We start from the raw sequence: 114,315 nt of genomic DNA, 5'->3' as shown, positions 1-114,315 counted from the left end.
ATACCTCGACCTCTTCTCCGACCTGCAGAGCCGCGGCTTCGCCCGCGCGCGGGTCGACGGCGTGGTGCACTCGCTGACCGAGGTGCCGAAGCTGGCCAAGCAGCAGAAGCACACCATCGAGGTGGTCGTCGACCGGCTCGCGGTCAAGGAGAGCAGCAAGCAGCGCCTGACCGACTCGGTCGAGACCGCGCTGGGGCTGGCCGGCGGCATCGTGATCATGGACTTCGTCGACCTGCCGGAGGACGACGAGCACCGCGAGCGCAAGTTCTCCGAGAACCTGGCCTGCCCCAACGAGCACCCCCTGGGCATCGAGGACCTGGAGCCGCGCGTCTTCTCCTTCAACTCGCCCTACGGCGCGTGCCCCGAGTGCACCGGCCTGGGCACCAAGAAGGAGGTCGACCCCGAGCTGGTCGTGCCGGACCCGGAGAAGACCCTGGCCGAGGGCGCGATCGCGCCGTGGTCGGGCGGCCACACCATGGAGTACTTCTCCCGGCTGCTGGAGGGCCTGGGCGACAAGTACGGCTTCGACATGGACACCCCGTGGCGGGCCATCACCGCCAAGGCGCAGAAGGTGATCCTGCACGGCGCCGAGAACCAGGTGCACGTGCGCTACCGCAACAAGTACGGCCGCGAGCGCTCCTACTACTCCGAGTTCGAGGGCGCGGTGAAGTGGCTGGAGCGCCGCCACTCCGACACCGAGAGCGAGTGGTCGCGGGAGAAGTACGAGGGCTACATGCGGGAGGTGCCCTGCTCGGTCTGCGGCGGCACCCGCCTGAAGCCCGAGGTGCTGGCGGTGACCCTGGACGGGCGCAACATCGCCGAGCTGTGCTCGCTGTCGGTGGGCGAGGCCGCCGAGGCGCTGGCCGGGCTGGAGCTGGACGACCGGCAGCGGTTCATCGCCGAGCGGGTGCTCAAGGAGATCAACGCGCGGCTGCGCTTCCTGGTCGACGTGGGCCTGGACTACCTGTCGCTGGGCCGCCCGTCGGGCTCGCTGTCCGGCGGCGAGGCGCAGCGCATCCGGCTGGCCACGCAGATCGGCTCGGGCCTGGTCGGCGTGCTGTACGTGCTGGACGAGCCGTCGATCGGCCTGCACCAGCGCGACAACCACCGCCTGATCGAGACCCTGGTCCGCCTGCGCGACCTGGGCAACACCCTGATCGTGGTCGAGCACGACGAGGACACCATCCGCACCGCCGACTGGATCGTGGACATCGGTCCGGGCGCGGGCGAGCACGGCGGCCGCATCGTGCACTCGGGGACCTACGACAAGCTGCTGGTCAGCGAGGAGTCGGTGACCGGGCAGTACCTGTCGGGGCGCAAGGAGATCGCGGTCCCGGCGACGCGGCGGCCGCCCACGCCGGGGCGGGAGCTGACGGTGGTCGGCGCGCGCGAGCACAACCTGCGCAACCTGACCGTGACGTTCCCGCTGGGGCAGTTCACGGCGGTCACCGGCGTGTCCGGGTCGGGCAAGTCGACGCTGGTCAACGACATCCTGTACACGGTGCTGGCCAACCAGATCAACGGTGCCCGGATGGTGCCGGGCCGGCACACCCGGGTGACCGGCCTGGAGCACGTGGACAAGGTCGTCGGCGTGGACCAGTCGCCGATCGGGCGCACGCCGCGGTCGAACCCGGCGACGTACACGGGCGTGTTCGACAACATCCGCAAGCTGTTCGCCGAGACCACCGAGGCGAAGGTGCGCGGCTACGGTCCGGGCCGGTTCTCGTTCAACGTCAAGGGCGGCCGCTGCGAGAACTGCGCGGGCGACGGCACGATCAAGATCGAGATGAACTTCCTGCCGGACGTGTACGTCCCGTGCGAGGTGTGCAAGGGCGCCCGGTACAACCGGGAGACCCTGGAGGTGCACTACAAGGGCAAGACCATCGCCGAGGTGCTGGAGATGCCGATCGAGGAGGGCGCCGCCTTCTTCGAGGCCATCCCGGCGATCCACCGGCACCTCAAGACGCTGGTCGACGTCGGTCTGGGCTACGTGCGGCTGGGGCAGAGCGCCCCGACGCTGTCCGGCGGCGAGGCGCAGCGGGTCAAGCTCGCCTCGGAGCTGCAGAAGCGCTCCACCGGCCGCACCGTGTACGTCCTGGACGAGCCGACCACCGGCCTGCACTTCGAGGACATCCGCAAGCTGCTGCTGGTGCTTCAGGGGCTGGTCGACAAGGGCAACACCGTGATCGTCATCGAGCACAACCTCGACGTGATCAAGTCCGCCGACCACCTGATCGACATGGGCCCGGAGGGCGGCCACAAGGGCGGCACGGTGCTGGCCACCGGTACGCCCGAGGAGATCGCGGCGGTCGCCGGCAGTTACACGGGTGAGTTCCTGGCCCCGATGCTGAAGGCGGCCGCCCCGGCCGCCCCGGCACCTCGGGCGAAGAAGGCGAGCCGCGCCAAGCAGGTGCAGACCGCCTGATCCGTTGGCGAAACGGATAGTTGAATTCGCAGCTAAATTTCAGAGACGCCGGGTAGGTTGCCTTTCAGACCCCTCACAGGAAGGTGACCTACCTCTATGAGTGACGCGCTTCAGCCTGCCACTTCGCGCCGTACGCTGCTCGCGGGCGCGGGGATGGCGGGCGCTGCCGGGCTGCTGGCCGCCTGCGGCACGGACGAGCCCGCCGCGACGCCGAACAACGGTTCCGGTGGCGGGCCCAGCGGCGGCACCGGTGCCCAGGCTCCCGCCAGCGGCACGGTGCTGGGCAAGACCGCGGACATCCCGGTCGGCGGCGGCAAGATCTTCGCCGAGCACGGCACCGTGGTGACCCAGCCGTCGCCGAACATCTTCGTCGGCTTCAGCAGCATCTGCACGCACCAGAGCTGCCCGGTCAGCCAGATCGCCGACGGCAAGATCAAGTGCACCTGCCACTTCAGCGAGTTCAACATCGGCGACGGCGCTCCGGCCAAGGTGGACCAGCCCGCCAAGCGCGCCTTGGACGAGCGCAAGATCGTGGTCGAGGGCGACGAGGTGCGGATAGCTTGAGCGTCAGACCTCCCTACTAGGCTTGCGGCGTGGCTGATCCGTCCCAGTACCGGCCCGCGCCGGGCAGCATTCCCGACGCGCCCGGTGTGTACCGGTTCCGTGACGACACGGGGCGGATCATCTACGTCGGCAAGGCGAAGAGCCTGCGCAGCAGGCTGAACTCGTACTTCGCCGATCTGTGGTCGCTGCACCAGCGCACCCAGCAGATGGTCACCACCGCCGCGGGCGTGGACTGGGTGGTCGTCGGCACCGAGGTCGAGGCCCTCCAGCTGGAGTACTCCTGGATCAAGGAGTACGACCCCCGCTTCAACGTGAAGTACCGCGACGACAAGTCGTACCCCTACCTCGCCGTCACCCTGGACGAGGAGTACCCCCGCCTGCTGGTCATGCGCGGGGCGAAGAAGAAGGGCGTGCGCTACTTCGGGCCGTACTCGCACGCCTGGGCCATCCGCGAGACCCTCGACCTGCTGCTGCGCGTCTTCCCGTCACGCACCTGCTCGGCCGGGGTGTTCAAGCGCGCGGGCCAGATCGGCCGCCCGTGCCTGCTCGGCGACATCGGCAAGTGCTCCGCGCCGTGCGTGGGGCGGGTCAGCGCCGCCGAGCACCGCGCCATCGTGCTGGAGTTCTGCGACTTCATGGCCGGGCGTACCGACGACATGCAGAAGCGGCTCGACCGCCAGATGCGCGAGGCGTCGGCCGCGATGGAGTACGAGCGCGCCGCCCGCCTGCGCGACGACCTGGTCGCCCTGCGCCGCGCGATGGAGAAGCAGTCGATCGTGCTGTCCGACGGCACCGACGCCGACGTGGTCGCCTTCGCCGACGACCCGCTGGAGGCCGCGGTGCAGGTCTTCCACGTCCGCGACGGGCGGGTCCGCGGCCAGCGCGGCTGGATCGTCGACAAGACCGAGGACCTGACCATCGGCGACCTGGTGCACCACTTCTGCACCCAGATCTACGGCGACGCCGGACCAGCCGAGGGGACCGAGGCGGACGTGCCGCGCGAGATCCTCGTGCCGGAGCTGCCCGCCGACGCCGACGCCCTGTCGGACTGGCTGTCGGCGCACCGCGGCTCGCGGGTCAGCCTGCGGGTGCCGCAGCGCGGCGACAAGAAGTCGCTGATGGAGACCGTGGCCCGCAACGCGCTCCAGTCGCTGGCCCAGCACAAGCTGCGCCGTGCCGGGGACCTGACCGCGCGCAGCCGCGCCCTGGAGGAGATCGAGGACGCGCTCGGCCTGGCCAGCGCCCCGCTGCGGATCGAGTGCTTCGACATCTCGCAGATCCAGGGCACCGACGTGGTCGCCAGCATGGTCGTCTTCGAGGACGGCGTGCCGCGCAAGAGCGACTACCGGCGCTTCATCATCAAGGGCGCCACCGACGACGTCTCGGCGATCAGCGAGGTGATGCGGCGCCGGTTCGCCCGCTACCTGGCCGAGGGGCCGGCCGACCCGGAACCGGCTGCTGCGGCTGATCAGGGCGGGCGGCCCAGGCGGTTCGCGTACCCGCCGCAGCTGATCGTGGTCGACGGCGGCGCGCCGCAGGTCAACGCGGCCGCGGCGGTCATGTCCGAGCTCGGCGTCACCGACGTGGCCGTCTGCGGGCTGGCCAAGCGGCTGGAGGAGGTCTGGCTGCCCGACGACCCGATGCCGGTCATCCTGCCGCGCCAGGCCGAGGGGCTGTACCTGCTCCAGCGGGTCCGCGACGAGGCGCACCGCTTCGCCATCACGTTCCACCGGCAGCGGCGGTCGGCCCGGATGACCGCCTCGGACCTCGACAGCGTGCCCGGCCTCGGCGAGATCCGGCGCAAGGCGCTGCTGCGGCACTTCGGGTCGCTCAAGCGGCTGGCCGCCGCGGGGGCCGACGAGATCGCCCAGGTGCCCGGGATCGGTCCGCGCACGGCCGCGGCCGTGCTGGCGGCGCTGGGTGTACCCCAGCAGGTGAATCCGACCGCGGAAAGCGGCGCTTCCGGCGAGCCTGGCTAGGATGAACCTCCGTGCCGGGCGGTGACCCGGCGCGCGGGCGCTTAGTGGGGGCTACGTGAGCGTGGAGACGGCAAGGCACGGCGCGACGGGGGATCGCGCGGAGCCGGCAGCCGAGCAGGAGCTGTCCGGCGAGGCCGCCACCGACCTGGTGGTGGTGACCGGCGTCTCGGGCGGCGGCCGCAGCACCGTGGCGCGCGCCCTGGAGAACGTCGGCTACTACGTGGTCGACAACCTGCCGCAGGCACTGCTGGTGCAACTGGCCGAGCTCGCCGCCAAGGCGGGCGGGGCGGCCCGGCACACCGCCATGGTCCTCGACGTGCGCAGCCGCGCCTTCTCCACCGACCTGGCCGGGGCGATCCGGGAGCTGCGCGAGCGGGGCTTCAGCCCCCGCGTGGTCTTCGTCGACGCCGACGACGAGGTGCTGATCCGGCGGTTCGAGAGCGTGCGGCGCTCGCACCCGCTACAGGGCGACGGCCGCCTCTCCGACGGCATCGCCGCCGAGCGCGGCCTGCTCGCCGAGGCGCGCGAGCAGGCCGACGTGCTCATCGACACCTCGCACCTGAACGTCAACCAGCTGCGGGCCCGGGTCGAGGAGCTGTTCGCCAGCCCCGACGCGCTGCGGCTGCGGGTCACCGTGCTGTCGTTCGGCTTCAAGTACGGGCTGCCCCCCGACGCCGACTTCGTGCTCGACGCCCGCTTCCTGCCCAACCCGTTCTGGGTGCCGGAGCTGCGCGAGCAGACCGGCCGCGACCAGCCCGTCAGCCGGTACGTGCTGGGCCAGCGGGGCGCGGGGACGTTCGTGGAGACGTACGCCCGCCTGGTCACCGCGACCGCGCCGGGTTTCGAGCGCGAGGGCAAGCGGTATCTGACCGTGGCCGTCGGCTGCACCGGCGGCAAGCACCGCAGCGTGGCCATCGCCGAGGAACTGGCCCGCCGCCTGCGCGAACTGCGGGTGGTGGCACACGCGCAGCACCGCGACCTCGGCCGCGAGTGACGCCGCGAGCGGCTTAGGCGCATATGACGGGGAACAGCAACGAGGCTCGGCACGTCCATGACCGCGACGAGCACAGCAGGGAGCGGGCATGAACGAGGCGATGAAGCCGATCAAGGTGGTGGCCTTCGGGGGCGGGCACGGCCTCAGCGCCAGCCTGCGCGCATTGCGCGCGACCGGGCTGCCGCTGGAGCTGACCGCGGTGGTGACCGTGGCCGACGACGGCGGCTCCAGCGGGCGGCTGCGCGCGGCCCGCTCGGTGCTGCCGCCCGGTGACCTGCGCCAGGCGCTGGCCGCGCTGGCCGCCGCCGACGGCGTCAGCGACGGCACGGCCAGGCTGATGCAGTACCGCTTCACCGGCTCCGACGAGCTGGCCGGGCACCCGGTCGGCAACGTGGTGCTGTGCGGCCTGATGGAGCTGCTCGGCGACCCGGTCGCCGCGCTGGAGCACGCCCAGGCGATGGTGCACGCCGTCGGCCGGGTGCTGCCGATGTCGTGCCATCCGCTGGGCATCGAGGCCGACCTGATCGTGGACGGGAAGCAGATCACGGTCCGCGGCCAGCACCAGGTCGCGGTGGCGCCCGGCCGGGTGGTGGAAGTGCGGCTGGAGCCGCCGCAGCCGCAGCCGTGCCCGCAGGCGATCGAGGCGATCGGCGCGGCGGACTGGCTCGTGTTCGGGCCGGGCAGCTGGTACACCAGCGTCATCCCGCACCTGCTGGTGCCCGAGCAGGCGGCCGCGATCGTGGCCAGCCCGGCGCGCCGGCTGGTCACCCTGAACCTCGCCGCGGACCGGGAGACGGTCGGCCTGTCGCTGCCCGACCACCTGGCCGCGCTGAGCCGGTACCTCCCGGACCTCAAGGTCGATATTGTTCTGGTCGACAGGAATGCCGTGCCAGACCCCGAACCGGTCGCGAATGCGGCAGAATCACTCGGTGCCCGCATCGCGCTCGCCCCGGTGGCGGTCGACGACGGCACGCCGCGACACGATCCGGTCCGATTGGGCCGCGCACTGGTGCCACTACTGCGCACCGCTCGTTAGCACGTACGAACCCGGCACCACCGACTTGATCACAAACCATGGCGCAAAGCCCGCGACCGGCCACGAGGTGACGACACGATGGCGATGACCGCTGCGGTCAAAGACGAACTGAGCCGGGTCGACGTGCCCAAGCCCTGCTGCCGGCGGGCGGAGATGGCGGCGCTGCTGCGCTTCGCCGGCGGCCTGCACATCGTCTCCGGCCGTGTGGTCGTCGAGGCGGAGCTCGACACCGGCGCGGTGGCCCGGCGGCTGCGCACCACGGTGGCCGACCTGTTCGGCTACCCGAGCGAGGTGCACGTGCTGGCGTCGGGCGGGCTGCGCAAGGGCAGCCACTACATCGTGCGCATCGTCAAGGACGGCGAGGCGCTGGCGCGCCAGACCGGCCTGCTGGACGTGCGCGGCCGGCCGGTGCGGGGCCTGCCGCCGAACGTCGTCTCGGCCAGCGTCTGCTGTGCCGTGGCGGCGTGGCGGGGCGCGTTCCTGGCGCACGGGTCGCTGACCGAGCCGGGCCGCTCCAGCGCCCTGGAGATCACCTGTCCGGGGCCGGAGTCGGCGCTGGCGCTGGTCGGCGCGGCCCGGCGGCTGGGCATCACCGCCAAGGCCCGCGAGGTGCGCGGGGTGGACCGGGTGGTGGTCAAGGACGGCGACGCGATCGCCGCGCTGCTGACCCGCATCGGCGCCCACTCCAGCGTGCTGGCGTGGGAGGAGCGCCGGGTACGGCGCGAGGTGCGGGCCACCGCCAACCGCCTGGCCAACTTCGACGACGCCAACCTGCGCCGCTCGGCCCGTGCGGCGGTCGCCGCGGCGGCCCGGGTCACCCGGGCGCTGGAGATCCTCGCCGACGACGCCCCGGGGCACCTGACCAGCGCGGGCCGCCTGCGGCTGGAGCACCGGCAGGCGTCGCTGGAGGAGCTGGGCGCGCTGGCCGACCCGCCGCTCACGAAGGACGCGATCGCCGGGCGCATAAGGCGTCTGCTGGCGCTTGCCGACAAGCGCGCGCGTGACCTCGGCATCCCGGACACGGAGGCCGCCGTCACCGCGGAGATGCTCACCGTCTGAACGGTGACCCGCCGCACCCGATCCCGCCTGACCAGTTCAGGCGGGATCGTCGTTTTCAGCGCCGCCCGCGGTGGCCCGGCGGGCCCGGTTTGTTAAAAGAGTGGCGGACGACACCATCGTGAAACAAAGACCCCGGCGGTGCCGCCGGTCACAGCTCAGCTAGGGTCGAACAAGTACGGCGACGCTGCCGACAGCTCGGCCGCAAGCCGTTATGTCAGGTGTGTGGGCGGCGGGACCGGGCGAGTGACCTATAGGCCGCCGCACTCGGCTTTCGAAGCCGCCAGTCGGCGCACATGCGAGGAGATGGGACCTGTGACCATCCGGGTTGGCATCAACGGCTTCGGCCGCATCGGGCGTAACTTCTACCGGGCCCTGCTGGCGTCCGGCGCGGACATCGAGCTGGTTGCCGTCAACGACCTGACCGACAACGCGACCCTGGCGCACCTGCTCAAGTACGACAGCATCCTCGGCCGCCTGCCCTACGAGGTGAAGGCCACCGAGACCGACCTCACGGTCAACGGCAAGTCGTTCAAGGCGTTCGCCGAGCGCGACCCGGGCAAGCTGCCCTGGGGCGACCTGGGCGCCGACATCGTGATCGAGTCGACCGGTCTGTTCACCGACGCCGCCAAGGCGAAGGTGCACGCCGACAACGGCGCGAAGAAGGTCATCATCTCGGCCCCGGCCAAGGGTGAGGACATCACCATCGTGCTGGGCGTCAACCACGACAAGTACGACCCGGCGGCGCACACGATCATCTCGAACGCGTCCTGCACCACCAACTGCCTCGCCCCGATGGCGAAGGTCCTGAACGACACGATCGGGATCGAAAAGGGTCTGATGACCACGATCCACGCGTACACCCAGGACCAGAACCTGCAGGACGGCCCGCACAAGGACCTGCGTCGCGCCCGCGCCGCGGCCCTGAACATCGTGCCGACCTCGACCGGTGCGGCCAAGGCGATCGGCCTGGTGCTGCCGGAGCTGAAGGGCAAGCTGGACGGCTTCGCGCTGCGCGTGCCGATCCCGACCGGCTCGGCCACCGACCTGACCTTCACCGCCGCTCGCGAGACGTCGGTCGAGGAGGTCAACGCCGCGATCAAGGCCGCGGCCGAGGGCCCGCTCAAGGGCATCCTGGTCTACACCGAGGACGAGATCGTGTCCTCGGACATCGTGACCGACCCGGCCTCCTGCATCTTCGACGCCGGTCTGACCAAGGTCATCGGCAACCAGGTCAAGGTCGTCGGCTGGTACGACAACGAGTGGGGCTACTCGAACCGCCTGGTGGACCTCACCAAGCTCGTGGGCGCCTCGCTCTGATGCGTTCCCTCGACGAGCTGCTCGGCGAGGGTGTCTCAGGTCGGCGCGTGCTCGTGCGCGCCGACCTGAACGTGCCTTTCGTCAAGGACAACCCCGGCGTGATCGCCGACGACGGCCGCATCCGGGCCGTCCTGCCGACCATCGTCGCCCTGCGGGACGCGGGCGCTGCGGTGATCGTCATGTCGCACCTGGGCCGCCCCAAGGGCGAGCCCGACCCGAAGTACACCCTGGCGCCGGTCGCGCAGCGGCTCCAGGAGCTGCTGGGCTCGCCGCTGGAGTTCGCCGCCGACACCGTCGGCGAGTCGGCCCAGGCGGCCGTCGCCGCGCTGGCGCCGGGCGGCGTGGTGCTGCTGGAGAACCTGCGCTTCAACGCCGGTGAGACCAGCAAGGACGACGCCGTACGCGGCGCGTTCGCCGACCAGCTGGCCGGCTTCGCCGACGTCTACGTCGACGACGCGTTCGGCGCGGTGCACCGCAAGCACGCCAGCGTCTACGACGTGGCGGCCCGGCTGCCGCGCTACGCGGGCGGACTGGTCGCGACCGAGGTCGAGGTGCTCAAGCGCCTCACCGAGAACCCGGCCACGCCGTACGTGGTGGTGCTCGGCGGGTCGAAGGTCTCCGACAAGCTGGCCGTGATCGAGGCGCTGCTGAACAGCGCCGACAAGCTGCTCATCGGCGGCGGCATGTGCTTCACCTTCCTCAAGGCCCAGGGCCACGGGGTCGGCGGCTCGCTGCTGCAGGACGAGATGCTCGACACCTGCCGCGACCTGCTGGCCCGCGCCGGCGACCGGATTGTGCTGCCGGTGGACATCGTCGTGGCCGACAAGTTCGCGGCCGACGCGCAGACCGAGACGGTCGCGGCCGACGCCATCCCCGACGGCTGGCTCGGCCTGGACATCGGCCCGGCGTCGGTGGCGCTGTTCACCGACGCGCTGGCCGGGGCGAAGACGGTCTTCTGGAACGGCCCGATGGGCGTGTTCGAGCTGGCCCCGTTCGCGGGCGGCACCCGCGGCGTGGCCGAGGCGATCACCAAGGTCGACGGCTTCACCGTGGTCGGCGGCGGCGACTCCGCCGCGGCCGTGCGGGCGCTGGGCCTGGACGAGGCGGCCTTCGGCCACATCTCCACCGGCGGCGGCGCGTCGCTGGAGTACCTGGAGGGCAAGGCCCTGCCGGGCCTGCTCGCACTGGAGGCGTGACGATGGCAGTGGAGAAGCGCCGGCCGCTGATGGCCGGCAACTGGAAGATGAACCTCAACCACCTCGAGGCCATCGCCCTGACCCAGAAGCTCGCGTTCAGCCTGAACGAGAAGCAGCTGGAGGCGGTCGAGGTCGCGGTGATCCCGCCGTTCGTCGACATCCGCAGCGTGCAGACCCTGGTCGACGGGGACCGCCTGCTGCTCAAGTACGGCGCGCAGGACGTCTCGGCCTACAAGTCGGGCGCCTACACCGGCGAGATCGCGGCGAGCATGCTGGCCAAGCTGGGCTGCTCGTTCGTGGTCGTCGGCCACTCCGAGCGCCGCCAGTACCACGCGGAGAGCGACGAGCTGGTCAACGCCAAGGTCAAGGCTGTGCTCGGCGACGACATGACGCCGATCCTGTGCATCGGCGAGGGCCTGGACGTCCGCGAGGCGGGCAACCACGTGGAGTACACGCTGGCCCAGCTCGACGGCGGCCTGGCCGGGCTGACCCCGGCGCAGGTGGAGAAGGTCGTGGTGGCGTACGAGCCGGTGTGGGCCATCGGCACCGGCAAGACCGCCACGCCCGAGGACGCCCAGGAGGTCATCGGCGCGATCCGCGCGCAGCTGGCCAAGACCCAGGGCGACGCCACCGCCAACGTGGTGCGGGTCCTCTACGGCGGCTCGGTCAAGGGCTCGAACATCGCCGCGATCATGGCGCAGCCCGACATCGACGGTGCGCTGGTCGGCGGAGCGAGCCTCGACGCCGACGACTTCGCGAAGATCTGCCGCCTGGGGGAGTGACCCCGGGCTCGGGACGGGCGGGTGGCCATCGGCCGCCCGCCCGTCCCGCGTTCCGGCCCGGCTCGCGGCAGGCAGGCGCCGGTTCCGTACACACAAAGTGATCTCCCAGATGCCGGGAGTCCTTCTTTGTTGCGATCTGGCTCCCGCCTGCCGGTGCCGCCGCGCGAGTGCCTAGAGTGTGGCGCGTGGCCGGGCACCTCAGGTGCGCGGTCCCGCCCCCGACCACCCCCGAGATCCTTGGTGGGCTACCCGCGCCCGCCGAGAGGACGACCATGCCTCTCCTGCGTATGCGCCGCATGACCGCCGCCGCCGTGGCGCTCGTCGCCGCGGGCGCCGTCGCCGCCTGCGACTCTGCGGCCGACTCCAGCCAATCCGTCACCTCGGGCGGCACGCTGCGGGTCGTGATGACGCAGCTGCCCTCCCACCTGGACCCGCAGAAGATCGCCGCGGCGCTCGACTCCAACGTCAGCCGCCTGCTGTCGCGCACGCTCACGACGTACAAGTCCGAGCCCGGCGCGGCCGGCAGCGAGCTGGTGCCCGACCTGGCCACCGACCTCGGCCGGCCCAGCGAGAACAACACCGTGTGGGAGTTCAAGCTGCGCGAGGGCGTGAAGTGGGAGGACGGCGCCGCGATCAACTGCCAGCAGCTGAAGTACGGCGTCGAGCGCAACTTCTCCTCGCTGTTCAAGTCGGGCCTGCCGTACGCGAAGCTGATGCTGGCCGACAACGCGACGCCCTACGAGGGCCCGTACAGCGGCAAGGAGCTGGACTCGGTCAGCTGCGACGACTCGCGCACGATCAAGTTCAAGCTGAAGCAGCCCACCGGCGACTTCAACTACACGGTCGCGCTGTCGGTGTTCTCCCCGGCCAAGCCGGGTGCCGACGGCGACAAGGACGCCTACGACCTGCGCCCGCTGTCCAACGGGCCGTACCGGGTGGAGCCCCGGATCAGCCCTGACAAGATCACGCTGATCCGCAACGAGCACTGGTCTTCCTCGGTCGACAGCGTCCGCAAGGCGTACCCGGACAAGATCGAGATCGTCAAGAACGAGAACGACCCGGCCGTCACCAACGCGCTGATCCAGGACCAGGGCGGCGACCGCAACTCGGTGCTGCTCAACAGCAACGTCGCGCCGAACTTCCTGCAGCAGGTCGTCAACGACCCCGACCTGTCCAAGCGGACGGCGACCGGCCCCACCGGCGCGGTGCGCTACTTCGCGATCAACACGAAGCTGGTCAAGGACCTGCGCTGCCGCCAGGCACTGGTGTACGCGTTCAACAAGCGCAAGTACCGCCAGGCGATGGGCGGCTCGATCATCGGCGACCTGGCCACCTCGATGATCCCGCCGGGTCTGGCCGCGCACGCGAAGTTCGACCACTACGACACCCTGCTCGACGGCGACGGCAACGAGGACAAGGCCATCGCGCTGATCGACCAGGCCAAGAACGCCGGTGTCACCTGCCCCGACACGATCAACGTGGCGCTGCCGGACAACGACACCATCGCCCGGTACGTCAAGACGATGGTCGACGCGTACCTGCGCATCGGGGTGAAGGTCAACCTCAAGCGGCTGGACGCCGACACGTACTGGGACCTGATCGCCGACTCGGGCCACTCGTACCAGCTGGTCTACGCGGGCTGGCTGCCCGACTGGGCCAACGGCTCGGCGGTCATCCCGCCGCTGTTCGACAGCAGCCTCGTGCAGCCGCCGGGCGAGCTGAGCGGCTCGAACTACTCGTTCCTCAAGGACGCCGAGGTGGACCAGGCGATCAAGGAGGCGACCTCGGAGCCGGACCTGGCGCGCCAGTACAAGCTGTGGGGCGAGCTGGACGGCAAGCTCTCGCAGATGGCCGTCACGATCCCGGTGCTCTATCCCAACGCGATCCGGATGTCCGGCTCGAACGTCGGCGGGTTGTTCATCCATTCGCAGTTCGGTATGCCCGATCTGGCCGCCCTTGGCCTGCTCGATCCGACCATCGCGACGGATGTGGCCTCCTCGCCCTCCTGAGTCCGGGCCGCGCCCGCTATCCTTGACCGACACCTACGGGCCGCGCCCGCGGCCACCGAAACCTAAGGACCATGCTCATGCCGATCGGCTTCGCCTACGCAATGATCGTGTTGCTGATCATCACCAGCGCCCTGCTGACCCTGCTGGTGCTGCTGCACCGAGGCAAGGGCGGCGGCCTGTCCAGCATGTTCGGCGGTGGCGTCTCGTCGAGCCTGGCCGGGTCCTCCGTGGCGGAGAAGAACCTCGACCGGTACACCGTGCTGGTGGGCATCGTCTGGTTCGCCTGCATCGTCGGCCTGGGCCTCTGGCTCAAGCTGGAGATGGCCGGCTGATCCGCGCGATCACACGAAAAGGGGCCGGTCGGAACTCCGACCGGCCCCTTTCGCATGTGTCGCCCTACCGCGTGGGGACGCGGTCCGGCGCGGGGACGCGGGACGCGGCGGCCGCGTCCAGCAGCCACAGCGTGCGCGAGGTCCCGTGCACCGTGGCGGCGGGCAGCCCGCCCGAGGTCAGGGCGGTGCCGACCGCCTCGGCCTTGTCGGCGCCCGCCGCGATCAGCCACACCTCGTCGGCCGTGTTGATCGCGGCCGGGGTGAGCGTGGTGCGCACCGGCGGCGGCTTGGGGCTGTCGGTTACCGCGCCGACCAGGCCGTCAGCCACCGGGAACCCGGGGAAGACCGAGGCCACGTGCCCGTCCTCGCCGACGCCCAGCAGCAGCACGTCGAAGCGCGGCAGCCGCCCGTCGCCCGCCGCGGCCAGCTCCCCGGCGTAGCGGCGGGCCGCCAGTTCGGGATCTGCGCCGTCGGGGCCGTCGGCCGGTGGCATCGGGTGCACCCGGGCCGGATCGAGCGGCAGCGCGTCCAGCAGAGCCGCCCGCGCCTGGGTCTCGTTGCGGTCGGGGTCGCCCGAGGGCAGGAACCGCTCGTCGCCCCACCACAGGTCGACCCGCGACCAGTCGACCGCGGCGCGGGCGGGGCTGGCCAGCACCGCCCGGTAGACCGCGGCGGCGACCCGGCCGCCGGTCAGCACCGCGTGGGCGCCGCCGTGCACGGCCTGGGCGTCGATCAGCTTCACCAGCAGCCGCGCCGCGACCGCCTCCGCGAGCACCGTCGCGTCGGCGTGCACCACCACGGTCATGCGCTCGCCCCCACCGGCTGGGCCCAGGCCGGGTCCTGCCAGATGTGGGTGCGCACGGCGGGCCGCTCGCCGAGCCCGGCCACCCCGGTCGCCGCCGACAGCGCCCGCGAGTACGGCTGGTCGGCGTCGAGCCGCTGCAGCTCCTCGGCCAGCTCCTCGCCGAGGCGCCGCTGCAGCAGCGGCATCACCAGGTCGAGCTGGCCGGTCTTGCGCAGCAGCGCCATGCCGTCGCCGGTGCTGTGCAGGCTGAGCGTGCCGCCGTCGGCCAGCGCGAAGTCGACGCCGCTGAGCCTGCCGCCGTCGGCCGAGTCGGCCAGCCGCACCGGGATGCCGGTGCGCGAGACGATCCAGCCGCGCAGCAGCGCGCCGAGCGGGTCGGCGGCCCCGGTGTACACCACCGCCGAGATCGCGGTGCTGTTGCCGGTGTCGAAGGCGCCCGCGATCAGCGAGCGCCAGCCGGTCAGCCGGGTCCAGGACAGGTCGGTGTCGCCCGGGGCGTAGTCCAGCGCCCGCTGGCGCAGGGCCGCCTCGGGGTCGGCGCACTGGGCGATGTCGGTGACCCGGCGCTCGGCCACGACGCCGAGCGGGTCGTACGCGATGTGCTCCGGCGGGGTGCCGTGCCACCAGGTGACCACCGGCACGTCCGGGGCGAGCAGCGGCATGACCACCGACTCGCTGTGCAGCGCCAGGCGGCCGTGCATCCGCATGATCACGGCCTCGCACGGGCCGAGGCGCCCGCCGACCACGATCTCGGCGTCGAGCCGGTCCTTGGCGTTGGCGGTGGCCGCGTCGACCCCGGCGACCGGCCCGCGGCTGACCACGAGCAGGCGGCAGGGGTGCGAGGCCGCGGCGATGGTGGCCGCGTCCTCGACCTGGCGGACCCGGCCCTCGTCCACGATGACGACCAGGTTCAGCGCCAGGCCGCTGGCCACGCCGCCGGCGTTGCGCCGCTCCGCGGCGAGCTTGCGCACCACCTCGTTACCGGTGGTGTCCCACAGGGCTAGCATCCCGCCCGCCTTCCGCAGAGATCGTCAGTCTTCATGCCCGCCGCCAGGTGCGGCCCTCGGCGGCCAGCATCTCGTCGGCCTCGCGCGGACCCCACTCGCCGGCCCGGTAGGTGGCGGGCTTGGTGCCGATCCACGCCGCCTCCAGCGGGTCGACGATGCGCCAGCCCTCCTCGACCTCGGCGGCGTCCGGGAACAGGGTCCGGTCGCCGAGCATCACGTCGAGGATGAGCCGCTCGTACGCCTCCGGGCTGGACTCGGTGAACGCCTCGCCGTACGCGAAGTCCATGCTGATGTCGCGCAGCTCCATCTGGGTGCCCGGCACCTTGGACCCGAACTTGAGCATCACGCCCTCGTCCGGCTGCACGCGGATGACCAGCTGGTTGTGGCCCAGCAGCTCCACGTCCTCCGGGTAGAACGGCAGGTGCGGCGCCTTCTTGAACAGCACCGCGACCTCGGTGACCCGCCGGGGCAGGCGCTTGCCCGCCCGGATGTAGAACGGCACCCCGGCCCAGCGCCGGTTCTGGATGGTCAGCCGCGCCGCGACGTACGTCTCCGTCGTCGAGGTCGCCGGGACGTCGGACTCCTCCAGGTAGCCCTTGACCCGCTGCCCGGCCACCCAGCCGGTGAGGTACTGCCCGCGCACCGTGCCGGTGGTGACGTCGGCCGGCGGCGCGGTGGCGCGCAGCACCTTCAGCTTCTCGGCCCGGATCTCCGAGGCGTCGAAGGTGGTCGGCTCCTCCATGGCGACCAGCGCCAGCAGCTGTAGCAGGTGGTTCTGCAGCACGTCGCGGGCGGCGCCGGTGGCGTCGTAGAAGCCCGCGCGGCTGCCGATGCCGACGTCCTCGGCCATGGTGATCTGCACCGAGTCGACGTACTTGGAGTTCCACAGCGGCTCGAACAGGGAGTTGGCGAAGCGCAGCGCCAGGATGTTCTGGACCGTCTCCTTGCCGAGGTAGTGGTCGATGCGGAACACGTCCTGCGCGCTGACCACGTCGTCGACCAGGTCGTTGAGGGCCTTGGCCGAGGTCAGGTCCTCACCGAACGGCTTCTCCACCACGACCCGGCGCCAGCCGCCCGACTTGTCGTTGTCGGCCATGCCGGTGCGTTCGAGCTGCTTGAGCACGGTCGGGAACGCTGCGGGCGGGATGGACAGGTAGAACGCGGCGTTGCCCGGGATGCCGTGCGAGTCGCGCAGCTCGTCCAGGGTGCGGGACAGCGTGTCGAAGGCGGCGTCGTCGTCGAACGCGCCGCCCACGAACTTGATGTTGCCCGACAGCCGGGCCCAGACCTCCTCGCGCCACGGGGTGCGCGCGTGCTCCTGGGCCGAGGTGCGGGCCAGCTGCTCGAAGTCGCCGTCGCCCCAGTCGCGCCGGGCGAAGCCGAGCACCACGAAGCCGGGCGGCAGCAGGCCGCGGTTGGCCAGGTCGTACACCGCGGGCAGCAGTTTCTTGCGGGCGAGGTCGCCGGTGACCCCGAAGATGACCAGCGCGCACGGTTCAGGGATGCGCGGCAGGCGCCGGTCCTGCGGATCCCGCAGCGGGTTGGGCTGCTGCGGGGTGGACGGCACGCTCACGTGACGTCACCTTTCCTCGTGGTTGGACAGGCGGTGCGCCGAGTCGAGCAGCTGGGCGGTGCCCTTGGCCCGGTCGGTGAGATGCAGGTGCAGCAGGGGGCGGCCCCGGCCGGCCAGTGCCTGGCGGTCGCCGGCGGCCTGGGCGGCCTGTAGCGTGCCGAAGCTGTACGGCCTGCCCGGCACCGCCAGGTCGTCGCTCACCGCGCCGGTGACCTGCAAGAACGCGCCGACCTGCGGCCCGCCCTTGTGGTACTGGCCGGTCGAGTGCAGGAACCGGGGCGCCCAGCCGTAGGTCACCGGGCGGCCGCTCGCGGCGGCCAGCTCGGCGCGCAGCTTGGCGGCGTCGGCGTCGGCGAACCGGTCCAGGTACTCCATGATCGCGATGTACCCGTCCGGGCCGGTCTCGGCGACCAGCCAGGCCAGCGCCTCGTCCAGGGTCGACACGCCCGCGGTGGTGTACACCGCGACGTCGCCCTCGGTGAACGCGGGCTCCTCGGCCGGCATGCCCTCGTCGAGGATCTTGCCGGTGTTCTGCTTGGACTCGGTCACGTTCGGCTGGTCGAACGGGTTGATGCCCAGCACCCGCCCGGCGATCGCCGTCGCCGCCTCCCAGCACAGGAACTGCGCGCCCAGCGGGCCGTTGACGGCCGCGTCCGGCGTGCCCGACGGCGCGCCGCCGGCCGCGCCGACGGTCGCGGTGAACACGTCCGCCCCGGTCGCGCCGGGGGCGTCGGAGCCCTCGACCACGACCGGCAGGATGCCCTTGCCCTCCTTGCCGGTGGACTCGGCGATGAGCTGCTCGGCCCAGTCGCCCAGTCCGATGATGCCGCTGCCGTCGTCGGCCAGCGACACCTTGTCCCGCCCGGCCAGCGCGGCGGCGCCGAGGGCGGCGCCCAGCAGCAGCGACGGGTTGGCCTCGGGGGCGGCGGTCAGCGTCGCGGCGAACGCGTCGGCCTGGTCCAGCAGCTCGGCCACGTCGACCCCGGCCAGCGCGGTCGGCACCAGGCCGAACGCGGTCAGCGCGGAGTAGCGGCCGCCGACGTTCGGGTCGGCGAGCACCACGTAGGCGCCCATCTCGCGGGCGACGGACTCCAGCGGCGAGCCGGGGTCGGTCACGATCACGAAGTGGCGCCCGGCCTCGGCCTCGGACAGGCCCGCGTCCAGGAACGCCTGCCAGTACGCCCGGCGGTGGCTGTCGGTCTCGATGGTGCCGCCGGACTTGCTGGACACGACCACCACGGTGCGGTCCAGCCGGTCGCCCAGCGCCGCCTTGACCTGGCCCGGGTCGGTGGTGTCGAGCACCGTCAGCGTCTTGCCCAGGGTCAGCGAGATGACCTCGGGTGCCAGCGACGAGCCGCCCATGCCGGCGAGCACGACGTGGTCCAGGTCGCCCAGCTCCTCGCGCAGCTCGGCGAGCTGCGGCAGCAGCGCCCGGCTGCCGGTGAAGGTGTCGACCCAGCCCAGCCGGATGATCGCCTCGGCCTGCGCGTCCGGACCCCACAGGGTCGCGTCCTTGCCCGCCAGGGCGGCGGGCACGCCCGCCGCCTCCAGCTCCGACACCTGCGCCGCGGCCTGCTGCGCCGCCGCGGGGGAGAGGCGGACCGTCAGCCCGCCCCCCGATGCAGTCTGGGTCATGCCTGCTCCAGTTTCGCCTGTACGCCCGCGAGCAGCTCCTGCCAGCTCGCGTCGAACTTCGCCACGCCGTCGCTCTCCAGGAACGCCACCACGTCGTCGTAGTCGACCCCGGCGGCGCGCAGCGCGTCGATGGTCTGCTGCGCCGCGTCGAGGTTGCCGGTGACCGTGTCGCCGGGCACCTCGCCGTGGTCGGCGAAGGCCTGCATCGTCTTCTCCGGCATGGTGTTGACCGTGTCGGCCGCGATCAGCTGCTCCACGTAGAGCGTGTCCGGGTATTCCGGGTTCTTGGTGCCGGTGGAGGCCCACAGCGGACGCTGCGGGTTCGCCCCGGCCGCCTTGAGCTCGGCCCAACGCGGCGTCCCGACCGCCGCCAGGTACTCCCCGTAGGCCAGGCGGGCGTTGGCGACGGCGGCCTGGCCGCGCAGGGCCAGCGCCTCCGGGGTGCCGATCTTCTCCAGCCGCTTGTCGATCTCGGTGTCGAAGCGGGAGACGAAGAACGACCCCACCGACTCGATCTTCGACAGGTCGTGGCCGTTGGCCCTGGCCTGCTCCAGGCCGGTCAGCCAGGCGTCGAGCACCGCGCGGTAGCGCTCCAGCGAGAAGATCAGCGTCACGTTCACGCTGATGCCGGCGGCCAGCGCCGCGGTGATCGCGGGCAGGCCCTCCAGCGTCGCCGGGATCTTGATGAACAGGTTCGGTCGGTCGACCAGCCACCACAGCTGCTTGGCCTCGGCGATCGTCGGCTCGGTCTCGTGCGCCAGCCGCGGGTCGACCTCGATCGACACCCGGCCGTCGCGGCCGCCGGTCGCGTCGTACACCGGCCGCATCACGTCGCAGGCCCACCGGATGTCGTACGTGGTGAGCATGCGCACCGCCTCGTCGACCGAGACCTTGCGCACCTTCAGGTCGTGCAGCTGCTCGTCGTAGTCGTCGCTGCCCGACAGCGCGGCGGCGAAGATGGTCGGGTTGCTGGTGACCCCGACCACGTGCCGGGTGTCGCGCAGCTCGGCCAGCGCGGTGTGGGAGCCGCCCTCGGTCAGCCGCTCCCGGGAGATGTCGTCGAGCCAGACCGCCACACCGGCGGCCGAGAGCCCACCCAGGGGATCAGTCATCGCAGTCACTGCCCTTCCTTGGCCTTGGCCAGAGACCGCCGGGCGGCGTCGGCGACCGCCTGGGGTGTGAACCCGAACTTCTCGAACAGGGTCGCCGCCGGTGCCGAGGCGCCGTAGTGCTCCAGGCTGACGGCCTCGCCCGCGTCGCCGATCAGGTCGCGCCACGACATGGCGATACCCGCCTCGACACTGACCCGGGCCTTGACCGACGACGGCAGCACCGATTCACGGTATGACGCGTCGGACGCGCGGAACCACTCCTGGCACGGCATGGACACGACCCGGGTGGGCACGCCGTCGGCCTCCAGCAGCTCGCGGGCGGCCAGGCAGATCTGCACCTCGGAGCCGGTGCCGATGAGGATCGCCTTCGGGGTGCCCGTGGACGCCTCCTCCAGCACGTAGCCGCCGTGCTCGACGCCGCTGACCTTCGCCGGGTCCATGGTCGGCAGGTTCTGGCGGCTCAGCGCCAGGGCCGTGGGCCGGTCGTTGTGGGCCAGCGCCAGCTTCCAGGCCTGCGCGGTCTCGTTGGCGTCGGCGGGGCGCACCACGTCCAGGCCCGGGATGGCCCGCAGCGCGGTCAGGTGCTCCACCGGCTGGTGGGTCGGGCCGTCCTCGCCCAGGCCGATCGAGTCGTGCGTCCACACGTACGTGACCGGCAGCTTCATCAGCGCGGCCAGGCGCACCGCCGGGCGCATGTAGTCGCTGAACACCAGGAACGTGCCACCGTACGGGCGGGTGCCGCCGTGCAGGGCGATGCCGTTGAGGATCGAGCCCATGCCGTGCTCGCGGATGCCGAAGTGCAGCGTGCGGCCGTACTCGTGGCCGGGGAACTCCTTGGTCGCGAACTCCGCCGGGATGAACGACGGCTCGCCCTTCATGGTGGTGTTGTTGCTCTCGGCCAGGTCGGCCGAGCCGCCCCACAGCTCCGGCAGCACCGGCGCGAGCGCGTTGAGCACCTGGCCCGACGCGGCGCGGGTGGCGATGCCCTTGGCGTCGGCCGGGAAGCTCGGCACCGCGTCCTCCCAGCCCTTGGGTAGGGTGCGGGTGCTCATCCGGTCGAACAGCGCCAGCCGGTCCGGGTTGGCCTTGGCCCAGTCGTGGAAGGCGTCCTCCCACTGCGAGTGCAGCACCCGGCCGCGCTCGCCCACCGCGCGGGTGTGCACCAGCACCGCGTCCTCGACCGGGAAGGCGACCGCCGGGTCGAAGCCCAGCACCTCCTTGACCGCGGCGGCCTCGTTCGGGCCGACGGCCGAGCCGTGGATCTTGCCGGTGTTCTGCTTGGTCGGCGCGGGCCAGCCGATGATGGTGCGCAGCGCGATGAAGCTGGGCCGGTCGGTGACCGCCTTCGCCCGCTGGATCGCGGCCCACAGCGCCGTGACGTCCTCGTGGTAGCCGCCGTCGCCGCCGACCCAGTCGACCCGCTCGACGTGCCAGCCGTACGCCTCGTAACGCAGGCAGACGTCCTCGGACTTGGCGATGCGGGTGTCGTCCTCGATCGAGATCTCGTTGTCGTCCCAGAACGCGATCAGGTTGTCGAGCTTCTGGTGCCCGGCGATGGCGGAGGCCTCATGCGTGATGCCCTCCTCGATGTCGCCGTCGGAGCAGATCACGAAGATGTGGTGGTCGAACGGGCTGGTGCCCGGGGCGGCGTCGGGGTCGAACAGACCGCGCTCGCGGCGGGCGGCCATCGCCATGCCCACCGCGTTGCCCAGGCCCTGGCCCAGCGGGCCGGTGGTGGTCTCCACGCCGCGGGTGTGCCCGTGCTCCGGGTGGCCCGGGGTCAGCGAGCCCCACTGGCGCAGCGCCTGCAGGTCCGACAGCTCCAGGCCGTACCCGGCCAGGAACAGCTGGACGTACTGGGTCAGCGAGGAGTGCCCCGCCGACAGCACGAAGCGGTCGCGGCCGGCCCAGTCCGGGTCGTTGGGGTCCAGGCGCATCGCCCGCTGGAACAGCAGGTAGGCGAGGGGGGCAAGGCTCATCGCGGTGCCGGGATGGCCGTTGCCGGCCTTCTCCACCGCGTCCATGGCAAGTACACGGGCGGTGTCCACCGCGCGGCGGTCGATGTCAGACCAGATCAACTGCTCAGTCACAGCTGTGCTACTCCTAGCGGATCAGTCTTGCCGTCGCTCCAGGGCCGTGACCCGGAATAGCACGCACCGGAGCTGTGGAAAGGCGCAACGCATCGTCATAAGGGCGGCCACGGTGTCGCCCTGTCGGTGTTGACCCTACTCATACCGCGCACGACACATGTGCGAACCCGTGCTTTGTCCCGCGTGGTGTCCGCTGGGGTGTCCGGCGCGGGATCCGCGCGGCCGGGCGCGGCCGCAGGCTTTGACCAGCGTTGCCGTACCCTGTCTCGGGTGAGCACGCTCGCCGCGGAGTCGCCTGAGGCGGCCGGCACCATAGACCTCCCGTCCCAGCCCCTCCCCGTCATCCCGGTGCAGCCCGGCAGCGCCGCGCGCGCCATCCGGGCGTCGCGCCGCGAGGCCCGCTGGGCGGTGTTCGGCGCGTACGTGTCGCTGACCAAGCCGCGCATCGTCGAGCTGCTGCTCATCACCACCATCCCGGCGATGATGCTCGCGGACAAGGGCCTTCCCTCCGTATGGCTGATGCTGGTCGTCCTGGTCGGCGGCTCGTTCGCGGCCGGTGCCGCCAACGCGATCAACTGCTACCTCGACCGTGACATCGACCCGCTGATGGGACGAACGTCACGCCGCCCGCTGGTTACCCACGCGGTGTCGCCGCGTAACGCCCTTATCTTCGGCCTGGCGCTGGCGGCGGCCTCGACCGTGCTGATGGCCGCGTTCACGAACTGGCTGGCCACCGCGCTGACCGTGGCGGCGATCGTCTACTACGACCTCATCTACACCGCCTGGCTCAAGCGCACCACGCCGCACAACACCTTCTGGGGCGGCGTGTGCGGGGCGATGCCGGTGCTGATCGGCTGGGCCGCGGTGACCGGCTCGCTGGCCGCGCCCGCCTGGCTGCTGTTCGGCGTCGTCTTCTTCTGGCAGATGCCGCACTTCTACGCGCTGGCGATCCGGTTCAAGGACGACTACGCCAAGGCGGGCATCCCGATGCTGACGGTGGTGGCCACCCCGCGTCGCGTCGCGATCGAGTCGGTGGTGTACTCCTGGCTGACCGTGGCGACCTCGCTCGCGGTCTGGCCGCTGGGCATGTCCCGGGTGTACGGCATCCCCGCGCTCGTCTGCGGGATGATGTTCATCCTGGAGGCCCATGGGCTGTACAGCCGCACCGTGAAGGGCGAGCCGGTCAAGCCGATGCGCCTTTTCCACTGGTCGACGGCGTACCTGACGATCGTCTTCGTGGCGGTCGGCGTGGACGTCTTCCTCTGACCGTTTTACCGGCTTTGTAGATGACACGCCCTAATCCCCGCGCCGGGCGTGTCGATTGCTCAGTTAGTTGTCCGTTCTGCGACACATTGACGGGGATATTTCCGGGCGAACCCGGACAGTCGATCTCCGAACACCGGGTTGCAGGTACGTAACGGGGATCACAAAAGGTGCTCACAATCCCGCTACCGGACGCCCGTTCTGCTTATCGTGCTTGCATGGCAGAAGGTTCAGATACGACGGTGACCATCGAGCACCCCACGGCCACGCTCGTGGCCGGCCTGCGCGAGTTCGCTAGCGCGCACGGAGGTGCGAAGGGGGTCATCGAGTACGTCGGTCGGCGCGGTGCTCGCATCGTGCTGGTGGGCGGCGACGGCGCGTGGGGCGACCAGTTCGCGTCCAGCACCGACGTTGCCCGGGCCGCCTGTGAACGGGCTGGTATCACCGTGGAGAACGAGTGGGAGCGGGAGCTCATCGAGCTCATGCGTCCCACCAACGACCTCTGGCGGTCCATGTCCAAGCGGACGCTGACGCGCTGAGGAAGTTTCAGATCCGCGAGCTATCTTGGATCTTGTGAGCACAGCCTTTGACCGTGCGACCCGGGCGGATGCCCGGGTCGCCCTGGTATCCGAGCCCTCCTCCCGCGGAGACGCTGCCTGCGGAGATGCTGCCCGCCCGGACGGTGCGCCCCGCGTCGCGATCGCGACCTGCGCGGAGATCCCGCTGCTGGAGCCCGACGACCAGCTCGTGCTGGCGCCGCTGGCCGCGCGGGGCATCGCCGCCGAGCCGGTCGTCTGGGACGACCCCGCGGTCGACTGGTCCGGCTACGACCTCGTGGTGCTCCGCTCGACCTGGGACTACTCCTGGCGTCGCGACGAGTTCCTGGCCTGGACCCGTTCGGTGCCCGCCCTGGCCAACCCGGCCGCGGTGGTGGCCTGGAACACCGACAAGAGCTACCTGGCCGAGCTGGCGGCCGCCGGCGTGCCGATCATCCCGACCGCCTTCGTCGCCCCGGGCGACGAGTGGACCGCCCCCGACGGCGGCGGCGAGTACGTCATCAAGCCCTCCGTGAGCTCCGGCAGCCGCGACACCGGCCGCTACGGGCCGGGCGACGCCGTGCCCGCGGCCGACCACGTCCGGCGGCTCCAGGCCGCGGGGCGGCTGGTGCTGGTCCAGCCGTACCTGGGCGCCGTGGACGCGTACGGCGAGACCGCCCTGCTGTACTTCGCCGACCCGGTGACGGGGCGCCTGGCGTACAGCCACGCCATCCGCAAGGGGCCGCTGCTGACCGGCCCGCACGTCGACGGGGTGGACGAGCTCTACAAGGCCGAGGACATCACCGCGCGTACGCCCACCGCCGCCGAGCTGGCCGTCGGCGACACCGTGGTCGCGACCCTGCCCGACGGCCTGGTCTACGCCCGCGTCGACCTGATCCCCGACGCCGACGGCAACCCGCACCTGATCGAGCTCGAACTCACCGAACCCTCGGTCTTCCTGGTCCACGACCCCGCCGCCGCCGACCGCCTCGCCACCGCCATCACCACCCACCTCCCCAGCCGCCCCTGACCCACCACCCCCCCGGCGCCCCCGCCCGCACCGGAGGCGCCGCATCCGGCTCCCGCCGCCCCCGCGCCGCCCGCTCCCCGCGCCGCGCCAAGATCACTACAGTTTCGGGGAAAGTGCAGCAATCGCTGGCCGAATTCCAGCACTTTCCCCGAAACTGCACGCTCGCCTCCGCGAGGGAGCTGTTGATCAGGAAGCTGTGCCCGCGACACACCGTCGAGCCGTGCCATAAGTTCATGATCGACCCAGGAGGGGGTGGCGGCCCGGGGCGGGTGGGGTCGGTCAGGGGGTGCGGGAGAGGAAGTCGCGGAGGCCGGCGCCTGGGGGGTCGTCGGGGTGGGCGGAGAGGCCGCGTTCGGCCCAGGCGCGGGCGGCTTCGGGCTCGCCGATGTCGGCCAGGGCGCGGGCCAGGCGGCCGTACTGGGCGGCGTGGCGCAGGTCGCCGCCGATGACCTCGACCAGGGTCGGGGTGTCGCGTTCCCAGCGGGCCAGCCGTTCGATGGCGTCGCGGGCGCTCAGGTCGCCGGGGTCGGCGGACCAGCGGCGGCGTACGACGGCGCGGTAGTGGTCCAGGCCCTCGGGGCCCAGCGCGGGGCCGTACGCCCAGATGTCGACCGGGCACCAGCGCTCGGCCTCGAACTGCACCGCGATCAGCCAGTCGGCCAGCTCGACCCCGTCGCCGGGGGCCTGGCCGCACGCCTCGGCGTGCACGGCCAGCAGGCGGTGCAGCAGGTTGTCCAGCGCCCCGGAGGCGTCGTCGGCGCGGTCGAGGGTGTGCAGCAGCAGGCAGACGGCCTGCGCGAGCGGCTGCCGGGCGACCTCCGCCCGGCCGGTGCCCACGAGCGTGGCGAGTTCCTCGACGAGCGCGGCGGCGTGCTCGGCGTGGCGCACCACGGCCCAGTAGTCCAGGTGCCCGGCCGTGGTGAAGGTCCGGGTCACCACGCCCGGCAGCGAGTCGTCGGAGTGCGCCTGCGGTGCACGGCGCAGAGGGGTCGGCACCCGCCCATCATCGCCCCGGCGCCGCGTCGTCGGGATGGTTCCGGCGACGACTGACGCTCAGATCGGAATCTCGCGGTTACCGGACGGTGACCAACGGCGGCGCAGAATCCGCGCTGGTCACCGTGGGTACGCTCCCAGTCACCGTGCCGTCGCCGTCGCCCGGTGCGGCGTCGAACCCGGTCGCCCAGACCACCCCGAGCGCGGCCGTCCAGAGCACGCAGGCCCCGGCCATATGCGCGCCGACCAGGACCTCCGGCAGGCCGGTGAAGTACTGCACGAACCCGATCGCGCCCTGGCCGAGCAGCACGCCGAGCAGGATCGCGGCCCGGCGGGTCAGCAGCGGCGCGGCCACCGCGCGCCCGGCGAACCAGACCGCCGCGGCCAGGCCGAGCAGCAGGAACACGGTGTCCACGTGCAGCTGGGACATCATCGCCGGGTCCAGGCCGGTGCGCCGGGCCTGCTCGTCGCCCGCGTGCGGGCCGCTGCCGGTGACGATCACGCCGACCGACAGCGCCACCGCGCTCGCCGCGACGACGGCCCAGGTCAGCGGGCGCAGCCGGGCCGTGGTGCGGCTCACCGCCACCTGCTCGCGGGTGCGCTGCCAGAGGGCGTACGACCCGCCGATGATCGCGATCGACAGCAGGAAGTGCAGGCCCACCACGTACGGGTTGAGGTTGCTCAGCACGGTGAACCCGCCGACGACGCCCTGCCCCGGGATGCCCAGCACCACGGCCAGCGCCAGCGGGCGCAGCCGGGCGTGCCGCCACGCGGCCAGCAGCGCCGCGCCCGCGATCATGACCAGCGCGAAGGTCAGCAGCCGGTTGCCGAACTCGATGACCCCGTGCGCACCCATCTCGCGGGTGGTGACGTACGAGTCCTCGGTGCACCGCGGCCAGGTCGGGCAGCCCAGCCCCGAGCCGGACAGGCGCACCGCGCCGCCGGTGACCACGATGACGATGTTGCCGACCAGGTTGGCCAGCGCGAGCCTGCGCATCGCGGGGGGGGAGGCGTCGAGCAGCGGGGCCGCCACGCGGCGGAGGACAGACAGCACGAACCGATGGTAGGCGCGCCGAGTGCGCTGGTCGGGCGCGGGGAGCGCGAGTGGCCCGCGTCACCGGTGGGTAGGTTTGCGCACGTCGGACGAAATAAGTAACACTGGTGTAGTGAAAAAGGGCGCCGAGATCATCGAGGCACCCGATCAGCGCACCGTACACCCGGCCACGCGCGATCGGGTGATCGAGCTGCTCGCGCAGGGCCCTGCCACCGCGGTCGCCCTGGGCGCCGTGCTGGGCCTGTCCACCGCGGGCATCCGCCGCCACCTCGACGCCATGCTGGCCGAGGGCCTGGTGCAGGCGCGCGAGCAGGTGCGCCGCGGCCCGCGCGGCCGGGGCCGCCCCGCCAAGGTCTTCCTGCTCACCGACGCCGCCCGCGAGGGCCTGGGCCGCCACCACTACGACGGCATGGCCGCCGCCGCCCTGCGCTGGATCGCCGAGCACGGTGGTCCCCGCGAGGTCGCCGCCTTCGCCGCAGCTCAGGTGGCCGGGCTTGAGGAGCGCTGCCAGACCGCCGTACGCGACGCGGGTGACGATCCTCTCGCCCGTGCGGAGGCGCTCGCGGGTGCGCTGACCGCGGAGGGCTACGCTGCGAGCGCGTCGGCGATCGCCACCGGCGGGCAGCTGTGCCAGCACCACTGCCCCGTGGCTCACGTCGCCGCCGAGTTCCCGCAGTTGTGCGAGGCCGAGACCCAGGTGATCTCCCGCCTGGTCGGCACGCACGTGCAGCGGCTCGCGACCATCGCGCACGGCGACGGGGTGTGCACCACGCACATACCGCCGAAGGTGCGCCCTGCCGCGCCCACCGGCTTTTCGAACAACCTGCAAACCGACGCCGTCACGATGAGGACAGACTCATGACCGAGCAGATCACCACGACCGAGGACCAGCTCGCTGGCCTGGGCAAGTACGAGTACGGCTGGGCCGACCCGGACGTGGCCGGCGCCAACGCGCAGCGAGGTCTGAACGAGGCTGTCGTGCGCGACATCTCTTCGAAGAAGAGCGAAGCCGACTGGATGCTGGAGCTGCGGCTCAAGGGCCTGCGCCTGTTCGGGCGCAAGCCGATGCCGTCGTGGGGCGCGGACCTGTCGGACATCGACTTCGACAACATCAAGTACTTCGTCCGCTCGACCGAGAAGCAGGCGGCGAGCTGGGAAGAGCTGCCCGAGGACATCAAGAACACCTACGACAAGCTGGGCATCCCGGAGGCCGAGAAGCAGCGCCTGGTCGCCGGCGTCGCCGCCCAGTACGAGTCCGAGGTGGTCTACCACGCCATCCGCGAGGACCTGGAGCAGCAGGGTGTGCTGTTCCTGGACACCGACACGGCGCTGCGCGAGCACCCGGAGCTGTTCAAGGAGTACTTCGGCACCGTCATCCCCGTGGGTGACAACAAGTTCGCCGCGCTGAACACCGCCGTCTGGTCGGGTGGCTCGTTCATCTACGTGCCGCCGGGCGTGAACGTGGAGATCCCGCTCCAGGCGTACTTCCGGATCAACACGGAGAACATGGGCCAGTTCGAGCGGACGCTGATCATCGTCGACGAGGGTGCGTACGTGCACTACGTCGAGGGCTGCACCGCGCCGGTCTACTCCTCCGACTCGCTGCACAGCGCGGTCGTCGAGATCATCGTGAAGAAGAACGCGCGCTGCCGGTACACGACCATCCAGAACTGGTCGAACAACGTGTACAACCTGGTCACCAAGCGGGCCGTCTGCCACGAGGGCGCCACCATGGAGTGGGTCGACGGCAACATCGGCTCCAAGGTGACCATGAAGTACCCGGCCGTGTTCATGGTCGGCGAGCACGCCAAGGGCGAGGTGCTCTCGGTGGCGATGGCCGGTGAGGGCCAGCACCAGGACGCGGGCGCCAAGATGGTGCACGCCGCGCCGCACACCTCCAGCACGATCATCAGCAAGTCGATCGCGCGCGGCGGCGGCCGCACCTCGTACCGCGGCCTGGTCCAGGTGCTGGAGGGCTCGCACCACAGCAAGAGCACGGTCAAGTGCGACGCGCTGCTGGTGGACACCATCTCCCGCTCGGACACCTACCCGTACGTGGACATCCGCGAGGACGACGTGTCCATGGGCCACGAGGCGACCGTCTCCAAGGTCAGCGACGACCAGCTCTTCTACCTGATGAGCCGGGGCATGTCCGAGGACGAGGCGATGGCCATGATCGTGCGCGGCTTCATCGAGCCCATCGCCAAGGAGCTGCCGATGGAGTACGCGCTGGAACTGAACCGACTGATCGAACTGCAGATGGAAGGCGCCGTCGGCTGATGACCACCGAAGCAATCGCACCGCCCAAGACCAAGTCGCAGGCGTTGCGCTCGTTCCACTCCGCCGACTTCCCGGCGCTGACCGGCCGCGAGGAGGAGTGGCGGTTCACGCCGCTCAAGCGCCTGCGCGGGCTGGCCGCCGGCACGGTCGCGGCCGGGGTCGCGCCCAAGCACGAGTACGGCACCCTGCCCGAGGGCGTCACCGTGTCCACCGTCGCGCTGGACGGCGCGAAGGTCGGCGGGGTGCTGACCCCGTTCGACCGGATCAGCGCGTGGGCGTACGAGAACGCCGCGCAGGCGCTGCTGGTCGAGGTGGCCAAGGAGACCGTGCTGGCCGAGCCGTTCACGCTGCGGCTGGTCGGCGGCGGTGCCGAGGGCGCCGCGGCCGGGCACACCCACCTGGCGATCGGCGCGTTCGCTGAGGCGACGATCGTGCTGGAGCAGTCCGGCAGCGTCACGCTGGCCGACAACGTCGAGGTCGCCGTCGCCGACGGGGCGAAGCTGACCCTGGTCACGGTCGCCGACTGGGCGCCGGACGCGGTCCAGGCCCAGCACATCAAGGTGCGGCTCGGCCGCGACGCCAAGATCGTGCACGTGCAGGTGTCGCTCGGCGGCGACCTGGTGCGCCAGTTCACCAGCGTCGAGTACACCGGCCGGGGCGGCGAGGCCGACCTGTTCGGCCTGTACTTCGCCGACGGCGACCAGCACCTGGAGCACCGCCTGCTGGTCGACCACTCGGTGCCCGACTGCCGCTCGTTCGTGAACTTCCGCGGCGCGCTACAGGGCGAGGGCGCGCACACGGTATGGGTCGGCGACGTGCTGATCCAGGACCACGCCACCGGCACCAGCACATACGAGGTCAACCGGAACCTGCTGCTGTCCGACGGCGCCCGCGCCGACTCGGTGCCCAACCTGGAGATCGAGACCGGCGAGATCGTCGGCGCCGGCCACGCCTCGGCGACCGGCCGCTTCGACGACGAGCAGCTGTTCTACCTGATGGCCCGGGGCATCCCGGAGGGCGAGGCGCGCAAGCTCGTCGTCCGCGGCTTCTTCGCCGAGCTGCTGCACAAGATCCCGGCCGAGGAGCTGCGCGAGCGGCTGGGCGCCGCGATCGAGCAGCGCCTGGAGAAGGCGGGCTCGTGACGATGTCCGAGTTCATCCGCGCGTGCGCCGCCGACGAGGTGGCCAAGGGCGCCGCGCTCGCGGTCGAGCTGGGCGAGGTCCCGCTCGTGGTGGTGCACGCCGAGGACGACGCGTTCTACGCGGCGTACGACGAGTGCTCGCACGCCGCGGTGGCGCTGTCCGAGGGCGAGGTCGACGGGTGCACGCTGGAATGCTGGCTGCACGGTTCGCGTTTCGACCTGCGTACCGGTGCGCCGTCCGGCCTGCCCGCGACCGAGCCGATCCCCGTCTATCCCGTCGAGATCCGCGACGGCGATGTCTACGTCAGCCTGACACCGAGTAATGGAGTAAGCCGATGAGCAAGTTGGAGATCCGCGACCTTCAGGTGTCGGTGAAGCTGCCCGAGGGCGAGCTGAAGCCGATCCTGCACGGGGTCACGCTGACGGTGGAGTCGGGCCAGACCCACGCCATCATGGGCCCCAACGGCTCGGGCAAGTCGACGCTGGCCTACTCCATCGCGGGCCACCCGAAGTACGAGATCACCGGCGGCAGCGTGCACCTGGACGGCCAGGACGTGCTGGCGATGAGCGTGGACGAGCGGGCCCGCGCGGGCCTGTTCCTGGCCATGCAGTACCCGGTCGAGGTGCCGGGCGTGTCGGTGGCCAACTTCCTGCGCACCGCCAAGACCGCGATCGACGGTGAGGCGCCCAAGCTGCGCACCTGGGCCGGCGAGCTCAAGGGCTCGATGGAGAAGATGGGCATGGACCCGGCGTTCGCCCAGCGCAACGTCAACGAGGGCTTCTCCGGCGGTGAGAAGAAGCGGCACGAGATCGTGCAGCTGGAGCTGCTCAAGCCGAAGATCGCGATCCTGGACGAGACCGACTCGGGCCTGGACGTGGACGCGCTGCGCGTGGTCAGCGAGGGCGTGAACCGGGTCCGGGACAACAGCGACACCGGTCTGCTGCTGATCACGCACTACACGCGCATCCTGCGCTACATCAAGCCCGACTTCGTGCACGTGTTCGTGGCTGGCCGGATCGTCGAAGAGGGCGGCCCGGAGCTGGCCGACAAGCTCGAGGCCGAGGGTTACGAGCGCTACGTCGCCGGTGCGGGCGCGGCGGCCGTGGGCGCCTGAGGAGAGATGAGACGATGACGACGTTGACCATCCCGGCCGGGATGCCGCAGTACGACGACAAGCCGCGCTTCGACGTGGAGCGCGTGCGCGCCGACTTCCCGATCCTGGATCGGGAGGTCAACGGTCATCCGCTCGTCTACCTCGACAGCGGTAACACCTCGCAGAAGCCGCGCCAGGTCATCGACGCGATGGCCGAGTTCTACGCGCGGCACAACGCCAACGTGGCCCGCTCGGTGCACACCCTGGGCACCGAGGCCACCGAGGCGTACGAGGGAGCGCGTGCCAAGGTCGCCGCGTTCATCGGCGCGGGCAGCCCCGACGAGGTCGTGTTCACCAAGAACGCCACCGAGGCGCTGAACCTGGTCGCGCACGCGTTCGGCCCGCACGCCGACGACCCCCGGTTCCGGCTGGGCCCCGGCGACGAGATCGTGATCTCCGAGATGGAGCACCACTCCAACATCGTGCCGTGGCAGCTGCTGTGTGCCCGTACCGGTGCCACGCTGCGCTGGTTCGGCATCACCGACTCCGGCCGCCTCGACGAGTCGAACCTCGAAGAGCTCGTCAACGAGCGCACGAAGATCGTCTCGATCGTGCACGCCTCCAACGTGCTCGGCACGGTCAACGCCACCGCCCGGATCACCCAGCGGGTGCGCCAGGTCGGCGCGCTGCTGATGCTCGACTGCTCGCAGTCGGTGCCGCACCTGCCCATGGACGTCGTCGACTACGACGTCGACTTCATCGCCTTCACCGGCCACAAGATGCTCGGCCCGACCGGCATCGGTGTGCTGTGGGGCCGCCGCGAGCTGCTCGACACCATGCCGCCGTTCCTGGGCGGCGGCTCGATGATCGAGACGGTGCGGATGACCGGCTCGACCTTCCTGCCCGCCCCGGCCCGGTTCGAGGCCGGCACCCCGCCGATCGCGCAGGCGGTCGGGCTGGGCGCGGCCGTGGACTACCTGTCCGCGATCGGCATGGACGCGATCCAGTGGCACGAGAAGGAGCTGACGGCGTACGCGCTGGACGCCCTGGCCACCGTGCCGGACCTGCGCATCTACGGTCCGAACGTGCCGGTGGGCCGCGGCGGCACCATCTCGTTCACCCTCGGCGGCATCCACCCGCACGACGTCGGCCAGGTGCTGGACGCCCTCGGCGTGCAGGTCCGGGTCGGTCACCACTGCGCCCGGCCGATCTGCGATCGTTTCTCGGTCCCGGCCCTCACCCGGGCATCGTTCTACCTCTACACGACGACCGACGAGGTCGACGCCCTTGTGCGCGGCCTCGAGCAGGTGCGGAAGGTCTTCGCCTAGCCATGCAGCTCGACCAGCTCTACCAGGAGATCATCCTGGACCACTACAAGCACCCGCACGGGCGCGGACTGCGCGAGCCGTTCGCCGCCGGGGTGCACCACGTCAACCCGACCTGCGGTGACGAGATCACCCTGCGGGTGGCCCTCGACGGTCCGACCCTGCGCGACATCTCGTACGACGGCACCGGCTGCTCGATCAGCCAGGCGTCCGCCAGCGTGCTGCACGAGCTGCTGCTCGGCCGCACGGTGGACGAGGCGCTGCGGGTGCACGCCGCGTTCGCCGAGCTCATGGGCGGCAAGGGCCAGATCGTGCCGGACGAGGACGTGCTCGGGGACGCGGTCGCGTTCGCGGGCGTCGCCAAGTACCCGGCGCGGGTCAAGTGCGCCCTGCTGTCCTGGATGGCCCTGAAGGACGCGGTCGCCCAGGCCGTCGCCCTCGAGAAGGAGGAAGTGTGATGAGCGAGACCGACATCGCCGAGGGCACCGCCGCGCCCGCCGTCAAGAAGGCCCCGGTGGACGACGTCATGGAGGCCATGAAGGACGTCGTCGACCCGGAGCTCGGGATCAACGTGGTCGACCTGGGGCTCGTCTACGGCGTGCACGTCGACGACGAGAACACCGTCACCCTGGACATGACGCTGACCTCGGCCGCCTGCCCGCTCACCGACGTGATCGAGGAGCAGACCCGCGCCGCGCTGTGCAGCGGTCCGGGCGGCGGCCTGGCCGCCGACATGCGCATCAACTGGGTGTGGCTGCCGCCGTGGGGCCCCGACAAGATCACCGACGACGGCCGCGACCAGCTCCGCTCCCTCGGCTTCAACGTCTGACCCGAGCTCACCCCGTACCACCGAAAGGCCCGCCGCTCCCGGCGGGCCTTTCGCATTCCGCCCACCTCCCAGGCGGGCACGGGCCCCAAGACCAGCCGAGTTGCCGGGCAATCGGGCGTATCTTGGCCGCTCTTTCGCCCGATTGCCCGGCAACTTGGCCGATCTTGAAGCGTGGGCGGGTGGTTAACCGGTTGGCGGGTGGGGGTGGGGTGTAGGAGGGTGCGGGGCATGCGTATCTCCGTCCTGGCCGACCGTCCCGAACTGCTCGAACCCATGTGGGACATGCCCTCTCCGTGGCCGGAGTTCATGCGCCACGACCCGATCTCCTCGATCTACTACTCCGTGGCGCACCGGATCTTCCCGGAGTTCGTGCTGGTCGCCGAGGATCCCGACGCGCCGGGCACGGTCGTGGCGCAGGCGTACAGCATCCCGTTCACGCCCGCCGGCGACGAACTGCCCGACGACGGCTGGGACGCGGCGATCCGGCGCGGCATCCGCGCCCACCTGATGGGCGAGACTCCGACGATCGTGTCCGCGATCGAGATCGGGATCCGCAAGGACATGCAGGGCAAGGGGCTGTCGTCGCTGATGCTGGCCGCGATGCGCGACAACGTGGCCCGGCTGGGCTTCTCCGACCTGGTCGCGCCCGTGCGGCCCAACGGCAAGGCCGACCCCGACGAGCCGATGACGTCGTACGCGTTCCGCACCCGCCCCGACGGCCTGCCCGTCGACCCGTGGCTGCGGGTGCACGTGCGCGCGGGCGGCGTGATCGAGAAGGTGGCGCCGCGGTCCATGGTCATCCCGGGCACGCTGGCCGAGTGGCGCGAGCGCACCGGGCTGCCGTTCGACGCCGACGGACCGGTGCATGTGCCGTTCGCGCTGGCCCCGGTCAACGTCGACACCGCCCACGACAGCGCCGTCTACGTCGAGCCCAACGTCTGGGTCCGCCATCGCATCAGCTGACCCGGTGTCGGCCGGTTTCCCTAGAGTGGGGTCATGGCCAAGAGCGAGGTGCTGGAGATCGACGGGCGGGAGGTGACCGTCACCAGTCCGGACAAGGTGGTGTTCGCCGCGAGTGGGCTCACCAAGCTGGACCTGGTGCGGTACTACCTCGGGGTGGCGCAGGGCGCGCTGCGCGGCGTACGCGGGCGGCCGATGATCCTCAAGCGCTTCGTCAAGGGCATCGACGAGGAGGCGTTCTTCCAGAAGCGGGCGCCCGAGAAGCGGCCGGACTGGATCGAGGTCGCGCAGCTGCGGTACGCCTCGGGCACCTCCGCCGACGAGGTCGTGGTCCGTGACGCCGCTGCGCTGGCCTGGGTGGTGAACCTCGGCTGCGTAGACCTCAACCCGCACCCGGTCCAGGCCGAGGATCTGGACCACCCGGATGAGCTGCGCATCGACCTGGATCCGATGCCGGGTTCGGACTGGCCGCAGATCCTCGACGTGGCCCAGGTGGCCCGCGAGGTGCTGGAGGAGCACGGGCTGACCGCGTGGCCCAAGACGTCGGGCTCGCGCGGGTTCCACATCTACGCCCGGATCGAGCCGCGCTGGACGTACCCGCAGGTGCGGCTGGCCGCCGAGGCGGTGGCCCGCGAGGTCGAGCACCGGGTGCCGGACCTGGCCACCGGCAGGTGGTGGAAGGAGGACCGGGAGGGCGTCTTCGTCGACTTCAACCAGAACGCCAAGGACCGGACGGTGGCCTCGGCGTACTCGGTGCGGGCGACGCCGGACGCGCGCGTGTCCACGCCGCTGGCCTGGGCCGAGGTGCCGAGCTGCCGCGCGGAGCGGTTCACCCTGACCAGCGTCGCGGCCCGGTTCGCCGAGCGCGGCGACCCGTGGGCGGGCATGGACGATGCCGCCGGGTCGCTGGACGGCCTGCTGGCGCTGGCCGAGCGGCTCGGCCCGGCGGAGAAGCCGCCCAGGGCACCAAGGGGCAGTGGCACCGGGCGGCGCCAGCCGACGATGCCGCTGATCGAGATCGCGCGAGCGAAGACGAAGGACGAGGCGCTGGCCGGGTTCGAGCGCTGGAAGGCGCGGCACGCGGCGGTGGCGGCGCTGCTCCAGCCGATCGACGTGCTCGTCGACGGGATGCGGGGGCGCAGCTCGGTCTGGTACCGCATCCGGGTCAACCTCCAGCACGTGCCGGAACCGCAGCGGCCGCCGCAGGAGCCGCTGGAGGTCGACTACGACCCGTTCGCCACCGTCGCGCACCCGCACTGACGTCGGGGACATCGACGGGAAAACAGGTAGCGGGTCCCCGGGGCGGGTGGGCAGGATGGCGGGCATGACCGCACACTTCTCGCGCCTCGCGCCCCTGTCCGCCACGGCGGAAGGACGGGGTCGACAGCAGCGGAGGTCCGCGGCCGGATCGAGCATCTTCCGCTCGTGACCGCCGCGTTCGTGGCGGGCCTGCTGGCCGGGTACGGCGTAGCCGTGCCCGTCGGGGCGATCGCCATGCTGCTGATGAGCCTCACCGCCCGTACCTCGCTGCGGATCGGCGCCGGGGCCGCGCTGGGCGTGGCCACCGCCGACGGCGTCTACGCGCTGGCCGCCGTGCTCGGCGGGGCGGCGCTGGCCCACTGGATCGAGCCGGTCTCCGGCCCGCTGCGCTGGGTCGCCGTCGTCGTCCTGGTCTACCTGGCCGCACACACCGCGTACGGGGCGGTCCGCCACTTCCGCGATCCGGCCCGCGCCCGCGAGGCGTCCGGCCTGAGCAGTCCCGGCCGGGCGTTCGCCGCCCTGCTCGGGCTGACCCTGCTCAACCCGATGACGATCGTCTACTTCGGTGCCCTGGTCCTCGGCGGCACCGCGTCGGCGGCCATCACCGGCTGGCAGGGCGCGGTCTTCGTCGCGGCGGCGTTCCTGGCCTCGGCGAGCTGGCAGCTGCTGGTCGCCGGCAGCGGCGCGCTGGTCGGCCGGGCGCTGACCGGTCCCCGCGGCAGGCTGGTCACGGCTTTGCTGTCCAGCGCCGTGATCACGGTTCTCGCGGTGGGGCTGATCGTGGCAGAGTAGGCGCCATGCTGCCTACCCCTGCCGCGTTGCTGCTCGACTTCGGCGGCGTGATCGTCGAATCCCGGAAGGCGGAGGACCCTTACCTCGCCCTCGTGCAGCGCGTCCGCCAGCTCGTGGCGGGCGCGCTGACCGAGCAGGAGGTCAGGGCGTCGCTGGAGCACGCCGACGCCGAACGCGACCGGCTGCGCGAGGAGACCGAGAACTGCATCGAGGTCAGCCACGAGCACCTGTGGGGCGAGCTGGTGGCGGCGCAGTGGCCGGCGGTGGCGCGGGCGACGGTGCTGGTGCACGCCAGCGACCTGACCCGGATGTGGACGCTGCGGCCGAGCTGGGCGCTGCGCAAGGGCATGGCCGACGTGCTCGACTTCACCGTCGGCCGGGGCATGCCGGTGGCGGTGGTCAGCAACACCCGGTCCGGCCAGGCGCACCGCGACGTGCTCGACGAGCTGGGTGTCACCGGGGCGCTGGCGACGCAGATCTACAGCGACGAGCTGGGCGTGTACAAGCCGCACCCGAGCATGATCTGGGCGGCCACCCGCGAGCTGGGCGTCGACCCGGCCGCGTGCTGGTTCGTCGGCGACCAGCCCCACCGCGACATCGCCTGCGCGCGCCGGGCGGGCGTCGGCGCGGCGATCCTCATGCCGCACGGCGAGACCCCCGAGAGCGAGCACACGCCGGACGTGGTGGTCGCCGACGGCGACGAGCTGCTCACTCTGGTTCGTCAGGCGCTGTGAACTCGGCGTCGGCCTGATCGGCGTCGCCGCCGTGCTGCCTGGCCCAGCGGCGGGCGGCGGCGATCTGCAGCAGCGGCAGCAGGGCCAGCAGGGGCAGCGCCAGCGTGCCCAGGGGTATGGCGGCCAGCAGCGTCAGCACCATCGCCGAGGTGGAGACGACGCCGCGCCGGACCGACCGCTGGATCGCCTTGCCCCGGTCGGGGCGCTGCAGCACCGGCCGGTGCCGGATGCGCAGCGCCAGCAGCAGGCCCGACAGCGCGATGAAGGTCAGGTTCACCATGTACAGCACGGCCGAGCCGCCGTCGGGGTTCGTCTCGTAGGTCAGCACCGCCGTGGGCACGGGCAGGAACACCACGCCCAGCAGCCACATGATGTTGAGCATCATCACGCCCTCGCCCGCGCTGACGAGGTTCTCGAAGATGCGCCGGTGCACCATCCAGAACAGCGAGACCACCAGGAACGACATCACGAACGCGAGGAAGTCGCCCGCGTGCACCCGGACGAGCTGGCCGATCGGGATGACCGCCGCCTCCTTGGCGGTGTCGGCCAGCGGCAGCACCAGCAGCGTGAGCGCGATGGCCACCACGCCGTCGGTGAACGCCACGGTGCGGGCCAGCGGATTCGACTCCACACCCCGTCCTACCACGGGCGGGCGCCCGGCCGGGGCGGCTCAGCCCAGGTGCTTGAGCGCCTCGCGCCGGGACAGGCCCGACAGCTGCGGGGTCGCGGCGACGAACGCGCGGACCGCGTCCGGGTCGGTCCGGGCGTGCTGGCGCAGCGCCCAGCCGATCGCCTTGCGTACGAAGAAGTCGGGGTGCCCGGCCCGCGCGGCGCAGTAGCCGAACAGCCGACCCGCGTCGGTGGCCCGCCCGTAGGCGAGCTGGTGCAGGATCGAGGCCCGGATCAGCCACAGCTGGTCCCCGGCGTTCCACCCGTCCATCGCCGCGACCAGTTCCGGGTGCCGGGCCACCATCGGCCCGACCACGTGCGGGGCGATCGTGTCGACCGTCTCCCACCACGACTTCGTGACGATCAGGTGCCGGGCGGTGTCCAGGAAGTCCGGCCGCAGCACCTTCGCGTGGCGGCGCAGCACCAGCAGGGCGGCGTACTGGTACTCGCGCTCGGGCCGCTGCCAGCACGCCAGCGCCAGCTCGCGCAGCTGGTCCTGGCCGGGTGCCGGCAGGCCCGCCTCGGCCGCCCGCACCACCGCGCGCACGCCCGGGTTCGGCACGCCCAGGAACGCGAACTGGTCGCGCAGGTAGGCCCGCATCGCCGGGGCGCGGTCCGGGTCCGCCGCCGCGGTCAGCCCCGCCTCCAGGCGGGCCAGCAACTGCTGCGCCATGCCACCACTCCCGTATTGGCCCGCGTGCGTACCCGCAGGTCGGTGAAATACTGCGGTTCATGAACACTAGTCCGAGCGGTGCGGGTGTGGCCGGTGCGGCCCACCTGTGGGCCGCCGAGCCCGGGTTCCTCAACACGGCCAGCTTCGGGCTGCCGCCCACCCCGGCGTGGGACGCGCTCCAGCGGGCACAGGACGACTGGCGGGCCGGCCGGGTCTCGTGGGAGGGCTGGGCCGACGCCACCGAACTGGCGCGCGCGTCGTACGCCCGGCTGATCGGGGTCGACCCGGCCGACGTCGCCGTCGGCTCGCAGGTGTCGCAGCTGCTCGCGTCCGTCGCCGACGCGGTCCCCGACGGCGGCGTGGTGCTGGTGCCGGAGCAGGAGTTCACCTCGGCGGTGTTCCCGTTCGCGGTGCAGGCCGACCGCGGCGTCACCGTGCGTACGGCGCCGCTGGCGGAGCTGGCCGACCGCATCGACGCCGGCGTCGACGTGGTCTCGTTCGCGCTGGTCCAGTCGCTGGACGGGCGGCTGGCCGACTACGCGGGCATCGTCGCCGCGGCGCGGGCGGCCGGGGCGTGGGTGGTGGTCGACGCGACCCAGGCCTGCGGCTGGCTGCCGTTCGACGGGGCGCTGGCCGACGTGGTGGTCGCCGGGGCGTACAAGTGGCTCATGTCGCCGCGCGGCACCGGCTTCGCCTACCTGGCCCCGCAGCTGCGCGAGCGGATGCGGCCGTCGCAGGCGGGCTGGTTCGCCGCCGAGGACCCGCACAGCGGCTACTACGGGCTGCCGCTGCGCCTGGCCAAGGACGCCCGCGCGTTCGACGTCTCGCCCGCCTGGCACGCCTGGGTCGGCACCGCGCCCGCGCTGGAGCTGATCGAGCAGATCGGCGTGGCGAACATCCAGGCCCACGACGTGGCGCTGGCCAACCGGTTCCTGGCCGGGCTCGGGCTGCCCCCGCGCGACAGCGCCATCGTCACCGTGGACGTGCCCGGCGCGGAGCAGAAGCTGGCCGCCGCGGGCATCCGCGCCGCCGTACGCGGCGGGCGGGTCCGGGCGGCGTTCCACGTGTACACCACCGCGGCCGATGTGGACGCCGCCGTCGCGGCGCTGCTGTCCTGATGGTCGCCAAGCCCGCCAGCGGCGGGGGACGCTGGGCCGAGGTGCAGCCGCGACGGCTGCGCCGCTGGCTGGACGGCTTCTACTCGCGCCACGACGGCGCCGCCGAGGAGGGGCTGAAGCTGGTCGCCGCCAACGGCGACACCGCGCTGCTGGTGCCGCCGCCGGGGCTGCCGGAGGTCGCCGACGTCGACGCGCTGCTGGCCGAGCTGGCCCTGCCTCGGCGGCTCGGGCTGCTGCTGGCCCGGCGCAACGCCGTCGCGGTCGGGGTCGCCGACGGCGACGAGCTGATCGCGTCCAAGGTGGACACGTTCTACGTGCAGGCGCGGACGGCGGCGGGAGGCTGGTCGCAGCAGCGGTACGCGCGGCGGCGGGACAACCAGGCCAGCGCGGCGGCGCAGGACGCGGCCGACGTCGCGGCGCGGATCCTGCTGCCGTACGCCGACAGCATGGCCGCCCTGGTCTGCGGCGGCGACCGGGGCACCGTCGAGTCGATCCTCACCGACAAGCGGCTGGAACCGCTGCTGCCGCTGCGCCACGAGCGACTGCTGGACGTCCCGGAACCCCGCCACGCGATCCTGGTGGACGCCGTCGCCCTGGCCCACAACATCCGTATCCACCTGGTGCCCTGACCCGGCCCACCGGGATCGCGCGATCGCGGCGGCGTCTGGACTGAGGAGCGTGACGGGGCCGAAGGCCCCGCAGCGACGAGGGAAGACGCCGCCTTCGGGCGATCGCGCCGCGGCCGCGAAGGCGGCCGCCTATGAAAACGTGTTGCACTTGCGGGGGTCGCCGCTGGTGTAGCCCTGGTTGAACCACTGCTGGCGCTGCTCGGACGAGCCGTGCGTGAACGCGTCCTGGTTGATCCGGGCGCCGGCCTTCTGCTGGATCGCGTCGTCGCCGACGGCCGCGGCCGCTTCGAGCGCCTGGTCGATGTCCTGCTGGGTGACGCTCTTGAACAGCGGGGCGCCGGTGGCGTCCGTGGTCTTGCTGGCCGCGTTGGCCCACACCCCGGCGTAGCAGTCGGCCTGGAGCTCCATCGCGACCGAGTAGCGGTTGGCGTTGGACGGGTCGCGCTGCTGGGCGCGGCGCACCTGGGCCTCGGTGCCGGTCAGGGTCTGGATGTGGTGGCCGTACTCGTGGGCGAGCACGTACGCCTGGGCGAACTGGCCCTTGGCGCCGAACCGGCTGGCCAGCTCGTTGTAGAAGGCCAGGTCGATGTACACGTGGTTGTCGCCGGGGCAGTAGAACGGGCCGACGCCGGAGGTGGCCGGGCCGCACGCGGTGTTGACCGAGCCGGTGAAGTACCGCGTGGTCGCCTTCTGGTACGGCTGGCCGAAGTACTGCGGCATCGCGCTCTGCCAGTAGTTCTGGATCGAGTTGATGTAGAGCAGGTTGCGGCAGGCCGCGTCGTTGAAGCGGTCGGGGTTGTCCTTGCCGCACTTGGTGGCCAGGTCCCCGGTGGCGCCCGTGTCGCCGGGCTGCTTCTGGGTGGCGGGCTGCTCGACCCCGCCGAGACCGCTGAAGATGCCGGAACCGCCGCCGGTGCACAGCAGGATGCCCACGCACAGCGCCCCGACCAGCAGCACCACCATGCCGATCTTGCTACGCAGCAGGCTGGGCAGCAGGGCGCCCAGGCAACCGGCACCGGCGCCGCCCATGCCGCCGCCTCCGCCGCCGCCCATGGGTGGGAAGTTGAAGCCGCCTCCGCCGCCTCCGCCGCCCTGCCCACGCATGTCCTCGACCTGGGACGGGTCGAGTTCGGCGTTTTCATTGATGCTCACGTTGGCCAGCCTAAGCATGTTTGTGGGCAATTACACCCAAATCATGGCGTCGAACGGCCAAATGCCGTGGCAGGCATGGTCGGCACCCCCGGTAGAATGGGTTCCTCGTTCCCTGTGCCACCCGGTGGCCGCCCCCGACCTGGGAGAGATCATGATCACGGCCACCGGCCTGGAACTGCGCGCAGGCGCGCGCATCCTCCTGGGGGAGACCGCTCTGCGGGTCCAGCCCGGCGACCGCATCGGCCTCGTCGGCCGCAACGGTGCCGGCAAGACCACCACCCTGAAGGTGCTCGCAGGGGAGGGCTCGCCCTACGCGGGGCTGGTCGACCGGCGCGGACCCGTCGGCTACCTGCCGCAGGACCCGCGCACCGGCGACCTCGAGATCACCGCCGCCGACCGGGTGCTGTCCGCCCGCGGCCTGGACGTGCTGCGCAACGAGATGAAGGCCCTGGAGGGCCGCCTCGCCGAGGACGACAAGTTCATGCGGCGCTACGGGCAGCTGGAGGACCAGTTCTCCGCCCTCGGCGGATACGGTGCCGAGTCCGAGGCCGCCCGCATCTGCGCGAACCTCGGCCTGCCCGACCGCGTCCTCGCCCAGACCCTGGGCACCCTCTCCGGCGGCCAGCGCCGCCGCATCGAGCTGGCCCGGATCCTGTTCCGCGACGCCACCGAGACCGGCGGCGGCATCCTGCTGCTCGACGAGCCGACCAACCACCTCGACGCCGACTCCATCACCTGGCTGCGCAGCTTCCTCAGCGGCCACAAGGGCGGCCTGGTGGTCATCTCCCACGACGCCTCACTGCTGGACGCCGTGGTCAACAAGGTGTGGTATCTCGACGCGAACCGCGCCGTGGTCGACAGCTACAACATGGGCTGGAAGACCTACCTTGAGGCGCGCGAGACCGACGAGCGCCGCCGCAAGCGCGAGCGCGCCAACGCCGAGAAGAAGGCCGGCGCCCTGATGGCGCAGGCCGACAAGCTGCGTGCCAAGGCCACCAAGACCATCGCCGCGCAGAACATGGCCAAGCGCGCCGAGAAGATGATCTCCGGGCTGGACGAGGTGCGCGCCGCCGACAAGGTGGCCAAGGTGCGCTTCCCCACCCCGGCCGCCTGCGGCAAGACGCCGCTGACGGCGGAGGGGCTGTCGAAGTCGTACGGCTCGCTGGAGATCTTCACCGACGTCAACGTCGCGGTCGACCGCGGCTCGCGCGTGGTCATCCTGGGCCTCAACGGCGCGGGCAAGACCACCCTGCTGCGCATGCTCGCGGGCATGCTGGAGCCCGACACCGGCGAGGTGAAGGCCGGTCACGGCCTGCGGCTGGGCTACTACGCCCAGGAGCACGAGACGCTGGACGTCGAGCGGACCATCCTCGACCACATGCGCTCGGCCGCGCCGGAGCAGACCGACACCGAGCTGCGCCGCATCCTGGGCGCGTTCCTGTTCAGCGGCGACGACGTGGACAAGCCCGCGGGCGTGCTGTCCGGCGGGGAGAAGACCCGGCTGGCGCTGTCGACGCTGGTCTGCTCGGGCGCGAACGTGCTGCTGCTCGACGAGCCCACCAACAACCTCGACCCGGTCAGCCGCGAGCAGGTGCTCGACGCGATCGCCCGATACCCCGGGGCGATCGTCCTGGTCACCCACGACCCGGGCGCCGTCTCGGCGCTCAAGCCAGACCGCGCCATCCTCCTGCCCGACGGCGACGAGGACGCCTGGTCCGACGACCTGCTCGAACTCGTCGAACTCGCCTGACCTGAGTGTTAAGAAGGGCACCTGCTACATCGCAAAGCGATGAGAAGGTGCCCTTCCTTTCGTCGGGCGGCGCTACCAGGGCGTGGACAGGACCGCCTCGATGACCATCGCGGACAGGGCGCCTACGGCGACCAGGATCAGCGGGGCGGGCACCGGGTTCCCGCCGGGGCGTTCAGGAGCCACCGCGGCGATCGTCAGCCAGGGGAAGTACGGCAGCCACGCGTGCTCGATCCCGCCGCGCGCCAGCCCGGCCCCGATCGAGAACAGCACCGCCGCCGCGGCGCCCACCAGGAACGGCCAGCCAGGGGTGTTGCGCACCTTGCGCAGGCTCGCGTACAGCGGCGGCCCGGCGGCCAGCAGCAGCGCGCACACGCTGATCAGGCTCCACCACAGCACCGAGCGGTGCGGCTCGATGCGCTGGTTGAAATCGTCGTAGGCGGCGCCCAGCCCGTCGGTCCAGGCGAAGCCCAGCGTCGCCGCCCCGAGCACCGGCAGCAGCGCGCCCAGCCCGCTGAACAGGTTCAGGGCGGCCCGGCGGCGCGCGAAGTACAGGCACACCACCGACAGCCCGAGCCACGCCGCGGCGTACGAGAACAGCGCCGCCACGCCGAGCAGCAGCCCGGCCAGCACCGCCCACAGCGCCGCGCGCCAGCCGTGCCGCCGGGTGGCCCGCACCCCGGCCAGCGTCATCGCCGCCCCGATGGCGGCCACGACGGCGTCCATCGACACCGCCACCCACACCGCGTACGGCGCGAGCATCAGCACCGGCGCGTACGCCCGCGCGGTCTGCTCGCCGCCCATGTCGCGCACCGCGGCCAGGATCAGCGGCACCGACAGCGCCCCGACCGCGGTCACCAGCAGTGCCAGCGTGAGGTGGCTGCTGACCCCGAGCCGCTGCACCGCCCACAGCAGCAGCACCGGCGCGGGCGGGTGCCCGCGGGTGGCGCTGGTGTGCTCGGCCGAGCGGCTGGTGAACGTGCTCAGGTAGCCCAGCGGGTCGTCGCCGACCTCCTGCACGTCGCCCAGGTAGCTGTCCGGCGACAGCGAACGGGTGAATCCGTCCGCGCCGTCGACCAGGGCCAGCGCGGCCGCCCAGGCGAACATCGCGACCGCCGAGCCGACGCTGACCGACCACCACGGCAGTCGATGCAGCCAACCGCGCCAGGCGGCCACCAGGACGGCGCCGGCGACCACCGGCGCGAGCATCGACAGTGGGGAGATCGTGAGTCGGTAGCTGCCGAGAAACGGTGCGCTGGCGGTGCCGAGCCGTGCCCCGGCGCGCACCGCCACCCAGGTCACGAGCAGGCCGGCGCCGGCCAGCAGCGCCCAGCCCAACAGGTCGCGCCACTGTCGGACGCGGTCGCTCGGGGGTTCAGCGGTCATGGCGCCATACGCTATATGCGGGCTATCGGGTACCCGACAGCACCTTGCGTGTCGGTTGGCATGGAATTGATATCTAGCGCATGATCGTCGGAGGCGGTCTAATAGGTGAGACCGCAACCGCATCGTCCGGGACGTGAGGAAGTCAACATGGCAGCCACCGGTACAGCTACCGCCACCGAGAAGGGTCGCCGGATCGTCGGCACCGAACGCCAGACGCTCGCCAAGGACCTCGTGAAGCGCTACACGTCGGGTGAGAGCATCCGCGCGCTGGCAGCGTCTACTGGTCGCTCGTACGGGTTCATCCACCGCGTGCTCACCGAGTCCGGTGTGGCCCTGCGGCAGCGCGGCGGAGCCAGGCGGCGGAAGAAGGCATGATTTCGCTTGCACCAAGGCAGCAGTGGGAGCCGGCCGATGTCTGACGAGACAGCGACCGGCTTTCGCGTACTTGTCGACGGTCCAGTCGCGACGGTGACATTGGACCGCCCGCAGGTGCGCAACGCGCAGACCCCGGCGCTGTGGGCAGGGCTGACCGAGTTCGCCCGCGGCCTGACCGGTGACGTGCGGGTGGTGGTTCTGCGCGGCGAGGGGCGGTCGTTCTCCGCGGGCCTGGACCTGAGCGTGGTGGCCGGCGGCGAGTTCCAGGAGCTGGCCCGGATCAGCCCGCAGGAGTGCGCCGACCGGATCGCGGAGTTCCAGCAGGCGTTCACCTGGCTGCGCCGTCCTGACCTGATCACCGTCGCGGCGGTGCAGGGCCACGCGATCGGCGCCGGGTTCCAGCTGGCGCTGGCCTGCGACCTGCGGATCGCCGCCGACGACGCCGTGTTCTCGATGGCCGAGGTGACCCTCGGCCTGGTGCCCGACCTCACCGGCACCAAGCGGCTGGTCGACCTGGTCGGGTACGGCCGGGCGCTGGAGCTGTGCGTCACCGGCCGCCGGGTGGGCGCCGCCGAGGCGGAGCGGATCGGCCTGGCCAACCTGGTGGTGGCCCGCGACGAGCTGGACGCGGCGACATCCGACCTGGTGCAGGCGGTGCTGGCCGGCCCGCGCGACGCCGTCGTCGAGATCAAGGCGCTGCTCGCCGGGGCTTCCGGGCGTGGTCACGCCGAGCAGGAACGGGCCGAGCGCGAAGCGCAGACCCGCCGTATTCGGGATCTGGCCGGACTGGGGGAGTAGGCATTCGGTTCGGCCCCGAATGGGGCTCAGGATATTCTTAGCCTCGCTAAGGAATTTTCCGTTTGCGGGCCGCGTTAATGCGGCTGATCGACGGATTAGTGAGAGGCACGGAATGCATCCAGGTGGCGCGGGGGGCATGGAACAGCTGATGCGTTCCATGCGACGCGGACAGAGTGTCGAGGACCGCAAGATAGGCCGGCAGACCGCCAAGCGGATTCTCGGCTTCGCCCGGCCGTACCGGAAAGAGATCACGGTCTTCCTGTTGACCGTGGTGCTCGGCGCGGTCATGGGCGTGGCCACCCCGCTGCTGGCGAAGGACGTGGTCAACGTGATCGCGCCGCCGCCCGGCGCGGCCCCCGACCCCGACGCCGCCGCGACGGTCATCCGGATCGCGCTGTACATCGCGGCCCTGGCCGTGCTCAGCGCGTTGCTGTCGCTGGCCGAGCGCTACTACTCCGCCCGCATCGGCGAGGGCCTGATCTACGACCTGCGCACCCGGGTGTACGACCACGTCCAGCGGCTGCCGGTGCAGTTCTTCACCCGCGCCCAGACCGGTGCCCTGGTCAGCCGCCTCAACAACGACGTGCTCGGCGCCCAGCGCGCCTTCACCAGCACGCTGTCGGGCGTGGTCGGCAACATCATCCAGCTCGTCCTCACCGCGGCCGTGATGTTCACGCTGAGCTGGCAGATCACCGTGCTGTCGCTGGTGCTGCTGCCCCTGTTCATCCTGCCCGCGCGCCGGGTCGGCAACCGGCTGGCGGAGATCACCAAGGAGTCGTACGAGCTCAACGCCCGTATGCAGGCCACCATGACCGAGCGGTTCGGGGTGGCCGGGGCGCTGCTGGTGAAGCTGTTCGCCCGTCCCGAGGTGGAGGCCGACCGGTTCGCGCGGCGGGCCGGGCGGGTGCGCGACATCGGCGTGGAGAGCGCCATGTTCTCCCGGATCTTCTTCGCGGCCATGATGCTGGTCGCGTCACTGGCCCAGGCGCTGGTCTACGGCCTGGGCGGCTGGTACGCGGTCAAGGGCCAGATCGGCGCGGGCACCGTGGTCGCCCTGGCCCTGCTCCTGGTCCGCCTGTACGGCCCGATCACCGCCCTGTCCAATGTCCGCGTCGACGTGATGGGTGCCCTGGTCTCCTTCGACCGCGTCTTCGAGATCCTCGACCTGGCCCCCGCCATCGCCGAGAAGCCCGACGCCGTCGACCTGCCGCCGCGCGCCTCGCGGGTGGAGTTCCGCGACGTCGTGTTCCGCTACCCGACCGCCAGCGAGGTCTCGCTCGCCTCGCTGGAGGACGTGGCCGTGCTCGACCGGGTCGCCACCGAGCCGGTGCTGCGCGGCGTCTCGTTCACCGTCGAGCCGGGTCAGCTGGTCGCGCTGGTCGGGCCGTCCGGCGCGGGCAAGTCCACCACCTCGATGCTGGTCAGCCGGATGTACGACGCCACCTCCGGCGCCGTGCTCGTCGGCGGGGTCGACGTGCGCGACGCCACCGCGCAGTCGCTGCGCGACACCATCGGCGTGGTCACCCAGGACGCCCACCTGTTCCACGAGACCATCGCCGAGAACCTGCGCTATGCCAGGCCCGAGGCCACCGACGACGAGCTGTGGGCCGCGCTGCGCGCCGCGCAGATCGAGACCCTGGTCCGCAACACCCCCGACGGCCTGGACACCGTCGTCGGCGAGCGCGGCTACCGCTTCTCCGGCGGCGAGAAGCAGCGCATCGCCATCGCCCGGCTGCTGCTCAAGGCCCCGTCGATCGTCATCCTGGACGAGGCCACCGCACACCTGGACTCCGAGAGCGAGGCCGCCGTGCAGCAGGCGCTCACCACCGCGCTGACCGGCCGCACCTCGCTGGTCATCGCGCACCGGCTGTCGACCGTGCGCGAGGCCGACCAGATCCTGGTGCTCGACGGCGGCCGCATCGTCCAGCGCGGCACCCACGAGCAGCTGCTCGCCGAGGGCGGCCTGTACGCCGACCTGTACCGGACGCAGTTCGCGGCGACAGGGTCGCCGCGAACCGGTGAGCAGAGCGCCGTGACCGACTCGCCCGTACAGCCGGGACTCCAGGTGGATTCGGCGGCTGTCGCGCTGGGCTAACGTTGGCCTGGGCTACCGCGACCAGCGGTGGACGCGTCCGCGCCAGCGGACCAGGAACACCCCGCCCACCCGGCCCAGGCCGGGTCCCCGGCGGGGACGGGGCGCGGAGCTGCTGTCGTACGACCACAGCAGCTCCCGCTCCGCAAGCTCCAGCGCGGCCGGGCCCACCGGCGGATGCGCCCGCGCGTAGTCCCAGCCGTCGCGCAGCGAACCCTGCGGCGGCCGTCCCGCCGCCCAGGCGCCGAACGTCGCCGCCCACCGGCCGGGCCCGGCCGAGGCGGCCAGCAGCGGCCACACCCGGGCCACCTCGCCGGCCCGCTTGCGCAGCAGCGCGTCCCGCGTCGCGGTCACGTCGCGCGCCACGAACCCGTCGGGCAGCGCACCCCCGCCGACCAGCGCCCGCACCAGCTCCTCCTGCCGCCGCGCCAGCTCCTCGCGCCACACCTCCGTCACGTGATCACCGGGTAGCCGGAGGCGTCGCTGATGGCGTCCAGGTCGGCGCGCAGGGCCGCCGCGGGCGGGTAGTCGCCGTCGCGTTCCAGCAGCAGCGCCGGTGGGCGGGACCGGTCGCACAGTTCCCGCAGCAGCTCCAGCACCTCCCAGGGCACCGGGTCGGTGTGCGTGTCGTGGTAGTGGCCGCCGCGCTCGGAACCGCCCGCGACGTGGACGTACGCCACGCGGTCCAGCGGCAGCTCCGCCAGCAGGGCCAGCGGGTCGGTGCCGCGGTTGCGGGCGTTGGCGTACACGTTGGCGATGTCGAGCAGCAGCAGCGCGTCCGTGCGGTCCAGCACCTCGGTCAGGAACTGGGCCTCGGTCAGCTCGTCGTCGGGCCAGTCGAACAGCGCCGCGATCGGCTCCAGCGCCAGCGGCACGTCCAGCTCGGCGGTGGTCCGGGCGACGTTGGCCGCGATCGCGGCGACCGCCGCCCGGCTGCGCGGCACCGGCAGCAGGTGCCCGGCCTCCAGCCCGCCCGCGCGGACGTACGCGATGTGCTCGCTGACCAGCGGGGCCCGCAGCACCTGCGCGCAGTGGGCCAGGTGCGCGACGCGGTGCGGGTCGACCGGCTCGGCGCCGCCGAGGGAGAGCTTCACCCCGTGCGGCACGACGGCGACCCCGGCGCGGGCCAGTGCGGCCAGCGCCGGGGGCGGTTCACCGTGGCCGCGGTGCGGCACCGACTCGGCGACGACCTCGACGAAGCGCAGACCGGGCAGCTCGGCCACGAACCCCGCGATCTCGGGCCGCCAGCCGATGCCGACACCGCGCCCGGCCAGCGGGGTCATCCCCCGCACCCGCCGCCACCGCCGCACGAGGACCCGCCGCCGCACGACGAGCCGCCGCCGCTGTCGGACGAGCCGCCGCTGCACGACGATCCGGTGCTGCACGAGTAGTAGGTGCTGCCGTCGTTGCCGACGCGCTGGCGCACCTGGTCGATCTGGGCCTCGGCGGCGAACGCCGGATCGGCGCTCCACAGCGCGGCCGCCCCGAACAGGCCCACGCCCATGGCCGCCCCGGCCGCCCCGTACGTGGCCCAGGAGGGCTGCTGGGTGGGGGAGAGGTGGAAGTACTGCTTCTTGGCGTCGAACAGCGCGTTGGTCGCGGCGCGGGTGCGGGTGCGGCGGATCACCAGCACGACCACGCTCACGATCAGCAGCGGGACCATGACCGCGATCAGGTTGCCGATGGGCCGGTCGTTGCGCACGCCCGCCCAGGCCCGGAGCACGCCCAGCGCCAGCAGCGCGAGCAGCAGGTAGCCGCCGCGCCGGGCGCTGCGGGCGACCTCGGGGGCGACCACCAGGCCGGCCCGCTCCAGCGACGAGCGCAGCTCCTCCAGGGCCGCGGCCACCGACCGCTCGGCGGCCAGCTCGCCGACCCGGGCGCCGTTGCCCGCCGCGTGCAGCACCGCCGCGTCCACCGGCGTCGCCCCGGCGGGCAGCACGCCGACGCGCCGCAGCCGGCCGTCCGCGCCGGTCTCGATCGCCAGCGACTGGCGCAGGAACGCCAGCGACGCGTAGACGACCAGGCGCGGTCCGTCGCTGAGGTAGGCGACCTGCTGCGGGGTGAGCTGGTCGACGCGCACCGAGTCCGGGCCGGCGAACAGCCGCTTCCGGTGGATCAGCGTGCCGACCAGCACCACCACGAACAGGCCGAGATAGAGCCACAGGAACGTGGGCCCCGGGATGCCCCAGGTGGCGCCGTCGTCCATGAAGGTCTCCTTCGAAGAAGAGGGGCCTTCATGATGCGCCCCGCGTGCTACCGGCCGGGAACCAGGACCGACAGGCAGGTCACGCAGCCTTCGAGCTTCTCGAACTCGCCGATGTCGACGATGACCGGCTGGAAACCCAGGTCCACCAGCAGCTCCGCCGTACGCGGCGCCGACGACGCGAGCAGGATCCGGTCGCCGCCCAGCGGCACCACGTGGCAGCCCGCCTCCTCGTCCACCGGCCGCACGGCCGGGAACAGCCCGGTCGGCACCAGCTGCGGCAGGACCAGGAACGTGCCGTCGGGCAGGGCTGTCACCGCCGACTTCAGGTGCAGCACCGCGCCCAGTGGCACCGCCACCACGGTGCGGCCCAGCGGTGCCAGCAGCTCGCGCAGCTGCCGGATGCCCTCGCCGTTCGTACGGCCGCCGCGTCCGACGTAGACGGTCGGGCCGACCTGGAGCACGTCGCCGCCGTCGAGGGTGCCCGGCTCCGCGATGCGCGCCACGCGCAGGCCGAGTTCGCGCACCGCGGCCTCGACCCCGGCCGACTCCGCGCGGCGCGCGGGCGCGCCGGACCGGGTCAGCACCGCGAGGTCGTCGACGACCACGACCTGGTCCTCGATGAACACGGCGTCGGGGCAGTCGTCGGCGAGCGGGGCCTGCCGGACGGCCCAGCCGTGCCCGGCCAGCGCCCGCCCGTACGCCTCGTGCTGGGCCAGGGCCAGGTCGAGGTCGACGGGGGAGCGGTCGATGTGGGTGACGATGCCCTCGGCCAGGAGGCGGCCGGGGCGGCGGAGCAGTGCGGTGCCGGTCAAGCGATCACTTCTTCTTGTTGGCGTTGACGATGACGAGCGTGATCACGGCGGCCACGACCACGACGGTGCAGCAGACCGAGCCGATGACCAGCACGTGCCAGGGGGATAAAGATGCCATGCCGTCGCACGGTAGCGGTGGCACGCCACCGCGGAAAATGCTCTTGCCGATCCCCCGATCCCGTGGATAGATTCGCTGTACACGGGAAAGGAGGTGGTCCAGCTTTGAGTAGCTACAGGACTCGTGAGGTGGCTGCCCGCTAGGCGGCTGTCATCGACTGATCTTCGTCGAGACCATCAGGCTCGATGGAATGGTCGAGGCCGTGTGTCAGCGGCCCGGCGAATTCCAAGCAGCCACCCGAGCCCCGGGGGATGCCGGTTAGTCCGACCGGCCCCGCGCACCCGCGCGGAACCCCGGGGTTCGTCATGTCTGCGCCCGTCATGTCTGCGCCCGGGTGGGCCGACCGCCCGTTTCAGCGGCGGCGGACCGTCTCCTCGATCAGGTCCAGCACCGGGCCGAAGTCGTCGGCCGAGCCGCCCATCGCCAGGCGCTTGACCAGCCCGTCGTACGCCAGCTCCAGGAAGTGCGTCAGCACGTCCAGCGGCACGTCCTCGCGCAGCACGCCCGCCCCGGCCTGGCGCTGGAGGCGCTCGCGGGTGGCGAGGTCGATCGCGTCGGAGTGCTGCGCCCACCGCTTGGCGAACGCCGGGTCGGTGCGCAGCCGCCGGGCCACTTCCAGCTGGGTGCCCAGCCAGCCCGCCGCGTCCGGGTCCCCGGCGTGGGCCAGCAGGTCGCGCATGACCTGCACCAGGCCGTTGGCGGCGACCGTCGCGGCCATCTCGACCGCGTCGTCCTCGGCCACGGCCAGGAACAGCGAGTCCTTGTCGCGGAAGTGGTGGAAGATCGCGCCCCGGGACAGCCCGGTGGCCTGCTCCAGCCGGCGCACGGTGGCGCCCTCGTAGCCGTAGCGGGCGAAGCAGGCGCGGGCCGCCGCGAGGATCTCGTGGCGGCGGGCGTCGAGCTGGTCCTGACTCACCCTGGGCACAAGGCGATCTTCGCAGGTCGCCCGGCCACATGCAATCCGTACGTACGGCTTGACCATGGGTAACGGCTCTGCGACGCGTCGCGCTCGGCCCGTCGGCATGGAAGAATCCTCGCGGCTGCGGTCGCCTGGAGCGCCGGAGCGGTCGGACGACCTCGGCGGACGCCGCGAATGTCCGGTTCACCGGGGAGGGTGCGCGCGTGGATCTCAACATGTTGACGACGACCTGGGTGCCGACCTGGGTCATGGTGCTCGTCGTGTCGGTGCTGACGCTGTCGCTGCTCGTGGGCGTGCCACTGGCACGGGCCGCGGGGCGACGCCGCGGGCACCGGCTGGCCCATCCGGGCGCGTTCACCTCGCGCCGGGAGAAGGCCAAGGACACCGCGACCTTCCTGGCCGCGCTGATCCCGACGGTGCTGGTCTGGCTGTCGGTGATGGGCGTGTCCTTCATCGGCCTGACCGGGTTCGCGCGCGACGTGATGGCCTGGGACCACTGGACCAACATCCTGGTGCCGCTCAGCCTGGACGGCATCAGCATCTCGTTCGGCGCCTGGGCGTTCGTGGCGGTCAAGCGCGGGCGGCACCCCGGCCGGGCATACAAGATCGTGCTCGCCGCCGCGACGGTGTCGGCCACGCTGAACTTCGTGCACGGCCGCGACGAGTGGTCGCTGTGGGCGGGCCTCTACCTGGCGTTCCTGTCCTTCGCCGGGATGGCGATGTTCCACGAGCTGCTCGACCAGTTCATGGCCGCCTACGACGACGAGGTGGCGCTCAAGACCCGCTACCCGCGCTTCGGCCAGCGCTGGCTGTACGCGCCGCTGTCGACGTTCTCCGCCCGCCGCGCCTGGGTGGTGTACCCGCCGCTGGAGGGCGTCCGCCCCAGCGTGCGCAACGCGCTGGCGCACCTGGAGGACGTGCGCGAGGCCAAGCGCCAGCGCCGCCTGCACGGCGCGCTGCTGGTGCGGGAGGAGCAGCAGGCCAAGCTGGTCGAGGTGCACGCGCGCGCCGAGGTGCGCCGGGCCCGCTCCGCCGCCTGGCGCGTCTCGGAACCGGCGCGCAACGGCGTGCCGGTGCAGCACCACCAGCCGGTCGCGCCCCCGCCCGCGCCGGTCGCGCCCCCGCCGCCCCCGCCCCAGCCGGAACCGCAGCCGCAGCAGCCGGTCTCGCAGGAGCTGGTGCCCGAGCGCGACGAGCGCGGCTCGTTCCTCGACCCGGAGCTGCGCGCCACGCTGGAGTCGGTGTGGAGTGCCCCGTCCGGCCGGGAGCCGATGGGCCACCGCCCGCTGTCGGACACCTCCGAGATCACCGCGCGCGGCATGCTCAACCACATCCAGGAGCCGGTGCAGCAGATGATCGCCGCCGCGCTGGCGCGCGGCGAGGAGGTCACCGTGGGCGGCGTCCGCGAGTGGGCCACCCGGGAGTACGGTCGCACGCCCAGCGAGAACTGGGCCCGCCAGCAGATCAAGGCGGCGCGGTCCCGGGACACGTTCGGCGTCGATGCAGACTTGGTGTGATACGAGTAGATTTCGTTTCTGGCAGGTTTCTCGGACCGCAGGGGGCTTCACCAGCGTGTCCCCCGTCACGTAAGGTGCCCGCGTGCCTCTGTTGCTGTTGGACCTCGACAACACCTTGGTCGACCGCGCGGGCGCTTTCCGGACCTGGGGTTCTCGGTTCCTGTCCGAGATAGCCGCCCCGCCGTACGACATCGACTGGCTGGTCGACGCCGACGCCGACGGCCTGACCTCGCGGTGGGATCTCGCGGATGCCATCCGGGAGCGCTACCGGCTGCGCAACTCCGTCGTCGACCTGGTCGACGAGCTGCACGAGGGCCAGATCGAGGCCACCCGGCTCGACCCGATGGTCGGCGCGGCGCTGCGGATCGCCGCCGACGCCGGGTGGATTCCCGTGATCGTCACCAACGGCGAGACGCGGCAGCAGGAAGGCAAGATCCGCCGGACCGGCCTGGACCGGTTCGTCGCCGACTGGGTCGTCTCCCAGGAGGTCGACTGCCGCAAGCCCAACCCGCGCATCTTCGAGATCGCGGCTGAGCGGGCCCGGATGCGGCTGCGCGGCGCCTGGATGATCGGCGACAGCCCCGAGGCGGACATCGGCGGTGCCACCACCATCGGCATCCCCAGCGTGTGGATCCACCGCGGCCGGAAGTGGACCGAGCGCCGGTTCGGCCCCACCCGCATCGCCGACGGCGCCATCCAGGCGGTGGCCGCCGTCCTGGCCGCCGACCCGCCCCACCGCATGCGGGGCTGACCTCGGGCGGAAATGGAGTTGACACCTGCCGGGGCGGGCCTGGCAGAATCGGTCGCGTTGTGCCGCAGGGCCCCAGCTCGATGCTGGGCGAAGTCAGAAGGAGGTCGAGTCGTGATGGTTGCCGTCGCTGTGTGCTGCCCGTCTTCTCCCTTCTTCATTGACTTCGTATCCGTCAAGGAGCCCTTCCAGTGCGAGAGCACGACCTTCCGCGTACCGGCCGTGGTAAGAGCCGGAACCATTTCGACGACGACGAACTGACCTACGAGAAGAACTTCGCCGAAGAGCCCGAGTGGGACGAGACTCCCGACAAACCGGAGTTCGGCGACCGCTGGTCCACCTGGGACCTGTCGACTCCGCTCGAACGCGGTCCTGAACCGCACCCCGACTGGCTCGTCACCGAGCTGGCCGCGGTCGACGTCGAGCGTGGTGTGCTGAAGACCGGCAAGGAGGCCGACGTCTTCCTGCTGCACCGCCACATCCCGCACACGGAGCGCGGCTGCCTGCTGGCCGCCAAGCGCTACCGCAGCCACGACCACCGCATGTTCCACCGCGACGCGGGCTACCTGGAGGGGCGGCGGGTCAAGGAGTCGCGGGTCAACCGGGCCATGGCCAGCCGCAGCTCGTTCGGCAAGGAGGCGATCGCCGGCACCTGGGCCGGGGCGGAGTTCAACGCCCTGGTACGGCTGTGGGAGATCGCCGGGCAGCTCGACGTGCCCGCGTTCACGCCGTACCCGGTGCAGATTCTCGGCACCGAGGTGCTCCAGGAGTTCATCGGCAGTCCCGACGGCACGGCCGCGCCACGGCTGGCGCAGGTGCGCGCCGACGGCAAGGAGCTGGCCGACCTGTGGCGGCAGCTGGTGCTGGGCCTGACCGTGCTGGCCCGCGCCGGGTACGCCCACGGCGACCTGTCGCCGTACAACATCCTGGTGCACGAGGGGCGGCTGGTCATCATCGACCTGCCGCAGATCGTGGACATGGTCGCCAACCCGCAGGGGAAGCGGTTCCTGGCCCGCGACGTGCACAACGTCGCGACCTGGTTCACCGCCCGCGGCCTGCCCGACGTCGACGAGACCGCCCTGACGGCCGAACTCCTCGCCGAAGCCGGCCTGCGCTGACGCCCCGGCTCCTTCCCCGAGTTGCCGGGCAATCGGGCGTATCCGAGCACGCGATACGCCGATTGCCCGGCAACTCGCCCAAGACCTGGGCGCGACCGGACGGGGTTGTGCGGGGGGCGGGGGAGGGGTCATGATCTTGTGATGTCTTCCTACCTCGCCCGGTACCGGCTGGGGCCGATCACGCAGGCCGTCATGGCCCTCGGCGTGCTCGCCGCGGCGGCCGGAGCCCTGCTCGACCTGCCCGAGGACCCGACGATCGTGCTCGTCGCGGGCGGCCTGACCCTGCCGCTCACCCTGCTCGCGCTGTACGGCCCGCTGATCCTCTCCGGCCGCCCCGCCCTGCGGGTGGACGAGACCGGCATCCTGTTCGGCGGCCGACCGCCGATCCAGGGCCGGACCACGGCGTTCGTGCCGTGGTCGGAGATCGCCGAGATCTACCTGTTCCGCGTCGACCACCTCGTCGTGCGTACGACGTACATCGGCCTCAAGGGCCACGACGGGCGTCCCGCGCCGCTGCGGCCGGTCCTGCCCGAGAGCGTCGCCCGCACCTTCTGGCACGTGCCGCGCGACGTCGTGCTCGCCAGCCGCCCGACCTACGGGTACCGCCTGGACAAGGCGGCCTTCGTCGCCGCGGTGGCGGCCCACGCCGAGGACACGATGGTCATCGACCTGACCGCCGTCGCCGCCGCCCAGGCCCCCGCCGGCCTGCCCGGCCTGGACTGACCCGCGGCCCAAGATCGGTCAAGTTGCCGGGCGACTGGGCGAATGAGGGCGCTCGATACCCCCGATTGCCCGGCAACTTGGCTGATCAAGGGCCACTCGGGGGCGGGCGGGTCAGCGGGTGCGGCCGCGGGGTTTGAGGGGGGTGGCCGGGAGGACCGGGGCGGGGAGCGGGGCGCCGTCGTAGCCGGTGACCGTGCCGAACCGGTCGTCGGCGGACATCCACTGCTCGCGCGCGGCGGCGACGTCGTCGTGGCTGCGCCCGACGAAGTTCCACCACATCACGATCTCCTCGGCGAACGGCTCGCCGCCCAGCAGCAGCACCCGCGCCGGGACGCCGGTCCGGACCTCCAGGCAGTCGCGGCCGTGGCCGAGGTAGAGCATCGTGCCGGGCGCCAGGTCGACGCCGTCGACGGCGGCGGCACCGTCGAGGACCAGCGCCGCGTACTCGAAGTCGGGGCGCAGCGGCAGGACCGCGGTGGCGTCGGCGAAGACCGCCGCCTCGGCTCCCACGATCGGGGTGTACGCCTTAGCGGGCGAGATCGCCCCGCCGAGCTCACCCATGAGCACCGTCACCGCCGCCCCGGGCAGCGACAGCACCGGCAGCTCGCGGTGGCTCTCGAAGTGCGGGGCCGTGTGGCGGGCGTGCTCGGGCAGGGCGACCCACAGCTGCACCCCGTGCAGCGGGCCGGTGCGGTCGGCGGGAGACTCCTCGGAGTGCGCGATGCCGTGCCCGGCGGTCATCAGGTTGAGCTGGCCGGGGCGGACCAGCGCCTCGCTGCCGAGGCTGTCGCGGTGCAGCACGTCGCCCGCGACCAGCCACGTCACGGTCTGCAGGCCGGTGTGCGGGTGGGGCGGCACGCGCATGTCGTGGTCGGCGGGGCCGTACTGGTCGACGAAGCACCACGCGCCGACCATGCGCCGGTCGCGGTGCGGCAGCGTGCGGCTGACCGACATGCCCCGCGTACCCCCGAGGACGACCTCGCGGCCGGGCAGCAGTTCGTGCACCGCGCCCTCGGGCTGCTCCTCGCGCCCGCACTCGATCTCGACCGGCGCCGTCTCCACGTTGCTCACAGACACGACCCTACGCCGGACGCGACGCGGGGCCGGTCACCTGGTGACCGGCCCCGCATGGTGTTGCCCTGCTCAGTTCTCCAGCATCTTGCGCAGGACGTACTGGAGGATGCCGCCGTGGCGGTAGTAGTCCGCCTCGCCGGGGGTGTCGATGCGCACGACCGCGTCGAAGGACACTCCGCTGTCGGTGGTGACCGACACCGTCTTCGGGGTGGTGCCCGCGTTCAGGGCCTCCACACCGGTGATGGTGAAGGTCTCCTCGCCGGTGAGGCCGAGGGAGGCCGCGTTCTGGCCCGCCGGGTACTGCAACGGGAGGACGCCCATGCCGATCAGGTTCGAGCGGTGGATGCGCTCGTACGACTCGGCGATGACGGCCTTGACGCCCAGCAGCGCGGTGCCCTTGGCGGCCCAGTCGCGCGAGGAGCCGGAACCGTACTCCTTGCCCGACAGGATGACGAGGGGAATGCCCGCCGCCTGGTAGTTGACGCTGGCGTCGTAGATCGCCGAGACGGGGGCGTCCGCGATGGTGAAGTCGCGGGTGAAGCCGCCCTCGGTGCCCGGCGCGACCTGGTTGCGCAGGCGGATGTTGGCGAACGTGCCGCGGATCATCACCTCGTGGTTGCCCCGGCGCGAGCCGTACGAGTTGAAGTCCTTGCGGTCCACCCCGTGCTCGGCCAGGTACCTGCCCGCGGGCGAGTCCGGCTTGATGGAACCGGCCGGGGAGATGTGGTCGGTGGTGACCGAGTCGCCCAGCTTGGCCAGCACCCGCGCCCCGGCGATGTCACTCACCGGACCCGGCTGCGCCGCCATGCCCTCGAAGTACGGGGGCTTGCGCACGTAGGTCGAGTCACCGGCCCAGGCGAAGGTGTCGCCGGTCGGGGTCGGCAGGCCCTGCCAGCGCTCGTCACCGGCGAACACGTCGGCGTAGTCCTTGGTGAACATCTCGGCGGAGATGGACCTGTTGATGGTGTCCTGGACCTCGGCCGGGGTCGGCCAGATGTCGCCGAGGAACACCGGGTTGCCGTCGGCGTCGGTGCCCAGCGGGTCGCGGGCCAGGTCGATGTCCATGGTGCCGGCGATCGCGTACGCCACGACCAGCGGCGGGGACGCCAGGTAGTTCATCTTGACGTCCGGGTTGATCCGGCCCTCGAAGTTGCGGTTGCCCGAAAGCACCGACACCACGGCCAGGTCGCTGTGGTTGACCGCGGCGCTGATCTCCTCCGGCAGCGGGCCGGAGTTGCCGATGCAGGTCACGCAGCCGTAGCCGACCAGGTGGAAGCCCAGCTTCTCCAGGTACGGCACCAGCCCGGCCTTGGCGTAGTAGTCCATGACCACCTTGGAGCCCGGCGCCAGCGTGGTCTTCACCCACGGCTTGGCGGCCAGGCCGCGCTCGACGGCCTTCTTGGCCAGCAGCGCCGCACCCAGCATGACCTGCGGGTTCGAGGTGTTGGTGCAGGAGGTGATCGAGGCGATCACCACGGCGCCGTGGTCGAGCTGGTACTCGCTGCCGTCGGCGGCCTTGACCATCGTCGGGTTGCTCGGGCGGCCCAGGCCGGTGCGCGAGTTCGAGGCCGGGGCGTCGGAGGCGGGGAAGCTCTCCTCGCCCTCCTCGTCGGTCTCGTCGTCCTTGACGTAGTCCGGCAGCGCCGAGCGGAACGCGGTCTTGGCGTCGGTCAGCTCGACCCGGTCCTGCGGGCGCTTCGGGCCGGCGATGCTCGGCACCACCGTCGACAGGTCCAGCTCCAGGTACTCGGAGTAGACCGGCTCGACCGACGGGTCGTGCCACAGGCCCTGCGCCTTGGCGTACGACTCGACCAGGTCGATCTGCGCCTGCGGGCGGCCGGTGAGCGTGAGGTAGGCGATCGTCTCCGCGTCGATCGGGAAGATCGCGCAGGTGGAGCCGAACTCGGGGCTCATGTTGCCGATGGTGGCCCGGTTGGCCAGCGGCACCGAGGTGACGCCGGGGCCGTAGAACTCGACGAACTTGCCGACCACGCCGTGCTTGCGCAGCTGCTGGGTGATGGTCAGCACCAGGTCGGTGGCGGTGGTGCCCGAGGGCAGCTCGCCGTGCAGCTTGAAGCCGACGACCTTCGGGATCAGCATGCTGACCGGCTGGCCGAGCATCGCGGCCTCGGCCTCGATGCCGCCGACGCCCCAGCCCAGCACGCCCAGGCCGTTGACCATGGTGGTGTGCGAGTCGGTGCCCACGACGGTGTCGGGGTACGCCTGGCCGTTGCGCGGCATGACCACGCGGGCCAGGTGCTCGATGTTCACCTGGTGCACGATGCCGGTGCCCGGCGGGACGACCTTGAACTCGTTGAACGCGGTCTGGCCCCAGCGCAGGAACTGGTAGCGCTCCTGGTTACGGCCGTACTCGATCTCGACGTTGCGCTCGAAGGCGTCGGGGCGCCCGAACACGTCGGCGATCACGGAGTGGTCGATGACCAGCTCGGCCGGGGCCAGCGGGTTGACCTTGGAGGCGTCGCCGCCCAGGTCGCGGACGGCCTCGCGCATGGTGGCGAGGTCGACGACGCACGGCACGCCGGTGAAGTCCTGCATCAGGACGCGCGCGGGCGTGAACTGGATCTCCACGCTGGGCTCGGCGGTCGGGTCCCAGCCGCCCAGGGCGTTGATGTGGTCGGCGGTGATGTTGGCGCCGTCCTCGGTGCGGAGCAGGTTCTCCAGCAGGATCTTCAGGCTGAAGGGCAGGCGCTCGTGCCCCTTCACCTTGTCGATCGTGAAGATCTCGTAGCTGGCGTCGCCGACGGCCAGCTGGCTCTTGGCACCGAACGTGTCGAGGCTCGCCACGTCGTACTCCTTCACAGCAGGTCTGTTACAAGCTGAAGTCTTTCGCAGAGGTCCGAGCACGCGCAGGTAAGGCAAGACTTACTCCTGGCGGCCCGCCACTAAACCGTACGTCCGTCTTGTTTCTCGCGCAAGCCGCACCCGCATCGTGGGCAGCCGTTCGGCACGATCGCGGTATGCAAACCGTACGTCCGTCTTGTTTTGCCGATGATCGCGTGCCAGACTGCGGGCATGCTTCACCACGTTCAGATCGCCTGCCCTGAGGGGACCGAGGACGCGCTGCGGGCCTTCTACGTCGGGGTCCTCGGCATGACCGAGAAGCCCAAGCCGCCGAAGCTGGCCGTGCGCGGCGGGTGCTGGTTCGTCGACCCGTACGGTGCCGAGCTGCACCTGGGCGTCGAAACCGACTTCCGCCCCGCCCGCAAAGCCCACCCGGCCCTGATCCGCCCCGACCTCGACGCCCTCGCCGAGCGCCTGGCCGCCGCCGGCCACCCCGTCACCTGGGCCGACCCCACCGAGATCCCCGGCACCCCCCGCTTCCACACCGAAGACCCCCACGGCAACCGCATCGAGTTCCTCAACCCCCCACCAGCCTGACCCCACCTCCCGGCCCCCGGCCCCGTCGTTTCCCCGGTCGATCATGAACTTATGGCACGGCTCGGCGGCGTGTCGGCGGCACGGCTTCCTGATCGACGCGGTCGGTCGGTCGGCGGTCGGTCGTCGGTGGAGTCGGTATGGCGACTCGGGGCGGGGTCGATTGAGTGGCGGTCACTCAGGTGCGGGCTGTCGCGCGGTGGCCACCATGGGCGCCATGCGATCCATACGAATGAGTGTGCTGGCGACCGGTGGCCTGATGCTGATGCTCGGCCTGGCCGCCTGCGGGCCCGACGAGAGCCCGGGCACGTCCGGTCCGCGCTCCGGCGGTGCGGCGGCCACGGCCGGTGCCGGTGCGGCCACCGGCGAGAGGACCGGGGTCGTCGCGATCGACCTGGTGATCACCGGTGACATCCGGGAGACGATCAAGAAAACGGCCGGGACCTGCTCGTACGACGAGAGCACCGCCTACTTCGCGTTCACGGCCAAGGAGGTCGGCGCCAAGGCGGACTTCGACCTGCGGGTCGAGCTCGGCAGCATGCCGACCCTGGCGGTGCACGCGGGCGGGGATTCGTACACCGCGCTCAAGGCGGGCAACAAGGGCACGTTCGCCCCGTCGCTGCCGAAGATCACCTTCGACACCGACGCGCCGAACTTCTCGGGCGGCAACATCCACGTCAAGGGCACGCTGACCTGCCAGAAGTGATCCGCTTGCGGCCGGGTCGCCGATCGGGCCGGCCCCGCTGGTGGGGCGGTCGACAGTGGCGGCGGCGACACCGGGCCGGGAATGCTGGAAAGTCGTTGACGGTTCAACTATTGTGCAAGACGTCATCGACAACAGGAGGCTAGAGATGCCCGCCATCACCGTGGACGACCTGCTCGTGCTGCCCCGGGTCCCCGAGCCCGGTGAGGCGGCCGCGGCCCGCAAGGTCGTCTCCGTCACTGCCGCCCCGTCCGGCTTCGAGGGCGAGGGCTTCCCGGTGCGCCGCGCCTTCGCGGGTGTGGACCTGCGCGCCCTCGACCCGTTCATCCACATGGACCAGATGGGCGAGGTGGAATACGCCCCGGGTGAGCCGAAGGGCACGCCCTGGCACCCGCACCGCGGCTTCGAGACTGTGACGTACCTGCTCGACGGCACCTTCCGTCACCAGGACTCGCACGGCGGCGGCGGCCTGATCAGCGACGGCGACACCCAGTGGATGACCGCCGGCAGCGGCCTGCTGCACATCGAGGCCCCGCCGGAGGAGCTGGTCGTCTCCGGCGGCCTGTTCCACGGCTTCCAGCTGTGGGTGAACCTGCCCGCGCGGCAGAAGATGTCGCCGCCGCGCTACCAGGACATCCGGGCCGGGCAGGTGTCGCTGCTCAGCTCCCCGGACGGCGGCGTGCTGCTGCGCGTCATCGCCGGTGAGGTGGGCGGGCATCCCGGGCCGGGCGTCACGCACACGCCGATCTCGCTGGTGCACGCCACGCTCGCGCCGGGGGCGCAGCTGCGGCTGCCGTGGCGGCCCGACTTCAACGCCCTGGTCTACACCCTGGCGGGCGCGGGCACCGTGGGCGAGGAGAAGCGGCCGGTCAAGCTGGGGAACCTGGCCGTGTTCGGCCCCGGTGACGTGATCACCGTGACGGCCGACCCGGTGCAGGAGAGCCGCAACGCGGCCGGGATGGACGTCCTGATCCTGGGCGGCCAGCCGATCCGCGAGCCGGTCGCGGCGTACGGGCCGTTCGTCATGAACACCAAGGCGGAGCTGGTCCAGGCGTTCGAGGACTACCAGGCGGGCAAGCTCGGCGTGATCCCGAGCGAGCCGCGGCGGGTCGACGTCGGCGACGCCGACCACCCGGGCCACGACGTCCTCTGACGCCGTCGCCGGCTCGTCCGGCGCTCGGGGTTCGTGGTTCGTGGTTCGTGGTTCGTGCAGTTTCGGGGAAACTGCACGAACCACGGCCATGATTCCTGCACTTTCCCCGAAACTGCGCACTGAAGAACGGGGTGGGCACCCGCGGGTGCCCACCCCGTTCGCTCTATACGGGTGGGACGGGCGGCAGCGGCGGCAGCGCCGGGGGAGCGAGTCCACCGCCCAGCAGGATGGACAGCAGGCTGTTCAGCAGCCCGCCCAGCCCGCCCAGCAGGCCTCCGACGGTATCCAAACCCCACCCCCTCCCGGGTCGCCACGACTGCGACCCATATGTCCATTCCAGGCGCAATGCCTGGCTGCGGCAACCCCAGACCCGCGTGTGGGCGACACCCGTCCGCGTCAACAAGGGCACCTTCTACCTCGCAAAACGAGTGGAAGGTGCCCTTCCTTCGCTTTGGGCGCTGGATGTGGTTGCGTGAGGTTGTCGGGTGCTGTCAGATCTTGCAGCCTCTTGCGGAAACATTTCAGTTACCCGTATGTTGCGGCTGATGCTCGTGTGACCCCAGACACCCACACGGAAGAAGCCCCCATGACAGCCGTTCGCGCATTCGGTGCGCGTGCCGTGGCGGCGGTGCACCGCCGCACTTCACGGCACGGCCGCTACCTCCTGATAGGACTACTCGCGCTGCTGGTCGGCGCCGCCCCGATCGTGGTGATCCGGGCCCTGACCGCCCCGGCCCGGCAGTGGACCGAGGCCGGCGACACCTGGTTCAGCGACGAACCGACCGCAGCCGCCCTGGCCGCCGCCGCGGGCACCGCCGCTCCGCGCCGCGCCGAGCAGTTCTACTTCGTACTGCCCGACCGGTTCGCCAACGGCGATCCGCGCAACGACAAGGGCGGGCTGACCGGCGACCGGCTCAGCACCGGCCTGGACAAGACGGACAAGGGCTTCTACCACGGCGGCGACCTGGCCGGGGTGACGGAAAAGCTCGACTACATCCAGGGCCTGGGCACCACCGCGATCTGGCTGGCGCCGGTGTTCAAGAACCGGCCGGTGCAGGGCACGGGCGCGGACGCCTCGGCCGGCTACCACGGGTACTGGATCACCGACTTCACCCAGGTCGATCCGCATTTCGGGACCAATGCCGACCTGAAGAAGCTGGTCAAGCTCGCGCACCAGCGCGGCATCAAGATCTACCTCGACGTGATCGTCAACCACACGGCGGACGTCATCAAGTACGAGGAAAACCAGTACTCGTATGTGGACAAGAAGACCAGCCCCTACACCGACGCGCAGGGGCGCAGCTTCGAGGACGCCAACTATGCCGCAGGGGGCAGGGGCTTCCCGAAGGTTGACCGGACGTCGTTCCCGTACACGCCGACGTTCGCCAGCTCGGCCGACGCCAAGCTGAAGGTGCCCGCCTGGCTCAACGACCCGACCATGTACCACAACCGGGGCGACTCGACCTTCGCCGGCGAGAACAGCACCTACGGCGACTTCTTCGGCCTGGACGACCTGTGGACCGAGCGGCCCGAGGTCGTGCGGGGCATGACGAAGATCTACGGCGACTGGATCGCGCAGACCGGCATCGACGGCTACCGGATGGACACCGTCAAGCACGTCGACATGGACTTCTGGCCGCAGTTCAGCCAGGGCATCGCCCAGGCGGCGGCGAAGGCGGGCAAGCCCGACTTCTTCATGTTCGGCGAGGTCTACTCGGCCGACCCGGCGATCATGTCGAGTTTCGTGCGCCAGGGGCGGCTGCCCGCCACGCTCGACTTCGGCTTCCAGGCCGCCGCGCAGGGCTTCGTCACCGGCGGCTCCGGCCAGGGCCTGGCCGACCTGTACGCCGCCGACGGCGCGTACACCAGCCGCGGCACCGACGCGAACAGCCTGCCCACGTTCCTGGGCAACCACGACATGGGCCGCATCGGCACCTTCATCCGCAGCAGCGGCGCCGACGCCGACAGCGCGCTGCTGCGTGACAGGCTCGCCCACGAGCTGATGTTCCTGACCCGGGGCCAGCCGGTCGTCTACTCCGGTGACGAGCAGGGCTTCACCGGGGCGGGCGGGGACAAGGACGCCCGCCAGGACATGTTCGCCAGCCAGGTCGCCGACTACCTCGACGACGACCTGCTCGGCACCGACCGCACCCACGCCGTCGACCAGTACGACACGACGCACCCGCTGTACCGCGCCATCGCCGACCTCGGCGCCCTGCGCCAGGCGCACCCGGCGCTGCGCGAGGGCATCCAGCTGACCCGGCACGCCGGGGACGGCGTCTTCGCCTTCTCCCGCATCCTGCCGAGCCAGCGCGTCGAGTACGTGGTGGCGACCAACTCCGCCACCGAGGCCCGGACGATCACGGTCGACACGGCGACCCCGGGCGCGAGCTTCGGCCGGATCTATCCTGCGGTCGGCGCCGGTCCGAGCACCGGGGCCGACGGCAAGCTGACGATCGAGGTCCCGGCGCTGTCCAGCGTCGTGCTGCGCGCCGACCGGGCGCTGCCCGCCGCCGACGCGCCGCAGGTGTCGATCGCGGCCCCGGCCGACGGTGCCGCCGTGGCGACCCTGGCCACCGTGACCGCGCAGGTCAGCGGCGACCCGACCGCGGCTGTCACGTTCGCGGCGCAGGTCGGCGACGGCCCGTGGAAGGTGCTCGGCACCGCGACGCACGCGCCGTACACCGTGCAGCACGACCTGACCGGCCTGGCCGGTGGCACGGCGGTGCACTACAAGGCGGTGGTCCGCGACAGCGGGGGCCGGACGGCGGCCGCCGCCTCGGCGATCACCGTGGCCTCCCCGCAGCAGGCCGCCCAGCGCGAGTACGTGCTGGTCCATTACCAGCGCGGCGACGGCGACTACGCCCCGTGGGGCGTCTACACCTGGGGTGACAGCGACAGCCAGCACCCGTGGCCGCAGGGCCAACCGTTCGCGGGCGAGGACGCCTACGGCCGGTTCGCCTGGGTGAAGGTCAAGCCGGGTGCCACGAACGTCGGCTTCCTGGTCGTGAACGGGTCCGGGGCCAAGGACGTCGAGGCCGACCGCAGCTTCGACCCCAGCCGGGTCGGCGAGGTCTGGCTGAAGTCCGGCGACGCGAACGTGTACAGCTCGTACGCGGCAGCCACCGGGCACGTCAGCATCCACTACCGGCGTCCCGACGGGGCGTACGCGGGCTGGGGCCTGCACCTGTGGGGCGACGGGCTGGCGTCCGGGGCGGGCACCGACTGGGGCAGCCCGCGACAGCCGGACGGCACCGACGCGTACGGCGCATACTGGAACGTGCCCGTCGGCGACCCGGCGAAGCCGGTGAACTTCATCATCCACAACGGGGACGCCAAGGACCCCGGGGCGGACCAGGCTGTGGACATGAGCATCGGCGAGGCGTGGATCGCGTCCGGTGACACGACGGCGCACCCGACCCGGGCGGCCGCCGAGCACACCGCGGTGCTGCACCTGCGCCGCGAGGACGGGAACTACACCGGCTGGGGCCTGCACCTGTGGGACGGCAACGCGAACCCGGTGGACTGGGGCAGCCCGATGCTGCCGACCGGCACCGACGCGTACGGCGCGTACTGGCGGGTGCCGCTGGTCGACGGGGCGACCGGGCTCAACTACATCGTGCACCGGGGCGACGAGAAGGACCTGCCCAGCGACCAGCGGCTCGACTTCGCCAAGAGCGGGCACGAGGTCTGGATGCTGTCCGGGCAGCAGAAGTACCTGCGGCCGGGCGAGAAGGCGGCGGCACTCGACATCGACCTGACGAAGTCGTACGCCCAGTGGATCGACCGGGGCACCGTCGCCTGGAACAAGCGCGACACCGACGGGCACGTCTACGACCTGGTCGTGGCCCCGCACGGCGGGCTGTCCGTGGTGGACGGCGCGATCGCCGGTGACTTCACCCGGATCCGGCTGGCCGCGCGCGGCGGGCTGACCGAGGGGCAGCGGCAGGCGTATCCGCAGCTGTGGGCGTACGGCGCGTTCGGCCTCACCGGGGCCGACCTGGCCGCGGTCAAGGCGGCGCTGCGCGGGCAGCTCGTGGTGACCGAGAGCGACCACACCGGCAAGCTGATCTCGGCGACCGGCGTGCAGATCCCGGGCGCGCTCGACGACGTGTACGCCGGTGCCGTCAAGGCGGCGCTCGGCCCGGTGTTCAGCAAGGGCAAGCCCAGTGTCTCGGTATGGGCACCGACGGCCACGGACGTCGCGCTGGAGCTGTTCGACAGCCCGTCGGCGCAGCCGGAGACCGTCGAGATGGACCGCGACGACGCCACCGGCGTGTGGAAGGCGTCGGGTCCGGCGAGCTGGGCCGGGAAGTACTACCGGTTCAAGGTGACCGCGTGGCAGCCCGCGACGCGGCAGGTGGTGACGGCCTCGGTGACCGACCCGTACTCGGTGGCCCTGGCGGCGAACTCGACGCACAGCCTGCTGGTGGATCTGGGCGCGACGCTGCCCGCGGGGGCGGTGCGCAGCCCGTCGTACACGGGCCGGGCGCAGATCCAGGAGCTGTCGGTGCGGGACTTCTCCGTCGCCGACCAGACGGTGGCGGCGGGCCGGCGCGGCACGTACGCCGCGTTCACCGACCCGTCGACCGCCGGGATGAAGCACCTCAAGGAGCTGGCGCAGGCCGGGGTCACCCACCTGCACCTGCTGCCGGTGTTCGATTTCGCCACCATCCCCGAGCTGCGCGCCGACCAGCAGCAGCCCGCCTGCGACCTGCCGGCGATGGCCCGGGACGCGCAGACCCAGCAGGAGTGCGTGGGCGCGGTCGCGGCCACCGACGGCTACAACTGGGGGTACGACCCGCTGCACTACACGGTCCCGGAGGGCGGCTACGCCGTCGACCCGACCGGCACGGCGCGCAACGCCGAGTTCCGGTCCATGGTGGACGGCATCCACCGGGCGGGCCTGCGAGTGGTGCTGGACGTGGTCTACAACCACACCTCGGCGTCGGGCGTCGACCCGCACTCGGTGCTGGACCAGATCGTGCCCGGCTACTACCAGCGGCTGCTCGACGACGGCAGCGTGGCCACCTCCACCTGCTGCGCCAACACCGCACCCGAGCACGCGATGATGGGCAAGCTCGTCGTCGACTCGGTCGTCACCTGGGCGAAGCAGTACAGGGTGGACGGGTTCCGGTTCGACCTGATGGGCCACCACCCGAAGCAGAACCTGCTCGACGTGCGTGCCGCGCTGGACAAGCTCACCGTGGCTCGCGACGGAGTGGACGGCAGGGCGGTCCTGCTCTACGGCGAGGGCTGGAACTTCGGCGAGGTCGCGAACAACGCCCGGTTCGTGCAGGCCACGCAGGCGGAGATGGCGGGCACCGGCATCGCCACCTTCAACGACCGGCTGCGCGACGCGGTCCGCGGCGGCGGCCCGTTCGACGGCAACCCGCGCATCCAGGGCTTCGCCTCGGGGCTGTACACCGACCCCAACGGCGACGCCGTCAACGGCACCGCGGCCGAGCAGAAGGCGCGGCTGCTGCGCCAGCAGGACCAGATCAAGGTCGGGCTGGCGGGCAACCTGGCCGGGTTCGGGTTCACCGACTCGTCGGGGCACCGGGTCACCGGCGCCGAGGTGGATTACAACGGTTCGCCGGCCGGATACACCAAGGCGCCGGGCGAGGCGGTGAACTACGTCGACGCGCACGACAACGAGATCCTGTTCGACGCGCTGGCGTACAAGCTGCCCGCGACCACCGGGGCGCTGGACCGGGCCCGGATGCAGGTGCTGGCCCTGTCGACCGTGGTGTTCAGCCAGGGCACGGGCTTCGTCACGGCCGGGTCGGACCGGCTGCGGTCGAAGTCGCTGGACCGCAACTCGTTCAACTCCGGCGACTGGTTCAACGCGATCCAGTGGAACTGCGCGGACGGCAACGGGTTCGGGCGCGGCCTGCCCCCGGCGGCGGACAACAGCAGCAAGTGGCCGTACGCGCAGCCGCTGCTGGCCGACCCGGCGCTGGTGCCGACGTGCCAGGCGATCGACCTGGCGGGGGCGCGGTTCGCCGAGCTGCTGCGGGTCCGCGCGTCCAGCGGCCTGTTCAGCCTGGGTACGGCCGACGACGTGCAGCGGGTCGTGTCCTTCCCGCTGTCCGGCGCGAACGAGACGCCGGGTGTGATCACCATGCAGCTCAAGCGGGGCGCCGAGACGATCGTGGTCGTGTTCAACGCGACCCCGGCGTCGGCCGCGCAGACGGTCGCCGCCCTGCGCGGCGCCCACCTGGTCCTGCACCCGGTGCTGGCATCCTCGGCCGACCCGGCCGTCCGCCAGTCCGCCTTCACGGCCACGACCGGCACCTTCACGGTCCCGGCCCGCACCGTGGCGGTCTTCGTCACCCGGTAGGCCAGATGGTGAAAGGGGCGGCCCGCATCGAGCGGGCCGCCCCTTTCACTTTGTTGATCAGGAAGCTGTGCCGTGGACACGCCGTCGAGCCGTGCCATAAGTTCATGATCAACGGGGTGGGGGGAGGGGGCGTCAGGCCGGGAGGCGGGGGCCGGCCTCGCGCTGGGCGGCTAGCCAGGACTCGACCTCGGTGCTGGTGCGGGGGAGGCCTGCTGAGAGGTTGCGGCAGCCGGTCGCGGTGACCTGGACGTCGTCTTCGATGCGGATGCCGAGGCCGCGCAGTTCCGCGGGGACCATCTCGTCCTCGGGCTGGAAGTAGAGGCCGGGTTCGACAGTGAGGACGTAGCCTTCGCCGAGTTCGCCGTCGCGGTACTTCTCGTTGCGGGCGTGGGCGCAGTCGTGCACGTCGATGCCGAGCATGTGGCCGAAGCCGTGCAGGGTCCAGCGGCGGTAGACGCCGGAGTCCTTGTCCATCGCCTCGTCCACGCCGCACGGCAGGATGCCCAGGTCGGACAGGCCCTCGGCGAGCACGCGCATGCAGGTCACGTGCACGTCGTGGAACTTCACGCCGGGCTTGATGAAGTCCATGCCGGCCTGCTGCGACTTGTACACCACGTCGTAGACCTGGCGCTGGAGCGGCGTGAACGCGCCGCTGACCGGGACGGTGCGGGTGACGTCGGCGGTGTAGAGGTTGCGGTTCTCCACGCCCATGTCCATCAGCAGCAGCTCGCCGGGCCGGGTGCGCCCGTCGTTGCGGATCCAGTGCAGGATCGCCGCGTGCGCGCCGTTGCCCACGATCGAGCTGTAGCCGACCGTGTTGCCGTCGTGGCGGGCCCGCAGGCCGAACACGCCGTCGATGAGGCGCTCGGACACGGGCCGGTCCGCCGGGATGATCCGGGCGACGTCCTCGAAGCCGCGGATGGTGGCGTCGATGGCGTCCTGGAGCTGCGAGATCTCCCACTCGTCCTTGACGAGCTTCAGCTCGGAGATGACGTACGCGAGCTCGCGGTCGCGGTCGGGGCTGGTCTGCCGGACCGCCGCGTCCACGCGCGGGTCCAGGTTGCGCAGCACCCGGGTGCGCGACGGGGCGAGCTCGTCCAGCACCCCGGGCAGGGTGTCCAGGTGGGCGGTCTCGATGCCCAGCTCGGCGGCCTTCTCGCGCAGGGTGTGGCGGCGGCCGATCCACAGCTCGCCGTAGCGGCGGTCCTTGAAGAACTCGTCGGTGTCGCGCGGGGAGCGGGGGCGCACGTACAGCACGGCGTCGTGGCCGGAGCCGTTGGGGCGCAGGACCAGCACGCTCTCGGGGTCGTGCTCGCCGGTCAGGTAGACGAAGTCGCTGCCGGGGCGGAACGGGAAGTCGGTGTCGTTGGCGCGCACCATCTCGTGCCCGGACGGGATCACCAGCGTCTCGCCCGCGAACGCCGCCGACAGCGCCGCACGCCGCTTGGCGTGGTTGGGCGCACCGTCACTCAGCGTCACGGGGAGCTCGGTGTCGCTCCAGCCGGACCGCATGAACTGAAGGAACTTCTCCGGGTACGCGGGGTCGTGCGACTCGGTGCCCTTCTTCTCTTGGTCGTTCATCTGACTGCCTCCTTGTGTGTTCTGAGCCTATCGCCCGCTCGCGGGTGGCATGATTGCGCATGTGTGTGGAGTTTTAGCCTTTTTCAGTAGTCATGCCACGGTTGATGCCTTCGCCAGACCGCTCGCCGAGGCGCTGGAAAGGATGCATCACCGCGGTCCCGACGACACCGGGCTGGAGGTCGTCGACCGCGACGCGATCTTCGCGCACAAGCGGCTGGCCATCATCGACGTCGAGTTCTCCAAGGAACCGCTGCCCTGGCCCCCCGCCGGGTCGCAGGTCGACGGTGCCGAGCCGGGCCGGTACGTGCTGACCTTCAACGGCGAGGTCTACAACTACGTCGAGCTGCGCGAGGAGCTGGCGGCCGAGTTCGGTGCCCCGTTCGCCACCCTGGGCGACGGCGAGACGGTCGTGGCGGGATACCACTACTGGGGCGAGGCGGTGCTCGACCGCCTGCGCGGGATGTTCGCCTTCGTCATCTGGGACCGGCAGGAGCGGGTCGCGTTCGGCGCCCGCGACCCGTTCGGCATCAAGCCCATGCACTACCTCCAGACCGTCGACGGGCTGTACCTGGCCAGCGAGAAGAAGTCGCTGCTGCCGTTCGCGGCCAGCGCCACCGCGGGCAACGCCGGCATCGGCGCGGTCGAGCTGTCGCACCTGCTGACCTTCCAGTACGTCCCCGAGCCGCACACCCTGCACCGGGGGATCGAGCGCATCGGCTCCGGCGAGTGCCTGACCTGGCGTCCCGGGGCCGACCCGAAGCTGCGCACCGGCGGCGAGCTGACCGTGCGGCGGTGGTACCGCCCGGTGCTGCGGCCGACCCCGGTCTCCGACGAGCGGCGCCTGTTCGAGGAGATCCGCGAGACGCTGCGCGAGAGCGTACGGCTGCACATGCGCTCCGACGTGCCCGTCGGCGCCTTCCTGTCCAGCGGCATCGACTCCACCGCCGTGGTCGCCCTGGCCCGGGAGTGGAACCCGGAGATCCTGACCTTCACGGTCGGCTTCGACGTGCCCGGCTACTCCGAGATCGAGGTGGCCCAGGAGTCGGCGCGGGCCCTGGACGTCACCACCATCCCGACGAAGATCACGGCGCAGGACATGATGCAGGCGCTGCCGCGCATCGTCTGGCACCTCGACGACCCGGTCGCCGACCCGTCGCTGGTCCCGCTCTACCACGTGGCGCAGACCGCGGCCGAGCACGTCACGGTGGTGCTGTCGGGCGAGGGCGCCGACGAGTTCTTCGGCGGATACGGCATCTACCGCGAGCCGCTGTCGCTGGCCCCGGTGACCCGGCTGCCCGCCGGGATGCGCCGCGGGCTGCGGGCCATCTCCAAGGCCATCCCGCAGGGCGTACGCGGCAAGAGCTACCTCGAACGCGGCACCACCCCGCTCACCGAGCGGTTCTGCGGCAACTCGCGCATCTTCACCGACGAGGCCGAGATCCGCCGCCTGCTGCGCCGCCCCGAGGCGGCCGAGGCCGCGGCCAAGTACACCGACGTGACCGCGCCCTACTTCGCCCAGGCCCGCGCCGACGGCCTCGACGACGTCGCGACCATGCAGTACGTCGACATCCACACCTGGCTGCGCGGCGACATCCTGGTCAAGGCCGACCGGATGTCGATGGCGCACTCGCTGGAGCTGCGGGTGCCGTTCCTGGACCGGGTGGTCTTCGACGTCGCCGCGCGCATCCCGCGCGAGCTGAAGGTGCCGCCGCGCTCGCACGCCACCAAGTACGCGCTGCGCCAGGCCCTGGCGGGGATCGTGCCGCCCGCCATCGTGCACCGCCCGAAGCTCGGCTTCCCGACCCCGACCCGGGTCTGGCTGGCCGGCGAGATGTACGACTGGGCCCGCGAGATCCTGCACACCTCCGGCGCCGACGACCTGCTCGACCTGACCTACGTCGACGGGCTGCTCAAGGCGCACCGGGCCGGGGCGGCCGACAACTCCCGCAAGATCTGGACCGTGCTGGTGTTCTGCGTCTGGCACGCCGTCTTCGTGACGCGCACGCTGGACCCGGGCGTGGGCCGCAACGCCTCCGCGCTGCTGACCAAACCGGTCGTCGGATCGATGGTTTCGTAAGCGTGAACAGCGTGCCATGCTGAGCCTCGGTATCGATACCGGCCGGGGAGGCGCGATGACGCAGGCGATCCTGTGTGGAGTGTCGTCGCTGATCAGACCGGACCTGCTCGTGGCAGCCCGGGGGTCCTGGCTGGTGCCGGGTCCGCCACGCCTGCTCGACGCCGATCTCAGCGCCGCCCCCGAGGCGGCGCTGCCGTACCTGCGAGAGCTCGTCGAGGAGTTCGCCTGGCGGGCCGACCTGCTCGTGATCGGCTCGACGGACATCGCCGCCCTGTACGGCCCGGCCGTGCCGCCGCTGCGGATCGCCCGGCGGCTGCGCGCCAGCGGCGGCGGCGCGGTCCTGCTCCGTTGCCCCGCGCCGTCCGGTGCGGTCGTCTCGGTGCTCATCTGCGACGACCCGTCCGGCCGCGTACGGGCCGACGGACCGGCCGACATCCTTTTCGGATTGGCGGTCACACCCACGACATCTCAGCTTCAAGCTGCGTTGACCCGGGAAAGTGTGCCGTTGGACGCCACCGGGTGGCTGGATCTGGCGGACAAGGCGAACGCGACCTAAGGTGCCTTGCGTGCCCCTGCAAAACGACGATTCTTCCCCCGAGGACCTGTTCGCCGCATTGCGGCACGCGGTCCTCGACGGACCCGGCTCGACCCCGGCGCGGGTGCGCCAGGCGGTCGCGGCCGCCAAACTCGACGAGGTGTCGCAGGAACTGCGCGGCTACGTCGGCACCATGCGCGAGCACGCCTGGCGCAGCACCGACGAGCAGGTGCGGGAGCTGCTCGCCGCGGGCTGGTCCGAGGACCAGGTCTACGAGCTGACCGTGGCGGTGGCGGTGGGCGCCGGGCAGCGGCGCGTCGACGCCGGCCTGGCCGCGCTGGCCCGCGCCAGGTCCCGCCATGCCGCCGGTGCCCCGCGTACGCCGCACCAGGCGCGCCCCGCCGACACCGGGGCGGTGGCCAGTGCGGCTGCCTAGCCTGAGCCGCTCCTGGCGCTTCAGCGACCGGGTGAAACTGAAGATCATCCGGATCGCGAGCGGCCGCCCCCCGGCCGACATCCTCAGGATCCTGCACTACCGGCGGGAGTTCTTCGGCGAGCCGTTCACCGAGTGGGTGCACCGCGTGCTGCGCGGGCCCTCGGAGTGGAGCATCGGCGAGCGGGAGCTGATGGCCTCGTTCGTGTCGCACCTCAACCAGTGCCGCTTCTGCGAGGGCAGCCACGCCGCCGTCGTGGAGGTCACGCTCGGGCCCGAGCTGACCCGGGCGGTGCTCGCCGACTGGCGCACCGCGCCGCTGCGCCCCGGCCTGCGGGCCGCCTTCGCGCTGCTGGAAGTGCTGACGCTCAAGCCCGGTGAGGTCGGGCCGGAGCTGGTCGAGGCGGCCTACGACGCGGGCGTCACCGAGCGCGGGGTGCGCGACGTGATCCACATCTGCGGCATCTTCTGCACCATCAACCGTGTCGCCGACGCCGTCGACTTCGCCGTGCCCGACGAGAAGGGCCTGCGCGGCGACGCGTACCAGCTGCTCAAGCGCGGCTACGCGATCAAGTGACGCGGCCGGGCGGGTGACTCAGCCGGGCAGGTGACTCAGCCGAGCGTGTTCGCCGTGGCGGCGTCCAACTGGGCGTAGCCGCGGCGGACCGCGAGCTCGGCCTCACGCAGCCCCGGCCCGCCCCAGCGGGCCAGCGAGCTCGCCGCCGCTACCTTCGCCACGTCGGCCCCGTCGCCGTGCGCCTCGCGGATCAGCCAGTCCAGCGCGGCCAGCTCCTCGTGGGCGATGCCCAGGAACTCGGGGTCGACCAGCTCACCGTGCCCCGGCACGATCAGCGCGTCGGCGGGCACGGCACGGGCCAGCGAGGCCAGCGTCTCCGGCCACTCCAGTGGGAACGCGTCCCCGAACGCGGGCGGCGCCCCCTCCTCGACCAGGTCGCCCGCGACGACCACCGACCCCGTGGTGACGACCAGGTCGCCCGCGGTGTGGCCGCGGCCGTGCCAGTCCAGCACCACCGTCCGGCCGCCCACGTCCACCACGTCCCGGCGGCCGACCGGCCGGTTCGGCGGCACGATCGGGGTCCGGCCCACCTCGCGGGCCAGCGGCTCGTCCTCGGCCAGCAGCTCCTGCTCCCACGCCCGCTGCCAGGCCGCGCCGTTGTCGCGCAGCTCGCGCACGCACTCGGTGTGGCCCCAGATCGGCGTGGCAGCCCCGGCCAGGGTCGCGTTGCCGAGGCAGTGGTCGAAGTGGAAATGCGTGTTGACCAGCCCCAGCGGCTTGGCGGTGATCCGCGCGGCGGCCGCGGCCAGCTCGCGCGCCTGCCCGCCGGTGGACAGCGTGTCCACCAGCAGCGCACCGGTCTCGCCCGTGATCAGGGTGCAGTTGACCCGCAGCGTCGGATACACCAGCACGAAGACGCCGTCGGCCACCTCGGTGAACTCGGTCATTCCATCGCCTTCTCCAGGAAGCGGGAGCGGTCGACCAGCACCCGCTCCACCTTGCCCTCGGCGGCGACCGTCTCGCCGTCGCGCACGGTCACGTCGAAGAACAGCTTCCGGCCGTCGACCTTGGTCAGCAGCGCCTCGGCGGTGACCAGGCGGCCGATCGGGGTGGCGGCGCGGTGATCGAGCTCGACCCGTACCCCCACCGTGGTCTGGCCCGAGTCCAGAGCCCGCGCCGTCGCGGCCACCGTGGCCGCCTCGGCCAGCGCGACCACCCGCGGCGTGGCCAGCACCGGCACGTCGCCGGAGCCCAGCGCCTGCGCGGTGTCGGCGTCGCCGACCGTCAACTGCACCTTCGCCGTGAGTCCCGCCGTGAGCTGCCCAGCCATGTGCCCCAGCCTAAAGCCTGCCCGGGCCGCCGGACCTGTCCGCGGCCATGATCCTTTCCGGACGGGCTCAGTCCGCGGCCACCCAGTACACCTGCTTGTGGCCCCGGGCCTGCATGGTCTCGGCCAGCTCGTCGGCCTCGGCCCGGGTCTCGCACCGGCGCACCACGAACCGGTTGCCGTTGTCGTCCTGGCGCCACACCACCCAGGGGCAGGGCTCCCGCTGCCCGGTCATGCCGCCTCGCGCGCGGCGCGGGCCCGCGCCGTCAGCTCGTCGGCCCAGGCCAGCGCCTGCGCCAGGGTCCGGTGCTGGGCCACGGCCGGGGACCCGCCCGCGACGTCGACCAGCACCGTGGCCAGCCCGAGGCGGCGTTGCAGCGGACCCTGCCGCAGCCGCACGCTCTGGATCCGGGCGTACGGCACCACGGTCAGCACCCGCGTCATCAGCCCGTCCACGGACGCGAACGCACCGTCGAGCAGCCCCGCCCGCAGCACCTGCCGCCGCAGCGGCACCAGCCAGCCCGCCGCGGGCGGCACCGGTGCCAGCGGCAGCGCCAGCAGGTCCACGCCGGGCACGGCCAGCGGGATCAGCGCGCGGGCGGTGCCCACGTCGGCCACCGGCAGCAGCCGGTCGGTCTCGGCCCGGCTCTCCTGCCCCGGTTCGTGCCCGCGCCGGCCCGCGACCGCCAGGGTGACCCGCAGCCAGCCCTTGGCGCGCCACAGCAGCGGCCAGGTCACCGTCAGCGACTGCACCCGGTGCGGGGCCACCAGCTGGCTGCGCGTCTCCAGCAGCCCGTGCCTGATCCGCAGCCGACCGTCGGCGGCGCGGCCGAGCCGGAAGTTCCAGAAGTTCAGCACCCGCATCGCGGGCGCGCCGATCGTGCCCGCCACCGCAGTGACCATACTGGCCAGCGCGAACACGCCGAAGTCGCTGTTGAACATGAGCTGCCCGACGATGAACAGCACCGCCAGCGGCGTGAACATCACGGGCGGGGTGAGCAGCTGGCTGCGCAGCACGACGGCGTTGTCCACGCGGTACACGTCGGCGGGCTCGGCCTCGACGTCTTCCGCACCCGCACCCGCGCTCGCGCTCGCGGCCTCGGGCACGGCAGCCGGCCCGGCGCCCGCGTGCGTGGTGGCGGCCATCGCGAGCAGCCGGGCCCGCAGGGCGGTCGCCTGCGCCAGCGGCAGGAACGCCAGCGGTGCCTCCGACTTGGCGCCGCCGGCCATGTCCAGCTTCAGCTCGGCCAGGCCGGCCAGGCGCGCCAGCAGCGGCTGCACCACCTCGATCGACTGGAGGCGCTCCAGCGGCACCGCGCGCACCCGCCGCGACAGCACCCCCTCGTGCACCCGGAGCTCCCGCCCCACCACCTCGTACCCGGTGAAGCGCCAGGCCACCGCCGAGTAGACCAGCACCAGCACCAGCAGCGCGACCAGCGCCTCGGCGTAGTGCGCCAGCCCCAGGTTCTGCAGGCCCCGCCACGACACCGCCGCCACGATCAGGGTCAGCGTCCGCAGACTCTTGAGCACCGGCGTCAGCGGATGCAACCGGGTACGCGGCAGCACCTGCGCCGTCCCACCCGTCCCGCCGCCCGCCGCGCCCGTCCCGTCCTCCGCGGCGGTCGCGCCGCCGCCGGGTGTGGCCGGGGCGGGACGGCCGGGCTGGCCGGGCTCGGTCACAGGCCCTCACCGGCGTTCTCGCCGAGAGCGGCCAGCCGGTCGCGCAGCCGCACCGCCTCCGCCGGGGCCAGGCCCGGCACCGTGGCGTCGCTGGCCGCCGCCGCGGTGTGCAGCTGCACCGTGGCCAGGCCGAACATCCGCTCCAGCGGCCCGGCGGTCACGTCGACGAACTGCATCCGGGCGTACGGGACGATCGACAGGTGGCGCACCATCCGGCCGTGGCGCACCAGCAGGTCGCGCTCGCGCTCGGCATAGCCGTACGACCGGGCGGCCCGCACCGCGACCACCGCCCGCAGCGTGTTGAGCACCAGCAGCGCTCCCGCCGCCCACGGCAGCCAGCGCCAGCCGAGCAGCGACCAGCCCACCCCGCACGCGCCGACCAGCAGCGCGGTGCCGATGGCGATGCTGGTCAGCTCCAGCCAGGCCAGCCGGGGCGACACGGGGTGCCAGCCACGCTGCGGGCCGGGATCGAGGGCACTGGTCACCGGGTCACCGGCCAGGGCCGGATCACCATAGGGCAGGGCGGCTGACGGCTCGCTCACGCGTTCGACGATAGACGATCGCCCCACCCCCACCCGCCCACCCGAACCCCTCACCCCCTAGACCAGCCGAGTTGCCGGGCAATCGGGGGAACGGGGCACCCGAATACGCCCGATTGCCCGGCAACTCGCCCGATCTTGGGGCAGGCCCCGATCTTGGGTGGGTCACCGGTTCCCGATCTTGGGCGGGTCAGGGGTGGAGGGGGAGGGTTTCGCGGAGGAAGTTGCGGGCCGTGAGGAAGTCGGCCAGAAACTCGCCGTGCTCGTCGCAGGCGAGCCAGGACTTGCGCCGGTCGGGGGCGTGCAGCTTCGGGTTGTTCCAGCGCAGCTCCCACGCGGCGGCCGCACGGCAGCCCTTGCGCGAGCAGATCGGCGGGGCCGCTTCCTCGGTCACGGCCAGGAGCGTACCGGAAGCGCTGATCTTCCTCAGAAGATCGCCGTCTGCGGTCGTTTCCAGCGCTCACAGCCGCGAAAACGACCGGAACCGCTGATCTTCGCGGCGCGTGCCCCATGCCGTGCGTGCCGCGTGCCGCAAGCAGCGTCGGCGGGAGCCCGGGGCCGGGGCTATGGCGGGGGCGGGCCGGGGCAGCCGAGCCGTCCGGGCCGGGGCGGGCGGGGAAAGCGAAACGGCCGAGCGCGGGGGCTCGGCCGGGGTGTTTGGCGTGCCGGGCGGCCACGGGGGAAGCCGCCCGGCAACGCCGAAATAGTAACCATGCTCACGCCGCGGAGGGAAGAGCGGTGCGCGCATCCATTCGAATGAAAACGCGGCAGTAAAGATCATCATCTGGCTTGTGGGCATATGTGGTTTTCACACATTTTTGCCGTGTACGTCGGCTTGGCGTGCGAGGCTGAGGACCAGCCGCTCGTACGGCACGGCTCGGCGGGCGGTGTTTTTCGCGTTACCGGACCGCACGCAGAGGAGCCGTGGTGCACCCGACCACCTACGACGACCCCGTCGACACCCCGCCGCCCGCCCCGACGGCCCCGGCCCCGGCCCTGGCATCGGCACCGGTCAGCCCCGCCCAGGACGCCACCCACCTCGAACGGGCCCTGTTCGAGGTCAAGAAGGTGATCGTCGGGCAGGACCGGCTGGTCGAGCGCATGTTCGTGGCCCTGCTGGCCCGCGGGCACTGCCTGCTGGAGGGCGTGCCCGGGGTGGCCAAGACGCTGGCCGTGGAGACGCTGGCGACCGTCGTCGGCGGCTCGTTCGCCCGGGTCCAGTTCACCCCGGACCTGGTGCCCGCCGACATCGTCGGCACCCGCATCTACCGGGCTAGCAGCGAGTCCTTCGACGTCGAGCTGGGGCCGGTCTTCGTCAACTTCCTGCTCGCCGACGAGATCAACCGGGCCCCGGCCAAGGTGCAGTCGGCGCTGCTGGAGGTGATGGCCGAGCGGCACGTGTCGCTGGGCGGCAGAACCCACGCCGTACCCGATCCGTTCCTGGTCATGGCGACGCAGAACCCGATCGAGCAGGAGGGGGTGTATCCGCTGCCGGAGGCGCAGCGTGACCGCTTCCTGCTGAAGGTGCTGGTCGGCTACCCGACCGACGTCGAGGAGCGCGAGATCGTGTACCGGATGGGGGTCTCCCCGCCGCGCGCGGCCCCCATATTCACCACCGCCGACCTGCTCGGCCTCCAGCAGCGGGCCGACCAGGTGTTCGTGCACAACGCCCTGGTCGACTACGCGGTACGCCTCGTGCTGGCCACCCGCGACCCCGGCGAGCACGGCGTGCCCGACGTCGCCCGGCTCATCCAGTACGGCGCGAGCCCGCGCGCCTCGCTCGGCCTGGTCCGGGCCACCCGCGCGCTGGCGCTGCTGCGGGGGCGCGACTACGCCCTGCCGCAGGACGTGCAGGACATCGCGCCGGACATCCTGCGCCACCGGCTGGTGCTGTCCTACGACGCGCTCGCCGACGAGGTGCCCGCCGACTACGTCGTCAGCCGGGTGCTGTCGGCGGTGCCGCTGCCCGCCGTGGCCCCGCGGCAGCAGGCGACATGACCGGCACGGCCGCGCCCGCCGACACCGGCTCGGCCGCGCTCAGCCGGCTGCAACTGCTGGTCAACCGGCGCCTCGACGGGCTGCTCCAGGGCGACTACCTGGGGCTGCTGCCCGGTCCGGGCAGCGAGGCGGGGGAGTCGCGGGAGTACCGCAGCGGCGACGACGTACGCCGGATGGACTGGCCCGTCACCGCGCGCACCACCGTGCCGCACGTGCGGCTCACCGTCGCCGACCGGGAGCTGGAGACCTGGCTGGCGCTGGACCTGTCGCCGAGCCTGGACTTCGGCACCGCCCGGATGCTCAAGCGCGACCTGGTGCTGGCGGCGACCGCCGCGATGACCCACCTGACGGTGCGCGGCGGCAACCGCGTCGGCGCCGTCGTCGCCACCCGCGACGGCGGGCTGGTCCGCCGCCCGGCGCTGCCCGGCCGCCGCGAGGCGCAGGGCCTGCTGCGTACGGTGGCGCGCCTGATCGACGACGCGGACGGCGGCCGCCGGACCGGCCCGCCGGACAGCCTGGCGGGACTGATCGACGCGCTCAACGCCCCGCCTCGGCGGCGGGGGCTGGCCGTGGTCGTCTCGGACTTCCTCGACCCGCCGGAGCGCTGGGGCTGGCCGCTGCGCAAGCTCGCGGTCCGCCACGAGGTGCTCGCGATCGAGGTGCTGGACCCGTACGAGCTGGAGCTGCCCGACGCGGGCGTGCTGGAACTGGTCGACCCCGAGACCGGGGTGCGGCACGAGGTGCGGACCGGCGACGCCCGGCTGCGCGAGCGCTACCGCGCCGCCGCCGCGGCGCAGCGGGAACGCGTCGCCGCCGCGATCCGGGCCGCCGGGGCGCGGCAGGTGCGGCTGCGTACCGATTCGGACTGGCTGCTGGACCTCGTGCGCTTCGTCGCCGCGCAGCGGCACCGCCGGACCCGGGGAGGCAGCCGATGATGGTGTTCCTGTCGCCGTGGTGGCTGGTGGCGCTGCTGCCGGTGCTGGGGCTGGCCGCGGCGTACCTGGGGCGGCACCTGCTGCGCCGGTGGCGCCGCGACACCGCGGTGCCGTTCAGCAACCTGGAGCTGCTGCGCTCGCTGGTGCCGCGCGGGCTGGGCTGGCGGCGGCACGTGGCCGCCGGGCTGTTCCTGGCCGGACTGTTCGCGCTGGTGACGGCGCTGGCGCGGCCGTCGGTGCAGGCGCAGGAGCCGCTGGAGCGGGCCACCGTCATCCTGGCCATCGACGTGTCGCTGTCCATGCAGGCCGATGACGTGGCGCCGACGCGGATCGAGGCGGCGCAGGAGTCGGCGAAGTCGTTCGTGGACGAGCTGCCGGACTCGTACAACCTGGGGCTGGTGTCGTTCGCGAAGTCGGCCAACGTGCTGGTGGCGCCGACCAAGGACCGGGCCGCCGTACGCGAGGCGATCGACGGGCTGGAGCTGGCCGAGGCGACCGCGACCGGGGAGGCGGTGTTCACGGCGCTGGACGCGATCCGGTCGGTGCCCGGCGACGGCGCCGACGAACCACCGCCGGCGCGCATCGTGCTGCTGTCGGACGGGTACCGGACGTACGGCCGCTCGATCGACGAGGCCGCTGCCGCCGCCGTGGAGGCGAACGTTCCGGTCACGACGATCGCGTTCGGCACCGACGCCGGGGTGGTCGACATCGCGGGGCAGCTCCAGCGGGTGCCGGTGGACCGGCAGGCGCTGGCGGGGCTGGCCGAGACGACCGGCGGCTTCTTCTACGAGGCGGCGTCCGCGGCCGAGCTGACCCAGGTGTACCAGGACATGGGTTCGTCCATCGGCTACCGGACGGTGCCGCGCGAGATCGGCCAGTGGTTCGCGGCCGCGGCGCTGCTGTGCTGCCTGGCGGCGGGCACGCTGAGCCTGCTCTGGACGTCCCGCCTGCCCTGACGGGCCGTGCCGCGCGCCTCCGGCGAGCGTCGATTTGCCTGGCAATCGGGCGTACCCGGGTGGGTGATACGCCCGATTGCCAGGCAACTCTGCGCCGGTGGTGCGGCCGCGGCGGCGTTGCCGGGCGGGGGCTCAGCTCACTTGCTGAGCAGGATGAACAGGGCGCCTACCCAGGTCGCGGCAAGGGTGAAGCCCAGGGGAGCTACGTAACGGCTCATGACGGTTTCTCCGGTGGCTGCTGTCGTTTCGGGGCAACAGAGGGGCACGCGGGTGCAGAGTCATGACCGGGAGAATTGCACTGGCGAAGGAACGAGGCACGCGGGCCGCCCACCGCCGCGGTCTTCAGAACCGCACGGCTGGGAGGGGAAAGCGCGTGTCAGACAGTTGCGCTTCGCAGAACCCGGGCATGACTCGGAGGATCGCTATCTCGCATAGCGATCACCTCCTTAAGCCGGGGTCCGACAGGCGGAACTGAGTCCGCAACCGCATGGATCGTACAGCACCGGCGCGGTGGGTCCGCATCAGCCGACCCGCCATGGCGGTGGTGTCCACCCGGTCGGGGTATACGGTGCGTGTTTGGAGGTTTCCTCCAAAGATGTTAGTCGTATTTGGTGCTGGGGCCGTACCCGGTGGGCCCTGACCGGCGTCCTAGGCTCAGGCCGGACACACCGACGCGCGAAGGAGTAACCGTGGCACGCACCGTCCTGGTCACCGGGGGCAACCGGGGTATCGGCCTGGCGATCGCGCAGGCTTTCGTGAAGCAGGGCGACCGGGTGGCGATCACGCACCGCGGCACGTTCGACCCCGCGACCGCGCCGGAGATCCTCGGCGTCACCTGCGACGTCACCGACCCCGAGGCGGTCGACGCGGCGTTCACGACGATCGAGAACGAGCTCGGCCCGGTCGAGGTGCTCGTCGCCAACGCGGGCATCACCGACGACACGCTGCTGATGCGCATGTCCGAGGAGCAGTTCACCCGGGTGCTGGACACCAACCTGACCGGTGCCTGGCGCTGCGCCCGCCGCGCCGCCACCAAGATGGTGCGCGGGCGCTTCGGCCGCATGATCTTCATCTCCTCGGTGGTCGGCCTGTACGGCGGCGCGGGGCAGGTCAACTACGCCGCGAGCAAGGCCGGGCTGGTGGGCGTGGCCCGCTCCATCACCCGTGAGCTGGGCTCCCGCAACATCACCGCGAACGTGGTCGCGCCCGGCTTCATCGAGACCGACATGACCGACAAGCTGACCGACGACCGCAAGGCCGAGATCCGCAAGGCCATCCCGGCGGGCCGCATCGCCGCGGTCGACGAGGTCGCCGGCGTGGTCACCTGGCTCGCGGGCGACACCGCCGGCTACATCACCGGCGCGGTCATCCCCGTCGACGGCGGCCTCGGCATGGGCCACTGACCCCACCACCACCTCCCGCCGCCCCGCCGCCGGGCCGCAGGTCCGCCCCTTTCCCGTCGATCATGAACTTATGGACGTGTTCGACGGCGTGTCACCACCCTGGCACCGTGATCAACAACAGATGTGAGTAGAGGAGATAGAGACGTGCTGCTGGAAGGCAAGCGCATCCTGGTCACCGGTGTGATCACGGAGCAGTCGATCGCGTTCAACGTCGCGAAGCTGGCCCAGGAGCAGGGGGCCACGGTCGTGCTCACCGGCTTCGGCCGGCTGTCGCTGGTCGAGCGGATCGCCAAGCGGCTGCCGCAGGCGGCCCCGGTGATCGAGCTCGACGTGACCAACACCGAGCACCTGGCCGGCCTGGCCGACAGGGTGCGTGAGCACGTCGACGGCCTGGACGGCGTGGTCCACTCGATCGGCTTCGCCCCGGCGACCGCGCTGGGCGGGACCTTCCTCGAGACGCCGTGGGAGGACGTGGCCACGGCGGTGCACGTGTCGACGTACTCGTACAAGGCGCTGGCCATGGCCACCCTGCCGCTGATGCAGCGCGGGAGCTCGGTGGTCGGCCTCACCTTCGACGCCACGGTCTCCTGGCCGGTGTACGACTGGATGGGCGTGGCCAAGGCCGGGCTGGAGTCCGCCTCCCGCTACCTCGCCCGCTACCTCGGTGAGCAGGGCATCCGTACCAACCTGGTGTCGGCCGGCCCGCTGCGCACCATGGCCGCCAAGTCGATCCCCGGCTTCAAGGCGTTCGAGGAGTCCTGGTCCGACCGCGCCCCGCTGGGCTGGGACCTCACCGACACCGAGCCGACCGCCAAGGCCGTGCTCGCCCTGCTGTCGGACTGGTTCCCGGCCACCACCGGCGAGATCATCCACGTCGACGGCGGCTACCACGCCACCGGCGCCTGACGCCCCACCCACGACGAGCCCGGCCCCCGCCACGGGGTGCCGGGCTCGCGCCTTTCCCTGCGTTGATCATGAACTTATGGCACGGCTCGACGGCGTGTCCCGTGCACAGGTTCCTGATCGACGTCGCACCCGGGTGGGCGCGGGGTGGGGTTGTCCACAGGGGGCATGGGGGCGGGTGCGGAGGGTAGGGGGCGGGATCTAGGCTTTTCGCATGTATGACGGCTTTTTGCTGCTGTCGTTTGGGGGGCCGGAGCATCCCGATGAGGTGCTGCCGTTCCTGCACAACGTGACGCGGGGGCGAGGGGTGCCGCCGGAGCGGCTGGCTGAGGTGGCCGAGCACTACCAGCGGTTCGGCGGGGTGTCGCCGATCAACGCGCAGTGCCGGGAGCTGGTGGCGGCGATCCGGGCGGACTTCGCGGCCAACGGGGTGGACCTGCCGGTCTACTGGGGCAACCGCAACTGGCGGCCGATGCTGGCCGACACGCTCGCGCAGATGCGCGACCACGGCATCCAGCGCGCGATCGCGCTGGCGACCAGCGCGTTCGGCTCGTTCTCGTCCTGCCGGCAGTACCTGGGGGATATCGCGGCGGCGCGGGCGGCCGTGGGCCCGCGGGCGCCCGTCGTGGACAAGCTGCGGCACTTCCACGACCATCCCGGGTACGTCGAGCCGTTCGCCGACGCGGTCGCCCGGGCCCTGGCGGCCCTGGACGTGTCGGCGCACGAGACCACCCGGCTGGTGTTCACCGCGCATTCCATCCCCGTGTCGATGGCCGAGACCAGCGGCCCGGCCGGCGGGCGGTACGAGGCTCAGCTGCGCGAGACCGCGCGCCTGGTCGCCGACCGCGGCGCCCCCGGTGTGGGCTGGGACCTGGTGTGGCAGAGCCGGTCCGGCGCCCCGCACGTGCCGTGGCTGGAACCGGACGTCAACGACCACCTCAAGGTGCTGGCCAAGGAGGGCGTCACCCAGGTGGTGGTGAGCCCGATCGGGTTCGTCTCCGACCACCTGGAGGTGCTGTGGGACCTCGACGAGGAGGCGGCGGCGACCGCGCGCCAGCTCGGGCTCGGCTTCGCCCGCGCGGGCACCCCCGGCGCCGACCCGCGCTTCGTGGCGATGGTGCGCGAGCTGGTGCGGGAGCGCACGGAGCCGGGGACGCGGCCCCGTGCCGCGCTCGGTACCCTCGGTCACTGGGATGTCTGCCCCAGCAACTGCTGCCCGCCGCCCGTACGGGCAGTTCGAGAGAGGTAACCCGATGACCGAACGCAAGCCGATCGCCGCCTGGCTCACCGATATGGACGGCGTACTGGTGCACGAGGGCGAGCCGGTGCCCGGCGCGCCCGAGTTCATCGGGCGGCTGCGTGCGGCCGGGGTGCCGTTCCTGGTGCTGACCAACAACTCGATCTACACCCCGCGCGACCTGCAGGCCCGGCTGACCCGGCTCGGCTTCGACCTGCCCGAGAGCGCGATCTGGACCTCGGCGCTGGCCACCGCGCAGTTCCTGTCCGACCAGCGGCCGGGCGGCAGCGCGTACGTCATCGGCGAGGCGGGCCTGACCACGGCGATGCACGCGGCGGGCTACATCATGACCGACTTCGACCCCGACTACGTGGTGCTGGGCGAGACCCGCAACTACAGCTTCGAGGCGATCACCACCGCGATCCGCCTGATCAACAAGGGTGCTCGCTTCATCTGCACCAACCCGGACGCGACCGGCCCGTCCAACGAGGGCGCGCTGCCCGCGGCGGGTTCGGTGGCGGCGCTGATCACCAAGGCGACCGGGATCGAGCCGTACTTCGTGGGCAAGCCGAACCCGATGATGATGCGCTCGGCACTGAACCGCATCGGGGCGCACTCGGAGTCGACCGCGATGATCGGCGACCGGATGGACACCGACGTGCTGTGCGGGCTGGAGGCGGGGCTGCACACGATCCTGGTGCTGACCGGCATCTCCAGCAGGTCCGACCTGGAGCGCTACCCGTACCTGCCGTCCCGCGTGGTCAACTCCGTCGCGGACCTGACCGACGAGATCTGACCGCCGATCCAGCCTCCCACGCGACGCGGCCACTCCCGCGACCCGCGCCCGGGTCGGCCCACCCCGTTTTATATCGACGTTGGCCTATTGCATCGACTTTTCGACTCGATCAGTCAATGTAATAGGCCAACGTCTATAAAAAAGGCGGGTGTGGGCGGGGCCGCGCGAAGGTCGGGCGGGTCAGCCCCCGAACGGGGAGTTGCAGGCCGCCACCAGGGCGTTGCGGCAGGCCACGGCCAGCGGCCGCAGGGCCTCGTCGCGCTGCTGCGCCTCGAAGCTGTTCAGCGCCCCGCCGGGCGCGGCCTGCCCGGCCAGCGACAGCACCCGGTCGACCACGCACGCACGGGCGTACAGGCGCCGGGCGCGCGGGTCGTACCCGGGCGGCAGGTCCGTCTCCGAGTCCGGCTTGCGCAGCGCCGCCAGGGCTCCGGCCAGCTCTGGCCGCCACTGCGCCACGTCGAGCCGGACGAGCCGGGTGGTCGTGTCGGCCAGCGCGATCGACAGCGCGCCGTCGGCCTCCCGTACCCCGATCTGGTAGCCCGCCGGTGCCTCGGGCAGCTCGAACGCCCGCCACACGACCGTGGTGAAGCTGACCCCGGAGCCGGAGACGTGCTGGCGTGCCTCGGGCACCAGCCCGAGCCGGCTGGCGATCACCCCCTCGCCGGCCAGCAGCGCGTGGCTGGTGAACGGCCCGGGGCCGGGCAGCCCGCGCGGGTCGCCGGGGGCGGGCAGGACCAGCCGGATCTCGTCGGGGTGCAGTTTGGCGAGCACGGGCAGGGCCTCGCGCAGTTCGACCTCTTCCCGCCAGGTGCCGGGCAGGTCGCGTACGTGTTGCTCTTCCTCGGCGGTGAGGTCGTCAACGATCTCGTCAAAGGAGACCAGGCCGGCGCGCCACGCCCGAGCCCAGGTCACCAACCGGGCGGACCGGCGCGCGGTCAGGGTCACCGCGTGCGCTGCGGGGGACATGCCGACCAGCGTACGTGCCGTACCACGGGTTTGTCCCGAACCGGCGCGTCATGCCGCGCCGCCTGTGCGCGGCGGCTAAGGTGCCGACCCATGCGCTACGGCGACGACGTGCTGTCCGGATTCCACCGCAACTCCCCGCGCCGGGTCGTGCCCGAGCACGATGCCGAGCCCGGCATGGTGGTCGAGGACGCCGACAGCGGCTTCTGCGGCGAGGTCATCGGCTTCGAGCACGGCATGGTGGTGCTGGAGGACCGGCACGGCCGCCGCCGCCTGTTCCCGCTGGAACCGGCGGCCTTCCTGCTGGACGGGGCGGTGGTGACGCTGCGCCGCCCGAAGCCCGCGGCCGGGCCGGTGGCGCCCCGCCGGACGGCGTCCGGATCGGTCGCGGCCGCGCCGACGCGCGCCCAGGTGGCCCGCGCGGGCCGGATCTGGGTCGAGGGCGTGCACGACGCCGAGCTGGTGGAGCGGATCTGGGGGGACGACCTGCGCGCCGAGGCGGTGGTGGTCGAGCCGCTGCACGGTGTGGACGATCTGGCCGCGCAGGTGCGCCGGTTCGCGCCCGGCCCGGGGCGGCGGCTGGGGGTGCTGGTGGACCATCTGGTCGCCGGGACCAAGGAGGCGCGCATCGCCGCGGCCGTGGACAGCCCGTATGCGCTGGTGGCGGGGCATCCGTACGTGGACGTGTGGCAGGCGGTGAAGCCGTCGCGGCTGGGCCTGGAGGCGTGGCCGGTGGTGCCGTACGGCCAGCCGTGGAAGGAGGGCGTCTGCGCCGCGCTCGGCGTGGACCAGCCGGCCCGGTTCTGGCGGCGCCTGCTGGGCCGCGTCGGCACCTACCACGACCTGGAGACGCCGCTGGTCAACTCGGTCGAGCGCCTCATCGACTTCGTGACCACCCCCGCCGAGGACTAGCCCCGCGCAGACCGAGGTCATCCAAGTTGCCGGGCAATCGGGCACTCCGGGGCTCAAGATACGCCCGATTGCCCGGCAACTTGGCCGATCTTGCGCGGCCTCGCGAGACGGAGGGCCGTCAGGGGCGGCGGGTGTGGAGGAAGGTGGCGATGTCCAGTTCGACCGGTACGCCGTCGCCGTCGCGGCGGACCCGCAGCAGCTCGCCGTCGTTGCTGCCGCTGCGGCAGCGCCACACGTCCGCTCCGTCGGTGGTGAACCGCCACGGCGTCGCGGGCACCGTCACCGGGCTGACGACCAGCTCGGCCGCGACCGCGTCGTAGCGGGCTGCGAACTCCCGGCCCATCCACCACCAGGCGCCGTCCAGCTCGTGCCGCTCGGCCACGACCGCCGCGCGCCACGGCGCCGGGCGGACCGGCTCCGCGTCGAGCACCCCGCTCAGCAGGCGCTGGTTCAGGTCCGACGCCTTCACGCCGTACAGCGTGTACGCGTTGCCGAACACCACGCTGCCGGTCCGGCTGGGCCGGTGCACGATCAGGTGCGCCTGGTAGCCGGGCATCGAGCCGCCGTGGCCGACGTACACGCGCTCGCCGTGGCGCATCAGCTCCAGGCCCAGGCCGTGGCCGGTCGTCCAGGCGTCGAGGTCGCTGATGACCACGGGCGCGCACATCTCGGCCAGGGTCGTCGGGGCGAGCACGTCCGGGTCCGGGTCGGCCAGGAACGCCGCCCACACCGCCACGTCCTCCACGGTCGACCAGAGCTGCCCGGCGGGCGCCATGGCGCCGGTGTCGGTGCGCGGCTCCTCGGCCAGCACGCCCGTCCACGGGTGCACCACGTAGCCGCGGGCGAACGGCTCGGTCGCCTGGTAGCTGGTGCGCCGCATCCCCAGCGGCTCCAGCAGCCGCTTGGTGACCAGCTCGGCCCAGCCCATGCCGGTGACGCGCTGGGCGACGGCGCCGAGCAGGCCGTAGGCGAGGTTGGAGTAGTGGTAGCTCCGGTGCGGCGGGTAGGCGATCTTCTCCGGCGTCAGCGCCGCCAGGAGGGCGTCCAGGTCGCCGCCGTCGTGGCGTTCCCACCAGGGGCCGTCGGGCTCGCGCTGGAGCCCCGACACGTGCCCGAGCAGCTGCCGCAGCGTGATGGCGCTGCCGACCGACGTGCCCGGCAGGTGCCGGTAGAGCAGGTCGTCCAGGGCCAGGTGCCCCTCGTCGCGCAGCTGAAGCAGCAGCACGGCGGTCATGGTCTTGGTGATCGAACCGATCCGGAACTGGGTGTCCGCGCCCGGGACGGCGCCCGTGGCCGGATCGGTCCCGGCCGCGGCCAGGTGCAGCGGCCGGCCGTCGCGCAGCACGGCCGCGGCCAGGCAGGGGGTACGCCCCTGGGCCTGTGCCCCGGCCACCAGCTCGTCGACGCGGGCCGCGGTCTGCGCCAGCAGTGTCATGAGGTGCTCACCCTCCGGTGGTCAGTGGTGCTCGACAACCTATCCGGACAACGCGGTCCTGATGGGTCCGTTACCGTCGTCGGCCGTACGGACGTCTCGATCTGTCCGAACGTACGACGTGATCCACTGGTCACACCGGTGGCGCGGACGTGACACGATCAGCACGTGGTTGATTGGATGTGGTGGCTCCTCCTCGCCGCCGCGCTCGTGATCGCGGAGCTGTTCAGCATGACCTTCGTGCTGCTGATGCTCGGCGCCGGAGCGTTCGCGGCCTCACTGACGGGTCTGGTCGGGCTCCCCGGCTGGGTCCAGGGGATCGTCTTCATCGTCGTCTCCACGTTGTCGCTGGTCGTGGTGCGTCCGTGGATGAAGCACCGCTGGTTCAAGGGCGATGCCGACAACGTCACGATGGGCCTGTCCGCGATCGAGGGCGCCGACGCGCTGGTGGTCGAGCGGGTCGACAGCGACAACGGCCTCGTGAAGATCGGTGGCGAGCTGTGGCGCGCCCGGCCGTACGACGCGACCAAATCCTATGTCCCGGGTGACCGGGTCCGAGTAGTGAAAGTGGACGGCGCCACGGCGCTGGTCTGGAGGGATTGATGGAACCAGTCATCACGATTTTCGTCGCCATCGTGGCGCTGATCGCCTTGATCACCCTGATCAAGATGGTCAAGATCGTGCCGCAGCAGCGCAACGACGTGGTCGAGCGCCTGGGCAAGTACAACCGCACGCTGACGCCCGGTCTCAACATCCTGGTGCCGTTCATCGACGCGGTCCGTACCAAGGTGGACCTGCGCGAGCAGGTGGTGAGCTTCCCGCCGCAGCCGGTGATCACCTCGGACAACCTGGTCGTGTCGATCGACACCGTGCTGTACTTCAAGGTCATCGACCCGGTGCGGGCCACCTACGAGATCGCCAACTTCCTTCAGGCGATCGAGCAGCTGACCGTCACCACGCTGCGCAACGTCATCGGCTCGATGGACCTGGAGCGGTCGCTGACCAGCCGCGAGGAGGTCAACCGGCAGCTGTCGGTGGTGCTCGACGAGAACACCGGCCGCTGGGGCGTCAAGGTGACCCGCGTCGAGATCAAGGCGATCGAGCCGCCGCCGAGCATCCGCGACTCGATGGAGAAGCAGATGCGCGCCGAGCGTGACCGCCGCGCCGCGATCCTGAACGCCGAGGGTTCCAAGCAGTCGCAGATCCTCACGGCCGAGGGCGAGAAGCAGGCGGCGGTGCTGCGTGCCGACGGCGAGCGCCAGGCCCGCATCCTGCAGGCCGAGGGCCAGGCCAAGGCGATCAAGCTGGTCGTCGACGCCATCCACGTCTCCGCGCCCGACAACAAGGTGATGGCGTGGCAGTACCTGCAGGCGCTGCCGCAGATCGCCGCCGGTGCGTCGAACAAGCTGTGGATCGTCCCGGCCGAGCTCACCCGGGCGCTGGACGGCATCGCGTCCACGTTCGGCGGGCTCGTGCCCGACCCGGCCGCGGCCGCCGCGGCCCGCGAGTCGGGTGCCGAGGTCGAGGCCGAGGTGCAGCGGGTGGCCCAGCAGGCCGCCGAGGCGGTCAGGCAGATCGAGAACGAGGCCAGCCGGCTCCCGAAGGAGTGACGGACGGTTTGAACGGGTGAGGGCCGGAGCGTGACACGCTCCGGCCCTCACCCGTTCCCAGGGGGCGCGAGTTGCCGGGCGATCGGGCGTATGACCGGCCGAGATACGCCCGATTGCCCGGCAACTCAGATGACCTTGGTGCGTCCGGCAGAATCAGGTCGTGGAACTGATCACCGAGGCGGGGGACGAGCGGATCGCCGACTACCGGGCGCTGACCGACGTCGAGCTGCGGACCCGATGGGAACCGCCGCACGGGCTGTTCATCGCCGAGGGCGAGCTCGTGCTGCGCCGGGCGCTGCGCGCCGGATACCGCCCGCGCTCCTTCCTGGTCGAGGCCAAGCGCGCCGGGCAGGTGGCCGACCTCGACGGCGCCCCCGTCTACGGCGCCGACCCCGAGGTGCTGGAGCAGGTGACCGGCTTCCACGTGCACCGGGGGGTGCTCGCGAGTTTCCACCGGCGGTCGCTGCCCCCGGCGTCGGAGGTGCTGGCCCAGGCCCGGCGCGTGGTGATCCTGGAGGACGTCAACAACCACACCAACCTTGGCGCGATCTTCCGGGGCGTCGCGGCGCTCGGCGTGGACGCGGTGCTGCTGTCGCCGACCTGCGCCGACCCGCTGTATCGGCGCAGCGTCCGGGTCAGCATGGGCGAGGTGTTCGCGGTGCCGTACGCGAAGCTGGAGCCCTGGCCGGACGCCCTGGCCCAGGTCCGCGACGCCGGTTACACGATCATGGCGATGACCCCGGCCGACGACGCCGTCCCGATGCAGCGGCTGACCGGCGCCCAGCGGCTGCGGCCCGCGCTGCTGCTGGGCGCGGAGGGGCCGGGCCTGTCCCGGCAGGCGCTGGCCGCCAGCGACCTGCGGGTGCGCCTGCCCATGCGCCGCGGCGTCGACTCCCTGAACGTGGCCGCCGCGACGGCCGTGGCCTGCTGGGAGCTGACCCGCGACGACGACTTCGAGGAAGAGCCGGACGGTGCCGCCGGTGCCGTGGCGGCGGCCGCCCCGGCGGCGGAGCCGGAGACGTCGGGGCCGGTGACGTCGGCACGGGCGGAGGAGCTCTGGGCGGTGGCCGCGCTCAGCGGTGACGACGCGGCGCGGGCGGCGTGGTCGATGCCGGACGAGGGACGTTCGCCCGGCGAGCAGCCCGGACCTGGCGAGCCGGTCGAGCGCGAGCGGGAGCTGCTGCTCGGCGGCGAGGACCGGGGCTGACGTGACCGCTGTCTTCCCGACCGTACGCGAGGTGATCGCGCTTGATCCGGTCCGGGTGGGTGCTCCGCGCCTGGTCGCGGGGGAGGCGGGGCTGGACCGGCCGGTGCGCTGGGTGCACTCGGCCGAGGTGCCCGACATCGCGACCCTGCTGCGCGGCGGCGAGCTGGTGCTGACCACCGGCATCGGGCTGCCCGCCGACGACGCGGGGGTGCGCGCGTTCGTCAACGACCTGGCCGAGGTGGGCGTGTCCGGCCTGGTCGTGGAGCTGGGGCGGCGGTACACGGCGAGCGTGCCCCGGGTGATGGCGGCCGCGGCGCAGAAGGCGGGCCTGCCGCTGATCGAGCTGCGCCGGCCGACGCCGTTCGTGCGGATCACCGAGGCGGTGCACGCGCTGATCGTGGACGCGCAGCTGGCCGAGCTGCGCGCCACCGAGGAGATCCACCAGCGGTTCACCGAGCTGAGCGTCGAGGGCGCCGAGCCCGCCGAGGTGGTGCACCAGGCGGCGCAGCTGGCGGGCTGCCCGGTGGTGCTGGAGAACCTGGCCCGGCAGGTGCTGGCCTACGACGCCGCCGGGGACCGGGCGGAGCTGCTGCTGGAGAGCTGGGAGCAGCACTCGCGCCGGGTGCGGCCGCAGCAGGCGGGGGCGGGCCGCACCGGCTACGACCCGGACACCGGGTGGCTGGTGACGACCGTGGGCGCGCGGGGGCAGGACTGGGGGCGGCTCATGCTGCGCTGGCCGGCCTCCGGCAGCGAGGGGGACCGGCCTGTCGACGACGCGGGGGTACGCGGTGACGACGGCGCCGCCCCGGACGCCGTGCCGCACGAGTCGGCCGCGCCGCCGCAGCCGCCGACGCGGCTGGTGATCCTGCTGGAGCGCGCCGCCTCCACGCTCGCGTTGGGCCGCCTGATCCGGCGTGACGCCGAGGGGCTGGAGCGGCAGCTGCACGCCACGCTGCTGTCGGCACTGCTGGACCACAGCCTGCCGGTGTCGGAGGTCGCCCTGCGCGCGGGCGCGCTCGGGGTGACCCTGGAGCGCCGCCGCCTGGTCGGCGTGGTGGTGCGCCACCGCGAGGAGCCGTTCCCGGCGGGCACGGAGGCGGCGCAGACCCGCCTGCGCGACCTGGCCGACACCGTCTCCCACGCCGTACGCGAGGCGAAGCTCACCGCGCTGACCAGCACCATCGACGACCGCGCGGTCGGGGCGCTGCTGGCGATCCGCGGCGACGAGCAGGCGGCGCTGGACACCTTCGCCGGGGTGCTGCAACGCGGCCGGGCCGAGGTGCTGGTCGCGGCGGGCACCGGCGTGGACAGCCTGCGCGACGCGCGGCGATCGCTGGTCGAGGCGCGGCAGGTGGCCGAGGCGGCCCGGCACGACCCGGCCGGGGCGCAGGTGCACCGGCTGCCCAACCTGGGCCTGGCCGGGCTGCTGCACCTGCTGCGCGACGAGCCGAGGTTGCAGACGTTCGTGGAGCGGCAGCTGGGGGCGCTGCTGGCCAGCGACGACGCGCACCCGAAGGACCCGCTGCTGCCGACGCTGCGGGTGTTCCTGGAGGCGGGGCGCAACAAGTCGATCGCGGCGGGGGCGGCGCACCTGTCGCGCCCGGCGTTCTACGAGCGGCTGGCTCGCATTGAGCGCATTCTCGGAGTAGACCTGGATTCGGTGCAGGCGTGCCTGTCGCTGCACGTGGCGCTCCTGGCGAGGGATGCCTTGCGGGACTGACCTTTCACCTTCGAATCGTAGGCGAGGGTCCGGCGTGAAGGGTGTTCGGGTTGTCGATCTGTCAGGTCGGCGCGGCGGCACCTGGCAGGATGTAGCTTGCTCGGCCACCGGCCGCCTGGCAGCGTCATGGTGACCTGACACACATCGCCAACCAGTCGTTGAAGGACGTGTCGCCGTATGACCACCGAAGACCTCCTCGCCCGGCACCGCGCGGTGCTCCCGAACTGGATAAACCCGCTCTACGCCGACCCGATCGAGCTGGTCTCCGGGTCCGGTTGCCGGGTCACCGACGCCGCCGGGCGCACGTACCTTGATTTCTTCGGCGGCGTGCTCACCACGATGATCGGCTACGACATCCCGGAGATCTCCGACGCGGTGCGGGCCCAGCTCGACCGCGGCATCGCGCACTCCTCGACGCTGTACCTGATCCGCAAGCAGGTCGAGCTGGCCGAGAAGATCGCCAAGGTGTCGGGCATCCCGAACCCGAAGGTGTTCCTGGCCAACTCCGGCAGCGAGGCCAACGACACCGCGCTGCTGCTGGCGACCCAGTTCCGGCGCAGCAACCAGATCCTGGCGATGCGCAACAGCTACCACGGCCGCAGCTTCGCCGCGCTCGGCGTGACCGGCCAGCGCAGCTGGTCGGCGACATCGCTGACCCCGGTCAACGTCAGCTACCTGCACTCCGGCGACCGGCTGCGCGGCGTGTTCGCGGGCCTGTCCGACGCCGAGTACATCCGGCGCGCCGTGGCCGACCTGCGCGAGGTGCTGGCCACCACCACCGCCGGGGACGTGGCCTGCCTGATCGCCGAGCCGATCCAGGGCGTCGGCGGCTTCGTGGCCCCGCCCGACGGCTACTTCAAGGCGGTCAAGGAGGTGCTCGACGAGTACGGCATCCTCTGGGTCTCCGACGAGGTGCAGACCGGCTGGGGCCGCACCGGCGAGCACTTCTGGGGCTACCAGGCCCACGACGCCGTGCCGGACATGCTGACCTTCGCCAAGGGCGTCGGCAACGGCTTCGCCCTCGGCGGCCTGGTCGCCCGCGCCGAGGTGATGGACTGCCTCAGCGCGATCTCGTTCAACACGTTCGGCGGCAACCCGGTCAGCGCCTCGGCCGGCGCGGCCGTGCTGGACTACCTGCTCGACCACGACCTGCAGAGCAACGCGGCCCGGGTCGGCGAGCTGCTGCACTCCGGCCTGCGCGGGCTGCACAGCCCGATCGTGGCCGAGGTGCGGGGCAAGGGCCTGATGCTGGCGCTGGAGTTCGTCCGGCCCGGCACGCTGGACCCGGCGCCGGAGCTGGCGCTGCGGGTGCTGGAGGAGACCAAGGCCAACGGCCTGCTCGTCGGCAAGGGCGGCCTGTACGGCAACGTGATCCGGATGGGTCCGCCGCTGACGCTGACCGAGGCGGAGGCGAAGGAGGGTCTGGACATCCTGAGCGGCGCCATCGCCGCCGCGCAGAGCCAGGCCTGAGGGGGTACGACATGGAACTCGGCTACATCACCCACTTCGTGAACGGCAAGGCGTGGGAGCACGGCGCCGTCCGGCAGGGCGAGGTCTACGACCCGGCCACCGGCCGCGTCAGCGCCATGGTGGACTTCGCCTCGGCGACCGACGTCGACACCGTCGTGCGCGCCGCCGACCGGGCCGCCCGGTCCTGGCGCGACGCGTCGCTGGCCAAGCGCACCGCGGTCATGTTCGCGGTGCGGCAGATCATCCACGAGCGGCGGGCGGAGCTGGCCGCGGCGATCACCGCCGAGCACGGCAAGGTGCTGTCCGACGCGGCCGGGGAGGTGCAGCGCGGGCTGGAGGTGGTCGAGTTCGCCTGCGGCATCCCGACCTCGCAGCGCGGCTTCTTCAGCGAGAACGTGTCGACCGAGGTGGACTCGTACTCGATCCGGCAGGCGCTGGGCGTGGTCGCCGTGATCTCGCCGTTCAACTTCCCGGCGATGGTGCCGCTGTGGTTCGTGCCGATCGCGATCGCCTGCGGCAACGCGGTGGTGCTCAAGCCGAGTGAGAAGGACCCCAGCGCCTCGGTGCTGCTGGCGCAGTGGTTCGCCGAGGCGGGCCTGCCCGAGGGCGTGTTCAACGTGGTGCACGGCGACAAGGAGGCCGTGGACGCGCTGCTGACGCACCGGATGGTCAAGGCGGTGTCGTTCGTGGGCTCGACCCCGATCGCCCGCTACGTCTACGAGACCGGCACCGCGTACGGCAAGCGGGTGCAGGCGCTGGGCGGGGCCAAGAACCATATGGTGGTCCTGCCCGACGCCGACCTGGACCTGGCCGCCGACGCGGCGGTCAGCGCCGGGTTCGGCTCGGCGGGCGAGCGCTGCATGGCCATCTCGGTCGTGGTGGCGGTCGACCCGGTCGGCGACGAGCTGGTCGACAAGATCAGCGAACGGGTGGCGCGCATCCGCACCGGTGACGGCCGCCGTGACTGCGACATGGGCCCGCTGGTCACGAAGGTGCACCGGGACAAGGTGTCGTCGTACGTGGACGCGGGGGAGCGGGCCGGGGCGCGGCTGGTGGTCGACGGCCGGGGGGTGGCCGCCGACGGCGAGGCGACCGGGTTCTGGCTCGGGCCGACGCTGTTCGACCATGTCACGCCGCAGATGTCGGTCTACACCGACGAGATCTTCGGCCCGGTGCTCAGCGTGGTCCGCGCGACGTCGTACGACGAGGCGCTGGAGCTGGTCAACGGCAACCCGTACGGCAACGGCACGGCGATCTACACCAACGACGGCGGCGCCGCCCGGCGCTTCCAGCACGAGGTCGAGGTCGGCATGGTCGGCGTCAACGTGCCCATCCCGGTGCCGATGGCCTACTTCTCCTTCGGCGGCTGGAAGGCGTCGCTGTTCGGCGACACCCACGCCCACGGCGCCGAGGGCGTCCACTTCTACACCCGGGGCAAGGTCGTCACCAGCCGGTGGCTCGACCCGCACCACGGCGGCGTCAACCTGGGCTTCCCGACCCAGCACTGACACCGGCATCGTACGAACGGAGGACCCGGTGAAAATTCTCACCGGGTCCTTTTCGTGTTCCGTCGCGGGACGCGCGTTAGCACGGCGGCGCCATCGGGGATGCCCGTACGGGCGGGCGGCGCCGCGAATCGTCCCGGCGGTCGAGGGCGGGCGTGCGCGGCGCTCCTACCGTCGAAGGCAGCCGCGGGGAGGACCCCGCCGCCCGTACCGAGGAGATGATCGCATGGCCAGCCAGCCGCACCGACTGTCCCGCCCGCGCCACGGCCGCTGGATCGCCGGTGTCTGCGCCGGTCTCGGGGTGCGCTTCGGCCTGCCCGCCTGGCTCGTCCGGTTCCTGTTCGTACTGTCGTGCCTGCTGCCGGGGCCGCAGTTCATCGTCTACATCATCCTGTGGATCATGATCCCGGAGGACGCCTACTGACCGGTGCGGCTACGGCAGGCCCAGCGCCCGGACCGCGTCGATGGTGTCGGCCTGCGCGGCCGGCTTGTCCTCGCGGTAGCCGAGCACCCGGGCGAAGCGCAGCGCCACGCCACCGGGGTAGCGGGTGCTGCGCTGCACCCCGTCGAAGGCGATCTCCACCACCAGCTCCGGCCGCACCGTCACGGTGTAGGAGTCGCGGCTGACCGCCAGGCCCAGCAGCCGCTCGGTCTGCCACGCCAGCATCGCGTCGGTCAGCCCCTTGAACGTCTTGCCCAGCATGACGAAGCCGCCGCCGGGGTCGCGGGCGCCCAGGTGCAGGTTGGACAGCCAGCCGCGCCGCCGCCCGTGGCCCCACTCGGCGGCCAGCACCACCAGGTCCAGGGTGTGCCGGGGCTTGACCTTCACCCACGCCGCACCCCGCCGCCCCACCTCGTACGGCGCGTCCGCCGCCTTCACCACCACGCCCTCGTGCCCGGCCGCCAGCGACGCCGCGAACGCCTCCAGCGCCACCTCCGGCCTGTCCACGAGCACCCGGTCCACCCGCATCGCGCCGGGCAGCACCCGGTCCAGCACCTCCCACCGGGCGCGGCCCGGCTCGTCGATCAGGTCCGCGCCGTCCAGGTGCAGCACGTCGAAGAAGTACGGCGTCAGCGCCCCCGCGGCCCGCTGCGCGGCCCGCCCGGACGTCTCCTGGAACGGCCGCGGCCGCCCGGCGTCGTCCACCGCGATCACCTCGCCGTCGAGCACCACCGAGCGCACCGGCAGCGCCCGCACCGCCGCCACGATCTCCGGCATCCGGGCGGTCAGGTCATCCAGGCTGCGGCTGAACAGCACCACATCGTCGCCGTCGCGGTGGGCCTGCACCCGCACCCCGTCGAGCTTGGCGTCGACCGCCGCGGGCACCCCGGTCGCGGCCAGCGCCTGCGCCGGGTCGGGCGCCGACTGGGCCAGCATCGGCAGCAGGCCCCGGCCCACCGACAGCCGCAGGCCGGCCAGTGCCGCCTCGCCGCCGGTCAGCGCGGTGACGGCCACCGCCTTGAGGTCCCCGGTCAGCAGCAGCGCCCGCCGGACCGCCGCGACCGGCACCGCGGCCGCCGCGGCCACGGCGTCGGCCACCAGCCCGGCCTGCGCGCCCTGGCGCAGCTCCCCGCCGATCAGGCCGGTCAGCAGCCGCTGCTCGTCGGCGGTGGCCGCGCCGTACAGGGCGGCCACCGCGTCGCGCCGCCGGGCCTGCGAGCCCTGCCCGCTGATGTCGCCCATCGCGGCCAGCGCCCGGTCCACCTCCCGCACGGACAGGGTGGCCGTCGAGGCGGGTGCGGGCAGCTCGCGCAGCGTGGCGTAGCCGACCCCGATCTGCCGCTGCCGCAGCTCCCCGCTCAGGTACGCCGCCCCCGCCGCCAGCTCCACCGGGTCGCCGCTCGCGGCCAGCGCCCGCAGCGCCCCCGCCAGCAGCTCGATCTTCGCCTTCCGCCCGGACACGGCGGTCACCGCGGCCGACGTGGCGGCCAGCTCGCCAAAGCGCATGCCCCCATCCTCCCCGGACACGCGCGGGGCTGCGGGCGGGGTCAGAAGATCTCGATGGAGACCGGGGCGCGGTGCCAGCGGAAGGCGGGGTCGGCGGCGGTGAGGGCGCCGGAGGTGAGCTCGGTGACGCGGCCGGCGGCGGCCAGGGAGCCGAGGCTGCTGCCGCCGAGGTAGGCGGTGGCCAGGGTGGCGATGCCCAGGCGCAGGTCGGGGGCGTCGTCGGTGCGTACGCAGGTGGCGCCGTCGCGCGAGCCCGCGAGCCGGAACCGGCCGCCCGTGCCCGGCAGCACCGGATCCTCGACCTCCAGCACCAGGTCGACCGGGGCGGCGTAGCGGCGGCCCGCCAGGGCGGCCGGAACGTCCAGCAGCCGGGCCCACAGGCCGTCGCCGTAGCGGCAGCCCAGGCGGCGGGTGTCGTTGACCAGGTGCAGCAGCGGCTCGTCGACCGCGCCGAGCCAGTAGCCGACCTGCCGGGTCAGGTCGATGCTGAGCAGGTAGTCCCACAGCACGCGGTACGCGGCCGGGTCGGCGGTGACCACCTCCATGACGTTGACCTCGCCCTTGGGCCCGTTGCCGTCCCACTCGCTGCGCGTGCGGTAGAGGGCGTAGCCGCGGGCGCCCCGGCCGTCGGAGCACACCGCGGCCAGCAGCGGGCCGAAACCGGGATCGCGGTGGTGCTGGTCGTCGACCAGGCGCCAGTCCCACCACCGGCCGTCGCGGGAGGCGTACCCGGGCCGGTCCGGGCGCACCTGCTCGTACACCTCGGCGAGGGTGGCGCGCAGCTCGGGGGCCCGGTCGACCCGCACCCGCAGCTCGGGCGCGCCGGTGCCGACCATCCGCACCTCGCGCCGGTCCACGGTGAAGCTGAGCCGGTGGGTGGCCTGCCCGTAGCCGAAGCGGCCGTAGATGCCGGCCTCGCTGGCCCACAGCACCGCCAGCGCCTCGCCGCGGTCGCGGATCTCCTCCAGCTGCCGGGTGAGCATGGTCGCGGCGATGCCGCGGCGGCGGTGCGTGGCGGCGACGCCGACGGCGGTGACGTAGCCCGCGGGCAGGGCGCCGCCGGGCACGCTCAGGTCCCGGGTGTACGTCCCCGCGTGCGCCACCAGGTCCTCGCCGTCCACGGCGACCACGGCCCGGTCCGGTTCGAACAGGGCCTGCTCGGCGGCCCAGTCGCGGTCGGCCTCGTCGCCGAGGAAGGAGCGCTGCACGGTACGGGTGATCGCGGGCCAGTCCTGCGCCGTGGCGTTGCGGAAAGTCACCATGGGTGGTTCCTATCGGCCCGGCCGCCGGTCGGCAACACGTTTACCCGAACGCGTCAGCCCGCGCCCACCCGAACGCGGTCAGCCGCGCCCCGACCACCAGGCCGCGACGTCGGCGGCCAGCGAGCTCTGCTGCGGATCGGGCCGGGTCAGCGCCTCAAGCCAGCGCCCGACGAGTTCCGAGACGCGGTGCATGTCCTCCGGGCGCACCTGCCGGTGCTCGGCGAAGTACGCCAGCAGGCCCTGGGCCTCGGGCAGCCCGGCGTCGCAGCCGGGGCACAGGTGCACCACCCGGCTGCGCCGGGACTGGGGCACGGGGATCTTGGCCGTGAGGTACAGCCGCTCGGTGCAGCTGCCGCAGCGGGCGTCCCCGGCGGCGCGCACCTCGACTGCGGTCATCGCTGCGTTCCCCCTCGTCATCGGCCTGGTACGGGTGCGCTCAAGCCGGGGTCGCGGCGGCCCGGCGGGCGCACTCGGACGAGGTTATACGGACCAAACGGGCCGGGTCCCGGCGGCGCCTCCCTCACGGCATTTGTTCTTTTTGCGAGTTAAATGCATTCGCGTCACCGGAGGGTCCCGCCGGGTGTGGCCTTCGCGGCCATTTGGCCTGGTCAGTGGCAGTGAGGCGGCCCACTGTGGCACCTTCGCCAATGTTCCGGTGCGGTAACGAACTTAAAAAATTCGCCCACGGACTTGACAACCAGGGGTCATCAGTAAGAACTTTTACCACTAACAGTTAACTACCTTTCGGCTAACTGTTCAGGACCTGAGCTGTAGGAGCGAGTCAATGGGTGACCGCATGGAACCGGGCGCCGCGGCCGACGCCGCGACGCTGGACCCTGCGCCGTCCTGGCTGAGCCTCGACCGCCCGGACAGCGTGCTGGTCCGCGTACGTGCCCAGCTGCCCGAGTTCACCGGTGCCCTCCAGCGCGTCGCCGAACAGGTCCTCACCGACCCGGCCGGGGCCGCCCGCGCCACCATCGTGGAACTGGCCGAGCGCTCCAGCACCTCGCCGGCCACCATCACCCGGTTCTGCCGCGCCCTGGGCTTCGAGGGCTACGCCGATCTGCGGCTGGCCATCGCCGGTGAGACCGGCCGCGCCGCCCGCTCCGCCGGCTGGGCCGAGGACATCGGCCGCGCGATCGAGCCCGGCGACCCGCTGGAGCGCGTGCTCGGCCAGATCATGGCCGCCGACACCCAGGCCATGCGCGACACCGCCGCCATGCTCGACCTCTCCGAGGTGGAGCGGGCCGCGGACGCCATCGCCAACGCCAACCGCGTCGACATCTACGGCGCCTCCGGCTCGGCCCTGGTCGGCGCGGAGATGCAGTTCTCGCTGCACCGCATCGGCATCGCCGCGTGGACCTGGCCCGACGTGCACAACGGGCTGGCCAGCGCCGCCCTGCTGCGCTCCGGCGACGTCGCGCTGGGCATCTCGCACACCGGCCAGACCCGCGAGACGGTCGAGATGCTGGCCGAGGCGGGCTCGCACGGCGCGACCACCGTCGCGCTGACCGGGTTCCCGCGCTCGCCGCTGGCCGAGCTCGCCGACATCGTGCTGCTGACCGCGAGCCAGGCCACCTCGTTCCGGCCGGACGCGCTGTCGGCCCGGCACCCGCAGCTGGTGGTGCTCGACCTGCTGTACATCGCGGTCGCCCAGCGCACCCACGACCGGTCGCACACCGCGTTCCAGCGCACCGCGCGCGCGGTGGACGCGCACCGGTTCAGCAACGGCCAGGGCCGGGAGGGCGACGCATGAACGCCCAGGTCCTGACCCCGAAGACTGTGCTCGACGTTGTCGGGCACTGGGCCGACACCACATCGGGCAGTGCCGCCCGGTGTGGTGCCGCACTGCCTCCCAGTGCGGTCGGGTCCGCTCCGGCCGGCGGGGGTTCCGCCCCCGTCACCGCCTCTCCGCCTCACCACACCTTCGTGTCGCAGACCGCGATCCGATTCTGAGGAGACAATGATGTCCAACCACACCGACAGCCCGTCGGACCTCACCCGGCGTACGCTGCTGCGCCGGACGGCCACCGCCGGTCTGCTCGCCCTGCCGGCCGCCGGCCTGCTGTCCGCCTGCGTCGGCAGCAGCGACGAGCCCGAGGCCCCCACCCAGTACTCGGGCACGGTGTCCGCGGAGAACCCGCTGGGTATCGCCACCGACAAGCCGGTCGAGATCGTGATCTTCGACGGCGGTCTGGGCACCAAGTACGCCACCGACGTGCACGTGCCGTCGTACCAGGCGAAGTGGCCGAACTCGAAGATCACGTTCTCTTCGACGCAGGAGGTCTCGACCACCCTGCAGCCGCGCTTCGCCAGCAACACCCCGCCGGACATGGTCAACAACGCCGGCTCGAAGCTGATGGACATGGGCGCGCTCGTGGGCGCCGGCCAGGTCGCCGACCTGACCGACCTGTTCGCCGCGGCGTCGCTGGACATCGCGGGCAAGACGGTCAAGGACACGCTGGTCCCCGGCACCGTCGAGGCCGGCACGTACAACGGCAAGCCGTACGTGCTGAACTACGCCTACACCGTGTTCGGTCTGTGGTACTCGGGCAAGCTGTTCCAGGACAACGGCTGGACCGCCCCGACCACCTGGGCCGAGTTCGACACGCTGGCCGGCAAGATGAAGGCCAAGGGCATCACCCCGTTCTCGTACGCGGGTGCCAACGCGGCCTACTACATGTACACGGTCATCCTGACCAGCGCCGCCAAGATCGGTGGCCCGGACGTGCTCAAGGCGATCGACAACCTTGAGCCGGGCGCGTGGACGAACGACGCCGTCAAGCAGGCCGCCAAGGCGTGGGGCGAGTTCGCCGCCAAGTACGGCGACAAGGCGCACCTGGGCCTGAAGCACACCGAGGTTCAGCTGCTGCAGAACCAGTACAAGGTGGGCTTCTACCCGTCGGGTTCCTGGCTGGAGAACGAGCAGTCCAAGGACACCCCGGCCGGCTTCAACTACCAGGTCGCGGCCCTGCCGTCGGTCACCGCCGCGGACAAGCTGCCGGCCACCGGCCTGTACGCCGCCGCGGGCGAGATGTACTTCGCCGCGTCCAAGGGCAAGCACCCGCAGGGCGGCAAGGAGTACCTGCGCCACATGCTGTCGAAGGCGGGCGCGAAGGGCTTCACCGAGCTGACCAAGTCGCTGACGGTCGTCCAGGGCGCGGCCGAGGGTCTGACCCTCTCGCCCGGTCTGTCCTCGGCGAACACGGTGCTGACCGCGGCCGGTGCGAACAACTTCAACTTCCGCTTCGACGCCTGGTACAAGGACCTCGACCTGGAGGCCCGCTCGGCCACCAACGAGCTGATGTTCCAGGGCGGCGACGCCGACAAGTTCGTCACCCGCATCCAGGCTGCGGCTGACAAGATCAAGGCCGACTCTTCGATCCCGAAGTTCTCGCGCTGACCTGAGCCTCCGTTAGACCGGGAGTCATACGATCATGCGGCAAGGTAAGTACCCGTTCGTCATCGGGTTTCTGCTCGCTCCAGTAGTGCTGTACAGCGTGTTCGTGCTGTGGCCGATCTTCGGCGCGGCACAGGTGTCCACCATGAACTGGAGTGGTCTGTCCCCCAAGCGCGACTTCGTCGGGCTGGACAACTTCAGCAAGCTGCTGGCGGACGACAAGGTATGGCTGGCGGCGAAGCACCACATCTTCCTGCTGGTCACCCTGCCGGTGATCACGATCGCCCTCGCCCTGTTCTTCGCGTTCCTGTTGAACATGGGCGGGGGCACCCGGGGCGGCGTCATGACCGGGGTCTGGGGGTCGAAGTTCTACCGCGTGGTGTTCTTCCTCCCCCAGGTCCTGGCCGTGGTCATCGTCGGTGTCATCTTCGGCCGGGTGTACGCGCCCGACGGCTCGGGCATCCTGAACCGCCTCCTGCACGTCTTCGGCGTGAAGGACGTGTACTGGATGGCCGACTACGGCCTGTGGGCGATCCTCGGCGTGCTGGTGTGGCAGGCGGTCGGCTTCTACGTCGTGCTGTTCGCCGCGGGCATGTCCAGCATCCCGGGTGAGATCTACGAGGCGGCGGTGATGGACGGCGCCAGCCGGGTCACCATCTTCTTCCGGGTCACCATCCCGATGCTCAAGGAGACGGTCAAGGTCGCCTGGGTCTACCTCGGCATCCTCGCCATGGACGCGTTCGCGCTGGTCATGGTGCTCTCCATCGACCAGGGCGGTCCGGACGGCGCCACCACGGTGCTGCCGGTCCAGATCTACCAGGCCGGCATCCTGAAGTCGCAGTACGGCTACGCGTCGGCGCTGGGCGTGGCGCTGGCGGTCTTCACCATCATCTTCGCGGTGCTGTCCCTGCGGGGCGGCAAGCGCGACGCGATCGAGCACTGAGCGGGGTAGCCGTGGCAACCAAGACCGAGAAGCAGAGCAGCTTCGGCCTCCTGAACAAGCTCTCGCACGTCGCGCTGTTCGTGTGGGCGATCCTGATCATCTACCCGCTGATCTTCACGTTCCTCGCGGCGTTCAAGAGCAACACCGAGATCTTCGTCGGCAACCCGTTCGCGCTGCCGAGCAACTGGGACTTCGGCTCGTTCGTCCGCGCCTGGAACGAGGCGCACATCGGCCGCTACTTCCTGAACAGCGTGATCGTGGTGGTCTTCTCCACCGCGGGCACCATGCTGCTCGGCGCGATGGCGGCGTACGTGCTGGCCCGGTACGACTTCATCGGCAACCGGATCATCTACTTCCTGTTCATCGCGGGCCTGGCGTTCCCGGTGTTCCTCACCCTGACCCCGCTCTACCTCGTGGTGGACCAGCTGGGCCTGCTCGGGACGCACCTCGGCCTCATCCTGGTCTACATCGCGTACTCGCTGCCGTTCACGGTGTTCTTCCTGACCGCGTTCTTCAAGACGCTGCCCAACGCCGTGGCCGAGGCCGCGATGATCGACGGTGCCTCGCACAGCAGGCTGTTCTTCCAGGTCATGGTCCCCATGGCCAAGCCCGGTCTGGTGAGCATCACGATCTTCAACATCATCGGCCAGTGGAACCAGTACGTCCTGCCCGTGTCGCTGCTGCCCGGCGGCCAGGAGGGCAAGGAGAAGTGGCTGCTCACCCAGGGCATCGCCGACATCTCCACGTCCGCCGGCTACCAGGCCGACTGGCCGGCCCTGTTCGCGGCGCTGAGCATCGCGATCATCCCGATGGTCATCGTGTACGCGATCTTCCAGCGGCAGATCCAGAGCGGCCTCACCGCCGGTGCGGTGAAGTAGCACTTCAGACGACGGTGCAGCAGGCGTAGAGATGGGTCTGCGCCTGCACACCAGGCAAGTCGACGCCGAGGCGGGAACCCGCCTCGGCGTTCGGCGTCCAGTCCTCCACCCGCAGGTCCTCCACCCGGAAGCCGTGCCGCTGGAGCAGCTCCCGCAGCGCGTCGCGCGAGTACGCCGTCAGCGGCACCTTGACGCCCAGGAAGTCCCGTTCCAGGTGGTCGCTGTCGCCCTCGACCATCCCGAGCACGAACGCCCCGTCTGCCGCCAGCACGTGCCGGACGTCCTCCAGGGCCCGTTCGACGTCGGAGCGCGGCAGCATGAGCAGCGAGAAGAACGCGGCCACCCCGTCGAACCGCTGCTGGGTCGGGTGCAGCCCGTCCAGGTCGAACAGGTCCCGCTCCACGAAGATCGCCTCGGGGACGGTGTGCCGGGCCAGCTCCAGCATCACCGGTGAGGTGTCGATGCCGACCACATGGCAGCCGCCGTCGATGAGCTGGCGGGCCGTCGGGGTGCCGGTGCCGCAGCCCAGGTCCAGTACCAGCGGGTAGTGCCGCCCGGCGAGCCGGTCCAGCAGCCACTGCCCGGCCGCGAGCTGCCCCGGCTTGTCGGCGAACGCCTCGCTGTAGGTCGCCCCGATCCGGTCGAACACGGCGCGCGATTCGGTCATACCCCCATTGTCCGGGCGGTGCGGGCCGCGCCGCCGGGCCTTGCCCACGTTGGTCGACAGAGTTTGCGCCGGTTGTCGGGGGTGGGCCGCAGAATGGGCGGGTGTCGGTGATCGCGGTGGTGGCGGACTCCTCCGGCGGCGGCCAGCTGCGCCCGCTGGATGAGAGCGGGCACCCCGCCGGCCCCGACGAGCGCGTCGCAGACCTCGCCGCGGCGGTCGCGGCCCGCGACGCGGCCCGGCCGCGCTGGCTGTGGGCGGCCGCCGACCAGGTCTACCCGCGCCTGCTCGAAACGGGCGTACGGCTGCACCGCTGCCACGACCTCGAACTGGCCGAAGCCCTGCTGCTGGCCTACGACGGCCGCTACGGCGAGCCCCGCTCGGCCGCCGCGGCGTACGCCCGGCTCACCGGTGCGCCCGTCCCCGCCGACCAGGCCGTCCGGCAGGCCCAGCCGCCCGGCGACCGGCAGGGCACCCTGTTCGGCGACGAGCCCGCGCCGCTGTCGGCCGACGACGGCGTGCCCCCGCTCGACCTGCTCGCCGCCGTCTACCGCGACCAGCGTGACCGGCTCGCCGCCGGGGAGCACCCCGCCCGCATGCGCCTGCTGATCGCGGCCGAGTCGGCCAGCGCCCTGATCGCCGCCGAGATGCAGCACACCGGCCTGCCCTGGGACGCCGCCGCGCACGACGAAATTCTTACCAGCCTGCTCGGCGAGCCCTCGGCCGTGCGCTCGCGCACCGGGCTCACCCCGCCGCGCCGCCTGGCCGAGCTGTCCGCCCGCATCGCCGAGCTGCTCGACGCCCCCGGGCTGCACCCCGACTCGCCCGCCGAGCTGCGCCGCGCGCTGCGGCGGGCCGGGCACGACGTGCCCAACACCCGGTCCTGGGTGCTGAAGCGGGTCGACCACCCGGTGATCCCGGTGCTGCTGGAATACAAGGAGCTCTACCGGATCTGGACCGCGCACGGCTGGACCTGGCGCGAACAGTGGGTGCAGCAGGGCCGGTTCCGCCCGGCGTACATCCCGGCGGGCGTCGTCTCGGGCCGCTGGGCCACCCGGGGCGGCGGCGCCCTGCAGATCCCCAAGGCGGTGCGCGGCGCCGTGCGCGCCGCACCCGGCTGGCGGCTGGTCGTCGCCGACGCCGGGCAGCTCGAACCGCGCATCCTGGCCGCCGTCTCCGCCGACACCCGCCTGGCCCGCGCCGCGGGCACCGGCGACCTCTACGCCGCCCTGGCCGCCGACTCGTTCCAGGGAGACCGCGCCGCCGCCAAGCTCGCCCTGCTCGGCGCCATGTACGGCCAGACCGGCGGCGGTGCCGCCCCGGCCATCGCGGTGCTGCGCGGCAGCTACCCCCGCGCCTGGGCGTACGTCGAGGCGGCGGCGCGGGCCGGGGAGACCGGCGGGCTGGTGCGGTCCTGGCTCGGGCGGACCTGCCCGCCCTCGGCGCTGGAGTCGTCGTGGGCCGACGAGGGGGCGTCGGGTCGGTCGCGGGGACGGTTCACCCGCAACTTCGTCATCCAGGCCACGGCGGCGGAGTGGGCCGCGACCCTGCTGGCCACCCTGCGTACGCGGCTGTGGGACAGCCCGGCCGAGCTGGTGTTCTTCCAGCACGACGAGGTGATCGTGCACTGCCCGGCGGCCGAGGCCGACGCGGTGGTGGTGGCGCTGGAGGACGCGGCCGAGCAGACGGGCCGGATGCTGTTCGGCGCCACCACGGTGCGCTTCCCCCTGACGGTCGCCGTGGCCGACTCCTACGGCGACGCCAAGTAGCGCCCCTCCGCCGCCAACGGCCGGGCGGCGTGCCGACCGATCCGGTGGCCACGGTGATCGGGTGGCGCGATGATCGGGTGGCCACGGTGATCGGGTGGCGGGTGGCGGTGGTGATCGCTGTTTCCGGTCGGAAAGTGTTCTTTCAGCGCAGGTTTTGACCGCAGATGCCGATCAACCTGCCCGTCGCCGGTGCCGTCGCCGGTGCGGGTGGGGGTGGGATGCCGACGGCGGCCGTGGCGCAGTGCCACGGCCGCCGTCGGGTGACCCGCGGAGCGGGTCAGAGGTCGATGTTGAACTTCTTGAGCAGCGGGGTGGCCAGCACGCCCGCGCCCGCGACCAGGGCGATCACGGTGAAGACGGTGCGCAGCAGGGTGGTCTCCACCTTGCTGCCCGCCTCGATGGCGAACTTGTCGGGCAGGCCGACCATGCGCCACATCTTGCGGCCGGTCGGGATCGGCCAGAGAATCGGCACCCCGGCGCGGGTGATGATGTCGCCGAACAGGTGCACGATGCAGCCCACGCCCACCGCGAGCCCGATCATCGGGAAGCCGCGGCCCTCAGGCAGCTGGAGGTAGGCGCCGTACGCGGCGGCGCCGGAGGTGATCGTGACGATCACCCAGCCCGCCTTGTGGGCCCACTTGTCGAACAGGCCGCGCAGCGCGAAACCGAACATCACGAACAGGATGCCGAGCACGGCCCACTTGCCGAACCGGGTGCACAGCCAGGTCGCGCCGAAGCCCATCAGCGCCGCGAACGGCAGCGTGTGGGTCAGCGTGCGGTGGCCGTTGTGGCGGTCCGGGTCGTGGCTGAGCTTCGTCGCCGTGTACACCCCGACGGAGATCTTCTCGATCACCTCGGCGACGAACAGCGAGAAGACGCCGAAGCTGCGCGAGACCGTCGAACCGCCCTCGTTGTGGGTGACCTTTCCCGACATGTCCAGGTCGGGCAGCAGCGCACCACCGGCGCACACGGCGGTGCCGATCGCGATGGTGGTGATCGACTGCGGGTAGTCGAAGAAGGTCGAGGCCACCCAGGATCCGGTCAGCCAGGCGGCCGCTCCGGACAGTGCGTGCTGAGGACCCATCATGGTGTTTACTGCCTCCCCTAGTCACCGCGTGACGGCATCTGACGATCAACGCGCGCACACTGTGTCAAACAAGGGCGGCTCCACGCAATCGGCTGGACCTCCATAGCAGACGGTCAAGGGGAAGTCACGCTGGCGGCGGCCGTGTCGCCGTAGCTGACCCGGCTGCGTTCGCCCAGCTCAGCGCGCAGTGCGTTCTCCGTCAACGGGTACGGGTGGCGCGGATCGAGCCGATCGGGCGTTGTCGGATCCCCGTCATCGTCGACCGGCAGGCCCACGGCCACCCGCTCGGCGGCGGGCACCGGCACCATCCGGGTGCCGTCCCACATCACGTCGTCGGCGTGGTGGCCGTGGGGATACGCATAGCCGTGCAGGTGGTCCCAGACGTGGGCGAACTCGTGGTAGAGCACCGCCACCGGGGTCGCGTCGCCGCCCGCGACGGTGCCGCCGAGCCCGTCGAACGAGGTGTCGTAGCCGACGGTGTGGCGGCCGTCCTCGACTGCGGCGTACGCGTTGTCGGTGCCGGGCGGCAGTTCCCGGATGGTCAGCACGCCCGCGGCGGGGTCGGCGGGCGGGGCGAGCCACGGCCAGGCGCCCTGGCCGCCGAGGACGCCGGACGGCTCCCACGCCGCCAGGCCCCGGTCCAGTTCGGCGAGCATGCCCTGGCCGAGCGGCGAGGCGCGCAGCAGGTCCAGATCGGACTCCACCCGGGCCTGGAACCGCGCCGACCCCTCGACCCGGATCCGGCCGCCCGGCTCGTCCGGGGCCTGGTCGACACGGTGGTGGACCTGCTCGACGGCCGGTCCGGCGGTGGTGTCGGCGGCGTCGAGGTAGGCGAGGTCGGCGGCGGTGCCACCGGCGGCGGTGTCGGCGCCCGCGCCGGGGGCCAGCGTGTCGGGGTCGGCCTCGCCGCGCAGGTCGTCGTCGCCCCGGCCGCCGTCGAGGTGGTCGTGGCCGGTGCCGCCGCGCAGCGTGTCGTCGCCGTCGAGCCCGTATGCCGTGTCGTCGCCGTCGCCGCCGTCGAGCAGGTCGTCGCCGGTGTCGCCCTGCAGGTAGTCGCGGCTGCCGCCGCCGAGCAGCACCGCGTCGCGCGCCCCGGCGAGCAGGGTGTCGCGGCCGTCGCCGCCGACCAGGACGTCGCCGCCGTCGACCAGGTCGGCCCCCGCCCCGGCCAGCACGGTCACGGGCACGGGGACGCCCGGGTCGACGTGTGTCCGGTCGTCGCCCGCGCCGGTCCGCAGCACGATCCGGCCGTCGGCGGGGTCGAGCACGGCCACGGCGCGGCCGTCGGCGCGTACCATCACCCGGCCGTCCTCGACGGTGACCGCGAGGGTGTCGTCGGCCTTGCCGGTGCGCACCACCGTGAGCCCGGGCGCGTGCAGCACCTGTGCCTCGACGAGCTCCGGCCCGGTGGCGGTGGTGGGCGGTTCGGCCAGCCAGCGCAGGGCGGCGGCGGCCGCGTCCAGCGCGGCGACCGCGGTGCGGGTCGCGGCGGCCAGGTCGGCGCGCAGCGCCCCGGCCTCGGCGACGGCGGCGCCGACCAGCCGCCGGGGCGCCGGCCCGGCGACCGCGAACACGACCTGCTCCGGCCCTGCCCGGTGCGGCACTGCGGCCCTGACCCGGGCCAGCGACTCGTCGAGGTGGCGCTCGGTGCTCGCGGTGCGGGCCGCGAGCTCGTCCAGGGCCGCTGCGGCGCGGCGGGCGATCCGGCCGACCACGGTCAGCCGGTCGGCGAGGTGGGCCGAGCGCTGCGCGAACGCGGTGGCGTCGCGGCCGGTCCAGTCCTCGGCCGGGTGCGGCGCGCCCGGTTCGGCCGACCGCGTCGGCCCGACGCCGCCGGGCACCACGCCCGGTTCGGTTGACCGCGTCGAGCCGCCGCCGGGCACCGCGCCCGGTTCGGGTGACCGCGTCGGCTCGGCGCCGTCGCCGGGCATCGCGCCGCGATGACCTGCCCGGTCGGGGCCGGGGCCGCTGGTCCGGGTGGACGACCGGGCCGGGTCGTGGCCGGTGAGGCCGGTGGCGGCGCGGTCGGCGGCGTCGGCGCAGGCACGCCAGCCTGCCGCCGCCGCGAGCAGCGGCCCGGGGCGGGTGTCCAGCGTCCACAGGGCAGGGACCTCGACCAGCGTCGGCGCGGCGGTCACCGGGGTGCTCCGAGCGCCCAGCCGTCGGTGGCGCCCAGGCGGTGCCGGGTCGCGGGGTCGGCCCGGCCGGCGGCGCGGCTGGCGGCGGCCGCGTCGGTGTCGGCGCGCAGCCGCGCGGAGGCGGCGACCAGGCCGAGGTCGGCATGCGCGAACAGGTCGTCGGTCAGCGCCCGCAGCCGCGTCTGGGCCGCCTCGGCCAGCCGCTCGTGCGCCGCCGCCACCGGCGCGTCGGCCGCGCCCAGCCAGGGCACGCCGACCCTGGCGAGCTGCTCGGCGACGGCCTCGACCCGTCCCGCGTACGCGGTGACGGCGTCGGCGGTTCCCGTGAGGTCCGCAGTCATGCCGGTGAGCCTCGCAGCGCGCCCGAACCGGCACAACGGGGTGCCGCGCGGCTGTGGATAACCCGGGTCGTGGGTCGGTGGCGGGCGGAGATCGCCGTCTGCGGTCATCTCCTCGGCTACGAACGCAGGAAGTGACCGCAGGCGACGATCAACACCCCGCAGCCGACGACGACCGCGCCCCCGACGCGCCCCGACCGTCATATTCATCACATTGCCCCGCGCCAGCAGTGCTCGAATCGGTGACGGTGGATCGACTTGCGGCTGCCGCCTGGCTAACATTGCAGCTTCCCGCTGCCCTCGGCGGGGTGCCGCGCCGCTGCGGCCCCGACCGCTACGCCGCAGGTGGCCCACCCCGAATGAGGTAGTCGTGAACGCCGGCCTCGCCCCTGTCATCGCCGCTACGACACACTGGCTCACCCGCACCTACCCCGCCGCGGGCGGCCCGGCCGAGGCGGCCCGGGTGCTGGCCCAGGCCCGCCAGGCGGTGACCGTGGCGGCATGGCTGCGCTACCCGACCGTGATGGACGCGGGGCTGCTGGCGCTGGTGGGGCCGGGCGGGTCCGGCGGCCTGGACCGCGTGGTGCACCTCGACGAGCCCGACGAGGACGCCGACCGGGTCTGGCGCGGCTGGGTGGACGAGGTCGTGGCGAGCTGGGCCGCCTGCCTGCTGGCCGACCCCCGGCTGGCCGCCGACGCGGTCACCGCGACCGCCGACTGCGAGCACGCCCAGGTGGTGCCGCGCGACTTCACCCGCCTGACCAAGCCCAACCCGGAGGACGTACAGGCCGCGGCGCTGCTGCGCCACCCCGACCTGGTCGACCCGATCGCCGCCCTGCACCGCGACAACCTGATCGAGCGCCTGCGCCTCGACCCCGTCGAACTGGTCTAGCCGCCGCGCGGCGCCGGCCCCGCCCGCGAGCGTGGGGAAGGGCACCTTCCATCTCGTATCGCGATGAGAAGGTGCCCTTCCCTCTGCCTTCAGGGGCGGGGGACGGGCAGCAGGGTGCTGAGCAGCTCACCGAGCAGCGCGGGCCCGTCCTCCGTCAGCACCGACTCCGGGTGGAACTGCACCCCGGCGAACCCCGCGCCGCGTACCGCGTGCACCCGTCCGTCGGCGTCGCGGGCGACCTCGACGGCGCCGTACGGCGTGACCAGCCGGTCGGTGTCGGCCAGCGCCGTGAACGTGGAGTAGAAACCGACCCGCCGCACCGTCCCGAACAGGTCCACGTCGCGCGGCACCCCCTGGTACGGCACGTCGCGCCGGTGCATCGCCAGCCCCAGCCGCAGGCTGAGCACCTGGTGGCCCAGGCACACGCCCAGCAGCGGCGCCCGCTGGCCCAGCCGCCGCGCGATCAGCTCGTCCAGCCGCACCACGCGCGGCTCGGCGCGGTCGGCCGGGTCGCCCGGCCCGGGGCCGAGCACCAGCAGGTCGGCGGCGTCCGCCTCGGCGTCGCCCGGGGCGACCTCGTGGCTGGGCCGGATGCGCACCCGCATGCCCAGCGAGCGCAGCACGTGGCCGAGCATCCCGGTGAAGGTGTCCTCGGCGTCGACGATCAGCACGCTGCGGCCGGCCAGCGGCGCGGCGGCCGGGGCGGGGGACCGCTCGGCCAGCCAGAACGACGACAGCCGCTCGTTGCGGGCGGCCAGGGCCGCGGCGACCTCCGGGTCCCGGGCGTACGCGGTGACCTCGGCGTGGGCGCCCCCGGCCGGGGCCGGGCGCAGGCCCAGCGCGGTGAGCACCCCGCCCGCCTTGGCGTGGGTCTCGGCGACCTCGCTGTCGGGGGTGGAGTCGCGCACCAGCGTCGCCCCGGCCTTGACCTCGATGCCGCCGGCCGGGTCGATGTCGGCGCAGCGGAACAGGATCGGCGCGTCCAGGGTCTGGCCGCCGTCGGCGTCGCGGCCGAGCAGGGCCAGCACGCCGCCGTAGTAGCGCCGCCCGGCCTGCTCGTAGCGGGCGATCACGCGGGCCGCGTTCTCGATCGGGCTGCCGGTGAGGGTGGGCGCGAACATGGTCTCGCGCAGCACGTCGCGCACGTCGAGGTCGGTGCGCCCGGCCAGCAGGTACTCGGTGTGGGTGAGGTGGCTCATGTGCTTGAGGTACGGCCCGAGCACCTGGCCGCCGCGCTCGGCGACCACCGCCATCATCTTGAGCTCCTCGTCGAGCACCATCGACAGCTCGTTGACCTCCTTGGCGTCGGACAGGAAGTCCAGCAGCCTCGCCCGCCCGGCCTCGCCCGCGGGCACGTCGCGGTGGCGCAGCGTCCCGGAGATCGGGTTCATCATGGCCAGCCCGGCGTCGACGCTGACGTGCCGTTCCGGCGAGGCGCCGACGAGGGTGCGGCCGCCGGGTCCGGGCAGGTGCACCAGGAACGTCCAGTAGGCGCCGCGCTCGCCGGTGAGCAGGCGGCGTAGCGCGGCGGCGGCCAGGTGGCGCGGGTCGGCGGCGGTGCGCGCCCGCGCGGTGCGGTGGATCACGAAGTTGGAGCCCGCGCCGTGCCCGATCTGCTCGCGCAGCACCGCGGCCACCAGGGCCCGGTAGGCGTCGTCGTCGATGTCGAAGCCGAGGTCCTCGGCGTCGGGGACGGTGTCCGGCAGCTGCGCGACGGCGTCGGCGACGTCCAGTTGCGCGGTGTCGGTGATCTCCAGGCAGGCCAGCGGGGTGCCGTCGTCGCGGCAGGCGAAGCCGCGCTCGGCCAGCTGCCGGTACGGCACCAGCGCCAGCGTGCGCGGCCCGGCCGCCTCGCCGGGTGCCGCTTCGGGCAGCGGGAGGTCGGCCAGCCGCGCGACGGTGCGCAGCGTGCCGCGCAGCACCTCCAGCCGGTCGGAGCCCTCGCGCCGCAGCAGCGCGAACGGTCCGGGGTCGGGGCTGCCCAGCAGGTCGTGGAGCAGGGTCATCGACGTCTCTTCCTGGTCGATGGCCGCCCCGCGCCAGCCCCCGGAAAACACGACGGCCGCCTCGAAGGGCGGCCGCGGATGGGAGCTGTCGCTACCCGTGCGTGTGGAAGGCCGCCGGTTCGGCGCGCCACCACTGCGTACGGGAGAAGGACATGGCGGCAACCGTACCCGGCGCCGCGGTGACTGTCCAGAAGGCTCACCCGCGGTTGACATGAGCGATGGACGCCTATCCACTTTTCGGTGGGTGACGGGTAACATACCGCGAGTCACAGCGGTACAGGTGGCTGACCACGTTCGACGACGGAGGGATGCACAGCGTGTTACCGAGGACGCGCGACTGGCGGGTGCGTACGCGCCTCACCGCCGTCGTCGTCGTCCCCGCGCTCGCCTTCCTCGCCGTCGCCGGCATCCAGGTCGCGCAGGCCGCCCGCAGCGCCGCCGCGGGCGAGATGTTCGCCGACCGGGTCGCCGTCGCCCGTGCCGCCGCCGAGCTGGTCCACACGTTGCAGGCCGAACGCGACCGCGGGGTCTCGGTGGGCGCACCGTCCGATCGGGACGCCGCGATCGCGGCGACCGACG

At 72.2% G+C, this 114,315-nt stretch carries 102 protein-coding genes and 1 pseudogene (2 of these 103 cut by a window edge); 66 read left to right on the top strand and 37 right to left on the bottom strand.

The features are described 5' to 3' along the window. The 11 genes from uvrA to secG all read left to right on the top strand — a co-directional run. Positions 1-2,425, top strand: partial view of an excinuclease ABC subunit UvrA gene (gene uvrA, locus Cs7R123_RS10685; protein ID WP_212825635.1) — the 3' portion only. It extends 485 nt beyond the left edge of the window; the window shows 2,425 of its 2,910 coding nt (coding positions 486-2,910); its start codon lies off the left edge, out of view; its stop codon occupies positions 2,423-2,425. 96 nt (positions 2,426-2,521) lie between these two features. After that, entirely contained in the window at positions 2,522-2,989 is a 468-nt protein-coding gene (locus Cs7R123_RS10680; RefSeq protein ID WP_212825634.1) for a Rieske (2Fe-2S) protein, read from the top strand. A gap of 29 nt (positions 2,990-3,018) precedes the next feature. After that, complete coding sequence (gene uvrC, locus Cs7R123_RS10675; protein WP_212825632.1) at positions 3,019-4,968, top strand: excinuclease ABC subunit UvrC; 1,950 nt, start codon at positions 3,019-3,021, stop codon at positions 4,966-4,968. 121 nt (positions 4,969-5,089) lie between these two features. After that, positions 5,090-5,962: an RNase adapter RapZ gene (gene rapZ / locus Cs7R123_RS10670; protein WP_212829071.1), complete on the top strand. Its 873-nt coding sequence runs from the start codon at positions 5,090-5,092 to the stop codon at positions 5,960-5,962. Positions 5,963-6,062: 100 nt separating this feature from the next. Then, positions 6,063-6,998 (top strand): uridine diphosphate-N-acetylglucosamine-binding protein YvcK, encoded by a 936-nt coding sequence (gene yvcK, locus Cs7R123_RS10665; protein WP_212829070.1) that lies wholly within the window; start codon positions 6,063-6,065, stop codon positions 6,996-6,998. Positions 6,999-7,076: 78 nt separating this feature from the next. Then, the gene (whiA, locus tag Cs7R123_RS10660; protein WP_212825630.1) at positions 7,077-8,057 is read left to right on the top strand and encodes a DNA-binding protein WhiA; all 981 of its coding nucleotides are present in this window, start codon (positions 7,077-7,079) and stop codon (positions 8,055-8,057) included. Between the two features lie 312 nt (positions 8,058-8,369). Further along, positions 8,370-9,374 (top strand): type I glyceraldehyde-3-phosphate dehydrogenase, encoded by a 1,005-nt coding sequence (gene gap / locus Cs7R123_RS10655; RefSeq protein ID WP_212825628.1) that lies wholly within the window; start codon positions 8,370-8,372, stop codon positions 9,372-9,374. Next, positions 9,374-10,570 carry a phosphoglycerate kinase gene (gene pgk, locus Cs7R123_RS10650; RefSeq protein WP_212825626.1) on the top strand — a complete coding sequence of 399 codons (1,197 nt, stop codon included), beginning with the start codon at positions 9,374-9,376 and terminating at the stop codon, positions 10,568-10,570. The genes gap and pgk overlap by 1 nt, the downstream gene beginning before the upstream one ends. Positions 10,571-10,572: 2 nt before the next feature. Then, positions 10,573-11,352: a triose-phosphate isomerase gene (gene tpiA / locus Cs7R123_RS10645; protein WP_212825624.1), complete on the top strand. Its 780-nt coding sequence runs from the start codon at positions 10,573-10,575 to the stop codon at positions 11,350-11,352. Between the two features lie 272 nt (positions 11,353-11,624). Next, positions 11,625-13,361: an ABC transporter substrate-binding protein gene (locus tag Cs7R123_RS10640; RefSeq protein WP_212825622.1), complete on the top strand. Its 1,737-nt coding sequence runs from the start codon at positions 11,625-11,627 to the stop codon at positions 13,359-13,361. Between the two features lie 77 nt (positions 13,362-13,438). Then, positions 13,439-13,693, top strand: a complete 255-nt coding sequence (secG, locus tag Cs7R123_RS10635; protein WP_212829069.1) for a preprotein translocase subunit SecG — start codon at positions 13,439-13,441, stop codon at positions 13,691-13,693. A 64-nt stretch (positions 13,694-13,757) separates the two neighbouring features. On the opposite strand, the gene pgl is transcribed toward secG, so the two are convergent. Genes pgl through tkt form a run of 6 tightly spaced genes read right to left on the bottom strand, consistent with a single transcriptional unit; the run spans position 13,758 to position 21,915 of the window. Further along, positions 13,758-14,498 carry a 6-phosphogluconolactonase gene (pgl, locus tag Cs7R123_RS10630; RefSeq protein ID WP_212825620.1) on the bottom strand — a complete coding sequence of 247 codons (741 nt, stop codon included), beginning with the start codon at positions 14,496-14,498 and terminating at the stop codon, positions 13,758-13,760. Next, positions 14,495-15,505: a glucose-6-phosphate dehydrogenase assembly protein OpcA gene (locus Cs7R123_RS10625; RefSeq protein ID WP_212825618.1), complete on the bottom strand. Its 1,011-nt coding sequence runs from the start codon at positions 15,503-15,505 to the stop codon at positions 14,495-14,497. The genes pgl and Cs7R123_RS10625 overlap by 4 nt, the downstream gene beginning before the upstream one ends. A 31-nt stretch (positions 15,506-15,536) precedes the next feature. After that, complete coding sequence (gene zwf, locus Cs7R123_RS10620) at positions 15,537-17,072, bottom strand: glucose-6-phosphate dehydrogenase (protein WP_212829068.1); 1,536 nt, start codon at positions 17,070-17,072, stop codon at positions 15,537-15,539. 12 nt (positions 17,073-17,084) lie between these two features. Next, entirely contained in the window at positions 17,085-18,713 is a 1,629-nt protein-coding gene (locus tag Cs7R123_RS10615; RefSeq protein ID WP_212825616.1) for a glucose-6-phosphate isomerase, read from the bottom strand. Beyond that, positions 18,710-19,825 carry a transaldolase gene (gene tal / locus Cs7R123_RS10610; RefSeq protein WP_212825614.1) on the bottom strand — a complete coding sequence of 372 codons (1,116 nt, stop codon included), beginning with the start codon at positions 19,823-19,825 and terminating at the stop codon, positions 18,710-18,712. Before tal ends, Cs7R123_RS10615 begins: the two co-directional genes overlap by 4 nt. A gap of 5 nt (positions 19,826-19,830) precedes the next feature. Beyond that, positions 19,831-21,915, bottom strand: coding sequence for a transketolase (tkt, locus tag Cs7R123_RS10605; RefSeq protein ID WP_212825612.1), 2,085 nt, complete (start codon positions 21,913-21,915; stop codon positions 19,831-19,833). A 348-nt stretch (positions 21,916-22,263) separates the two neighbouring features. Here tkt and Cs7R123_RS10600 point away from each other — a divergent pair, with 348 nt between their 5' ends. The 3 genes from Cs7R123_RS10600 (at position 22,264) to Cs7R123_RS10590 (ending at position 24,744) form a co-directional block, all read left to right on the top strand. Then, positions 22,264-23,181 (top strand): heme o synthase, encoded by a 918-nt coding sequence (locus Cs7R123_RS10600; protein WP_374706985.1) that lies wholly within the window; start codon positions 22,264-22,266, stop codon positions 23,179-23,181. A 215-nt stretch (positions 23,182-23,396) separates the two neighbouring features. Next, a complete protein-coding gene (locus Cs7R123_RS10595; protein WP_212825610.1) occupies positions 23,397-23,717 on the top strand; it encodes a hypothetical protein in 321 nt (106 codons plus the stop codon). Between the two features lie 82 nt (positions 23,718-23,799). Next, on the top strand, positions 23,800-24,744 hold the full coding sequence (locus Cs7R123_RS10590; RefSeq protein ID WP_212829066.1) for a RimK family alpha-L-glutamate ligase: 945 nt from the start codon (positions 23,800-23,802) through the stop codon (positions 24,742-24,744). A 279-nt stretch (positions 24,745-25,023) separates the two neighbouring features. On the opposite strand, the gene Cs7R123_RS10585 is transcribed toward Cs7R123_RS10590, so the two are convergent. Next, positions 25,024-25,740: a hypothetical protein gene (locus Cs7R123_RS10585; protein ID WP_212825608.1), complete on the bottom strand. Its 717-nt coding sequence runs from the start codon at positions 25,738-25,740 to the stop codon at positions 25,024-25,026. Between the two features lie 76 nt (positions 25,741-25,816). After that, complete coding sequence (locus tag Cs7R123_RS10580) at positions 25,817-26,734, bottom strand: COX15/CtaA family protein (RefSeq protein ID WP_212829065.1); 918 nt, start codon at positions 26,732-26,734, stop codon at positions 25,817-25,819. Positions 26,735-26,903: 169 nt separating this feature from the next. Here Cs7R123_RS10580 and Cs7R123_RS10575 point away from each other — a divergent pair, with 169 nt between their 5' ends. From Cs7R123_RS10575 to Cs7R123_RS10520, 12 genes are all read left to right on the top strand, one after another. Then, entirely contained in the window at positions 26,904-27,653 is a 750-nt protein-coding gene (locus Cs7R123_RS10575) for a metalloregulator ArsR/SmtB family transcription factor (protein WP_212825606.1), read from the top strand. Continuing rightward, on the top strand, positions 27,650-29,071 hold the full coding sequence (gene sufB / locus Cs7R123_RS10570; protein WP_212825604.1) for a Fe-S cluster assembly protein SufB: 1,422 nt from the start codon (positions 27,650-27,652) through the stop codon (positions 29,069-29,071). Before Cs7R123_RS10575 ends, sufB begins: the two co-directional genes overlap by 4 nt. Next, a complete protein-coding gene (gene sufD, locus Cs7R123_RS10565; protein WP_212825602.1) occupies positions 29,071-30,213 on the top strand; it encodes a Fe-S cluster assembly protein SufD in 1,143 nt (380 codons plus the stop codon). Before sufB ends, sufD begins: the two co-directional genes overlap by 1 nt. A gap of 2 nt (positions 30,214-30,215) precedes the next feature. Next, complete coding sequence (locus Cs7R123_RS10560; RefSeq protein ID WP_212829064.1) at positions 30,216-30,551, top strand: non-heme iron oxygenase ferredoxin subunit; 336 nt, start codon at positions 30,216-30,218, stop codon at positions 30,549-30,551. After that, the gene (gene sufC / locus Cs7R123_RS10555; protein WP_212825600.1) at positions 30,548-31,327 is read left to right on the top strand and encodes a Fe-S cluster assembly ATPase SufC; all 780 of its coding nucleotides are present in this window, start codon (positions 30,548-30,550) and stop codon (positions 31,325-31,327) included. The genes Cs7R123_RS10560 and sufC overlap by 4 nt, the downstream gene beginning before the upstream one ends. Positions 31,328-31,341: 14 nt before the next feature. After that, the gene (locus Cs7R123_RS10550; RefSeq protein WP_212825598.1) at positions 31,342-32,634 is read left to right on the top strand and encodes a cysteine desulfurase; all 1,293 of its coding nucleotides are present in this window, start codon (positions 31,342-31,344) and stop codon (positions 32,632-32,634) included. Between the two features lie 2 nt (positions 32,635-32,636). Further along, on the top strand, positions 32,637-33,089 hold the full coding sequence (gene sufU, locus Cs7R123_RS10545) for a Fe-S cluster assembly sulfur transfer protein SufU (protein ID WP_212825596.1): 453 nt from the start codon (positions 32,637-32,639) through the stop codon (positions 33,087-33,089). Beyond that, positions 33,089-33,460, top strand: coding sequence for a metal-sulfur cluster assembly factor (locus Cs7R123_RS10540; protein ID WP_212825594.1), 372 nt, complete (start codon positions 33,089-33,091; stop codon positions 33,458-33,460). The genes sufU and Cs7R123_RS10540 overlap by 1 nt, the downstream gene beginning before the upstream one ends. A gap of 228 nt (positions 33,461-33,688) precedes the next feature. Next, positions 33,689-34,423, top strand: a complete 735-nt coding sequence (locus Cs7R123_RS10535) for an N-acetyltransferase (RefSeq protein ID WP_212825592.1) — start codon at positions 33,689-33,691, stop codon at positions 34,421-34,423. 33 nt (positions 34,424-34,456) lie between these two features. Next, complete coding sequence (gene ligD, locus Cs7R123_RS10530) at positions 34,457-35,680, top strand: non-homologous end-joining DNA ligase (protein ID WP_212825590.1); 1,224 nt, start codon at positions 34,457-34,459, stop codon at positions 35,678-35,680. A gap of 165 nt (positions 35,681-35,845) precedes the next feature. Continuing rightward, on the top strand, positions 35,846-36,472 hold the full coding sequence (locus Cs7R123_RS10525; protein ID WP_212825588.1) for a LysE family transporter: 627 nt from the start codon (positions 35,846-35,848) through the stop codon (positions 36,470-36,472). 5 nt (positions 36,473-36,477) lie between these two features. Continuing rightward, entirely contained in the window at positions 36,478-37,206 is a 729-nt protein-coding gene (locus Cs7R123_RS10520; protein WP_212825587.1) for an HAD family hydrolase, read from the top strand. On the opposite strand, the gene Cs7R123_RS10515 is transcribed toward Cs7R123_RS10520, so the two are convergent. Together Cs7R123_RS10515 and Cs7R123_RS10510 are read right to left on the bottom strand one after the other, a co-directional pair. Then, positions 37,181-37,837, bottom strand: coding sequence for a TMEM175 family protein (locus Cs7R123_RS10515; RefSeq protein WP_212825585.1), 657 nt, complete (start codon positions 37,835-37,837; stop codon positions 37,181-37,183). The genes Cs7R123_RS10520 and Cs7R123_RS10515 overlap by 26 nt on opposite strands. Positions 37,838-37,876: 39 nt before the next feature. Beyond that, positions 37,877-38,548, bottom strand: coding sequence for a DNA alkylation repair protein (locus tag Cs7R123_RS10510; RefSeq protein WP_212825583.1), 672 nt, complete (start codon positions 38,546-38,548; stop codon positions 37,877-37,879). Positions 38,549-38,607: 59 nt separating this feature from the next. Between Cs7R123_RS10510 and Cs7R123_RS10505 the strand changes: the two genes are divergently transcribed. Then, positions 38,608-39,666: an aminotransferase class V-fold PLP-dependent enzyme gene (locus Cs7R123_RS10505; protein WP_212825581.1), complete on the top strand. Its 1,059-nt coding sequence runs from the start codon at positions 38,608-38,610 to the stop codon at positions 39,664-39,666. Further along, positions 39,663-40,295, top strand: a complete 633-nt coding sequence (locus tag Cs7R123_RS10500) for an acVLRF1 family peptidyl-tRNA hydrolase (protein ID WP_244871982.1) — start codon at positions 39,663-39,665, stop codon at positions 40,293-40,295. Before Cs7R123_RS10505 ends, Cs7R123_RS10500 begins: the two co-directional genes overlap by 4 nt. A 129-nt stretch (positions 40,296-40,424) precedes the next feature. On the opposite strand, the gene Cs7R123_RS10495 is transcribed toward Cs7R123_RS10500, so the two are convergent. Beyond that, entirely contained in the window at positions 40,425-41,447 is a 1,023-nt protein-coding gene (locus Cs7R123_RS10495; protein ID WP_212825577.1) for a neutral zinc metallopeptidase, read from the bottom strand. 151 nt (positions 41,448-41,598) lie between these two features. Here Cs7R123_RS10495 and Cs7R123_RS10490 point away from each other — a divergent pair, with 151 nt between their 5' ends. Further along, a complete protein-coding gene (locus Cs7R123_RS10490) occupies positions 41,599-43,197 on the top strand; it encodes an ABC-F family ATP-binding cassette domain-containing protein (protein ID WP_212825576.1) in 1,599 nt (532 codons plus the stop codon). A 72-nt stretch (positions 43,198-43,269) separates the two neighbouring features. On the opposite strand, the gene Cs7R123_RS10485 is transcribed toward Cs7R123_RS10490, so the two are convergent. Then, positions 43,270-44,580 carry a hypothetical protein gene (locus tag Cs7R123_RS10485; protein WP_244871747.1) on the bottom strand — a complete coding sequence of 437 codons (1,311 nt, stop codon included), beginning with the start codon at positions 44,578-44,580 and terminating at the stop codon, positions 43,270-43,272. Between the two features lie 147 nt (positions 44,581-44,727). Here Cs7R123_RS10485 and Cs7R123_RS10480 point away from each other — a divergent pair, with 147 nt between their 5' ends. The 3 genes from Cs7R123_RS10480 (at position 44,728) to Cs7R123_RS10470 (ending at position 47,848) form a co-directional block, all read left to right on the top strand. Beyond that, the gene (locus Cs7R123_RS10480; RefSeq protein WP_212825574.1) at positions 44,728-44,955 is read left to right on the top strand and encodes a helix-turn-helix domain-containing protein; all 228 of its coding nucleotides are present in this window, start codon (positions 44,728-44,730) and stop codon (positions 44,953-44,955) included. A 36-nt stretch (positions 44,956-44,991) separates the two neighbouring features. Further along, positions 44,992-45,753 (top strand): enoyl-CoA hydratase/isomerase family protein, encoded by a 762-nt coding sequence (locus tag Cs7R123_RS10475; protein WP_212825572.1) that lies wholly within the window; start codon positions 44,992-44,994, stop codon positions 45,751-45,753. A gap of 112 nt (positions 45,754-45,865) precedes the next feature. Beyond that, positions 45,866-47,848, top strand: a complete 1,983-nt coding sequence (locus Cs7R123_RS10470; RefSeq protein WP_212825570.1) for an ABC transporter ATP-binding protein — start codon at positions 45,866-45,868, stop codon at positions 47,846-47,848. Positions 47,849-47,860: 12 nt separating this feature from the next. Here Cs7R123_RS10470 and Cs7R123_RS10465 read toward each other — a convergent pair whose 3' ends face one another. The 5 genes from Cs7R123_RS10465 to Cs7R123_RS10445 all read right to left on the bottom strand — a co-directional run bounded on the left by Cs7R123_RS10465 (position 47,861) and on the right by Cs7R123_RS10445 (position 51,906). Then, positions 47,861-48,301 carry a hypothetical protein gene (locus Cs7R123_RS10465; RefSeq protein WP_244871746.1) on the bottom strand — a complete coding sequence of 147 codons (441 nt, stop codon included), beginning with the start codon at positions 48,299-48,301 and terminating at the stop codon, positions 47,861-47,863. Beyond that, on the bottom strand, positions 48,298-49,128 hold the full coding sequence (locus tag Cs7R123_RS10460; RefSeq protein ID WP_212825568.1) for a DUF692 domain-containing protein: 831 nt from the start codon (positions 49,126-49,128) through the stop codon (positions 48,298-48,300). Before Cs7R123_RS10460 ends, Cs7R123_RS10465 begins: the two co-directional genes overlap by 4 nt. Then, positions 49,125-50,051, bottom strand: coding sequence for a TIGR04222 domain-containing membrane protein (locus Cs7R123_RS10455; protein ID WP_212825566.1), 927 nt, complete (start codon positions 50,049-50,051; stop codon positions 49,125-49,127). The genes Cs7R123_RS10460 and Cs7R123_RS10455 overlap by 4 nt, the downstream gene beginning before the upstream one ends. Positions 50,052-50,098: 47 nt before the next feature. Further along, positions 50,099-50,863, bottom strand: coding sequence for a dimethylargininase (gene ddaH / locus Cs7R123_RS10450; RefSeq protein WP_212825564.1), 765 nt, complete (start codon positions 50,861-50,863; stop codon positions 50,099-50,101). A 470-nt stretch (positions 50,864-51,333) separates the two neighbouring features. After that, complete coding sequence (locus tag Cs7R123_RS10445) at positions 51,334-51,906, bottom strand: TetR/AcrR family transcriptional regulator (protein WP_212825562.1); 573 nt, start codon at positions 51,904-51,906, stop codon at positions 51,334-51,336. 197 nt (positions 51,907-52,103) lie between these two features. Between Cs7R123_RS10445 and Cs7R123_RS10440 the strand changes: the two genes are divergently transcribed. The 4 genes from Cs7R123_RS10440 (at position 52,104) to Cs7R123_RS10425 (ending at position 56,006) form a co-directional block, all read left to right on the top strand. Beyond that, a complete protein-coding gene (locus Cs7R123_RS10440; protein WP_212825560.1) occupies positions 52,104-53,417 on the top strand; it encodes a DUF2637 domain-containing protein in 1,314 nt (437 codons plus the stop codon). Positions 53,418-53,499: 82 nt separating this feature from the next. Then, positions 53,500-54,168: an HAD family hydrolase gene (locus tag Cs7R123_RS10435; protein WP_212825558.1), complete on the top strand. Its 669-nt coding sequence runs from the start codon at positions 53,500-53,502 to the stop codon at positions 54,166-54,168. Between the two features lie 188 nt (positions 54,169-54,356). Further along, positions 54,357-55,283, top strand: coding sequence for a serine protein kinase RIO (locus Cs7R123_RS10430; protein WP_212825556.1), 927 nt, complete (start codon positions 54,357-54,359; stop codon positions 55,281-55,283). A gap of 141 nt (positions 55,284-55,424) precedes the next feature. Continuing rightward, complete coding sequence (locus Cs7R123_RS10425) at positions 55,425-56,006, top strand: hypothetical protein (RefSeq protein WP_212825554.1); 582 nt, start codon at positions 55,425-55,427, stop codon at positions 56,004-56,006. A gap of 111 nt (positions 56,007-56,117) precedes the next feature. On the opposite strand, the gene Cs7R123_RS10420 is transcribed toward Cs7R123_RS10425, so the two are convergent. After that, positions 56,118-57,077 carry a pirin family protein gene (locus Cs7R123_RS10420; protein WP_244871745.1) on the bottom strand — a complete coding sequence of 320 codons (960 nt, stop codon included), beginning with the start codon at positions 57,075-57,077 and terminating at the stop codon, positions 56,118-56,120. Between the two features lie 72 nt (positions 57,078-57,149). Next, positions 57,150-59,900: an aconitate hydratase AcnA gene (gene acnA / locus Cs7R123_RS10415; RefSeq protein WP_212825552.1), complete on the bottom strand. Its 2,751-nt coding sequence runs from the start codon at positions 59,898-59,900 to the stop codon at positions 57,150-57,152. 213 nt (positions 59,901-60,113) lie between these two features. Between acnA and Cs7R123_RS10410 the strand changes: the two genes are divergently transcribed. The 3 genes from Cs7R123_RS10410 to Cs7R123_RS10400 all read left to right on the top strand — a co-directional run bounded on the left by Cs7R123_RS10410 (position 60,114) and on the right by Cs7R123_RS10400 (position 62,332). Next, positions 60,114-60,479 carry a VOC family protein gene (locus Cs7R123_RS10410; protein WP_212825550.1) on the top strand — a complete coding sequence of 122 codons (366 nt, stop codon included), beginning with the start codon at positions 60,114-60,116 and terminating at the stop codon, positions 60,477-60,479. A gap of 214 nt (positions 60,480-60,693) precedes the next feature. After that, entirely contained in the window at positions 60,694-61,182 is a 489-nt protein-coding gene (locus Cs7R123_RS10405) for a hypothetical protein (protein WP_212825548.1), read from the top strand. 145 nt (positions 61,183-61,327) lie between these two features. Further along, entirely contained in the window at positions 61,328-62,332 is a 1,005-nt protein-coding gene (locus tag Cs7R123_RS10400) for a pirin family protein (protein ID WP_212825547.1), read from the top strand. Positions 62,333-62,495: 163 nt separating this feature from the next. On the opposite strand, the gene Cs7R123_RS40705 is transcribed toward Cs7R123_RS10400, so the two are convergent. Continuing rightward, positions 62,496-62,621, bottom strand: a complete 126-nt coding sequence (locus tag Cs7R123_RS40705; RefSeq protein ID WP_280517287.1) for a hypothetical protein — start codon at positions 62,619-62,621, stop codon at positions 62,496-62,498. A 297-nt stretch (positions 62,622-62,918) separates the two neighbouring features. Here Cs7R123_RS40705 and pulA point away from each other — a divergent pair, with 297 nt between their 5' ends. After that, positions 62,919-68,675 carry a pullulanase-type alpha-1,6-glucosidase gene (gene pulA, locus Cs7R123_RS10395; RefSeq protein ID WP_212825545.1) on the top strand — a complete coding sequence of 1,919 codons (5,757 nt, stop codon included), beginning with the start codon at positions 62,919-62,921 and terminating at the stop codon, positions 68,673-68,675. 132 nt (positions 68,676-68,807) lie between these two features. On the opposite strand, the gene Cs7R123_RS10390 is transcribed toward pulA, so the two are convergent. Then, positions 68,808-70,256 carry an aminopeptidase P family protein gene (locus tag Cs7R123_RS10390; RefSeq protein WP_212825543.1) on the bottom strand — a complete coding sequence of 483 codons (1,449 nt, stop codon included), beginning with the start codon at positions 70,254-70,256 and terminating at the stop codon, positions 68,808-68,810. 61 nt (positions 70,257-70,317) lie between these two features. On the opposite strand from Cs7R123_RS10390, the gene asnB reads away from it, so the two are divergent. From asnB to Cs7R123_RS10370, 4 genes are read left to right on the top strand one after another with little or no spacing between them, the layout of a single operon-like run. Beyond that, positions 70,318-72,333, top strand: coding sequence for an asparagine synthase (glutamine-hydrolyzing) (gene asnB / locus Cs7R123_RS10385; protein WP_212825541.1), 2,016 nt, complete (start codon positions 70,318-70,320; stop codon positions 72,331-72,333). 55 nt (positions 72,334-72,388) lie between these two features. Beyond that, positions 72,389-72,889: a hypothetical protein gene (locus Cs7R123_RS10380; RefSeq protein WP_212825539.1), complete on the top strand. Its 501-nt coding sequence runs from the start codon at positions 72,389-72,391 to the stop codon at positions 72,887-72,889. 10 nt (positions 72,890-72,899) lie between these two features. Next, on the top strand, positions 72,900-73,304 hold the full coding sequence (locus tag Cs7R123_RS10375; protein WP_212825537.1) for a hypothetical protein: 405 nt from the start codon (positions 72,900-72,902) through the stop codon (positions 73,302-73,304). Continuing rightward, positions 73,291-73,878: a carboxymuconolactone decarboxylase family protein gene (locus Cs7R123_RS10370; protein WP_212825535.1), complete on the top strand. Its 588-nt coding sequence runs from the start codon at positions 73,291-73,293 to the stop codon at positions 73,876-73,878. The genes Cs7R123_RS10375 and Cs7R123_RS10370 overlap by 14 nt, the downstream gene beginning before the upstream one ends. Positions 73,879-73,913: 35 nt before the next feature. Here the strand turns inward: Cs7R123_RS10370 and Cs7R123_RS10365 are convergent, their stop codons facing one another. The 6 genes from Cs7R123_RS10365 to Cs7R123_RS10340 form a co-directional block, all read right to left on the bottom strand. Further along, positions 73,914-74,765 (bottom strand): MBL fold metallo-hydrolase, encoded by an 852-nt coding sequence (locus Cs7R123_RS10365; RefSeq protein ID WP_212825533.1) that lies wholly within the window; start codon positions 74,763-74,765, stop codon positions 73,914-73,916. Further along, positions 74,762-75,148 carry a thioesterase family protein gene (locus tag Cs7R123_RS10360; RefSeq protein WP_212825531.1) on the bottom strand — a complete coding sequence of 129 codons (387 nt, stop codon included), beginning with the start codon at positions 75,146-75,148 and terminating at the stop codon, positions 74,762-74,764. Before Cs7R123_RS10360 ends, Cs7R123_RS10365 begins: the two co-directional genes overlap by 4 nt. 67 nt (positions 75,149-75,215) lie before the next feature. After that, on the bottom strand, positions 75,216-75,380 hold the full coding sequence (locus tag Cs7R123_RS10355) for a hypothetical protein (RefSeq protein ID WP_212829310.1): 165 nt from the start codon (positions 75,378-75,380) through the stop codon (positions 75,216-75,218). Beyond that, the gene (locus tag Cs7R123_RS10350) at positions 75,377-76,825 is read right to left on the bottom strand and encodes a PH domain-containing protein (protein WP_244871743.1); all 1,449 of its coding nucleotides are present in this window, start codon (positions 76,823-76,825) and stop codon (positions 75,377-75,379) included. Before Cs7R123_RS10350 ends, Cs7R123_RS10355 begins: the two co-directional genes overlap by 4 nt. Beyond that, positions 76,822-77,346, bottom strand: a complete 525-nt coding sequence (locus tag Cs7R123_RS10345; protein WP_374706984.1) for a PH domain-containing protein — start codon at positions 77,344-77,346, stop codon at positions 76,822-76,824. Before Cs7R123_RS10345 ends, Cs7R123_RS10350 begins: the two co-directional genes overlap by 4 nt. 208 nt (positions 77,347-77,554) lie before the next feature. Then, entirely contained in the window at positions 77,555-77,758 is a 204-nt protein-coding gene (locus tag Cs7R123_RS10340) for a hypothetical protein (protein WP_244871742.1), read from the bottom strand. Between the two features lie 530 nt (positions 77,759-78,288). Here Cs7R123_RS10340 and Cs7R123_RS10335 point away from each other — a divergent pair. The 7 genes from Cs7R123_RS10335 (at position 78,289) to Cs7R123_RS10305 (ending at position 85,592) form a co-directional block, all read left to right on the top strand. Further along, a complete protein-coding gene (locus Cs7R123_RS10335) occupies positions 78,289-79,362 on the top strand; it encodes an AAA family ATPase (protein ID WP_374706928.1) in 1,074 nt (357 codons plus the stop codon). After that, complete coding sequence (locus Cs7R123_RS10330) at positions 79,359-80,297, top strand: DUF58 domain-containing protein (RefSeq protein WP_212825527.1); 939 nt, start codon at positions 79,359-79,361, stop codon at positions 80,295-80,297. The genes Cs7R123_RS10335 and Cs7R123_RS10330 overlap by 4 nt, the downstream gene beginning before the upstream one ends. Beyond that, positions 80,294-81,253, top strand: coding sequence for a VWA domain-containing protein (locus Cs7R123_RS10325; protein ID WP_212825525.1), 960 nt, complete (start codon positions 80,294-80,296; stop codon positions 81,251-81,253). Before Cs7R123_RS10330 ends, Cs7R123_RS10325 begins: the two co-directional genes overlap by 4 nt. A gap of 689 nt (positions 81,254-81,942) precedes the next feature. Continuing rightward, positions 81,943-82,656 (top strand): 3-oxoacyl-ACP reductase FabG, encoded by a 714-nt coding sequence (fabG, locus tag Cs7R123_RS10320; RefSeq protein ID WP_212825523.1) that lies wholly within the window; start codon positions 81,943-81,945, stop codon positions 82,654-82,656. A gap of 144 nt (positions 82,657-82,800) precedes the next feature. After that, positions 82,801-83,562, top strand: a complete 762-nt coding sequence (gene fabI, locus Cs7R123_RS10315; RefSeq protein WP_212825521.1) for an enoyl-ACP reductase FabI — start codon at positions 82,801-82,803, stop codon at positions 83,560-83,562. Between the two features lie 211 nt (positions 83,563-83,773). Then, the gene (locus Cs7R123_RS10310; protein ID WP_212825519.1) at positions 83,774-84,808 is read left to right on the top strand and encodes a ferrochelatase; all 1,035 of its coding nucleotides are present in this window, start codon (positions 83,774-83,776) and stop codon (positions 84,806-84,808) included. A 4-nt stretch (positions 84,809-84,812) separates the two neighbouring features. Beyond that, the gene (locus tag Cs7R123_RS10305) at positions 84,813-85,592 is read left to right on the top strand and encodes an HAD-IIA family hydrolase (protein ID WP_212825517.1); all 780 of its coding nucleotides are present in this window, start codon (positions 84,813-84,815) and stop codon (positions 85,590-85,592) included. A 180-nt stretch (positions 85,593-85,772) separates the two neighbouring features. Here Cs7R123_RS10305 and Cs7R123_RS10300 read toward each other — a convergent pair whose 3' ends face one another. Next, complete coding sequence (locus Cs7R123_RS10300; RefSeq protein WP_212825515.1) at positions 85,773-86,558, bottom strand: hypothetical protein; 786 nt, start codon at positions 86,556-86,558, stop codon at positions 85,773-85,775. 90 nt (positions 86,559-86,648) lie between these two features. Between Cs7R123_RS10300 and Cs7R123_RS10295 the strand changes: the two genes are divergently transcribed. After that, positions 86,649-87,467: a DUF3097 domain-containing protein gene (locus Cs7R123_RS10295; protein WP_212825513.1), complete on the top strand. Its 819-nt coding sequence runs from the start codon at positions 86,649-86,651 to the stop codon at positions 87,465-87,467. 118 nt (positions 87,468-87,585) lie between these two features. Here the strand turns inward: Cs7R123_RS10295 and Cs7R123_RS10290 are convergent, their stop codons facing one another. Further along, entirely contained in the window at positions 87,586-88,902 is a 1,317-nt protein-coding gene (locus Cs7R123_RS10290) for a serine hydrolase (protein WP_212825511.1), read from the bottom strand. Between the two features lie 228 nt (positions 88,903-89,130). Between Cs7R123_RS10290 and Cs7R123_RS10285 the strand changes: the two genes are divergently transcribed. The 7 genes and pseudogenes from Cs7R123_RS10285 to Cs7R123_RS10255 all read left to right on the top strand — a co-directional run bounded on the left by Cs7R123_RS10285 (position 89,131) and on the right by Cs7R123_RS10255 (position 96,835). After that, the gene (locus Cs7R123_RS10285) at positions 89,131-89,502 is read left to right on the top strand and encodes an NfeD family protein (protein ID WP_244871741.1); all 372 of its coding nucleotides are present in this window, start codon (positions 89,131-89,133) and stop codon (positions 89,500-89,502) included. Beyond that, positions 89,502-90,509, top strand: a complete 1,008-nt coding sequence (locus Cs7R123_RS10280; RefSeq protein ID WP_212825509.1) for an SPFH domain-containing protein — start codon at positions 89,502-89,504, stop codon at positions 90,507-90,509. The genes Cs7R123_RS10285 and Cs7R123_RS10280 overlap by 1 nt, the downstream gene beginning before the upstream one ends. Before the next feature lie 160 nt (positions 90,510-90,669). Then, positions 90,670-91,458 (top strand): annotated as a pseudogene (locus Cs7R123_RS10275) (TrmH family RNA methyltransferase); the annotation flags it as partial. A gap of 259 nt (positions 91,459-91,717) precedes the next feature. After that, the gene (locus Cs7R123_RS10270) at positions 91,718-93,436 is read left to right on the top strand and encodes a PucR family transcriptional regulator (protein ID WP_212825507.1); all 1,719 of its coding nucleotides are present in this window, start codon (positions 91,718-91,720) and stop codon (positions 93,434-93,436) included. 177 nt (positions 93,437-93,613) lie between these two features. Continuing rightward, a complete protein-coding gene (locus Cs7R123_RS10265) occupies positions 93,614-94,906 on the top strand; it encodes an aspartate aminotransferase family protein (RefSeq protein ID WP_212825505.1) in 1,293 nt (430 codons plus the stop codon). Positions 94,907-94,917: 11 nt separating this feature from the next. Further along, complete coding sequence (locus tag Cs7R123_RS10260) at positions 94,918-96,414, top strand: CoA-acylating methylmalonate-semialdehyde dehydrogenase (protein WP_212825503.1); 1,497 nt, start codon at positions 94,918-94,920, stop codon at positions 96,412-96,414. A 223-nt stretch (positions 96,415-96,637) separates the two neighbouring features. After that, positions 96,638-96,835 (top strand): PspC domain-containing protein, encoded by a 198-nt coding sequence (locus Cs7R123_RS10255; protein WP_212825501.1) that lies wholly within the window; start codon positions 96,638-96,640, stop codon positions 96,833-96,835. 9 nt (positions 96,836-96,844) lie between these two features. Here the strand turns inward: Cs7R123_RS10255 and Cs7R123_RS10250 are convergent, their stop codons facing one another. The 3 genes from Cs7R123_RS10250 to Cs7R123_RS10240 form a co-directional block, all read right to left on the bottom strand. Further along, complete coding sequence (locus tag Cs7R123_RS10250) at positions 96,845-98,359, bottom strand: ATP-dependent DNA ligase (protein WP_212825499.1); 1,515 nt, start codon at positions 98,357-98,359, stop codon at positions 96,845-96,847. Between the two features lie 41 nt (positions 98,360-98,400). Next, positions 98,401-99,621, bottom strand: coding sequence for a GNAT family N-acetyltransferase (locus Cs7R123_RS10245; protein WP_212825497.1), 1,221 nt, complete (start codon positions 99,619-99,621; stop codon positions 98,401-98,403). Positions 99,622-99,699: 78 nt separating this feature from the next. Continuing rightward, positions 99,700-100,017, bottom strand: a complete 318-nt coding sequence (locus Cs7R123_RS10240; protein WP_212825495.1) for a DUF6300 family protein — start codon at positions 100,015-100,017, stop codon at positions 99,700-99,702. 388 nt (positions 100,018-100,405) lie between these two features. On the opposite strand from Cs7R123_RS10240, the gene Cs7R123_RS10235 reads away from it, so the two are divergent. The 4 genes from Cs7R123_RS10235 to Cs7R123_RS10220 all read left to right on the top strand — a co-directional run bounded on the left by Cs7R123_RS10235 (position 100,406) and on the right by Cs7R123_RS10220 (position 104,842). Beyond that, a complete protein-coding gene (locus tag Cs7R123_RS10235) occupies positions 100,406-101,377 on the top strand; it encodes a MurR/RpiR family transcriptional regulator (RefSeq protein WP_212825493.1) in 972 nt (323 codons plus the stop codon). A 210-nt stretch (positions 101,378-101,587) separates the two neighbouring features. Further along, complete coding sequence (ngcE, locus tag Cs7R123_RS10230) at positions 101,588-103,024, top strand: N-acetylglucosamine/diacetylchitobiose ABC transporter substrate-binding protein (protein WP_212825491.1); 1,437 nt, start codon at positions 101,588-101,590, stop codon at positions 103,022-103,024. Between the two features lie 34 nt (positions 103,025-103,058). Next, the gene (locus Cs7R123_RS10225; protein ID WP_212825489.1) at positions 103,059-103,964 is read left to right on the top strand and encodes a carbohydrate ABC transporter permease; all 906 of its coding nucleotides are present in this window, start codon (positions 103,059-103,061) and stop codon (positions 103,962-103,964) included. Between the two features lie 11 nt (positions 103,965-103,975). Next, a complete protein-coding gene (locus tag Cs7R123_RS10220) occupies positions 103,976-104,842 on the top strand; it encodes a carbohydrate ABC transporter permease (RefSeq protein ID WP_212825487.1) in 867 nt (288 codons plus the stop codon). A 4-nt stretch (positions 104,843-104,846) separates the two neighbouring features. On the opposite strand, the gene Cs7R123_RS10215 is transcribed toward Cs7R123_RS10220, so the two are convergent. Next, entirely contained in the window at positions 104,847-105,509 is a 663-nt protein-coding gene (locus Cs7R123_RS10215) for a class I SAM-dependent methyltransferase (RefSeq protein WP_212825485.1), read from the bottom strand. Positions 105,510-105,610: 101 nt separating this feature from the next. Between Cs7R123_RS10215 and Cs7R123_RS10210 the strand changes: the two genes are divergently transcribed. Continuing rightward, a complete protein-coding gene (locus Cs7R123_RS10210) occupies positions 105,611-107,275 on the top strand; it encodes a bifunctional 3'-5' exonuclease/DNA polymerase (protein WP_244871740.1) in 1,665 nt (554 codons plus the stop codon). A gap of 277 nt (positions 107,276-107,552) precedes the next feature. On the opposite strand, the gene Cs7R123_RS10205 is transcribed toward Cs7R123_RS10210, so the two are convergent. The 3 genes from Cs7R123_RS10205 to Cs7R123_RS10195 all read right to left on the bottom strand — a co-directional run bounded on the left by Cs7R123_RS10205 (position 107,553) and on the right by Cs7R123_RS10195 (position 110,841). Further along, the gene (locus Cs7R123_RS10205) at positions 107,553-108,362 is read right to left on the bottom strand and encodes a metal-dependent hydrolase (RefSeq protein WP_212825483.1); all 810 of its coding nucleotides are present in this window, start codon (positions 108,360-108,362) and stop codon (positions 107,553-107,555) included. A gap of 113 nt (positions 108,363-108,475) precedes the next feature. Beyond that, positions 108,476-110,500: a M91 family zinc metallopeptidase gene (locus tag Cs7R123_RS10200; protein WP_212825481.1), complete on the bottom strand. Its 2,025-nt coding sequence runs from the start codon at positions 110,498-110,500 to the stop codon at positions 108,476-108,478. After that, positions 110,497-110,841, bottom strand: coding sequence for a hypothetical protein (locus Cs7R123_RS10195; protein ID WP_212825479.1), 345 nt, complete (start codon positions 110,839-110,841; stop codon positions 110,497-110,499). The genes Cs7R123_RS10200 and Cs7R123_RS10195 overlap by 4 nt, the downstream gene beginning before the upstream one ends. Before the next feature lie 367 nt (positions 110,842-111,208). Between Cs7R123_RS10195 and Cs7R123_RS10190 the strand changes: the two genes are divergently transcribed. Beyond that, on the top strand, positions 111,209-111,730 hold the full coding sequence (locus tag Cs7R123_RS10190; RefSeq protein ID WP_212825477.1) for a hypothetical protein: 522 nt from the start codon (positions 111,209-111,211) through the stop codon (positions 111,728-111,730). Between the two features lie 89 nt (positions 111,731-111,819). Here the strand turns inward: Cs7R123_RS10190 and Cs7R123_RS10185 are convergent, their stop codons facing one another. Next, positions 111,820-113,736 carry an anthranilate synthase family protein gene (locus Cs7R123_RS10185; protein ID WP_212825475.1) on the bottom strand — a complete coding sequence of 639 codons (1,917 nt, stop codon included), beginning with the start codon at positions 113,734-113,736 and terminating at the stop codon, positions 111,820-111,822. A gap of 317 nt (positions 113,737-114,053) precedes the next feature. On the opposite strand from Cs7R123_RS10185, the gene Cs7R123_RS10180 reads away from it, so the two are divergent. Next, a protein-coding gene (locus tag Cs7R123_RS10180) for a sensor histidine kinase KdpD (protein ID WP_212825473.1) crosses the window boundary here: on the top strand, positions 114,054-114,315 show its start. 1,736 nt of this gene lie beyond the right edge of the window; only the first 262 of its 1,998 coding nucleotides appear in the window; its start codon is at positions 114,054-114,056; the stop codon falls past the right edge of the window.

Source organism: Catellatospora sp. TT07R-123 (assembly GCF_018327705.1).
Lineage (GTDB): Bacteria > Actinomycetota > Actinomycetes > Mycobacteriales > Micromonosporaceae > Catellatospora.
Note: the sequence above shows the minus strand (reverse complement) of the source record. Positions and strands in the feature narration are given on the sequence as shown.

Bases quoted from the DNA above. Each gene is read 5' to 3' on its own strand.
- Cs7R123_RS10680 (WP_212825634.1), top strand. From the start codon at position 2,522: ATGAGTGACGCGCTTCAGCCTGCCACTTCGCGCCGTACGCTGCTCGCG.
- yvcK (WP_212829070.1), top strand. From the start codon at position 6,063: ATGAAGCCGATCAAGGTGGTGGCCTTCGGGGGCGGGCACGGCCTCAGC.
- whiA (WP_212825630.1), top strand. From the start codon at position 7,077: ATGGCGATGACCGCTGCGGTCAAAGACGAACTGAGCCGGGTCGACGTG.
- pgk (WP_212825626.1), top strand. From the start codon at position 9,374: ATGCGTTCCCTCGACGAGCTGCTCGGCGAGGGTGTCTCAGGTCGGCGC.
- tpiA (WP_212825624.1), top strand. From the start codon at position 10,573: ATGGCAGTGGAGAAGCGCCGGCCGCTGATGGCCGGCAACTGGAAGATG.
- Cs7R123_RS10640 (WP_212825622.1), top strand. From the start codon at position 11,625: ATGCCTCTCCTGCGTATGCGCCGCATGACCGCCGCCGCCGTGGCGCTC.
- secG (WP_212829069.1), top strand. From the start codon at position 13,439: ATGCCGATCGGCTTCGCCTACGCAATGATCGTGTTGCTGATCATCACC.
- pgl (WP_212825620.1), bottom strand. From the start codon at position 14,498: ATGACCGTGGTGGTGCACGCCGACGCGACGGTGCTCGCGGAGGCGGTC.
- Cs7R123_RS10625 (WP_212825618.1), bottom strand. From the start codon at position 15,505: ATGCTAGCCCTGTGGGACACCACCGGTAACGAGGTGGTGCGCAAGCTC.
- Cs7R123_RS10615 (WP_212825616.1), bottom strand. From the start codon at position 18,713: ATGACCCAGACTGCATCGGGGGGCGGGCTGACGGTCCGCCTCTCCCCC.
- tal (WP_212825614.1), bottom strand. From the start codon at position 19,825: ATGACTGATCCCCTGGGTGGGCTCTCGGCCGCCGGTGTGGCGGTCTGG.
- Cs7R123_RS10595 (WP_212825610.1), top strand. From the start codon at position 23,397: ATGGCAGAAGGTTCAGATACGACGGTGACCATCGAGCACCCCACGGCC.
- Cs7R123_RS10580 (WP_212829065.1), bottom strand. From the start codon at position 26,734: ATGCGCAGGCTCGCGCTGGCCAACCTGGTCGGCAACATCGTCATCGTG.
- sufB (WP_212825604.1), top strand. From the start codon at position 27,650: ATGACCGAGCAGATCACCACGACCGAGGACCAGCTCGCTGGCCTGGGC.
- sufD (WP_212825602.1), top strand. From the start codon at position 29,071: ATGACCACCGAAGCAATCGCACCGCCCAAGACCAAGTCGCAGGCGTTG.
- Cs7R123_RS10560 (WP_212829064.1), top strand. From the start codon at position 30,216: ATGTCCGAGTTCATCCGCGCGTGCGCCGCCGACGAGGTGGCCAAGGGC.
- sufC (WP_212825600.1), top strand. From the start codon at position 30,548: ATGAGCAAGTTGGAGATCCGCGACCTTCAGGTGTCGGTGAAGCTGCCC.
- Cs7R123_RS10550 (WP_212825598.1), top strand. From the start codon at position 31,342: ATGACGACGTTGACCATCCCGGCCGGGATGCCGCAGTACGACGACAAG.
- sufU (WP_212825596.1), top strand. From the start codon at position 32,637: ATGCAGCTCGACCAGCTCTACCAGGAGATCATCCTGGACCACTACAAG.
- Cs7R123_RS10540 (WP_212825594.1), top strand. From the start codon at position 33,089: ATGAGCGAGACCGACATCGCCGAGGGCACCGCCGCGCCCGCCGTCAAG.
- Cs7R123_RS10535 (WP_212825592.1), top strand. From the start codon at position 33,689: ATGCGTATCTCCGTCCTGGCCGACCGTCCCGAACTGCTCGAACCCATG.
- ligD (WP_212825590.1), top strand. From the start codon at position 34,457: ATGGCCAAGAGCGAGGTGCTGGAGATCGACGGGCGGGAGGTGACCGTC.
- Cs7R123_RS10520 (WP_212825587.1), top strand. From the start codon at position 36,478: ATGCTGCCTACCCCTGCCGCGTTGCTGCTCGACTTCGGCGGCGTGATC.
- Cs7R123_RS10510 (WP_212825583.1), bottom strand. From the start codon at position 38,548: ATGGCGCAGCAGTTGCTGGCCCGCCTGGAGGCGGGGCTGACCGCGGCG.
- Cs7R123_RS10505 (WP_212825581.1), top strand. From the start codon at position 38,608: ATGAACACTAGTCCGAGCGGTGCGGGTGTGGCCGGTGCGGCCCACCTG.
- Cs7R123_RS10490 (WP_212825576.1), top strand. From the start codon at position 41,599: ATGATCACGGCCACCGGCCTGGAACTGCGCGCAGGCGCGCGCATCCTC.
- Cs7R123_RS10485 (WP_244871747.1), bottom strand. From the start codon at position 44,580: ATGACCGCTGAACCCCCGAGCGACCGCGTCCGACAGTGGCGCGACCTG.
- Cs7R123_RS10480 (WP_212825574.1), top strand. From the start codon at position 44,728: ATGGCAGCCACCGGTACAGCTACCGCCACCGAGAAGGGTCGCCGGATC.
- Cs7R123_RS10475 (WP_212825572.1), top strand. From the start codon at position 44,992: ATGTCTGACGAGACAGCGACCGGCTTTCGCGTACTTGTCGACGGTCCA.
- Cs7R123_RS10470 (WP_212825570.1), top strand. From the start codon at position 45,866: ATGCATCCAGGTGGCGCGGGGGGCATGGAACAGCTGATGCGTTCCATG.
- Cs7R123_RS10460 (WP_212825568.1), bottom strand. From the start codon at position 49,128: ATGACCCCGCTGGCCGGGCGCGGTGTCGGCATCGGCTGGCGGCCCGAG.
- Cs7R123_RS10455 (WP_212825566.1), bottom strand. From the start codon at position 50,051: ATGGACGACGGCGCCACCTGGGGCATCCCGGGGCCCACGTTCCTGTGG.
- Cs7R123_RS10425 (WP_212825554.1), top strand. From the start codon at position 55,425: ATGTCTTCCTACCTCGCCCGGTACCGGCTGGGGCCGATCACGCAGGCC.
- Cs7R123_RS10410 (WP_212825550.1), top strand. From the start codon at position 60,114: ATGCTTCACCACGTTCAGATCGCCTGCCCTGAGGGGACCGAGGACGCG.
- Cs7R123_RS10405 (WP_212825548.1), top strand. From the start codon at position 60,694: ATGCGATCCATACGAATGAGTGTGCTGGCGACCGGTGGCCTGATGCTG.
- Cs7R123_RS10400 (WP_212825547.1), top strand. From the start codon at position 61,328: ATGCCCGCCATCACCGTGGACGACCTGCTCGTGCTGCCCCGGGTCCCC.
- pulA (WP_212825545.1), top strand. From the start codon at position 62,919: ATGACAGCCGTTCGCGCATTCGGTGCGCGTGCCGTGGCGGCGGTGCAC.
- Cs7R123_RS10390 (WP_212825543.1), bottom strand. From the start codon at position 70,256: ATGAACGACCAAGAGAAGAAGGGCACCGAGTCGCACGACCCCGCGTAC.
- Cs7R123_RS10380 (WP_212825539.1), top strand. From the start codon at position 72,389: ATGACGCAGGCGATCCTGTGTGGAGTGTCGTCGCTGATCAGACCGGAC.
- Cs7R123_RS10365 (WP_212825533.1), bottom strand. From the start codon at position 74,765: ATGACCGAGTTCACCGAGGTGGCCGACGGCGTCTTCGTGCTGGTGTAT.
- Cs7R123_RS10360 (WP_212825531.1), bottom strand. From the start codon at position 75,148: ATGGCTGGGCAGCTCACGGCGGGACTCACGGCGAAGGTGCAGTTGACG.
- Cs7R123_RS10355 (WP_212829310.1), bottom strand. From the start codon at position 75,380: ATGACCGGGCAGCGGGAGCCCTGCCCCTGGGTGGTGTGGCGCCAGGAC.
- Cs7R123_RS10330 (WP_212825527.1), top strand. From the start codon at position 79,359: ATGACCGGCACGGCCGCGCCCGCCGACACCGGCTCGGCCGCGCTCAGC.
- Cs7R123_RS10325 (WP_212825525.1), top strand. From the start codon at position 80,294: ATGATGGTGTTCCTGTCGCCGTGGTGGCTGGTGGCGCTGCTGCCGGTG.
- Cs7R123_RS10310 (WP_212825519.1), top strand. From the start codon at position 83,774: ATGTATGACGGCTTTTTGCTGCTGTCGTTTGGGGGGCCGGAGCATCCC.
- Cs7R123_RS10305 (WP_212825517.1), top strand. From the start codon at position 84,813: ATGACCGAACGCAAGCCGATCGCCGCCTGGCTCACCGATATGGACGGC.
- Cs7R123_RS10300 (WP_212825515.1), bottom strand. From the start codon at position 86,558: ATGTCCCCCGCAGCGCACGCGGTGACCCTGACCGCGCGCCGGTCCGCC.
- Cs7R123_RS10295 (WP_212825513.1), top strand. From the start codon at position 86,649: ATGCGCTACGGCGACGACGTGCTGTCCGGATTCCACCGCAACTCCCCG.
- Cs7R123_RS10290 (WP_212825511.1), bottom strand. From the start codon at position 88,902: ATGACACTGCTGGCGCAGACCGCGGCCCGCGTCGACGAGCTGGTGGCC.
- Cs7R123_RS10285 (WP_244871741.1), top strand. From the start codon at position 89,131: ATGACCTTCGTGCTGCTGATGCTCGGCGCCGGAGCGTTCGCGGCCTCA.
- Cs7R123_RS10280 (WP_212825509.1), top strand. From the start codon at position 89,502: ATGGAACCAGTCATCACGATTTTCGTCGCCATCGTGGCGCTGATCGCC.
- Cs7R123_RS10265 (WP_212825505.1), top strand. From the start codon at position 93,614: ATGACCACCGAAGACCTCCTCGCCCGGCACCGCGCGGTGCTCCCGAAC.
- Cs7R123_RS10260 (WP_212825503.1), top strand. From the start codon at position 94,918: ATGGAACTCGGCTACATCACCCACTTCGTGAACGGCAAGGCGTGGGAG.
- Cs7R123_RS10255 (WP_212825501.1), top strand. From the start codon at position 96,638: ATGGCCAGCCAGCCGCACCGACTGTCCCGCCCGCGCCACGGCCGCTGG.
- Cs7R123_RS10250 (WP_212825499.1), bottom strand. From the start codon at position 98,359: ATGCGCTTTGGCGAGCTGGCCGCCACGTCGGCCGCGGTGACCGCCGTG.
- Cs7R123_RS10245 (WP_212825497.1), bottom strand. From the start codon at position 99,621: ATGGTGACTTTCCGCAACGCCACGGCGCAGGACTGGCCCGCGATCACC.
- Cs7R123_RS10240 (WP_212825495.1), bottom strand. From the start codon at position 100,017: ATGACCGCAGTCGAGGTGCGCGCCGCCGGGGACGCCCGCTGCGGCAGC.
- Cs7R123_RS10235 (WP_212825493.1), top strand. From the start codon at position 100,406: ATGGGTGACCGCATGGAACCGGGCGCCGCGGCCGACGCCGCGACGCTG.
- ngcE (WP_212825491.1), top strand. From the start codon at position 101,588: ATGTCCAACCACACCGACAGCCCGTCGGACCTCACCCGGCGTACGCTG.
- Cs7R123_RS10225 (WP_212825489.1), top strand. From the start codon at position 103,059: ATGCGGCAAGGTAAGTACCCGTTCGTCATCGGGTTTCTGCTCGCTCCA.
- Cs7R123_RS10215 (WP_212825485.1), bottom strand. From the start codon at position 105,509: ATGACCGAATCGCGCGCCGTGTTCGACCGGATCGGGGCGACCTACAGC.
- Cs7R123_RS10205 (WP_212825483.1), bottom strand. From the start codon at position 108,362: ATGATGGGTCCTCAGCACGCACTGTCCGGAGCGGCCGCCTGGCTGACC.
- Cs7R123_RS10195 (WP_212825479.1), bottom strand. From the start codon at position 110,841: ATGACTGCGGACCTCACGGGAACCGCCGACGCCGTCACCGCGTACGCG.
- Cs7R123_RS10185 (WP_212825475.1), bottom strand. From the start codon at position 113,736: ATGACCCTGCTCCACGACCTGCTGGGCAGCCCCGACCCCGGACCGTTC.